Origin of the sequence: Rheinheimera nanhaiensis E407-8 (assembly GCF_000296695.1) — a bacterium.
Classification (GTDB): Bacteria; Pseudomonadota; Gammaproteobacteria; order Enterobacterales; family Alteromonadaceae; genus Alishewanella; species Alishewanella nanhaiensis.
The window spans coordinates 1-115,343 of sequence record NZ_BAFK01000011.1 but is presented as its reverse complement, the minus strand read 5'-3'; the positions used below and the strand labels follow the sequence as shown (position 1 = coordinate 115,343).

Annotated in this window: 94 protein-coding genes (1 of these 94 running past the window's edge); 59 read left to right on the top strand and 35 right to left on the bottom strand. The window is 49.8% G+C overall.

Features of this window, described 5'->3' with window-relative positions; translation table 11 throughout:
- The 17 genes from proQ to RNAN_RS10700 form a co-directional block, all read left to right on the top strand.
- Positions 1–340, top strand: the end of a protein-coding gene (proQ, locus tag RNAN_RS10780; protein WP_148275708.1) for an RNA chaperone ProQ. It extends 374 nt beyond the left edge of the window; 340 of the gene's 714 nt are visible here — the last part of the coding sequence; the start codon falls outside the window, past its left edge; the stop codon is at positions 338–340.
- 17 nt (positions 341–357) lie between these two features.
- Complete coding sequence (gene prc / locus RNAN_RS10775; protein ID WP_008221663.1) at positions 358–2,382, top strand: carboxy terminal-processing peptidase; 2,025 nt, start codon at positions 358–360, stop codon at positions 2,380–2,382.
- A gap of 88 nt (positions 2,383–2,470) precedes the next feature.
- Positions 2,471–3,802 (top strand): sodium-dependent transporter, encoded by a 1,332-nt coding sequence (locus tag RNAN_RS10770; protein WP_008221661.1) that lies wholly within the window; start codon positions 2,471–2,473, stop codon positions 3,800–3,802.
- Between the two features lie 76 nt (positions 3,803–3,878).
- Complete coding sequence (nhaC, locus tag RNAN_RS10765) at positions 3,879–5,348, top strand: Na+/H+ antiporter NhaC (protein WP_008221660.1); 1,470 nt, start codon at positions 3,879–3,881, stop codon at positions 5,346–5,348.
- Between the two features lie 134 nt (positions 5,349–5,482).
- The gene (gene pepN, locus RNAN_RS10760) at positions 5,483–8,065 is read left to right on the top strand and encodes an aminopeptidase N (RefSeq protein ID WP_008221659.1); all 2,583 of its coding nucleotides are present in this window, start codon (positions 5,483–5,485) and stop codon (positions 8,063–8,065) included.
- Positions 8,065–8,286 carry a DUF2835 family protein gene (locus tag RNAN_RS10755; RefSeq protein ID WP_008221658.1) on the top strand — a complete coding sequence of 74 codons (222 nt, stop codon included), beginning with the start codon at positions 8,065–8,067 and terminating at the stop codon, positions 8,284–8,286. The genes pepN and RNAN_RS10755 overlap by 1 nt, the downstream gene beginning before the upstream one ends.
- 318 nt (positions 8,287–8,604) lie before the next feature.
- A complete protein-coding gene (locus RNAN_RS10750) occupies positions 8,605–10,689 on the top strand; it encodes a DUF1302 domain-containing protein (RefSeq protein ID WP_008221657.1) in 2,085 nt (694 codons plus the stop codon).
- A 16-nt stretch (positions 10,690–10,705) separates the two neighbouring features.
- Positions 10,706–12,067 (top strand): DUF1329 domain-containing protein, encoded by a 1,362-nt coding sequence (locus tag RNAN_RS10745; RefSeq protein WP_008221656.1) that lies wholly within the window; start codon positions 10,706–10,708, stop codon positions 12,065–12,067.
- A 79-nt stretch (positions 12,068–12,146) separates the two neighbouring features.
- Entirely contained in the window at positions 12,147–13,181 is a 1,035-nt protein-coding gene (locus tag RNAN_RS10740; protein ID WP_008221653.1) for a WD40/YVTN/BNR-like repeat-containing protein, read from the top strand.
- Position 13,182: 1 nt separating this feature from the next.
- Positions 13,183–15,498 (top strand): efflux RND transporter permease subunit, encoded by a 2,316-nt coding sequence (locus RNAN_RS10735; RefSeq protein ID WP_008221651.1) that lies wholly within the window; start codon positions 13,183–13,185, stop codon positions 15,496–15,498.
- A 228-nt stretch (positions 15,499–15,726) separates the two neighbouring features.
- Positions 15,727–20,565: an NAD-glutamate dehydrogenase gene (locus tag RNAN_RS10730; protein ID WP_008221649.1), complete on the top strand. Its 4,839-nt coding sequence runs from the start codon at positions 15,727–15,729 to the stop codon at positions 20,563–20,565.
- A gap of 64 nt (positions 20,566–20,629) precedes the next feature.
- Positions 20,630–21,640, top strand: coding sequence for a quinone-dependent dihydroorotate dehydrogenase (pyrD, locus tag RNAN_RS10725; RefSeq protein ID WP_008221647.1), 1,011 nt, complete (start codon positions 20,630–20,632; stop codon positions 21,638–21,640).
- Positions 21,641–21,754: 114 nt separating this feature from the next.
- Positions 21,755–22,270 (top strand): cell division protein ZapC domain-containing protein, encoded by a 516-nt coding sequence (locus RNAN_RS10720; RefSeq protein WP_008221646.1) that lies wholly within the window; start codon positions 21,755–21,757, stop codon positions 22,268–22,270.
- Between the two features lie 57 nt (positions 22,271–22,327).
- On the top strand, positions 22,328–23,557 hold the full coding sequence (locus tag RNAN_RS10715) for a class I SAM-dependent methyltransferase (RefSeq protein ID WP_008221644.1): 1,230 nt from the start codon (positions 22,328–22,330) through the stop codon (positions 23,555–23,557).
- 83 nt (positions 23,558–23,640) lie between these two features.
- Positions 23,641–25,425: an SLC13 family permease gene (locus RNAN_RS10710; protein WP_008221643.1), complete on the top strand. Its 1,785-nt coding sequence runs from the start codon at positions 23,641–23,643 to the stop codon at positions 25,423–25,425.
- 26 nt (positions 25,426–25,451) lie between these two features.
- Positions 25,452–26,141, top strand: coding sequence for a glutathione S-transferase family protein (locus RNAN_RS10705; RefSeq protein WP_008221642.1), 690 nt, complete (start codon positions 25,452–25,454; stop codon positions 26,139–26,141).
- Positions 26,142–26,219: 78 nt separating this feature from the next.
- Positions 26,220–27,734, top strand: a complete 1,515-nt coding sequence (locus RNAN_RS10700; protein ID WP_008221641.1) for an alanine/glycine:cation symporter family protein — start codon at positions 26,220–26,222, stop codon at positions 27,732–27,734.
- Between the two features lie 56 nt (positions 27,735–27,790).
- On the opposite strand, the gene RNAN_RS10695 is transcribed toward RNAN_RS10700, so the two are convergent.
- Entirely contained in the window at positions 27,791–29,638 is a 1,848-nt protein-coding gene (locus RNAN_RS10695; protein ID WP_040552006.1) for an ABC transporter ATP-binding protein, read from the bottom strand.
- A 222-nt stretch (positions 29,639–29,860) separates the two neighbouring features.
- On the opposite strand from RNAN_RS10695, the gene ribA reads away from it, so the two are divergent.
- From ribA to ydiJ, 3 genes are all read left to right on the top strand, one after another.
- Positions 29,861–30,442: a GTP cyclohydrolase II gene (gene ribA, locus RNAN_RS10690; RefSeq protein ID WP_008221635.1), complete on the top strand. Its 582-nt coding sequence runs from the start codon at positions 29,861–29,863 to the stop codon at positions 30,440–30,442.
- 73 nt (positions 30,443–30,515) lie between these two features.
- Positions 30,516–30,983 carry a YehS family protein gene (locus RNAN_RS10685; RefSeq protein ID WP_008221634.1) on the top strand — a complete coding sequence of 156 codons (468 nt, stop codon included), beginning with the start codon at positions 30,516–30,518 and terminating at the stop codon, positions 30,981–30,983.
- Between the two features lie 56 nt (positions 30,984–31,039).
- Positions 31,040–34,078 carry a D-2-hydroxyglutarate dehydrogenase YdiJ gene (ydiJ, locus tag RNAN_RS10680; RefSeq protein WP_008221632.1) on the top strand — a complete coding sequence of 1,013 codons (3,039 nt, stop codon included), beginning with the start codon at positions 31,040–31,042 and terminating at the stop codon, positions 34,076–34,078.
- Positions 34,079–34,145: 67 nt separating this feature from the next.
- Here the strand turns inward: ydiJ and RNAN_RS10675 are convergent, their stop codons facing one another.
- Complete coding sequence (locus tag RNAN_RS10675; RefSeq protein WP_008221629.1) at positions 34,146–36,722, bottom strand: TonB-dependent receptor plug domain-containing protein; 2,577 nt, start codon at positions 36,720–36,722, stop codon at positions 34,146–34,148.
- A gap of 220 nt (positions 36,723–36,942) precedes the next feature.
- On the opposite strand from RNAN_RS10675, the gene RNAN_RS10670 reads away from it, so the two are divergent.
- The 7 genes from RNAN_RS10670 to RNAN_RS10640 all read left to right on the top strand — a co-directional run bounded on the left by RNAN_RS10670 (position 36,943) and on the right by RNAN_RS10640 (position 42,449).
- On the top strand, positions 36,943–37,515 hold the full coding sequence (locus RNAN_RS10670; RefSeq protein WP_008221627.1) for a GNAT family N-acetyltransferase: 573 nt from the start codon (positions 36,943–36,945) through the stop codon (positions 37,513–37,515).
- Entirely contained in the window at positions 37,515–38,861 is a 1,347-nt protein-coding gene (locus RNAN_RS10665) for an NAD(P)/FAD-dependent oxidoreductase (RefSeq protein WP_008221625.1), read from the top strand. The genes RNAN_RS10670 and RNAN_RS10665 overlap by 1 nt, the downstream gene beginning before the upstream one ends.
- 68 nt (positions 38,862–38,929) lie before the next feature.
- Entirely contained in the window at positions 38,930–39,571 is a 642-nt protein-coding gene (locus RNAN_RS10660) for a LysE family translocator (RefSeq protein WP_008221623.1), read from the top strand.
- A gap of 41 nt (positions 39,572–39,612) precedes the next feature.
- Positions 39,613–40,140 (top strand): YaeQ family protein, encoded by a 528-nt coding sequence (locus RNAN_RS10655; RefSeq protein ID WP_008221620.1) that lies wholly within the window; start codon positions 39,613–39,615, stop codon positions 40,138–40,140.
- A 94-nt stretch (positions 40,141–40,234) separates the two neighbouring features.
- Positions 40,235–41,149: an oxygen-dependent tRNA uridine(34) hydroxylase TrhO gene (trhO, locus tag RNAN_RS10650; protein ID WP_008221618.1), complete on the top strand. Its 915-nt coding sequence runs from the start codon at positions 40,235–40,237 to the stop codon at positions 41,147–41,149.
- A gap of 167 nt (positions 41,150–41,316) precedes the next feature.
- Positions 41,317–41,865, top strand: coding sequence for a cytochrome b (locus RNAN_RS10645; protein ID WP_008221616.1), 549 nt, complete (start codon positions 41,317–41,319; stop codon positions 41,863–41,865).
- A 14-nt stretch (positions 41,866–41,879) separates the two neighbouring features.
- Complete coding sequence (locus tag RNAN_RS10640; protein WP_008221613.1) at positions 41,880–42,449, top strand: YceI family protein; 570 nt, start codon at positions 41,880–41,882, stop codon at positions 42,447–42,449.
- Positions 42,450–42,481: 32 nt separating this feature from the next.
- Here RNAN_RS10640 and RNAN_RS10635 read toward each other — a convergent pair whose 3' ends face one another.
- From RNAN_RS10635 to ubiG, 5 genes are all read right to left on the bottom strand, one after another.
- A complete protein-coding gene (locus RNAN_RS10635) occupies positions 42,482–43,513 on the bottom strand; it encodes a tetratricopeptide repeat protein (RefSeq protein ID WP_008221610.1) in 1,032 nt (343 codons plus the stop codon).
- Between the two features lie 66 nt (positions 43,514–43,579).
- Positions 43,580–43,834, bottom strand: a complete 255-nt coding sequence (gene yfaE / locus RNAN_RS10630; protein WP_008221608.1) for a class I ribonucleotide reductase maintenance protein YfaE — start codon at positions 43,832–43,834, stop codon at positions 43,580–43,582.
- Between the two features lie 3 nt (positions 43,835–43,837).
- Complete coding sequence (gene nrdB / locus RNAN_RS10625) at positions 43,838–44,968, bottom strand: class Ia ribonucleoside-diphosphate reductase subunit beta (RefSeq protein ID WP_008221605.1); 1,131 nt, start codon at positions 44,966–44,968, stop codon at positions 43,838–43,840.
- 70 nt (positions 44,969–45,038) lie between these two features.
- Positions 45,039–47,324 carry a class 1a ribonucleoside-diphosphate reductase subunit alpha gene (nrdA, locus tag RNAN_RS10620; protein ID WP_008221603.1) on the bottom strand — a complete coding sequence of 762 codons (2,286 nt, stop codon included), beginning with the start codon at positions 47,322–47,324 and terminating at the stop codon, positions 45,039–45,041.
- 325 nt (positions 47,325–47,649) lie between these two features.
- Positions 47,650–48,360, bottom strand: coding sequence for a bifunctional 2-polyprenyl-6-hydroxyphenol methylase/3-demethylubiquinol 3-O-methyltransferase UbiG (gene ubiG / locus RNAN_RS10615; RefSeq protein ID WP_008221600.1), 711 nt, complete (start codon positions 48,358–48,360; stop codon positions 47,650–47,652).
- Positions 48,361–48,548: 188 nt separating this feature from the next.
- Here ubiG and gyrA point away from each other — a divergent pair, with 188 nt between their 5' ends.
- The 12 genes from gyrA to RNAN_RS10555 all read left to right on the top strand — a co-directional run bounded on the left by gyrA (position 48,549) and on the right by RNAN_RS10555 (position 61,402).
- Positions 48,549–51,167, top strand: a complete 2,619-nt coding sequence (gyrA, locus tag RNAN_RS10610; protein WP_008221598.1) for a DNA gyrase subunit A — start codon at positions 48,549–48,551, stop codon at positions 51,165–51,167.
- Between the two features lie 141 nt (positions 51,168–51,308).
- On the top strand, positions 51,309–52,391 hold the full coding sequence (gene serC / locus RNAN_RS10605; protein WP_040552023.1) for a 3-phosphoserine/phosphohydroxythreonine transaminase: 1,083 nt from the start codon (positions 51,309–51,311) through the stop codon (positions 52,389–52,391).
- Positions 52,388–53,668 carry a 3-phosphoshikimate 1-carboxyvinyltransferase gene (gene aroA / locus RNAN_RS10600; protein WP_008221595.1) on the top strand — a complete coding sequence of 427 codons (1,281 nt, stop codon included), beginning with the start codon at positions 52,388–52,390 and terminating at the stop codon, positions 53,666–53,668. The genes serC and aroA overlap by 4 nt, the downstream gene beginning before the upstream one ends.
- Positions 53,669–53,812: 144 nt before the next feature.
- Positions 53,813–54,502 (top strand): (d)CMP kinase, encoded by a 690-nt coding sequence (gene cmk, locus RNAN_RS10595; RefSeq protein ID WP_008221590.1) that lies wholly within the window; start codon positions 53,813–53,815, stop codon positions 54,500–54,502.
- A gap of 110 nt (positions 54,503–54,612) precedes the next feature.
- Complete coding sequence (gene rpsA, locus RNAN_RS10590; RefSeq protein ID WP_148275714.1) at positions 54,613–56,292, top strand: 30S ribosomal protein S1; 1,680 nt, start codon at positions 54,613–54,615, stop codon at positions 56,290–56,292.
- A 64-nt stretch (positions 56,293–56,356) separates the two neighbouring features.
- Positions 56,357–56,641 carry an integration host factor subunit beta gene (gene ihfB, locus RNAN_RS10585; protein WP_008221586.1) on the top strand — a complete coding sequence of 95 codons (285 nt, stop codon included), beginning with the start codon at positions 56,357–56,359 and terminating at the stop codon, positions 56,639–56,641.
- A gap of 40 nt (positions 56,642–56,681) precedes the next feature.
- Positions 56,682–56,924 carry a lipopolysaccharide assembly protein LapA domain-containing protein gene (locus RNAN_RS10580; protein WP_008221583.1) on the top strand — a complete coding sequence of 81 codons (243 nt, stop codon included), beginning with the start codon at positions 56,682–56,684 and terminating at the stop codon, positions 56,922–56,924.
- A gap of 3 nt (positions 56,925–56,927) precedes the next feature.
- Complete coding sequence (locus RNAN_RS10575) at positions 56,928–58,061, top strand: tetratricopeptide repeat protein (RefSeq protein WP_008221581.1); 1,134 nt, start codon at positions 56,928–56,930, stop codon at positions 58,059–58,061.
- A 14-nt stretch (positions 58,062–58,075) separates the two neighbouring features.
- A complete protein-coding gene (gene pyrF / locus RNAN_RS10570) occupies positions 58,076–58,780 on the top strand; it encodes an orotidine-5'-phosphate decarboxylase (protein WP_008221580.1) in 705 nt (234 codons plus the stop codon).
- 17 nt (positions 58,781–58,797) lie between these two features.
- On the top strand, positions 58,798–60,522 hold the full coding sequence (locus RNAN_RS10565) for a potassium/proton antiporter (RefSeq protein ID WP_008221579.1): 1,725 nt from the start codon (positions 58,798–58,800) through the stop codon (positions 60,520–60,522).
- A gap of 341 nt (positions 60,523–60,863) precedes the next feature.
- Positions 60,864–61,079, top strand: a complete 216-nt coding sequence (locus RNAN_RS10560; RefSeq protein WP_040552005.1) for an antitoxin MazE family protein — start codon at positions 60,864–60,866, stop codon at positions 61,077–61,079.
- Positions 61,076–61,402, top strand: a complete 327-nt coding sequence (locus RNAN_RS10555) for a type II toxin-antitoxin system PemK/MazF family toxin (RefSeq protein WP_040552004.1) — start codon at positions 61,076–61,078, stop codon at positions 61,400–61,402. The genes RNAN_RS10560 and RNAN_RS10555 overlap by 4 nt, the downstream gene beginning before the upstream one ends.
- Before the next feature lie 448 nt (positions 61,403–61,850).
- On the opposite strand, the gene RNAN_RS18715 is transcribed toward RNAN_RS10555, so the two are convergent.
- From RNAN_RS18715 to RNAN_RS10540, 3 genes are read right to left on the bottom strand one after another with little or no spacing between them, the layout of a single operon-like run.
- Positions 61,851–62,963 carry a zonular occludens toxin family protein gene (locus RNAN_RS18715; protein WP_008221575.1) on the bottom strand — a complete coding sequence of 371 codons (1,113 nt, stop codon included), beginning with the start codon at positions 62,961–62,963 and terminating at the stop codon, positions 61,851–61,853.
- Between the two features lie 15 nt (positions 62,964–62,978).
- A complete protein-coding gene (locus RNAN_RS18710) occupies positions 62,979–63,302 on the bottom strand; it encodes a DUF2523 family protein (protein WP_052027285.1) in 324 nt (107 codons plus the stop codon).
- A complete protein-coding gene (locus RNAN_RS10540; protein ID WP_008221573.1) occupies positions 63,295–64,854 on the bottom strand; it encodes a hypothetical protein in 1,560 nt (519 codons plus the stop codon). Before RNAN_RS10540 ends, RNAN_RS18710 begins: the two co-directional genes overlap by 8 nt.
- Positions 64,855–65,108: 254 nt before the next feature.
- On the opposite strand from RNAN_RS10540, the gene RNAN_RS19125 reads away from it, so the two are divergent.
- From RNAN_RS19125 to corA, 4 genes are all read left to right on the top strand, one after another.
- Positions 65,109–65,333, top strand: a complete 225-nt coding sequence (locus tag RNAN_RS19125) for a hypothetical protein (protein ID WP_148275707.1) — start codon at positions 65,109–65,111, stop codon at positions 65,331–65,333.
- A 158-nt stretch (positions 65,334–65,491) separates the two neighbouring features.
- Positions 65,492–66,295: an undecaprenyl-diphosphate phosphatase gene (locus RNAN_RS10535; protein WP_008221572.1), complete on the top strand. Its 804-nt coding sequence runs from the start codon at positions 65,492–65,494 to the stop codon at positions 66,293–66,295.
- A 3-nt stretch (positions 66,296–66,298) separates the two neighbouring features.
- Positions 66,299–67,324, top strand: coding sequence for an FAD:protein FMN transferase (locus RNAN_RS10530; RefSeq protein WP_008221571.1), 1,026 nt, complete (start codon positions 66,299–66,301; stop codon positions 67,322–67,324).
- On the top strand, positions 67,321–68,274 hold the full coding sequence (gene corA, locus RNAN_RS10525) for a magnesium/cobalt transporter CorA (protein WP_008221569.1): 954 nt from the start codon (positions 67,321–67,323) through the stop codon (positions 68,272–68,274). Before RNAN_RS10530 ends, corA begins: the two co-directional genes overlap by 4 nt.
- A 400-nt stretch (positions 68,275–68,674) precedes the next feature.
- Here the strand turns inward: corA and RNAN_RS10520 are convergent, their stop codons facing one another.
- The gene (locus RNAN_RS10520; RefSeq protein WP_008221568.1) at positions 68,675–69,250 is read right to left on the bottom strand and encodes a hypothetical protein; all 576 of its coding nucleotides are present in this window, start codon (positions 69,248–69,250) and stop codon (positions 68,675–68,677) included.
- 179 nt (positions 69,251–69,429) lie between these two features.
- Between RNAN_RS10520 and RNAN_RS10515 the strand changes: the two genes are divergently transcribed.
- The 6 genes from RNAN_RS10515 (at position 69,430) to RNAN_RS10490 (ending at position 74,760) form a co-directional block, all read left to right on the top strand.
- The gene (locus tag RNAN_RS10515; RefSeq protein WP_008221566.1) at positions 69,430–70,149 is read left to right on the top strand and encodes an AHH domain-containing protein; all 720 of its coding nucleotides are present in this window, start codon (positions 69,430–69,432) and stop codon (positions 70,147–70,149) included.
- The gene (locus RNAN_RS10510; RefSeq protein ID WP_008221565.1) at positions 70,149–70,742 is read left to right on the top strand and encodes a hypothetical protein; all 594 of its coding nucleotides are present in this window, start codon (positions 70,149–70,151) and stop codon (positions 70,740–70,742) included. Before RNAN_RS10515 ends, RNAN_RS10510 begins: the two co-directional genes overlap by 1 nt.
- Before the next feature lie 136 nt (positions 70,743–70,878).
- Positions 70,879–71,436 (top strand): hypothetical protein, encoded by a 558-nt coding sequence (locus RNAN_RS18705; RefSeq protein ID WP_008221562.1) that lies wholly within the window; start codon positions 70,879–70,881, stop codon positions 71,434–71,436.
- Between the two features lie 229 nt (positions 71,437–71,665).
- Positions 71,666–72,598 carry a chromate resistance protein ChrB domain-containing protein gene (locus RNAN_RS10500; protein WP_040291277.1) on the top strand — a complete coding sequence of 311 codons (933 nt, stop codon included), beginning with the start codon at positions 71,666–71,668 and terminating at the stop codon, positions 72,596–72,598.
- The gene (gene chrA, locus RNAN_RS10495) at positions 72,595–73,962 is read left to right on the top strand and encodes a chromate efflux transporter (RefSeq protein WP_008221558.1); all 1,368 of its coding nucleotides are present in this window, start codon (positions 72,595–72,597) and stop codon (positions 73,960–73,962) included. The genes RNAN_RS10500 and chrA overlap by 4 nt, the downstream gene beginning before the upstream one ends.
- A 54-nt stretch (positions 73,963–74,016) precedes the next feature.
- Positions 74,017–74,760 carry a superoxide dismutase gene (locus RNAN_RS10490; protein ID WP_040552019.1) on the top strand — a complete coding sequence of 248 codons (744 nt, stop codon included), beginning with the start codon at positions 74,017–74,019 and terminating at the stop codon, positions 74,758–74,760.
- Between the two features lie 121 nt (positions 74,761–74,881).
- Here the strand turns inward: RNAN_RS10490 and RNAN_RS10485 are convergent, their stop codons facing one another.
- Positions 74,882–75,940 (bottom strand): DNA-binding protein, encoded by a 1,059-nt coding sequence (locus RNAN_RS10485; protein ID WP_081502289.1) that lies wholly within the window; start codon positions 75,938–75,940, stop codon positions 74,882–74,884.
- Between the two features lie 248 nt (positions 75,941–76,188).
- Between RNAN_RS10485 and RNAN_RS10480 the strand changes: the two genes are divergently transcribed.
- The 3 genes from RNAN_RS10480 (at position 76,189) to RNAN_RS10470 (ending at position 81,022) form a co-directional block, all read left to right on the top strand.
- Positions 76,189–77,430 carry a site-specific integrase gene (locus RNAN_RS10480; protein WP_040552002.1) on the top strand — a complete coding sequence of 414 codons (1,242 nt, stop codon included), beginning with the start codon at positions 76,189–76,191 and terminating at the stop codon, positions 77,428–77,430.
- 17 nt (positions 77,431–77,447) lie between these two features.
- Entirely contained in the window at positions 77,448–80,450 is a 3,003-nt protein-coding gene (locus RNAN_RS10475; protein ID WP_008221552.1) for a Tn3 family transposase, read from the top strand.
- Between the two features lie 218 nt (positions 80,451–80,668).
- Positions 80,669–81,022 (top strand): DUF3693 domain-containing protein, encoded by a 354-nt coding sequence (locus tag RNAN_RS10470; RefSeq protein ID WP_008221550.1) that lies wholly within the window; start codon positions 80,669–80,671, stop codon positions 81,020–81,022.
- 74 nt (positions 81,023–81,096) lie between these two features.
- On the opposite strand, the gene RNAN_RS10465 is transcribed toward RNAN_RS10470, so the two are convergent.
- Positions 81,097–81,525 carry a hypothetical protein gene (locus RNAN_RS10465; protein ID WP_008221547.1) on the bottom strand — a complete coding sequence of 143 codons (429 nt, stop codon included), beginning with the start codon at positions 81,523–81,525 and terminating at the stop codon, positions 81,097–81,099.
- Between the two features lie 412 nt (positions 81,526–81,937).
- On the opposite strand from RNAN_RS10465, the gene RNAN_RS10460 reads away from it, so the two are divergent.
- Both RNAN_RS10460 and RNAN_RS10455 read left to right on the top strand, forming a co-directional pair.
- Positions 81,938–82,588 (top strand): SGNH/GDSL hydrolase family protein, encoded by a 651-nt coding sequence (locus tag RNAN_RS10460; RefSeq protein ID WP_237739910.1) that lies wholly within the window; start codon positions 81,938–81,940, stop codon positions 82,586–82,588.
- A gap of 11 nt (positions 82,589–82,599) precedes the next feature.
- Complete coding sequence (locus RNAN_RS10455; protein WP_008221542.1) at positions 82,600–83,199, top strand: DUF938 domain-containing protein; 600 nt, start codon at positions 82,600–82,602, stop codon at positions 83,197–83,199.
- On the opposite strand, the gene RNAN_RS10450 is transcribed toward RNAN_RS10455, so the two are convergent.
- From RNAN_RS10450 to RNAN_RS10440, 3 genes are read right to left on the bottom strand one after another with little or no spacing between them, the layout of a single operon-like run.
- Complete coding sequence (locus tag RNAN_RS10450) at positions 83,186–84,349, bottom strand: GNAT family N-acetyltransferase (RefSeq protein WP_008221540.1); 1,164 nt, start codon at positions 84,347–84,349, stop codon at positions 83,186–83,188. The two genes, RNAN_RS10455 and RNAN_RS10450, sit on opposite strands and share 14 nt — an antisense overlap.
- Positions 84,350–85,603, bottom strand: coding sequence for a kynureninase (gene kynU / locus RNAN_RS10445; RefSeq protein WP_008221538.1), 1,254 nt, complete (start codon positions 85,601–85,603; stop codon positions 84,350–84,352).
- Positions 85,600–86,490: an alpha/beta hydrolase gene (locus tag RNAN_RS10440; RefSeq protein ID WP_008221536.1), complete on the bottom strand. Its 891-nt coding sequence runs from the start codon at positions 86,488–86,490 to the stop codon at positions 85,600–85,602. The genes kynU and RNAN_RS10440 overlap by 4 nt, the downstream gene beginning before the upstream one ends.
- Before the next feature lie 198 nt (positions 86,491–86,688).
- On the opposite strand from RNAN_RS10440, the gene yghU reads away from it, so the two are divergent.
- On the top strand, positions 86,689–87,528 hold the full coding sequence (gene yghU, locus RNAN_RS10435) for a glutathione-dependent disulfide-bond oxidoreductase (protein WP_040552012.1): 840 nt from the start codon (positions 86,689–86,691) through the stop codon (positions 87,526–87,528).
- Positions 87,529–87,567: 39 nt separating this feature from the next.
- Here yghU and RNAN_RS10430 read toward each other — a convergent pair whose 3' ends face one another.
- The 14 genes from RNAN_RS10430 to zwf all read right to left on the bottom strand — a co-directional run bounded on the left by RNAN_RS10430 (position 87,568) and on the right by zwf (position 107,089).
- Positions 87,568–88,389 carry a MipA/OmpV family protein gene (locus RNAN_RS10430; protein WP_008221533.1) on the bottom strand — a complete coding sequence of 274 codons (822 nt, stop codon included), beginning with the start codon at positions 88,387–88,389 and terminating at the stop codon, positions 87,568–87,570.
- Between the two features lie 132 nt (positions 88,390–88,521).
- Positions 88,522–89,946 (bottom strand): ribonuclease J, encoded by a 1,425-nt coding sequence (locus RNAN_RS10425; protein ID WP_008221530.1) that lies wholly within the window; start codon positions 89,944–89,946, stop codon positions 88,522–88,524.
- Positions 89,943–93,032, bottom strand: a complete 3,090-nt coding sequence (locus tag RNAN_RS10420; RefSeq protein ID WP_008221528.1) for an efflux RND transporter permease subunit — start codon at positions 93,030–93,032, stop codon at positions 89,943–89,945. Before RNAN_RS10420 ends, RNAN_RS10425 begins: the two co-directional genes overlap by 4 nt.
- The gene (locus tag RNAN_RS10415; RefSeq protein WP_008221526.1) at positions 93,029–94,093 is read right to left on the bottom strand and encodes an efflux RND transporter periplasmic adaptor subunit; all 1,065 of its coding nucleotides are present in this window, start codon (positions 94,091–94,093) and stop codon (positions 93,029–93,031) included. Before RNAN_RS10415 ends, RNAN_RS10420 begins: the two co-directional genes overlap by 4 nt.
- Before the next feature lie 229 nt (positions 94,094–94,322).
- Positions 94,323–96,191, bottom strand: a complete 1,869-nt coding sequence (locus RNAN_RS10410; protein ID WP_008221524.1) for a DUF885 domain-containing protein — start codon at positions 96,189–96,191, stop codon at positions 94,323–94,325.
- 93 nt (positions 96,192–96,284) lie between these two features.
- On the bottom strand, positions 96,285–97,967 hold the full coding sequence (locus RNAN_RS10405) for an NAD-dependent malic enzyme (RefSeq protein ID WP_008221522.1): 1,683 nt from the start codon (positions 97,965–97,967) through the stop codon (positions 96,285–96,287).
- Positions 97,968–98,034: 67 nt separating this feature from the next.
- Positions 98,035–98,880 (bottom strand): HDOD domain-containing protein, encoded by an 846-nt coding sequence (locus RNAN_RS10400; protein WP_008221519.1) that lies wholly within the window; start codon positions 98,878–98,880, stop codon positions 98,035–98,037.
- 179 nt (positions 98,881–99,059) lie between these two features.
- Positions 99,060–99,527, bottom strand: coding sequence for a Dps family protein (locus RNAN_RS10395; RefSeq protein WP_008221517.1), 468 nt, complete (start codon positions 99,525–99,527; stop codon positions 99,060–99,062).
- Between the two features lie 194 nt (positions 99,528–99,721).
- Positions 99,722–101,311, bottom strand: coding sequence for an ABC-F family ATPase (locus RNAN_RS10390; RefSeq protein WP_081502288.1), 1,590 nt, complete (start codon positions 101,309–101,311; stop codon positions 99,722–99,724).
- A 155-nt stretch (positions 101,312–101,466) separates the two neighbouring features.
- On the bottom strand, positions 101,467–102,114 hold the full coding sequence (locus tag RNAN_RS10385; RefSeq protein ID WP_008221515.1) for a bifunctional 4-hydroxy-2-oxoglutarate aldolase/2-dehydro-3-deoxy-phosphogluconate aldolase: 648 nt from the start codon (positions 102,112–102,114) through the stop codon (positions 101,467–101,469).
- A 1-nt stretch (position 102,115) separates the two neighbouring features.
- Positions 102,116–103,090 (bottom strand): glucokinase, encoded by a 975-nt coding sequence (locus RNAN_RS10380; RefSeq protein WP_008221514.1) that lies wholly within the window; start codon positions 103,088–103,090, stop codon positions 102,116–102,118.
- Complete coding sequence (edd, locus tag RNAN_RS10375) at positions 103,083–104,915, bottom strand: phosphogluconate dehydratase (RefSeq protein WP_008221512.1); 1,833 nt, start codon at positions 104,913–104,915, stop codon at positions 103,083–103,085. Before edd ends, RNAN_RS10380 begins: the two co-directional genes overlap by 8 nt.
- 9 nt (positions 104,916–104,924) lie before the next feature.
- Positions 104,925–105,617 carry a 6-phosphogluconolactonase gene (gene pgl / locus RNAN_RS10370; protein ID WP_008221510.1) on the bottom strand — a complete coding sequence of 231 codons (693 nt, stop codon included), beginning with the start codon at positions 105,615–105,617 and terminating at the stop codon, positions 104,925–104,927.
- Between the two features lie 2 nt (positions 105,618–105,619).
- Complete coding sequence (gene zwf / locus RNAN_RS10365) at positions 105,620–107,089, bottom strand: glucose-6-phosphate dehydrogenase (RefSeq protein ID WP_008221509.1); 1,470 nt, start codon at positions 107,087–107,089, stop codon at positions 105,620–105,622.
- 254 nt (positions 107,090–107,343) lie between these two features.
- On the opposite strand from zwf, the gene RNAN_RS10360 reads away from it, so the two are divergent.
- Positions 107,344–108,201, top strand: a complete 858-nt coding sequence (locus RNAN_RS10360) for a MurR/RpiR family transcriptional regulator (protein WP_008221504.1) — start codon at positions 107,344–107,346, stop codon at positions 108,199–108,201.
- Positions 108,202–108,355: 154 nt separating this feature from the next.
- Positions 108,356–109,792: a pyruvate kinase gene (pyk, locus tag RNAN_RS10355; protein ID WP_008221497.1), complete on the top strand. Its 1,437-nt coding sequence runs from the start codon at positions 108,356–108,358 to the stop codon at positions 109,790–109,792.
- A gap of 52 nt (positions 109,793–109,844) precedes the next feature.
- Here the strand turns inward: pyk and RNAN_RS10350 are convergent, their stop codons facing one another.
- Entirely contained in the window at positions 109,845–110,816 is a 972-nt protein-coding gene (locus RNAN_RS10350; RefSeq protein WP_008221496.1) for a DMT family transporter, read from the bottom strand.
- A gap of 180 nt (positions 110,817–110,996) precedes the next feature.
- On the opposite strand from RNAN_RS10350, the gene RNAN_RS10345 reads away from it, so the two are divergent.
- Positions 110,997–111,986 (top strand): ATP-dependent 6-phosphofructokinase, encoded by a 990-nt coding sequence (locus RNAN_RS10345; RefSeq protein WP_008221495.1) that lies wholly within the window; start codon positions 110,997–110,999, stop codon positions 111,984–111,986.
- A gap of 24 nt (positions 111,987–112,010) precedes the next feature.
- On the opposite strand, the gene RNAN_RS10340 is transcribed toward RNAN_RS10345, so the two are convergent.
- From RNAN_RS10340 to RNAN_RS10325, 4 genes are all read right to left on the bottom strand, one after another.
- The gene (locus RNAN_RS10340) at positions 112,011–112,829 is read right to left on the bottom strand and encodes a LytR/AlgR family response regulator transcription factor (RefSeq protein ID WP_008221493.1); all 819 of its coding nucleotides are present in this window, start codon (positions 112,827–112,829) and stop codon (positions 112,011–112,013) included.
- Entirely contained in the window at positions 112,822–113,904 is a 1,083-nt protein-coding gene (locus RNAN_RS10335; RefSeq protein WP_008221492.1) for a sensor histidine kinase, read from the bottom strand. The genes RNAN_RS10340 and RNAN_RS10335 overlap by 8 nt, the downstream gene beginning before the upstream one ends.
- 111 nt (positions 113,905–114,015) lie before the next feature.
- On the bottom strand, positions 114,016–114,414 hold the full coding sequence (locus RNAN_RS10330) for an acyl-CoA thioesterase (RefSeq protein ID WP_008221491.1): 399 nt from the start codon (positions 114,412–114,414) through the stop codon (positions 114,016–114,018).
- 109 nt (positions 114,415–114,523) lie between these two features.
- Entirely contained in the window at positions 114,524–114,874 is a 351-nt protein-coding gene (locus RNAN_RS10325) for an HIT domain-containing protein (RefSeq protein WP_008221490.1), read from the bottom strand.
- Positions 114,875–114,950: 76 nt separating this feature from the next.
- Here RNAN_RS10325 and RNAN_RS10320 point away from each other — a divergent pair.
- Positions 114,951–115,343 (top strand): M61 family metallopeptidase (locus tag RNAN_RS10320; protein WP_040552000.1); only part of this gene is annotated, 393 nt, incomplete at its 3' end.

Genomic DNA, 115,343 nt, shown 5'->3' with positions numbered 1-115,343 from the left:
CAAGGCCAAAATAGCCGAAGCCAAAGCCAGTGTGACGACGAAAGCCGCGGTTGCAAAACCTGCTTACAAAAAAAATCCGAACAAAAAAGCCAATATCCCCTCTAAAGGCACTAAGGTTAACCAGAAAGCCGAAACAGCCGCTGCTGCGCCTGCCCAACCCGCCAGAGCGTTGACGCCGGTTGCCAGCGGTACTGTAGTAGTAGGTGCCAGTGTGCTGTTAAAACTTGGCCAAAATCCGATGCCTGCTACTGTACTGGAGATCAGTAAAGACGATGTGACCGTACAACTGGGTTCTGGTATGGTGATTAAAACCCGTCAGGATAGTTTGTATCAGGCCTGACTAACGCAGAGTAGCTTATGAAAAGATTATCAGTACTTGCCACCGCCGTTATTGCTGTTTTTAGCCTAAATCTGGTTGCTACCGAGCAAGCCGGGCCTTTGGTATTGCCGGTCATAAGCCAGGATGTGCAGCATGCTACTGCCAGTAAGCGGATCACAGCGTTATTTACCCGTGGCCATTACAACAGTGTGCAGCTTGACGACGCGTTATCATCCAGGATGTTTGATACCTATCTGAAAAACCTGGATTTTTATCGCAATGTATTGATGAAATCTGACGTTGCTACTTTTGAGCAGTACCGCGAGCAGTTTGATGATGCGATTAACAAAGGCAATTTAAATTTTGCTTTTGACATGTTTAACTTTACCTTGAAACGCCGCGCAGAACGTTTTGACTATGCGCTGGCGCTGTTGGAGAAAGGCTTCGACTTCACGACAGACGATAATTATGTTTACGATCGTGAAGGGGCCGACTGGCCCGCCAGCCAGGCTGAACTTGATGAGCTATGGCGCCAGCGGGTGAAGTTTGACGCGTTAAATCTGAAGCTGGCCGGTAAAAGCGCTGAAGAAACCAAAGAGATCCTGACAAAGCGCTATCGCAACACGCAAAAGCGACTGGCTCAGACTGAAAGCGAAGATGTGTTTCAGTTAGTGATGAACTCGTTTGCCCGCAGTATCGAGGCACATACGTCTTATCTTTCACCGCGTAATGCTGATCGCTTCCAGCAGGAAATGAACCTGTCGCTGGAAGGCATTGGTGCTGTGCTGCGTGCCGATGAAGACTACACGGTGATTCAAAGCCTGGTACCGGGTGGCCCGGCTGATTTAACGCAAAAGCTTAAGCCAAAAGATAAAATTATTGGCGTTGCGCAGGATAAAGCAGATTTTGTCGACGTGATTGGCTGGCGTCTGGACGATGTGGTCGATTTAATTAAGGGCCCCAAAGGCAGTACTGTCAGGTTGCAAGTGGTTGGCGCCAATGACATTGGTACCAGTCAGGCGCAGATTATCAGCATAGTGCGCGATAAGATCCGTCTGGAAGACCGTGCAGCCAAGGCCGAAGTATTTAAGCCTCAGCTGTCTGAGTTGGATCAGAAAATTGGCGTAATTAGCATTCCGGGCTTTTACAACAATCTGGCTGAAGATGTGAAGAAGCTGTTGGTCGAGCTAAAAGACAGCAAGGTTGACGGCATTATCGTCGATTTACGGGGCAACGGTGGCGGTTCTCTGCAGGAGGCCACACTGTTAACCGGTCTGTTTATCGATAGCGGCCCTGTGGTGCAAATTCGTGAAGGCGACGGCAAAGTATCGGTATCACAGGATAATGACGGCCTGAGTTACTATGACGGCCCACTGACAGTGATGGTCGACCGTTACAGTGCCTCTGCATCAGAAATTTTTGCAGCGGCAATGCAGGACTATGGCCGTGCCCTGGTGGTGGGGGAGCAAACCTTCGGTAAAGGCACCGTGCAGCAGCACCGTGGGCTGGGCCGGATTTACGATATGTTTGAAAATCCGCTTGGCAGCGTGCAATACACTATCGCCAAGTTTTACCGTATTAATGGTGGCAGCACGCAGCACAAAGGTGTGATCCCTGATATTCAGTTCCCGACGGCTATCGATCCGGCCGAGTGGGGCGAGAGTAAAGAAGAGTATGCTTTACCGTGGGACTCTATCGAAGCCGCTCGTTACAGCAGCCTGACCGACATCAGCACAGTGGTGCCGGTATTGCGCGAAAAGCATCATGCCCGTATTGCTACTGAGCCGGAATTTCAGTACCTGCTCAACGATATTGCTGAGTACAAGCAGCAGATGGATGACAAAACAGTGTCATTAAAAGAAGCCGAGCGTATTGCTGAGCGTGATAAAAACAAAGCGCAGCAGCTGGCACGGGCGAATGAACGGCTAAAACGCTTTGGTATGCCGGCAGTGACGTCGTTGGACGATGTACCGGAGAAGCTGGAAAAAATCGATCCGTTTTTGGAAGAAGCTGCCAATATTACCGCTGACTTTAAAATGGTTAGCCGGCTGGCAAAAAAATAGTAAACAGGGTTCCTCTGACACTAAAAGGCGGTATTATTACCGCCTTTTGTTAATTTGTATCAATACATAATAATTATAAAGGTTAACTATGGCGACACGTGGTGAGTTCTCTTCGAGGCTGGGGTTTATTCTGGCTGCCTCGGGTTCTGCAGTAGGCTTGGGCAATATTTGGGGCTTTCCCTCGCAAGTAGCCAGCAATGGTGGCGCTGCCTTTGTGCTGATGTATCTTATTCTGGCGTTTCTATTAGCCTACCCGGTATTAATGGCTGAATTACTCATTGGCCGGGCCACTAAGGCTAATGTCGTGGATGCGCTGGGGCAGGTATCCCGCGGTATCAGCGGCCGGCTGGTCGGCTTTTGGGGCATTATTACCGTCTCATTGATCCTGGCATTTTACGGCATTGTTGGCGGCTGGATGTTATCACACACCCTCGAAGCGGTGGTGAAGCTGGCAGGCATGGAGCAACTTGCCCAGTGGTTGGTGGCGTTTTCGACAGAGCGTAATTTGCTGTTTTGCGCGCTGTTTATGCTGTTAACTGTCGGTATTGTCAGTGGTGGTGTTGTCAATGGTATAGAGCGCTGGTCTGTGCGTCTGATGCCTACTTTGTTTGTCATTATGCTATTGCTGTTTGGCTATGTCATGACACAACAAGGTGCCATAGAAGGATTAAAGGTGTACCTGCTACCGGATTTTAGCCAGGCGTTAAATCCAGACTTACTGATAAGCGCGATGGGGCAGGCGTTTTTCTCCATGTCGCTTGGCGTGGGCACCATGTTGATTTATGGCTCTTATGTCAGCCACAGTGAAAACTTGCCCAGGCTTGGCGCTGCGGTATCTTTGGTGGATATTGGCGTAGCAGTGCTGGCAGGCCTATTAATTATTCCGGCGATGTATGTCGCCCTGCACAATGGCGTACAAATTTTTGCTGAAGATGGCAAGTTACTGGCCGAAGATACGCTGATCTTTACCGTGTTACCGTCGCTGTTTGCTGCCATGGGATTTGTCGGCACTATCGTGGCGCTGGCGTTCTTCCTGTTAATGTCGATAGCGGCATTAACGTCATCGATTTCAATGTTGGAAGTGCCGGTATCTTATGTAGTTGAAAAGCATCAGGTGCAACGTACAAAGGCCGTGTGGTTAATTGCCGCCGCTATTTTAACACTAAGCTGTATAATTATTCTGAACTTTGAGGCGCTGTTTGGTTTTGTTATTGCCCTGACCACCCGTTACAGTCAGCCATTACTGGGCTTAATGCTGTGCCTGTTTGCCGGCTGGGTATGGCGGCGTAATGAAATTTTGCAAGAGTTGAAACTGGGCGATGCCGGTGCTGAACATAGTCTGTTCTGGCGCATTTGGCCCTGGTACGTTAAATTTGTTTGTCCATTAATCATCGTATTAATGTTCTATCGTTCGTTGTAAGCCGCTCTGAGCTGACAATTATTATTACAATGACATAAAAGGCGCGATGGCGCCTTTTACTAATCGGAGCTTGTTAATGTCTGAAAAACAACCCAGCTTTTTTGATGCAGCCTTGCCACTTGTTGTGCTGATTGTGCTGTTATCAGCTTCTGTTTATTTGTTTGGTGATAACTCTTCGTATGGCCCCAACCAGATCGCGCTGTTTTTAGCCACCGCTGTGGCGGTGATTATTGGTTTGAAGAATGGTTATCGCTGGTCGGTAATGGAAAAAGCCATGGTAAAAGGCATTTCATTATCGCTCGGCGCGGTGCTAATTCTGCTGTCAGTAGGAGCGTTAATCGGCACATGGATGCTGTCTGGTACGGTGCCGACGTTAATTTATTATGGTTTGCAGGTGCTAAGCCCAAGTTGGTTTTATGCCGCCAGCTGTATACTGTGCGGTGTAGTGGCGATGAGTATCGGCAGCTCCTGGACAACAGCAGCGACTATTGGTGTTGCTTTAATTGGCGTGGCTACTGGCCTTGGCTTATCACCTGCTATTACTGCCGGTGCAATCGTATCGGGGGCTTATTTTGGCGACAAATTATCGCCACTTAGTGAAACCACCAACCTGGCACCTGCCGTTGCCGGCGCCGAGCTGTTCGACCATATCCGCCATATGCTGTGGACCACAGTGCCTAGCTTTGTGCTGGCGCTGCTATTGTTTACCGTTATTGGCTTTAATTCTGATGTAACGGCCGATTTAGCCCGTATCGAAGAAATTACCCGGGTGCTGGAGGCAAACTTCTCCATCAGTGTGATCTCCTTAGTGCCATTGTTTGTGCTTTTGGCAATGGCGGTAAAAAAAGTACCGGCTTTTCCAACAGTATTTATCGGTGCCTTGCTCGGCGGTGTGTGGGCGGTATTGTTTCAACAAGATTTGTTAAGCAATCTGATTGAAAAAGACGTAGCGGCAGCGCTGGGCATTACCAAGCTGATCTGGCATACCTTGCATGCCGGCTTTAGCATAGATACCGGTAATGCCAGCCTGAACGACCTGCTTAGCGGCGGCGGCATGGCCAGCATGTTAAATACTATCTGGTTGGTGTTTAGTGCGATGATGTTTGGCGCCACCATTGAAAAAGTTGGCCTCCTGCGTAAGTTTGTTGGTTCAATTTTATACTTTGCCCGCAGCACAGGTTCATTAATTACCAGTACTATCGCCACCTGTTTTGCCACTAACGTGCTAACAGCCGATCAATATATGTCTATTGTAATGCCGGGGCGTATGTTTAAAGAAGAATATGAGCGGCGCAACCTGGCACCGGTAAACTTATCCCGTACGCTGGAAGATGGCGGTACTATAACCAGCCCGCTTATTCCCTGGAACACTTGCGGTGCTTATATGCATAGTGTGTTACAGGTAAGCCCGCTGGACTATGCAATGTATGCCTTCTTTAACCTGATAAACCCGGTGCTGGCGATTATTTATGCCTATTGTGGCATTAAAATTTTAAAATTGAGCCCACCGGAATCAGTGCTAAAAGATATGGCCAGCAAGGCGTGATCTGAGATACAACGCTAAGACAAAAAGCCTGAATGAGTCAGGCTTTTTTATCACTATACTTACTCAACACATACTCAACTGTCGATAACTTTAGCCAACGATAACGTTAACCGACGATAACCGCAGGAACTCCGATGTCGCAGCCCAATCAGCGCCGAGTAGCTAAGTCCCGTCATGATTACCAAAGCCCGGCTTTTTGTATCGATAACATAGACCTGACGTTTGAGCTTGACCCAAAGGCGACCCGGGTAACATCGGTAATGCAGCTACGACGCCTGCGTGATAGCGAGCCACTGCATCTTGATGGCCAGCAGCTTCAGTTAGTCAGTGTGGCTATCGATGATATACCACTTAGCGACACTCAGTATCAGCTGGATGATAACAGCCTGATATTAACCGCTTTACCTGACAGCTGCCGCCTGACTATCGTCACGATAGTAGCGCCACAGCAGAATACTGCACTGGAAGGCTTGTATCTTGCGGGTACTACCTTCTGCACGCAATGTGAGGCAGAGGGCTTTCGCCGTATCAGTTATTTTCTTGACCGGCCGGATGTGCTGGCGCAGTACAGCGTTACTATTATTGCTGATGCCGAGCAGTATCCGTACTTATTATCCAATGGTAATAAAGTGGCCGAGCATTTTGATGCGCAGGGCAGGCGGGTGGTGCGCTGGCATGATCCTTTTCCTAAACCCAGCTATTTATTTGCCCTGGTCGCGGGTGACTTTGATGTGTTGGAAGATCAGTTCTGCACGCAGTCCGGCCGCAATGTCAGTTTGCAGCTGTATGTGGACAAAGGCCAAGGCGATAAAGGTCACTTCGCCTTAGCCGCTTTAAAGCGGGCGATGGCATGGGATGAACAGCGTTTTAATCTGGAATATGATCTGGATGTGTACATGGTGGTTGCGGTCGACTTTTTTAATATGGGCGCCATGGAAAACAAAGGCCTGAATGTATTTAACAGCAAGTATGTGTTGGCGGATGCAGCGACAGCGACTGATCGTGATTACTTTAATATCGAATCTATTATCGGCCATGAGTACTTTCACAACTGGACCGGCAACAGAGTCACTTGCCGTGACTGGTTTCAACTGAGCTTAAAAGAAGGCCTGACAGTATTTCGCGATCAGGAGTTTAGCGCCGACATGAGCTCGCCGACCTTGTGCCGTATAGACGCCATTAAACTGATCAAAACCGCCCAATTTGCTGAAGATGCCAGCCCGATGTCACACCCAATCCGGCCCGAGCAGGTGCTGGAGATGAATAATTTTTACACCGTGACGGTATACGACAAAGGGGCAGAGGTTATCCGTATGCTGCAAACCTTGTTGGGTAAACAAGCTTTTGCCGACGGCCTTACACTGTATTTACGCCGCCATGATGGCCAGGCCGTTACCTGTGATGACTTTTTACAGGCGATGCAAGATGCCAGTGGTGTTGATTTAACCGCCTTCGCGCGCTGGTATAGTCAGTCGGGTACACCAGAGCTTAGCGTCAGCCAGCAGTATGACGCCAGTACAAAACAATTACGCTTGGTGTTACAGCAGCATACGCCAGCCACTGCCGATCAGGCAGAGAAACAGCCATTGGTGTTGCCAGTAAAAGTTGAGCTATTAATACCCGGCGCCGCCAGCCAGCGCCATTTGTTAACGCTGACTGAGGCTGTTGCAGAGTTTAACTTTGTTAATATCAGCGCTGAGCCGGTAGTGGTATGGCTGGAGCAATTCTCGGCCCCGGTTAAATTACACGTTAACAGCAGTGATGAAAATTTGTTGTATATAGCAACAAACGCGACCGATGGTGTAGCGCGCTGGGATGCCATGCAGCAATACTGGAGCCGCCAAATTGCTCAGCTGATTAAGGGACACCCCTTGGAGGCACTATTACCGGACACTTTGTTTACCCTGTTATCGCAGTTGCTGGCACAGCCAGGTAATGACACCGCGCTAAGTGCCGAACTGTTAACTCTACCGGATTTTGATACGCTGGCCGAGCAATATGCAGAAATTCCGGTTGACGCCATTATCGATGCACGTAAACAGCTGTCTCTGCACCTGGCCAACTGCTTAGCACAAGCTCTGCTGAACTGTTATCACACCTTGGGCTGCGAGCCCTATCAGTATCAGCAAGATGCAGCAGGCCGACGGCATTTGCGCGCTGTATGTTTACATTATCTGGCGCTGCTGGGCAGGGAAGAGCTGATCCGTCGCCATTATCACCAGTCTGATAACATGACCGATACGATCTCCGCACTGCAAGCGGCACAGCAAGGCTCCGCCGTCTTGTTTGCACAGCTGCTGCAACGCTTTAGTGAAAAGTGGTATCAGGATGCGCTGGCAACTGATAAAGCATTCTCACTGGCAGCAACTGATCCGACTGAACAGGTATTTAGCGGTATAGAGCACATGCTGCAGCATCCGCTATTCAGCTGGCAAAATCCAAACCGGATCCGAGCGCTGTTCAGTGCCTTTAGTATGCGTAATGCCGCACAATTTCATCGTGCCGACGGTAGGGGCTACGCGCTGTTACAGCAAACGGTGGCAAAAGTGGATGCGATAAACCCGCAGGTGGCCGCGCGGCTGGTAACGCCATTATTAAGTTGGCGTCGCTATGATGCCAAGCGTCAGTCGTTAATGCGCCAAGCTTTGCTGCAGTTATCCCAGTTAGCTGCTATTAGTAATGATTTGTACGAAAAGGTCAGCCGAAGCCTTAATTAATGCGCCAATACTTTTTCAATGCCAGCCTAAGCTATGAGCAGTGCGAGGCTTATTACAAGGGGTTTATTAAGTATGTGGTCGTTACTGCAGATAATGGCGAGCGGATACAGCTGCAGTTTCGCCATTTTCGCCGCTATATTGATATACTCGGCTTTCGCGGTCGCTTTCGGCTGACGGTAACAGAGCAAGGTGCTTTTGTTGCGTTAGAAAAAATTAATTAGAGTAGATACTTTAAACGATATATTTAATTTCCAGCTTGCGCATGAGAAAGGTTTGGCCTTTAATTTCATTGGCTTATAGATAATGCGGCCGCTTTCATAATGGGGTGTTAAACCAGTAGATAGCTGAAATGGCCGAAACTTAAGCGTTAAATGTAAAAACTGAATACAAATCAACAGATTTACGGCGAGGCAGGCCTTGCCTGCAACCTGAAATGATGTAATTATTTTAACTAAGTAAGCTGAGCTCGGATCAGTTGGCTGGGCGACATAACTAGAAAAAACTGAAAAACCTGCAGGGACAGGGGGGGAGATAACAAGATGAATAAAAGGTCAATAACCTTTGCTAAGAAACCCTTAGCGTTGGGTGTTGCGTCAGCACTGTTTGCCTTGTCAATGGCACCGGTGCAGGCAGCATCCTGGACGGTGGGCGACGTAAATATTACGTTTGACTCAACGTTCTCATACGGTGGCAGCTGGCGCATGGAAGACCGTGACTGGGATACCATCAGTAAGGTAAACCACCCGCGCTTCGACTGGACTGGCTACAACGCCGCGACTAACCCAATCTATGCGCCTTCGCAAATCTGGCAACAGCCAGGTGCTTACTCCAGTAACGGCGATGCCGGTAACCTGAATTATGACCGCGGCGATATGTTCAGCAGCCTGTTTAAAGGCCTGCATGAATTATCCATTACCAAAGACAATATTGGCTTATTTACCCGCTTTATGTATTTCTACGACTTTGCCCTGATGGACAAAGACGGTGCTTATACTAACCCACTGTCTGGCCAGCGTGTAGACCCTTGTGCCGATGATGATGCGCGTGATTTAACCTGCCGTGACGTCCGACTGCTGGACGCGTACGTTTATGGTAATTTCAGTTTTAATGACGGTATGAACCCTGTCACCATCAAAGTGGGGCAGCAGGTATTAAGCTGGGGCGAAAGTACCTTTATTCCGCATGGCATTAACTCTACGCCAATCGACGTGGGTGTATTGCGCTCACCCGGTGCTGATTTAAAAGAGGCTTATATCCCGGTTGGTATGGCAACGCTGAACATCGGTTTAACCGATAATCTGTCAACTGAGTTGTTCTACCAATATGAGTGGGTAAATAGCTATCTGCCGGTTCCTGGTACGTACTTCTCTACCAATGACTTTGCCGGTGAAGGCGGTTATGCTCAAAACGTACAGTTAGGTTTTGCTGGTAACCCTGATATTGATTTGGCTTATTTACTCAGCAGCCTAAATGCCTTAGCGGGTGGCGTGGCATCAGGTGCGTTAGATCCGGCACTGGCGGCACAGGCTTATTTGGCTTATCCGACCAAGGTCACGTTACGGCCTTTTGGCAGCGCTGGCGAGATTGAACCAGAAGACGGTGGACAGTACGGTATTAAGTTTGAATACTTCTCACCGGATCTGAATGATACCGAGTTTGCGCTGTACTATATGAACTATCACAGCCGTACCCCGGTAATATCTGGTATCGCTTCTGATTTTTCTCAAGTTGGTGCTGATATCGGCCGCTTGGCAGCAATGGCTGCCAGTGGTGGTGTAACCAAAGAAAACATCACTCAATTAGCCGCTTTTTCTAAAGCGCTAATTGAGTACCCAGAAGATATTAAGCTGTACGGTTTTAGCTTCAACACCACCGTAGGCGATACCTCTGTTGCCGGTGAAATTTCATATCGTCAGGATGAGCCGCTGCAAATTGATGATGTTGAAATTCTGTATGCTGGTATGCCAGAGCAGCTGGCAAACGCGGGTTTGCGTCCAGATCTGGCCGGTATTTCCCAAATTGGCCGCGATCCGCGTTATGGTGAAAAGGTTCAACCGGGTGCTAAGGCGAATGGTTTTATCCTGTCTGACACTCTGCAAGCGCAGATGACCTTTACCCATTTAGTTGGTCCGGCATGGGGCTCTGACAACGTAAGTTTGTTAGCCGAGATAGGTGGTATTCGCATTCAGGATATGCCTGATCCGTCTGTACTGCGCTTAAACGGTCCTAATACCGATCGTAGTGGAGCACCGCTGTTAAACGGTGCAGGAGTTGCAATTCCGGGTTTACATACTGGTTTGTCCGACGGCCCAGAGACCAACCCGTTTCCAACAGCATCGGCCTGGGGTTATCGTTTACTGGCCAAACTTGATTACAACAACGTGTTTGCTGGCGTAAACTTGTCACAACGTGCGGTGTTTTCACACGATGTTAATGGTATTACACCAGACCCATTGTTTATGTTCGTAGAAGATCGCAAATCGTTGGCTTATGCCATCAGTTTTGACTACCTGAACAAGTGGTCAGGCGAGCTGTCATACAACGTATTCTGGGGTGGTCAAGGCACGACCAATAACGTAGCCGACCGCGATTTTATCTCTTTTAACGTCAAGTACTCTATTTAAGGGACGAGCACTAATTATGAAAAAACTCACCCTACTTTCATCAGCCATCGCACTGGTGCTTAGCTGTTCAGCCATGGCTAAAATTAGCCCTGAGCAGGCAGCGAGGCTGGGTAACGACTTAACACCCATGGGCGCAGAAAAGGCTGCCAATGCAGATGGTTCAATTCCTGCCTGGACTGGTGGTATCACCGAAGCGCCAGCGGGTTATACACCTGGTATGCACCACCCGGATCCGTTTAAAGACGACAAGGTATTAGTGACTATTGATAAATCTAATCTTGATCAGTACAAAGCACTGCTAAGTCCGGGACAAATTAAGCTGTTTGATATTTATCCTGATACTTACAAGATGAATATTTATCAAACACGCCGTACGGCGTCTTACCCGCAATATGTGTATGACGCCACTAAAGCCATTGCAACTAAAGCAGAGCTGATTGAAGGCGGTAACGGTATTGTCAACGCAGCTATCGGCATTCCGTTTCCTATTCCGCAAAACGGTTTGGAAGCAATATGGAACCATTTACTTCGCTTTCGTGGCGTAGCGGCGAGCCGGAATGGTGGCCAGGCGGCACCTACAGCGGCGGGTGCTTACACCATTATCGGTTTTGATGAGCAAATCATGTTCAAATATTCAGAGCCTAATGCAACAGCAGAAGCCCTGACTGCAGAGAACATTTTGTTCCGCTTTAAGCAAGGTGTTACCTCACCAGCGCGCTTAGCCGGTACAGCACTGTTGGTACATGAAACCATGGATCAGGTAAAAACCCCACGTCAGGCCTGGACTTATAATACTGGGCAGCGCCGGGTTCGTCGTGCACCTAACGTAGCTTACGATGCACCAGGCACCGCATCAGACGGTTTACGTACTACAGATGACTTCGATATGTTTAACGGCTCGCCAGATCGTTACAACTGGGAGTTAAAAGGCAAGCAAGAGCTGTACATTCCTTATAACAGCTACAAGCTGCACAGTAATGAAGTGAAATATGCTGACTTACTGATGGCCGGTCATATTAACCCTGAGTATGTGCGCTGGGAAAAACACCGCGTTTGGGTAGTAGAGGCAACGCTGAAAGAAAATACCCGCCATGTGTATGGTAAGCGCGTGTTTTATATCGACGAAGACAGCTGGCAAATCCATGTTGCCGATCTGTATGACAACCGCAATGAGCTGTATCGGGTCGCGGTTGCGCACGGTCTGAACTATTATGAAGTGCCGACACACTGGAGCACGTTAGAGGTTTATCATGACCTTAACTCGCGCCGTTACATCGCTATCGGTCTGGATAATGAAGACAAGATGTATAACTTCTCTGTTAACCTGACAGATGCGGATTTCACGCCTGCAGCACTACGTCGTGAAGGAACCCGTTAATTTAACAACGGCATAATGACGGTTGGCCTGGTGCCAACCGTTTTTATTTTAACGATTTTTTAGAGTAATAACTCAGACTATGTATAAAACAATCCTCAGTCTGGTGCTGCTACCCACCCTGGTTTGGTCTAACGCAGTGACCGGCGACGACAATAGTATGCAACCGGCAGCGGCTTATCCTGCAGTTTTAGCCGATAAGGCGTTGTTAACCGATATTATCAGTGTTGCTGAACAGCGTCTGGTTGCCGTGGGTGAGCGGGGGCATATTCTGCTGTCCGACGATGCCAAAAGCTGGCAGCAAGCTCAGGTACCGGTGCAGGCTAACCTTAATAGCGTGTATTTTATTAATAAGCAGCAGGGCTGGGCGGTGGGCCACGATGCCAGTATTTTAATGACATCGGACGGAGGCTTAAGCTGGACGTTACAGCATTATGCGCCGCAAAATGACAAGCCGCTGTTTGATATTTACTTTTTTAATGAACAACAGGGCATAGCCGTTGGGGCCTATGGGCTGTTTTATCGCACAACTGACGGTGGCAACAACTGGCAAATGGAGTTTCAGGCAGAGCTTTTAGCCGAAGATGATCAGGAATATCTGGCCGAGCTGGAAGAGACTGACCCTGAGCTGTACCAAATTGAACTTGGTGCCGTATTGCCACATTTTAACCGGCTGTATGCCGATGGTAACGTGTTGTATCTGGTTGGCGAAGCGGGCTTTGTGGCAAAAAGCCTTGACCAGGGGCAAAACTGGCAGCGGCTGGAAGAGTTTTACAACGGCTCATTGTTTGACATTACCCGTAGCAGTGGTATGAGCTTAGTGGCTGTTGGCTTGCGTGGTCATGCCTTTCAAAGTTTAGATCAGGGCGTAAGTTGGTCGCAGTTTGAGCTTGACGAAACCGCCACCTTTAATAGCGTATTTTCTGACGGTAATAACAGATTGTTTATTGTCGGTAATGCCGGCGCGTTATGGCTGAGTGTTGATGATGGCAAAACCTTCAGCAATTTATCGCGTGCAGATGGCAAAGCCGTGGTGAATGGCCTGGTGTGGAAAGAGCAATTAGTGCTGGTAACTGAGACTGGTTTAAAAACGATCCAATTAAGCGAACTAGAATAAAATGACGGTAAATCGAATAGTTAATAAGTTTGAGTATGCCCTGTTTCGCCACCGCGCACTGGTGATCCTGGCGTTTTTGGCGGCAACCGTATTTTTATTAGTTAAGGCAACCAGTATCAAACTCGACGCTGCCTTTACTAAAAACATTCCGTTAAAACATGAATATATGCAAACCTACCTGCGTCATGCGCAGGACTTTGGTGGTGCCAACAATATTCTTATTTCACTGTGTGATGAAAGTGGCGATATTTTTAACGCTAACTTTTTCGATACCCTGCGCCAAGCCCACGATGAGTTGCTGTATACCTCAGGTGTAGATCGGGTGCAGGTAAAGTCATTGTTTAGTCCAAGCACGCGCTTTGTTGAGGTGGTAGAAGACGGTTTTGCCGGCGGGCCGGTGATCCCGGCTGATTTTGTCGCCGATAACACAGGTTTAGCCAAAGTAAAAGAAAATACCGAGAAGGCAGGCATCGTTGGCCGTATGGTCGCCGATGACTACAGTTGTGCGATGATTTCGGCACAGTTATTAGAGGTTGACCCTGATACCGGCGATAAATTAGATACGATAGCGTTCGCAGCTACCCTTGAGCAAAACATTCGCGCCAAGTACCAGTCTGACTCAGTGAGCGTACACATTATTGGTTTTGCCAAAATGGTTGGCGATGTCGCTGACGGTGCTAAAGGCGTATTGCTGTTTTTTGCTATTGCCATTGCAGTGACCACCATTATGGTGTTCTTTTTCTGCCGCTCGGTAATGTTAACCATATTGCCGATTGCCTGTTCTTTAATTGCCGTTGTTTGGCAAATGGGTTTGTTATCCGTTATGGGTTTTGGTATCGACCCTATGTCAATTCTGGTGCCGTTTTTAGTCTTTGCCATAGGTGTAAGCCACGGTGTGCAAATGATTAACTCGACCGGTAAGCGCGTAGCGGCAGGTATGGACGCCAAAACGGCAGCGCAGGCCAGTTTCCGCAAGCTGCTGGTACCCGGCGGTGTGGCACTGCTCTCCGACACCGTTGGCTTTTTAACCCTGCTCATTATAGAAATCGGCGTGATTCGTGAACTGGCCATTACCGCCAGCTTAGGTGTGGCAGTCATCATTCTGACCAACCTGATTTTATTGCCGGTACTGATGTCATTTGTTCGTTTTAGCCAGCGGTACAAAGACAAGGTTGCTGCACCGTCGCCGACTGCAGATAAAATTTGGTTTGCATTGTCGGCGTTTGCCACGCGTAAATATGCTGCCGTTATTTTACTTATTACCGCAGCGCTGTTTGCGTTGGGATATATGCAAAGCCAGCAGCTGAAAATTGGCGATTTACATGCCGGTGCGCCAGCGCTGCATGAAGATTCACGTTACAACCAGGACACCTTTTTAATTACCGAGCGCTATGCCATATCGGTGGATTACCTGAACGTGATGGTGGAAACCATCCCCAGTGCCTGTACCGAGCACGATATTATGGCGCGGATTGATAATTTCCAGTGGTTGATGGAAAACGTAGAAGGTGTGCAGTCGGCGGTGTCACTGGCCTCGGTATCAAAATCAATTAACGCTGCCTTTAACGAGGGCAACGTCAAGTGGCGGGTATTGCCACGCAATACCCAGTCTCTGGTGCAGGCATCGTCACGGGTTGAAACCAGCACGGGCCTGCTAAATGCCGATTGTTCCGTCATGCCGGTGATCTTGTTCTTACAAGACCATAAAGCTGAAACCATTGAGCGGGTAGTCGCAGCAGCGAAAAAATATGGCGCCGAGCTGGGTGATGAACAAACCCGCTTTATGCTGGCTTCAGGCCCTGCCGGTGTTATGGCAGCGACTAATGAAGCCGTTTCAGCCGCGCAGCAACCGATGATGTGGTATGTCTATGGTGCAGTCATTATTTTGTGTCTGCTGAGCTTCCGTTCTTTACGGGCGACCATTTCAGTGATAGTGCCGCTGTATGTGGTGTCGGTTCTGGCCACGGCGCTGATGACCAAGCTGCAAATTGGTCTTACCGTATCAACCTTGCCGGTTATCGCGCTGGGCGTTGGTATCGGTGTCGATTACGGCATTTATATCTTGTCGAATATGACGCAAATGCTGCGCGATGGTGCACCACTGCGCCAGGCCTATTTTGAGGCGTTAAAAGAGCGGGGCAGTGCGGTGTTGTTTACCGGCATTACGCTGGCCATTGGCGTCAGTACCTGGGTGTTCTCTGCACTGAAGTTCCAGGTCGACATGGGCATCTTGTTAACCTTTATGTTTATCGTCAATATGCTGGGGGCTATTTTGGTATTACCGGCACTGGCAGCCTTTTTATGGCGGAAAAATTAAAAATATTTTCTGCATGAATAAACACGAAAATGGCCGAAAGGCCATTTTCTATTTAAGGCAGATGAATAAGTTGTCAGAGCCCTTAAAAATCACTGGTTTAACCAGCATAAAAGCGGCAAATAGTGCTCGAAAAGCGCTACAATAGGCACTACACTGCGCACCTGACACGCTCTGGTTTGTTCGGTAGCGCCTGCTGTTATAGGCAGTGACTGCAAAAAGGATACAAAAATGGCACTGATAGACGGTCAACCCTCTGTACTACTACAAAACGTAAATAAACTCATAAAACAAAAAGTGAAAGATCAGGTAAATCTGGTCGAAAAGTTCGCCTATACGCTGTACGGCAACATGTCTAATGAAGACTTAGTGGGCCGTAACGACAGCGATTTATACGGCGCAGCGTTAAGTTTATGGCGAACCTTTAATGACCACGCTGAGCCAGCGGCTAAAATTCGGGTATTTAACCCGGAAATTGCTAAATTTGGTTGGGAGTCTAAGCATACCATTGTTGAAATCGTGGTGCAGGATATGCCTTTTCTGGTCGACTCAGTGCGCATGGCGTTAAGCCGCCAAAGCATTACCGCGCATTTATTACTGCATTATCCGCTGCAAACCGAGCGCGACAACAAAGGCCGGATCACCGACTTTTTCAAACTGGGCAGTAAAGCGACTGCCAGCACGCAGCAAACGGTGTTTCATATCGAAATTGACCGCATGACAGACAAAGCAGCAATGACTGCCCTGACAGACGAGCTGCACTCAGTGATGGAAGATGTGTCACTGGCGGTGCAAGACTGGCAGCCGGCACGGGAAAAACTGCAGCAGGTAATTAAAGCGCTGCCGAAGACGGCCGGAAAAGCCAGTGCTGAAGAAGTACAGCAAACCACCGACTTTTTAAATTGGCTGGCCAAAGATAACTTCACCTTACTGGGTTATCGTGAATACAGCATCAGCCCGGTGAAGGGTGACTATAAAATCAGCGGTATCGATGATACTTCGCTGGGGCTTATGCGCCGCTCAGCCTCGCGTGATCTGATGCTGTCAGAGCTGCCGGAAACCGGCCGCAAGCAAGCAGTAAACAGCAGCTTATTGATTTTAACCAAAACCAATAACAAATCCCGTGTACACCGGCCGGCTTACATCGATTACATCGGCGTGAAAAAGTTCGATAAAGACGGCAAGGTGATAGGTGAAGACCGTTTCATCGGCTTGTATTCGTCATCACTGTACAACAACAGCGCTGCCGATATTCCGTTGTTGAAGAACAAGCTGGCGGCTGTGATGAATAAGTCTGAGTTTGCTGTTGGCACTCACGCTTATAAAGCCTTACTGAATATTTTGGAAACCTATCCGCGCGATGAACTCATTCAGGCTACAGCAGATGAGTTGCTGCACGTGGCAATGGGTGTGCTGCAAATGCAAGAGCGTGACATGACGCGGCTGTTTATGCGTAAAGACAGCTTTGGCCGTTTTGTCACCGCGATGGTGTATGTACCGCGCGAGCGCTATAACACCCAGCTGCGTAAAGAAACCCAGGCCATTTTACAACGGGCTTTGGGTAGCGATGAGCCGGTAGAGTTTACCACCTACTTTTCTGAATCTGTGTTGGCCCGTACCCACTATTTGGTGCGGATCAGCGATAGCCATGTCGAGTATAAAGTGAAAGATATTGAGCGTAATCTGGTAGAAGCGGCCAGAACCTGGGAAGACAAATTAGAAAGCGCGCTGGTTGGCGTGTATGGCGAAGCCCGTGGCCGTGAGTTAATTACCAAGTATGTCAATGCGTTTCCGCGCAGTTACAAAGAAGACATGCTGCCCAACGATGCACTGGTCGATATTGGCAAGCTGGAAGCGTTAAATGATGATCACAAACTGGAAATGCTGTTTTACCGGCCACAGGAAGAGCGCGGCGACAGCAAGGCGGTACGGTTAAATCTGTTCCATAAAGATCATCCGATCCATTTATCTGATGTGTTGCCAATGTTGGAAAACTTTGGCCTGCGCGTCATCGGTGAGACGCCTTATGCAGTAAAATGTGCTGACGGCTCGGTCAGCTGGGTGCTGAACTTCGCGATGGAGCTTAACTGCGCCGTGCCGGCCGATTTTGAAGCTGCACAACAATCTTTCCAGGAGTCTTTTGCCAAGGTATGGAATGGTCAGTTAGAGGACGATGGTTTTAACCGGCTGATTTTAGGCGCAGGCTTAAGCGGCCGTGAAGCTTCGTTACTGCGTGCCTATGCCAAATACAAACGGCAAATTGGTGGCACCTTCAGCCAGGCTTATGTAGAAAGCACCTTTGCCCGTTATGCCGAGCTTGCCAACTTGCTGGTGCAGTTGTTTAACAGTAAGTTCTCGCCCAAGGGTAAAGCAAACGACAAGAGCATTGAAAAGCTGGAAGAGCAAATTGCCGGTCAGCTGGAGCATGTTGCCAACCTGGATGATGACCGTATTATCCGTCGTTTCGTCGACATGATAAACGCAACCTTGCGCACTAACTATTTCCAGAAACTGAACGACGGTGCCGACAAACCGTATATCTCCTTTAAAATTAAGTCTGACTTAATTCCGGATATGCCACTGCCCACACCCATGTTCGAGATTTTTGTCTACTCGCCAAGGGTAGAAGGGGTACATTTACGCTTTGGTAAAGTGGCGCGTGGCGGTTTACGTTGGTCTGACCGTCGCGAAGACTTCCGCACCGAAGTGCTGGGCCTGGTAAAAGCGCAGCAGGTAAAAAATACCGTTATCGTGCCTACGGGCTCAAAAGGTGGTTTTGTTTGTAAAAAATTACCGGAAACCGGCGGCCGTGAAGCTTTCCTCAATGAAGGTAAAGACTGTTACCGTACCTTTATCCGTGGCTTACTGGATGTCACCGACAACATCGTTCAGGGCGCGATAGTACCACCGAAAGACGTGGTGCGGCTGGATGAAGACGACCCGTACTTAGTGGTCGCTGCAGACAAGGGCACCGCAACCTTCTCGGACATTTCGAACAGTATTTCTGAAGAATACGGCTTCTGGTTGGGCGATGCCTTTGCCTCAGGTGGCTCTAACGGTTATGACCACAAGAAAATGGGCATCACCGCCCGGGGTGGTTGGGAGTCTGTTAAGCGGCACTTCCGTGAAATTGGTATTGATTGTCAAAGCACCGATTTTACCTGTGTCGGTATCGGTGATATGGCCGGTGACGTGTTTGGCAACGGTATGTTGTTATCGAAGCATATCCGCTTGCAGGTAGCGTTTAACCATATGCACATTTTTGTCGATCCGAACCCGGATGCAGCAAAAAGCTGGGAAGAACGTAACCGTATGTTTAACCTGCCTACCTCAACCTGGGATGACTACGATAAGTCACTGATCTCTGAAGGTGGTGGTATTTTCCTGCGCAGTGCTAAAGCCATTAAGCTATCACCACAAATGAAAGAAATGCTGGGCACCAGCAAAGCCAGCATGACACCGAACGAGCTGATCCGCGAAGCGCTGATGATGCCGGTAGATCTGATTTGGAACGGCGGTATCGGTACCTATGTTAAGGCCACCAACGAGAGCCATGCAGAAGTGGGCGATCGGGGCTCTGAGCCACTACGCGTTAATGGTAAAGAGCTAAAAGCCAAGATTTTCGGTGAAGGCGGTAACCTGGGCTGTACCCAGCGCGGCCGGATCGAATTTGCCATGAACGGCGGCCTGCTCAACACCGACTTTGTCGACAACGTGGGCGGTGTAACCTGTTCAGATAACGAAGTTAACATCAAGATCCTGTTAAATACCCTGGTAGCCGGTGGTGATTTAACGCTGAAGCAGCGTAATAAATTGCTGCTGGATATGACGGATGATGTTGCTGCTATCGTGATTAAAGACTGTTACCGGCAAACTCAAAGCATCAGCATTTCATCACTGTTGGGCGCTGAGCAGTTAAAAGAGTATACCCGTTTTATCCACACTCTGGAAAAAGACGGCAAGTTAAACCGTGAGCTGGAGTTTTTACCATCTGACGATGAGCTAGCCGACCGTATGGCCAAAGGTCAGGGCTTAACCCGGCCTGAGCTGTCAATACTAACGGCCTATGGCAAAATGGTCTTAAAAGAGCGTTTGGTACTGCCGGAAATTTATGAAAACCCGTACTTTAAACGCCAGCTGTTTGGCAACTTCCCGCAAATGCTGCAGGATAAATTTGCCGCTCAGATGGAAAACCATCCGTTAAAAGCCGAGATTATTGCCACTAAGCTGGCCAATATGCTGGTGAACGAAATGGGCCCCAATTTTGCCCAGCGTATGCAGGAAGAAACCGGTGCCGGTGTCGGCGAAGTGACCTTATGTTACGCCATTGCCCGTGACCTGTTTGATATGGCCAGCGTATGGAAGAAACTGGAACTGTTAGACAACGTTATCCCGGCTGCGCTGCAAAGCAAGTTGCTGCATCAGCTGCGTCGCACCATGCGCCGTGCTACCCGTTGGTTCCTGCGCCACCGCAACAAGGCACTGGATATTCAGCAAACAGTCGATTTCTTCAAGCCAGCCTACCAGCAATTGGGTAAAGAGCTAAATAGTTATCTGGCTCAGGCAGAAGTTGAACAGCTGCAGCAAAAGCAAGCGGTATTAACAGAGCAGGGTGTACCGGAAGATATCGCACAGTATCTGGCGCAATTAAGCACAGTGTTCTCGGTAATGGATATTGCTCAGGTTGCCGATGCAGAAAAAGTGCCGCTTGCCATGGTGGCAGAGATTTACTTCAAGCTGGGTGATAAGTTGGATCTACACTGGTTCTTAGAGCAGATCACCAATCAACCGGTAGCCAACCACTGGCAGGCGCTGGCCCGCGCGTCGTACCGCGAAGAGCTGGACTGGCAACAACGTGCTCTGGCAGCTGTTGTAGTGCGCAGCTGTGGCAAAGTCTGTGCAGCAGATGAGGTAATCAGCAGCTGGATCACTGAGCATGATGCGTTGTTAGAGCGCTGGCGTTTAATGCTGGCGGAATTTAAAACCACCAAGAGCCATGAGTTTGCTAAATTCTCGGTGGCGCTGCGTGAATTAATGTTGTTAAGTCACCACTGCGACCCTGTAAAATAACCGTCACAGTGGCTAGAATACCCCGGCTGGTCCGGGGTATTTTTTTATAGCAAGAAGGCAGCTTATGTTTTATCCGATAGCACAGAAAATCATGTTCGCCTGTGACGCTGAGCGCTCACACAATTTTGCCCTGGGCAGTCTTAAATGCCTGGCGCATACCCCGTTTAACGCCCTGTGGCGGCAACAATTACCCGCTAAGCCGGTTACCGTTGCCGGCATTACCTTTGATAATCCACTGGGGCTTGCCGCCGGGCTGGATAAAAACGCCGAATGTATCGATGCTTTTGGTCAGATGGGTTTTGGTTTTATCGAGGTGGGCACGGTAACACCAAGGCCACAGTTGGGTAATGATAAACCGCGTATTTTTCGCCTGCCACAGTCGGAAGCCATTATTAACCGGATGGGGTTTAACAATAAGGGCGTCGATTACCTGGTCGAAAATGTAAAAAAAGCCAGCTATAAAGGCGTGCTGGGGATTAATATCGGTAAAAATAAAGATACGCCGAACGAGCAGGGTAAAGATGACTACGTGCACTGTATGCGTAAAGTGTATGCCCACGCCAGTTATATTACCGTGAATATCTCATCGCCTAATACACCGGGGCTGCGCGATCTGCAATTTGGTGATGCTTTGTTTGATTTGTTGCAAAGCGTGAAGAACGAGCAGCTGGACTTGCAAGCGCAGTACGATAAATATGTGCCGGTGTTTGTTAAAATTGCGCCGGATATGGACAGCGTTGCTGTACAACAGGTGGCTGAAACCTTGCTGAAAAGTAAAATGGATGGCGTCATTGCTACCAACACCACGTTGGACAGAAGCCTGGTACAAGGCCAGCGTTACGCCGACGAAGCCGGTGGCTTAAGCGGTTTGCCGGTGCGCGATAAAAGCACCGAAGTATTGCGCCAGTTACGCTTAGCGGTTGGCGCTAAACTGCCAATTATTGGGGTTGGCGGCATTAGCGATGCGCAATCGGCACAAGAAAAACTGGCGGCCGGCGCCAACTTACTGCAGGTATATACCGGCTTTATTTACCATGGCCCGGCGCTGATTAAACAGATCGTCACCAGCTTATAAGGATCAGTAGCTGATCATCGGCTGTTAGAACAAAATAGTCTTTAACATCATGATCAGCTTAGTGTATTTCTGTAACTGCATAATTAATCTACAACTTATTTTAGCAGGATGCCCATGTTAAGGCCGTCAGAGCGTTGGTACTGGACTTATTGTCCGACAAAAGACCGTTTGTTACTGGATATCAGTGACGATGCCCAGTTCTGCTCGCCTTTTGCCGCATCCCAGCTGATTAGCCAACCTGTGCAACAAGCGCTGTCAATGGCCGAAGCCGAAATGTTTTGGGCCATTGATGACAGCTTGCAGCTATTGGCGTTGCCGCCAACAGTCAGGTTGGAAATTTGTCTTACCGCATTATCCAGTGCTTTTGTCCTGCCGCAAGGCCATAAAAGCTGGTATTTTCAGGCGTACTCCGAGTACAGCCCCAAAGCGTTTGAGCTGGTGCGGTTACACGGCAGCAATAGCCAGTATGCGCTGGTTGTGGCAACAGAAGGGCAAAGCTCAAGCTGTTTGCTGCTGGGCGAGGTAGATACCCTGGCCGGTAAAACGCTGCCACGCCTGCATTTGCTGCGGCTGCTAAACAACCGCCTGTTACCACTGCAGCAAGGCGCGCAGTATCGTCAAAGCGCCTGATAACCTTACGGCACTATTTCCCTGCAACAGCGTCTGGCTTACACTAGGCGTTTTGTTGTGTCAGAGCCCGATATTATGCCTCAAACTGCGGTTTCATCCGAGCTAACTGCCTTTGTACAGCGGTTGGCCCATGCACTGGACACCAGACAACTGGAAAAACTGGTGTTAAGTAAGTACAAAGGCAGTGAGCCTCTTAAACAACTGCAGGTACGGCCGGTACTGTTAAAAGAGCAGTGGCAGCTTAGTTTTACCTTTAAATATCAAACCAATGATGTTACACAAAATTTCTCAGCTGAACAGGCGCTGGTACAGCTTAGCCAGATGCTGGGGCAGCAGTTTTTTGCCGCCAATTTGTTTATCTCAGGGCAGGAAGTACAGCTGAGTATCAGTAAAAAAGGCAAAGCTTTATACCGTGAAGTAAAACGCAGTCAGGCAACATCATCAGAGACAAAAGCGGACAGCAGCATAGCTGGGCATGATAGGCAGAAAAAACGTTATCTGGAGCTTTCCAGGCCATTTTTGCGTGAGCTTGGCGTTACCGACAGCCAGCAACAGCTGATTCCGGCAATGTCGCGCAAGTGGAAACAGATTAATAAATTTATCGAGATATTCTCCGGCGCGGTAGAGGACAGTGGCCTGGCTAACCGGCAACAGTTACATGTGGCCGATTTTGGCTCAGGTAAAGCCTACCTGACCTTTGCTGTACACGACTACTTAACCAATACACTGGGGCTGGATGCTCAGGTAACCGGCGTTGAGCTGCGGCAAAATCTGGTCGATCTGTGCAACAACACCGCGAATACATTAAACCTGAATGGCATTCACTTCGAGCAGGGCGATGTAAAGCATTTCACAGCGCGTGGTATTAACGTGATGATTGCACTACATGCCTGCGATACCGCCACCGATTATGCCATTCATATGGGTATTGCCACTGGCGCTGAGATTATTATGTGCTCGCCGTGCTGTCATAAGCAGATCCGGCCGCAAATGAGCTTACCGCCCGTGTTAGCGCCAATGCTGGTGCACGGTATTCATCTGGGGCAGGAGGCGGAAATGGTCACCGACAGCTTACGCGCGTTATTACTGGAAGCGCATGGTTATGACACCAAGGTGTTTGAGTTTATTTCGCTGGAGCACACCAGTAAAAATAAAATGATCCTGGCCACCCGGCGCAAAAAGCCGCGGGATAACAGCAGCACGCTGGCGCAAATTGCTGCCATTAAACAATTTTACGGCATTAAAGAGCACTGTCTGGAGAGTCTGTTACAAGCTCAGGCTATCTGATACGGTGTGTTGGCACAGGTGTCTGTTATGCTGTATCACCAAAGCGCAGGTAATCACCGGAAAGAACAGGAAAAGCCGCTGCTATGACAACCGATCAGATAATAGTGTTCAGTATTTTGGCCGTTACACTGGCACTCTTTATCTACAACCGCTGGCGTTACGATGTGGTGGCGGTGATGGCACTGCTGGCTTTGGCTTTGTTTGACTTAGTGCCTGCTGAACAGTTGTTTTTGGGGTTTGGTCATCCGGCGGTGATTACTGTCGCTGCTGTCCTGCTGGTAAGTCGCGGTCTTATCAATGCTGGTGTTGTTGACAGCATCGCCCGGCAGTTGCTTAAAGCCGGTGACAATCTGCTGCTACAGTTAACCTTACTGACAGTGATGGTAGCGCTGGCCTCTGCCTTTATGAATAATGTCGGTGCGTTAGCGCTGTTAATGCCCGTTGCCGTATGGATGGCCCGTCAGCATCAGCGTTCGCCTTCTATTTTGCTGATGCCGCTGGCATTTGGCTCGTTGCTGGGCGGCACCCTTACCCTTATCGGCACACCAACCAATATTATCGTTGCGTCTTATCGAAAAACAAATGATACACCGGCATTTGGCATGTTTGATTTTTTGCCGGTGGGCTTGGCCATCACCTTGGCCGGCCTCGTGTTTATTGTGTTATTAGGCTGGCGTTTAACCCCCAGCCGCCAGAAGGTGGCAAGCACTGGTAGCTTGTTCGAAGTCAGTGACTACGTGACTGAAGTCAGTGTTAGTGCCGACAGCAACTATTGCGGTAAAACGCTGCACGCGCTGCTCAGTAGCCTGCAAGACGATGCTGATATTGCTGTACTGGCGCTGATCCGTGCTGACAGGCGGCATAACTCACCATCAACCTATTTTGTATTGCGTGAAAATGACACCCTGTTACTGGAAGCGGATCCTGATAGTTTACAGCTGTTGCTGCAAACCAGTGGCTTTAATCTCAGTGCCAATAAAGACACCGAGGATAGTACACCGGTACAACAGCAAGCAGAGCTGATGGAAGTTGTCGTTACACCCGCCTCATCGCTGATTGGCCGCAGCGCAGCAACACTGGCACTACGTGAGCGGCACGGCGTTAACTTACTGGCGGTGGCAAGACAGGGCAAACAAGTACGGCAACGGCTGAGCAAGATCCAGTTTGTTGCCGGCGACATTCTGCTGGTGCAGCAAAATGACGAAGACAGTGCCACGCCACTGGCTGAGCTGGGTTGTTTGCCGTTGGCTGCGCGAGGGCTAAAGATTGGCAAAACGCCACAGGTACTGCTGGCCAGCTGTATTTTTATCGTAGGTTTGGCGCTGATTGCACTGTCGGTATTGCCGGCTGCCACTGCCTTGCTGTTAACGGCACTGGTGATGCTGTTGTCTGGTATTTTAAAAACCAACGAGCTGTACAGCAGTATCGATATGCCGGTTATTGTGCTATTGGCGGCCATGTTACCGCTTGGTATGGCGTTGGAAAGCAGCGGCGGCTCGGCATTAATTGCCAACACCTTACTGGACATGGCCAGGCAGCTGCCCGCGCTGGCGGTGGTGGCGCTATTAATGGCAGCAACCATGTTGTTATCGAACATTATTAATAACGCAGCCACAGCCGTGTTAACGGCACCTATTGCCATAAAGCTGGCTGAAGGGCTTGAATTGTCAGCAGATCCGTTTTTAATGGCGGTTGCCGTTGGCGCTTCCTGTGCCTTTTTAACCCCGATAGGCCATCAGTCGAATGCGCTGGTGATGGCGCCCGGCGGTTATAAATTTGGCGATTACTGGCGTATGGGCTTGCCGTTGTCAATACTGGTGTTGCTTGTTGCCGTGCCGGTTATCGCGCTGGTCTGGCCCTTAGCTTAAGCTCAACACTAAACAAGGAGTGTGCTATGCGAGAACTTTATATTGCCAATAAAAATTACTCGTCCTGGTCGCTACGGCCCTGGCTGTTAATGCGTCAGCTACAGATCCCTTTTATCGAGCAGTTAGTCCCTTTTAGCCAACAAGGTAATTTTGCAAAATTCCGCACTTTTTCGCCCAGTGGTAAAGTGCCCTGCCTGGTACAGCAACAGCTGGTGGTATGGGATTCACTGGCCATTACGGAATACCTGTACGAGCATCATACCGCTGTGTGGCCGAAAGACAGTAAAGCCCGTGCCTTTGCCCGCTGCGCCGCCGCCGAGATGCACTCGGGGTTTAGTGCACTGCGCAATAGCTGTGGTATGAGTTGCCGCCATCGGGTGAGGTTACACCAGATAAGTGCGTCATTGCAGCAGGACCTTGATCGGTTAAGTGAGTTATTTGAGCAGGGGCTAAGCGAATTTGGCGGGCCTTTTCTGGCAGGTAGCCAATTTAGTGCCGCTGATGCTTTTTTTGCTCCGGTGGCCTTTCGCATGCAAAGCTACGGTTTGGTGTTTAGCGAGACAGCACAACAGTACTTGCAGCGTTTATTAGCCTTGCCCGCAATGCAAGACTGGTATCAACAGGCGTTGGCCGAGCCCTGGCTTGATGAAGCACATGATGAAGAAGTGGCGCGCCATGGTCAAATTACCGCAGATCTGGCACAGCACAGCGGTTAGCGTAGCTATTGTGTTGTCGATATGGCAAATTAAGCGCCGTACAACCATAAGGTGTAACAATAACTATAAGGAAGGGAAATGGAAGGCTTTATTAGTGCGCTAAACAGCATTATCTGGAGCCCGGCACTGATTTATCTGTGCCTTGGCGCCGGTTTATTTTATTCAATATTAACCCGTTTTGCTCAGGTGCGGCATTTTAAAGAAATGTGCAAACTGCTGCTGAATAATAGTGAGTCAGACAAAGGGATCTCGTCATTTCAGGCGCTGGCGGTGTCGTTATCCGGCCGGGTTGGCGTGGGTAACATTGCCGGTGTCGCAGCGGCCATTGGTTTTGGTGGCCCCGGTGCCATCTTCTGGATGTGGGTAGTGGCGTTTTTAGGTGCCAGCACGGCTTACGCTGAGTCTACGCTGGGGCAGCTGTATAAAGTGGAAGAAAACGGCCAGTACCGTGGCGGCCCGGCTTACTATTTTGAGCGTTGCCTGGGCTGGCGCTGGCTGGGCATAGTGTTTGCCATTTCAGCCATTATTGGCTGTGGTATTTTCCTGCCGGGTGTGCAGGCGAATGCGGTCGGCAATGCGGTTACCCAAATTTTCGGCGATGGCACCATGGTGGTGACCAGCTTTGGTGAGGTGGGTACCTATAAGCTGATTGGCCTTGCCGTGATCCTGATTGTGCTGGCATTTATCATTTTTGGCGGTATTAAACGTATTGCCCATTTTACCCAGGTCGTGGTGCCTTTTATGGCACTGGGCTATATCGTGATGGCGCTTATCGTGGTGTTTTTAAACCTGGATAAAGTGCCGGGCATTTTCAGCCTGATTATCAGTGATGCCTTTACAGCTCAGGCCGGTTTTGGTGCAGCTATTGGTTGGGGGGTAAAACGCGGTATATATTCTAATGAAGCAGGACAGGGTACAGGCCCACACGCAGCGGCAGCCGCCGAGGTAGATCATCCGGCGCAGCAAGGGTTAGTGCAGGCTTTTTCAGTCTATGTCGATACCTTATTTGTCTGTACCGCAACTGCGCTGATGATTTTGATCACGCAGCAATACAACGTGGTCGGTGAACTGACCGACGGCAGTTTTATTGTACAAAATGTTGATGCAGCAACGGAAATCGGCTCTGCCGCCTTTACTCAGCTGGCGCTGTTAAGTGTGTTTGGTAACTTTGGTCAGGTGTTTGTCGGTCTGGCGCTGTTCTTCTTCGCTTTTACTACCATACTGGCGTACTACTACATCACTGAAACTAACGTCGCCTACCTAAACCGGGTGTTTAATAACAAACTGCCTAACATAGTATTTAAACTGCTACTGATGTTTATGGTGGCCTATGGCACGGTAAATAGTGCTGGTTATATCTGGAATATCGGTGATATTGGTGTAGGTTTAATGGCCTGGGTTAACGTGCTGGGTATTTTGGTTATCTTCTTTATGTACAAGCCAACCATGCGTTGCCTGCGTGATTTTGAACAGCAGAAAAAAGCCGGCGGCCCTATTACTTTTGACCCGATAAAACTCGGCATTACCAATGCAACTTTCTGGGAGAAAAAACTGGAAAAAGCCAAAGCCGGGCAGGATAAGCAGTTGCCTTAAGCTGCATAAGTTTTATTAGTAAAAAGCCCGTAACACGTTACGGGCTTTTTTATGCCTTATTCCACGCCAATAAAACCACCGGTTTGATGTGCCCATAGCTGGGCATAAATACCGCCGCTGGCGATAAGTTCACTGTGTGTGCCTTGCTCGACGATGCGCCCCTGATCCAGCACAATCAGCCGGTCCATCTGCGCGATGGTCGATAAACGATGGGCGATAGCGATGACCGTTTTGCCCGCCATCAGGGTATTCAAACTGGCCTGAATCGCCGCCTCAACTTCAGAATCGAGCGCTGAGGTGGCCTCGTCCAAAATTAAAATCGGTGCGTTTTTAAGTAGCACCCGGGCAATAGCAATACGCTGGCGCTGACCGCCGGATAATTTAACGCCGCGCTCGCCCACCTGAGCGTCAAAGCCGGTATTGCCCTTAGGATCGGTTAAGTCACTGATAAAGTCACTTGCTTCTGCCTGCTCAGCGGCCAGTAGCAGTTCGGCCTCTGTCGCGTCGGGTTTGCCATAAATAATGTTGTCGCGCACCGAGCGGTGTAGCAGTGAGGTATCCTGGGTTACCATGGCAATATGGCGACGCAGGCTTTCCTGGCTAACCTGACTGATATCCTGGCCATCGATGAGGATTTTACCTGACTCGACATCGTAAAAACGCAGTAACAGATTAACTAAAGTTGATTTACCGGCACCTGAGCGGCCCACCAGGCCAACTTTTTCACCGGGTTTAATGCTAAGTTGCAGATCTTGTAACACCGGTGCTTTGGTATTGTCGGTGGCCGCTTTGCCGTAGTTAAAGCCTACATGGTCAAAACAGATGGCGCCCTTTGTTACATTTAACGCTTTAGCGCCGGCAACATCCTGTACCTGAGCCGGCTGAGACAGCGTGGTAATGCCATCGGCAACGGTGCCGATATTTTCAAACAGGCTACTGATTTCCCACATGATCCACTGCGCCATACCGTTTAAGCGCAGCGCCAGGCTGACAGCTATGGCAATAGCGCCAACACTGATCGCGCTGTCGGCCCATAAATAAATAGACAAGGCGGCAATAGCGAACACCAACAGGTAATTCAGCGTTTGTACCGACACACTTAAACCGGTGGCCAGGCGCATTTGCCGGTACACTGGTTTTAAGAACACTTCCATGCTGTCACGGGCGTAAGCTTCTTCGCGGTTGGTGTGCGAAAACAGCTTAATGGTGGTGATGTTGGTGTAGCTGTCGACAATGCGTCCGGTCATCTCTGAGCGCGCATCGGCCTGACGGGTCGAGGCCGCTTTTAACCGTGGCACAAAGTAAAACTGCATACCAATATAAACCGCCAGCCACACCAGCATCGGAATAATTAAGCGCAGGTCAGCATCGGCAATAAAAAACAGCATAGAGCCAAAGTAAACCAGGATGTATACCATCACGTCCAGCAGCTTCATTACCGTTTCCCGCACCGCCAGCGAGGTTTGCATCACTTTGGTGGCAATACGACCGGCAAAGTCATTCTGGTAAAAGCTGATACTCTGGCGCAGTAAATACCGGTGCGCCAGCCAGCGGATCGACATCGGGTAGTTACCCAGTAAGGTCTGATGCACAATAGCGGCGTGAATAAAGCTCAGGGCCGGCAGCAGTATTACAGTCACCACGGCCATTTTAATTAAGGTGGCGCGCTCGTTGTTGAACAGCGATTGCGGATCGTTTTGCACCAGCCAGTCGACTAACTGGCCCATAAAACTGAATAACGACACCTCCAGCATTGCCAGCAAGGCTGTGCTTATCGACATCAGAACTAATGAGGTTTCCATGCCTTGGGTGTAATGGCGGCAAAAGGCAAACAAGCCTTTGGGCGGCTGAGTGGGCTCAGTGGCAGGGAAGGGCTTTATGATCCGTTCGAAAAAACTCAACATCGGCTGTTACTCGTTACGCAAAGAACGGCTATTGTAGCGGTTTTAACAGCAAAAGTGTTGGTGCCGTCACGGGTAGATTTTGTTATGTTATCACAAAAAGGCGTTAACCCGGCGGTGAACACTGCTATAATGCCTGCACTACCGGGCCGGGCTTGAATTGCCAGTCAGCGACCCCCATAACGCCTGTGCTGCAGAGCCGGCAGCCGTTTGCTGAGATGTATTATGAAACTGAAACTTGTCACCTCAACTTTGTTACCCACCCCGTTTGCTGAGTTTCGGCTGCACGGCTTTGAAGCACCTAACGGCAAAGAGCATGTGGCGTTAACGCTGGGCGATGTAACCAGCGCCGAGCCTGTGTTGGCACGGGTGCACTCGGAATGTTTAACCGGTGATGCGCTGTTTAGCCTACGCTGCGATTGTGGCCCGCAATTAGAAGCGGCTATGCGTAAAATTGCTGAGCTGGGCCGTGGCTGCATTTTGTATTTGCGCCAGGAAGGCCGCGGAATAGGGCTTATCAATAAGATCCGCGCTTATGCCGAGCAGGACAAAGGGCTGGATACCGTTGAAGCGAATGAAATTTTGGGCTTCTTGCCGGATATGCGTGAATACGATATTGCCGCACAAATGTTTGCCCAGTTGGGCATTAAGCAAGTACGGCTGTTAACCAATAACCCGCGTAAGTTAAAAGCCCTTACTGACGCCGGTGTTAACGTGCTGGAGCGGGTGCAGCACCGGGTAAAAACCACTGCGCACAGCCACCGTTACCTTGCCACTAAAGCCAGTAAACTTGGGCATTTACCTTAAGTGCCGGGCTTAGCGAGGTAGGGCGCTGTGTTATGATGACGCCGATTTTTATTAACATGAACAGGATATTGCTTTGACTCCGAATGACGTACTGCGCAGTCTGCGCTACAGCTTAAACGTGCACGACTATGGCATGATGGATATTTTTGCCCTGGCAGGCGTCAGCGTTAGCAAAGAGCAGGTAGCCAGCTGGCTGAAAAAAGATGAAGATGAAGGCTTTGCCGCCATCAGTGATGAGGTGATGGCCAGCTTTTTAAATGGCCTGATTATTCAGCGGCGCGGCGCCAAAGATGGCGTTATCCCACAGCCTGAGAAACGGCTTAACCATAATATTATGTTGCGTAAACTTAAAATCGCCTTTGATTTAAAAGACGATGACATTATCGCCTTACTGGAAAAAGCAGATTTTCGCCTAAGCAAGTCTGAGCTAAGCGCGTTTTTTCGCCGGCCAGATCATAAACATTACCGTGAATGTCAGGATCAGGTACTGCGTTATTTCTTGCGCGGTATTCAGTTGAAATTCCGTCCGGCTGCCAGCTGATCGCGACATAAAGTTAATGTTATACTGCAGTCACTTATTGCCGAGTGTCTGCAGTTATGATCCCAAAGCTTGACCCTGAACTAGCGCTGGATGCCAGCATTGTTGCCTACAGCAAAGCCTTAGTGGCAGCCGGTTTTACCGGCGACATTGAAACCAGCTACGCCAGCCGTTTGGCTGTTGCTACCGACAACAGCGTGTACCAGGCATTACCACAAGCGGTATTGCTGCCCAAAACCACTGACGATGTGGTGATCCTGACGTCTTTAGCGCAAACCTCCAGCTTTTCTCATATCAAGTTTAGCCCGCGCGGCGGTGGCACCGGTACCAATGGCCAGGCATTAACCGAGCATGTGGTGGTCGACTTATCGCGTCATATGCGCGGCATTTTAGACCTTAACCTTGAACAGCGCTGGGTGCGGGTGCAGGCCGGTGTGATTAAAGATCAGCTTAATGCGTTTTTAAAACCCTATGGTTTCTTCTTCGCGCCGGATCTATCCACCTCCAACCGCGCCACCATTGGCGGCATGGTAAACACTGATGCCTCCGGCCAGGGCTCGCTGGTTTACGGCAAAACCAGTGACCATGTGTTAGCGCTGAAAACGGTGCTGATTGACGGTAATATTTTAAATACACACAAAATGGCGACCTTTGAAGCTGAGCATCGGGCCGAGCAGCCCAACAGCATAGGCCGCATTTACCGGCAGGTGCTGCAAAGCTGCCGTGAGTTCAGGCCGCAAATACTGGCAAAATTTCCACGCTTAAACCGCTTTCTAACCGGTTACGATTTAGAACATGTGTTTAATGAAGATTTATCAGAGTTTGATTTATCCCGCATTATCACCGGCTCTGAAGGCTCTTTAGGTTTTGTGGTTGAAGCCAAACTTAACATTACGCCGATTGCCAAATACAAATGTCTGGTGAACGTAAAGTACGACAGTTTTGAAAGTGCCCTAAGAAACGCGCCCTTTCTGGTAGCGGCACAGGCTACTTCGGTGGAAACGGTAGACAGCAAAGTGCTGAACCTGGCCCGCAATGACATTATCTGGCATCAGGTGAAAGACTTAATTACCGATGTGCCCGGCAAGGACATGCAGGGCCTGAACATGGTCGAGTATAACAGCGAGCAGCAAGCTGATATTGAGCAGAAAATTGCTGCCTTAACTGCGCGGCTTGATCAAGCGATGGCTGATAAAACCGACGGCATTATTGGCTACCAGCTCACTTACGATAACGCCGCTATTAGCAATATTTACGCGATGCGTAAAAAAGCGGTGGGTTTGCTGGGCAATACCAAAGGTACGCAAAAGCCGCTGGCTTTTGCTGAGGATACCGCAGTACCGCCTGAGAATCTGGCCGATTTTATTATGGAGTTTCGAGCACTGCTGGACAGCCACGGTCTGCAGTATGGCATGTTTGGCCATGTCGATGCCGGCGTGCTGCATGTGCGGCCGGCGCTGGACTTATGCGATCCGGTACAGGAGCAGCTGTTACGTACTATCTCTGATCAGGTGGTGGCACTAACCGCAAAATACGGCGGCCTGATGTGGGGTGAGCATGGCAAAGGTTATCGCAGTGAATACGGCCCGGCATTTTTTGGTGACGTGCTGTTTAACGAGCTTCGAAAAATTAAAGCTGCGTTTGACCCACGTAACCGGGTAAACCCGGGCAAAATTTGTACGCCATTTAACAGTGCCGATACTTTGGTATCGGTGGATGGCCAAAAGCGCGCCTGGTTTGACCGGCAGATCCCAACCGCGGTAAAAGACAGCTTTGACAGCGCCCTGAACTGTAACGGCAATGGCCTGTGTTTTAACTACGAAGAAAACTCGCCCATGTGTCCGTCGAGTAAAGTGACTAAAGACCGGCGCCACAGCCCGAAAGGACGTGCTGGTCTGATGCGCGAGTGGCTAAGGTTGAATCAGCTGCAAGGCATAGATGTGCTGGCGCAGGAGCAGCAACTGCTGCAGCAGGCCAGCGGCGTGGAGGCGCTGTGGCAAAAGCTGAAAAACACCCTGGCCAGGCGTCAGGGCGAGGCCGATTTCTCGCATGAAGTGATGCAGGCGATGGAAGGCTGTCTGGCCTGTAAAGCCTGCGCCGGTCAATGCCCGATAAAAGTGGATGTGCCGTCGTTTCGCGCCCGCTTTTTGCAGCTTTATCACAGCCGCTACCTGCGTCCGGCTAAAGATTACATTGTTGCCAATATTGAGCGCACTGCGCCCTGGTTGGCCAAAGCGCCCAGGCTGGTTAACTTTGTGCTAAAACGTCGCGTCACGGCTAAGCTACTGGAACAAACCGTGGGTTATGTCGATACCCCCCTGTTGTCGGTACCAACGTTGGCACAGCATACGGCGGGGCGTTATCAGTTTAACCTTGAGCAGTTAACGGCGCTTAGCGCTGAGCAGCGCCAGCGCACTGTGCTGTTGGTGCAAGACCCTTTTACCAGTTTTTATGAAGCAGAACTGGTGTTTGATGCGCTGCGTTTAATCGAAAAGCTCGGCTTTAACCCAATAGTATTGCCGTTTTTACCTAACGGTAAGCCACAACATGTGAAGGGCTTTTTGCGCGAATTTGCTAAAACAGCGGCTAATGCTGCAGCATTTTTTAATCAGCTAAGCCAGCTTAATCTGCCATTGCTGGGCCTGGATGCGTCCCTGGTGCTTGTTTACCGCGATGAGTACAACAAAGCACTGGGTGATAAACGTGGCGATTTTAGCGTGTCGCTGCTGCATGAGTGGTTAGTACAACAGCCAGTTCCCAAAGCGACGCAAAGCGCTAATTATGCGCTTTTGGCACACTGCACCGAAAAAACCGCGCTACCAGCAACAGAAAAAGCCTGGCAGCAAATTTTTGCCCAGGCAGGCCTTAGCTTAACGCCGGTCAGCGTAGGCTGTTGTGGTATGGCCGGTACCTATGGCCATGAAGCGCAAAATCTGGACAACAGTAAAGCTTTATTTGCGATGAGCTGGCAGCAGCCACTGGCCCAGTATGGCGTTGATAATGTGGTGGTAACCGGGTTTTCCTGCCGTAGCCAGGTAAAACGCTTATTGGGTGATAAACCCAAACATCCGCTGCAGGTATTGTTACAAAGGCTTTAAGCTAAACAGAGGTTGTAGCAAGCATAAAAAATCCGCCCGCAGGCGGATTTTTTATAGCGTTGGTGATTTAGAACTTATAGGTACCTTTTAAGTACCAATAACCGCCGTTAATGCCCATGGGGGAGGTTTCAAAGTATTTACCCCCCAGGAAGCCTTTCCATTCATCTGGAATTTCTTCCGGATCATTATCTAACAGGTTCTGTGCACCGGCAGAGACAATAAAATTGTCATTGATGTAGTAACTGACTTCAGCATCTAACGTCACTTTCCACTGAGCTCTAACCGCTAAACCCGGATCGTCGGCATGTACACCCTGGTAGCTGCCGTAATAATTGGTGCGTAAGAACGCTGACCAATCATCCCAGCTTTGGGTCACAGTGAAGGTTGCCCGGTGATTGGGTAAGTCTTTTTCCAGCCGTGACACGCGGAATTCACCGGTAATGTCGGTAAAGCGGGTGACTTCAGTATCATTCCAGTTGTATGCCAGCGCCAGGCTGGTACGGCCGTTAAAGGCGTCCATTGAATAGTTGGCAACAATATCCAGGCCCTGCGTGCGGGTATCGAAGTCGTTGGTCAGATAAGTGATACTGGTTAACGAATCAATACCGCGAACACCGGCGGCTTTTAACTGTGCGATGTCATCAGCGGTTACTTCAAACGGACTGGACTGACTGATACGGTCATCGACGTCAATGCGGTAGTAGTCAGCTGTGACAAAGAAATCATAACCGGTATACACCACGCCAAAGGCATAGCTGGTCGACTCTTCCGGTTGCAGCTCGGTAGCACCTTTTAAGATGGCCACCGGGTTGGTCGCCGGTAACACACCGATATCCACCAACACGCCCTGATCAGCTTCAGTTCGTACGTTACTGACGTTGGCCTGACCAACCGTAGGCGCTCTAAAGCCGGTACTGGTCGAGGCGCGCAGGGCCCAGTCGTCGGTTAAGCGATATTGACCAGTCAGTTTATAGTTGGTGGTGGTGCCAAAGCTGTCGTAGTCTTCAAACCGCACAGCTAATGCACCCAGCAAGTTTTCGGTGAATTCTGCTTCCACATCAACATAAGCCGCATAGTTACGTCGTACAGAGGTGCCCGCCGTTTGTGGTTGGAAGCCAGGGAAACCGTTAGAGCCGTTACTTAAGCCTTGTGAAACATAGGGGCCAATTTCCCATGAGGCTTCTTCACCGGCGACAATCTCGAAACTCTCTTCAGTCCACTGTGCACCGAAAGCCACCGTTAAGTCTTCGTATAAGCCGGCAGGTAGATATTTAACAAAATCGGCACTGAAGGTTTTTTCCAACTGGATGTACTTACCGGCATCAAAGTCGGTCGGCGTTTCCGGGCCTAAAGAGGCGTTTACCGAGTTAAACAGCTGGAAGTTAGACTCGCTGCGACCTACCACGCCGCTAAAGTCGTACAGTATACCTTCCATAAAGCCGGTTTTAAATTCGCCTTTGGTACCTACCGCCAGTGACGTGTCGGTAATATTGCCACCAAAGTTGGGGGTAAAGCCGCCGGGGAACATTGAGAAGAAGGTAAAGCAGTTATCTGGCAGGGCCTGCACTGCGGCATCAATCTGCTGATAGTTTAAGCCGCTTAGTGGAATGTTCTGACAGCCACCCTGGCCGCCACTGCCAAGATCTGTCAAATCAACTACTAACAAGCTTTCGCCGCCATCATTGGAGAACACTTGTGGCCGGTTGGTTGGATTGCGGTAATAAAAACCACCGCGCACATCACGCTCTGAGTAGTTACCAAAGATATAAGCTTCGCCACCATTGCCCAGGTCTAAGCCAGCATTGGCAAATAAGGTGATATCGTCTTTCACTTTAGGAGAACCCCAAACCTGGGCTGGGTCCTGAATAAAGGGGTTACCGCCGTCAGCTAAACCTTGTGCATCGGCACGCTGTACGCTACGGCTGGTCGCATCTACATTTTTATACTGCATACTGACGTTGACAAAACCGTCTTTGGTCAGCGGCATGCCTACGTTAGCGGCGACTTCAGTTGAGGTACCATCACCGGCATAATATTCACCGTGTTTAACTTCAACCGTGCCACCGTCAGCGGCATCTTTTAACACGAAGTTGACCACGCCTGCGATTGCATCAGAGCCGTACTGGGCAGCAGCGCCATCGCGTAGCACTTCAACCTGTTTTAATGCTATGCCGGGAATTACCGATAAATCGGGGCCCTGGGCACCGTCGTTAATACCACCGCCTAAAAATGAAATAACCGAGGCGCGGTGCCGACGTTTGCCGTTTAATAACACCAGCGTACTGTCAGAGGATAAACCACGCAGGTTTATTGGTCGGATCAGGGTAGCGGCATCGCTGATAGGTTGTGAATGTACGTTCAGTGACGGTACCGTCGTACTTATCAGGTTCAGCATGTCGCTGTTACCGTTTTTGTTTAACTCCTCGCCACCAATAATATCGACCGGTACCGGTGAGTCGCCAATAGAGCGGGGGGCAGAGCGGGTACCGACTACGGCTATTTTTTCAACAGCCTGTTCTTTTTTAACGTTATCAGGGCTTTCTTCCTGTGCCAGAGCAGTAGTGCTTATACCTAAGCTTAGTGATGCCGCCAGACCAAACTTCACGGCGCGGGCGACCGGATGGTACTTATTATGGTTTTTCATAGCTCGTTTCCTGGATTATTTTTGGAATCATCTGACGCTTATGTTTTTGTTTTTGCGTCCTATTAACCATATTTGATAAAACCGCCGTTGTCTATCGTATATTTCTGCTATTTCGTCTTGAAGATAGGAAATTGCAGTCGATTGCAACAACAAATAGCGCTTGCTATGAAAAGGCAGGCTGATTTATAACAGCGCTATCGAACATTGACCGGAAGTTGTTGTGCAAATCCTTGAACTCAGGCCAAATTATTTTGCTGACGTTATCGCCTTGGCAAATCAGATCCATGGTGATAATTATCTGACGCAACAGAGCCTGTTACAGATGCAGCAACAGGGTATTAAACAGGGCATTAATGCCAGTTTTGTTGCGCTGAACGAGCAGGGGCACATTATTGGTTACCGCTTAAGTTTTGCTGCCGGCCAGTGGCAGCCGGATAAATGGTGTAGCGTGTCGCTTTGGCCGGTAGCGGTGTCGGACATGGCTTATTTTAAGTCAGTTGGGGTAAGCCCGGCAGCCCGGGGGCAGGGCGTTGCCTCAGCATTGTTGCGCCAGTCCGCGGTAGCGTTAAGCGAGCAGGGGGCTAAAGCCGGTCTGGCACATATTTGGCGCGAAAGCCCCGGTAATGCTGCCGAGCGTTATTTCAGCCATGCCGGAGCCAGGTTACTTAAGGTGCATGCTGAGCGATGGCGGCATTTATCTGAGCTTGAAGGCTATATTTGTCCACGCTGCGGCACGCTTTGCCGCTGCAGTGCTGCCGAGATGGTGCTGTTACTTAGTATGGGGAAAAGCTGATGTACGATCCGCTGGTCGATAGCGATATTGGTGTTGCCATGCCTTATCCGGCGTCTTATTGGGCGACAACAGAGGTGGTAAACCGCCATGCAACGCCATACAACAAACTCAGCACCGATATTGATACTGATGTGGTTGTCATCGGCGGCGGTTATACCGGCCTAAGCTGTGCTTATCAGTTAGCCAGCCACTTTTCACGCGAAGTTACCCTGCTGGAGGCCAACCAAATTGGCTGGGGTTGCAGTGGCCGTAATGCTGGTTTTGTGCTGCGTGGCACCGGCCGGCTGGGGTTAGCACAGTTAAGTGAGAAATTTGGTCTGGATATCGCCAAAGGTTTTCATCAGGAATACAGCGCGGCCCTGGCACTGGTTGGGCAGATGATTGACAGCGGCAATATTGATTGTCAGCGCCAGCAGACAGGCTATTTAAAAGTGGCGCATAAAGCCGCTCTGGTCGAAAGTCTCAGACAGCAAGCAACCTATTTACAGCAGCAATTTGGTTATCAGGCTGAGTTTTTACCGGCACAAGCCCTTACTGAACGCTATATGCAAAATAGCCAGGCGTACGGTGCCCTAAGGTTTGATGATTGCTACGGCGTTAACCCGTTGGCGTTAGCGCTTGGCTATGCCCGCATGGCAACAGAGACCGGCGCAAAGCTTTACAGTGCAACGCCGGTGCTCTCGTGGCAGCGCAGCCGCTCGGGCGGCTTTGTGTTACAAACACCAGAAGCAACCGTGCGCTGTAAACAGTTGGTGCTGGCCACTAACGGCTACACGCCAAACCGGTTTTATCCGGCGTTAAACAAAGCTTGTTTACCGGTGCTAAGCAGCATTATTGTCACCTCGCCGTTAACTGAGCAGCAACTGGCGCACAGCGGGCTGTGGCATAACCAGTTAGTGATGGACACCCGGGCACTGAAATATTACTACCGTAAACTGCCAGACAACCGGATTTTATTTGGCGGGCGCAGTGCGGTTTATGGTAAAGATGCTGAGCAACCGGTATACCCCAGGCGTTTGTTACAAGCGCTGACTAACTGTTTTCCTATGCTGGAGGGGGTGTGTACTGATTATCATTGGAGTGGCTGGGTGGCGGTGTCGATAGACGACCTGCCCAGAGTATGTCAGGCCGAGCCGGATCTGTTTTATGCCGCCGGTTATTGTGGCAGCGGCTTGTCTTTTAGCACTCAGGCGGGTAAGCGTTTAGCACAGCTTTGCATGGGGCAGGCGTTACCAGCTTTACCGCTTTATCAGGGGCCGTTAAAACCCTTTCCGCTACCCGCACTGCGCCGGGTGGGGCAGCAAGCTTATTATCAGTGGGGTAGATTTAGCGATCGTTTCTTGTAGTCCACTGGTACTATTTAAGCCGACTGAGTGAAGGTTAACTGTTATTTTTATTTGCGGATTAGTTTGTTATGTCTTTTTGGCCAGAGTTTTTATTGATTGCAACAGTGCATCTGGTGGCAGTTGCCAGCCCGGGGCCCGATTTTGCCATAGTGCTGCGCTATGCCGTACGGTTTGGCCGGCGTCAGGCGCTGTTAGCCAGTGCAGGTGTCGGCCTGGCCATTTTGCTGCACGTTAGCTGGTCTTTACTGGGTATTGCCGTGCTTATTCAAACCACCGAATGGTTATTCAGTGCGTTAAGCCTGGCGGGTGCGGCTTATTTATTTTATATCGGTATACAAGCGCTTAAAAGTAAGGCGCCCCTTCATCCGGAGCAGACCATAGGTGGCAGCGCGCAGGATCCTGTGCCAAGCGGTGGCAAAGCTTTTGCCGCCGGCTTTATCACTAACGGTTTAAACCCAAAGGCCACACTATTCTTCTTATCCTTGTTTGCGGTCATTATTTCGCCACAAACACCGCTGTCGTACAAAGTGGTCTACGGTGTGTACATGGCGCTGGCGACAGCCTGCTGGTTTTCAGTGTTATCTGTAGTGCTGACACAAACCAAAGTACGGGGTTTTTTACTGCTGAAAGGCTTTTGGTTTGACCGGCTGATGGGGGCGCTATTATTGGCATTAGCGTTGCATCTGGTGATAACCACGATGTACCGCTAAACTTAAGCAGTGTCAGTATCTCGCTGACCAAGAGGTGTAACATGCAGATCGTCAGCAAGCTGATTACGCTGGATCTGGATTATAGTCATCCCGATAGCCATGCTTATCAGCAACAGCGTTATTATGTCTCGCCCTGGCAAGGGGAGAGTGCGCAGCATTTTGCCAAACGACTGCTGATGTTTTTAAGCCTATACGAGCAGCATCCTGGCTTCGCTGATACACCGTCGCACGGTAAGGCCCCGGATATCTTTGTCAAAGATACAGAGCAACAGGTTGCTATCTGGTGTCAACTCGAGCCCATTGCCGCTAAGCGGCTGCAGCGGGCCAGTCACCTGGCCGGTGAAGTGTTATTAGTACTGGACGAGCAGGAAGCGGCGCAGTGTTCTGCCATGGCTGTGGCGAATCAACGCACCTTTGTGTTACACCAGTCACAATTAGACGCCTTTTGCTTAATGCTAAAAAGTCACATGCGGCTAAGTGTTTACCGCGAAGATCCGCTGCTGCAAATTACCGATGGTCAGCATGTGATGGAGCTTAATCTCACCGCCTTACTGGATAAGCCACATTAATACTGTGGCCTTGTGTTAGCGCAACTGAACGTTATAATACGCCGGTTTTTAACATTGCACCGGATTTACGGTCCGGCAACGCAAGGAGTTGTCTATGTACGTTGTTGCTGCTTTATATAAATTTGTTCACTTACCCGATTACGTTAGTCTGCGCGATACCTTGTATAACACTATGGTTGCCCATCAGGTTAAAGGCACTTTGTTGCTGGCTGAAGAGGGCATTAACGGCACCATTTGTGGGCCGCGCCAGGGAGTTGACGCAGTAAAAGCCTGGCTTGATGCCGATGGCCGCTTCGCGGGTTTGAGCTACAAAGAATCCTTATCGGATGAGCTGGCGTTTTACCGCACCAAAGTAAAACTGAAAAAAGAAATCGTTACCATGGGCGTTGAAGGGATTAATCCGGCGCATATTGTTGGTACCTATGTTAAAGGTAATGACTGGAACCAGCTAATAAGCGATCCGGACACTATAGTCATTGACACCCGCAATGACTATGAAGTGGCCATTGGTACTTTTAAAAATGCGGTCAACCCTAACACCACTACCTTTCGTGAGTTCCCCCAATGGGCGGCCGAAAACCTGGATAAAACCAAACACAAGAAAGTGGCGATGTTTTGCACCGGTGGTATCCGCTGCGAAAAATCCACCGCTTACCTAAAAGAGCAGGGCTTTGATGAGGTGTATCACCTCGATGGCGGTATTTTAAAGTACTTAGAGGAAATGCCGGCAGAAAATAGCCTGTGGCAAGGTGAGTGTTTTGTCTTTGACCAGCGCGTTGCGGTAAAACACGGTTTGGCACAAGGCAGTTATGATCAGTGTTATGCCTGTCGTATGCCGTTATCTGCAGAAGAAATGAGCTCTGCACACTATGTAAAAGGCTTAAGCTGCCCACACTGCTTTGATAAAACCACGGAAGAGCAAAAAGCGGCCTTTGCCGAGCGTCAACGTCAGGTTGAACTGGCGAAACAGCGCGGTGAAAAACATATCCGCGACGGTAAGTTTGAATAACGACTCCTCGCATCAAGCTACAAAGCACCTTATCAAGCCAGCATACTGCTGGCTTTTTTTCTGCTACTCAGGCGCAGTCCTTTCTATAATTTAGAACTTAATTGCGCTAAAAATGCAATTTTTGTTTTATTTTCCTACGCTATGATAACCGGCAATCAGGAGATCCTATGCTGAAAAACACCTTTACTCATTACGGCATTGTCAGTGTAGTCGTGCACTGGCTGGTAGCGTTCACCGTATTTGGTTTGTTTGCCCTGGGGTTTTGGATGGTCGATCTCAGTTATTACAGTAGCTGGTATCGTACCGCGCCGCACTGGCACAAAAGCATTGGCATTTTGTTGGCGTTGGTCATACTGTTTCGCCTGCTCTGGCGCCTGATAAGCCCGCCACCGCCGCCACTTGCTTCGCATAAAGATTGGGAGCGTCGCACTGCCGCTGTAGTGCAGCTGGCGTTATATCTGGGCATTGCGGTGCTTATTATCAGTGGCTATTTAATCTCCACTGAAGATGGCCGGCCGATTGCCGTGTTTGGCTGGTTTGAGGTGCCGGCATTGGGGGCGCTGTTTAACCGCCAGGCCGACATCGCAGGCGCGATACACGAATACACCGCTTATGCTTTAATCACGCTGGCGTTGCTACATGGGCTGGCGGCCGTAAAACACCATGTTATCGATAAAGACAGTACACTGCGCCGAATGTTCGGCTGTAAACCTTAAAACCGGAGGATACAATGAAGAAACTTGCACTGGCTGCAGCACTAGCCTCGATGATGGTATTACCGGCAAAAGCTGCCGATTATGTGATTGATACCCAAGGCGCACATGCTTTTATTCAGTTTAAAATTAGCCACTTAGGTTACAGTTGGTTATATGGCCGCTTTAACACCTTTAGCGGTGATTTCAGCTACGACGCCAGCAAACTGGCCCAGTCAAAAATTCAGCTGACCATCGACACCGCCAGTGTTGACTCCAACCATGCTGAGCGTGATAAACACTTGCGCAGCGCCGATTTTCTAAACGTTAGTAAACACCCTAAAGCAACCTTTGTCAGCACCAAAGTGGTGCCTAAAGACGGTGATAACTTCGATTTACATGGTAATTTAACGCTTAACGGTGTGACGAAAGAAGTGGTTATCGCAGCTGAGAAATTAGGCGAGGGCACAGATCCCTGGGGCGGTTACCGCGCTGGTTTTGCCGGTACTACCACGCTGACATTAAAAGATTTTGCCATTAACACTGATTTAGGCCCGGCATCTGCCACTGTGCAGTTGGATCTGACCGTAGAAGGGATCCGCAAGTAAGCACAACAGCCTGACCAAACACCGGTGTGTTACTACACCTGTGTTTGGTTTGCCGGCTTGTCTGTCTGTGGCTTTATTTCTGCTGCCGGCTCAGGCTGTGCTTTTGACTTTAAGGCACTGAGTAAGCTTAACAAGATCAGATTAAACTCTTCGTCTTCTATTTTGGCATTGGTCAGGCTACCTACCAACAATGTGGCTTCAAAATTATCGCCGGTGCGATACATCAGTTGTGCCAACCTGAGAGTCGCCCACGGCAGGCTCGGGTTCTCACTGTCCTTAAAAAACTCAAGATACTGCTGCAGCGCCTTGATGCCAAGATTGGCGTCCTGGTCGGCTACCACAGCTAAACGGCCGATATGATAAAGCGCAGTGTATTTTTCAGTCAGATCCGTTGCATAGTCTGCTGCTTGCTGGTAGCTGACAAAGGCCTGTTGATAGGCGCCTAACTCATTTTCAATTTGTGCCTTACGCGCCAGTAAGCGCGCTGTTGGCGGATTGGGCATCATTTTTTCCAACAGTGCCAACGCTTCGGCCGGTTTTTTCTCGTTAAGCAAAATACGGCTTTGTGCCAGTAAAGCTTGTGCCGGACTATCTTGAGCCAGCTGTTGTGCCATTTGATCCGCCAGCGCTTTATCGCCGCCGGCAGAAGCGGGCGCGATGCTGTAAAAATCAATTAACGCCTGACGGGCTGCAAAGTGATCGGGCTTTAACTGTACCGCCTGTTGTAACAGGGCCACGCCACGCGCAGCCCGCTCTTTGGCGGCAAACACATTGCCATCACTGGCCAGGCGAATTTTGCTCAGGCCGGCCAGATAATTCAGCTCACTGTTAGCAGGAAACTGTTCGACGGCGTAATTGAGTAGGGTATTGGCATCTTCGAGCCGCTGCTGGCTGATTAACGCCCGCGCATACAGTACCAGCAAAGCGTCCTGCTGTTTGTAATCAGGTCGCTTAACCAGTTGCTGCTCAAGTTCGGTAAATTGTGATTTCGCCAGTAACTGCTCAAAATGGGCCAGCTCCTGCGCAGGTAGCACTGTCGCCAACAAAAATAACAGCGTTTTCAATACAGAACTCCTTCGACGTCGCGAATTGTTATAGTCTGCGGCATCTGCTGCTAAATTACCACCGGCTTAAGGTACTTCAATACTGATGTCTGTCAGCGGAATGCTACAGCAGGGCAAAAATTCGCCACTGCGTACAAAAGCCAGCGGCTCGGTAAGATAACGCACTTCGCCAGACAGCAGCTTACAGCGGCAAGCGCCGCAGTAGCCCTCACGGCAATGAAAATTCACCTGTTGTTGATGGCGCTCCAGCGCGCAGAGTAAATTGGCATCAGTGCCATCAAACTCGATGGCACTGTGCTGATTAAGCCTGACGCTGGGCATCTGTTACAGGTCGAAATCGCCGAAATCGGCGCCATCAACTTCGTTATCAATCTGACCGACCAGATAAGAGCTGATTTCGGCTTCTTGTGGTGCTACCTGCACGTTATCTGACACCAGCCAGGTGTTGATCCAGGGGATAGGGTTTTGTGTGGTAGAGAAGATAGGCTTTAAGCCAATCGCCTGCATCCGGCTGTTAGTAATGTACTCAACGTACTGGCACAAAATATCTTTATTCAGGCCAATCATAGAGCCATCTTTAAACAAAAACTCAGCCCAGTCTTTTTCCTGCTCTGCCGCTTTGCGGAAAATAGCATAAGCTTCTTCTTCACACTCTTTGGCAATTTGCGCCATTTGTGGGTCGTCATCACCGGCTGCCATAATGTTTAGCATATGCTGGGTGCCGGTTAGGTGCAGCGCTTCATCGCGGGCGATAAGACGAATGATCTTAGCATTGCCTTCCATCAGTTCACGCTCAGCAAAAGCAAAGCTGCAGGCGAAGCTGACGTAAAAGCGAATTGCCTCAAGCACATTTACCGACATCACGCACAGGTACAGCCGGCGTTTGAGTTCGTACAGGCTGATGGTGTGGGTTTCACCGTTGATGGTGTGAGTGCCTTCGCCACAGCGCTGGTACAAATTAATGCCATCAATCAGCGCATCGTAGTAGCGGGTTACATCTTCAGCGCGCTGCAGAATTTTCTCATTCAGCATAATGTCGTCAAACACTTTATGAGGCTCGGCGCTGATATTACGTACTATATGGGTATAGCTGCGGCTGTGGATAGTTTCACTAAAGGCCCAGGTTTCAATCCAGGTTTCCAGCTCGGGCAGCGATACGATAGGTAAAAATGCCACATTAGGTGAGCGGCCCTGTACCGAGTCCAGTAAGGTCTGGTACTTCAGGTTGCTGATAAAAATGTGCTTTTCATGCTCGGGCAGGTTCTGAAAGTCGATACGGTCTTTGCTGACATCGACCTCTTCCGGCCGCCAGAAGAAACTCAGTTGTTTTTCAATCAGTTTTTCAAAGATACCGTATTTTTGCTGATCGTAACGTGACACATTGACCGGATTGCCAAAAAACATTGGCTCTTTTAATTGATCGTTGATTTGTCTGTTAAAGGTTGTGTACGCCATAGCCACTTATCGTCCTAACTGGGTATCAAAACTACATACGGGCTGTGCGGCCAGCCCGTTTACTGTCAGATTAAATTTTACAGGCACCGCCGGCGCAGCCATCACCCTGGGCTTCCGGTTTAATATCGTCCTGCACGTCAGATGCACCGTCACGGGTGTTGTGGTAATACATGGTTTTTACCCCCAACTTGTAAGCGGTTAGCAAATCTTGCAATAACAGTTTCATCGGCACTTTGCCACCGTCAAACTTATTCGGGTCATAGTTGGTATTGGCCGAAATAGTCTGGTCAACAAACTTCTGCATAATGGCCACTAATGTCAGGTAGCCATTATTGTTCGGTATGTCCCACAGCAGCTCGTATTTATCTTTTAATCGCTCATACTCTGGCACGACCTGCTTTAAAATGCCGTCTTTACTGGCTTTAACGCTGATATGGCCGCGTGGTGGTTCTATGCCATTAGTGGCATTAGAGATTTGCGATGAGGTTTCGGATGGCATCAGCGCTGACAGCGTCGAGTTACGCAGGCCATGCGTCGTAATGTCTTTACGCAGCTGCTCCCAATCCAGTTGCAGGGGCTCCTGGCACACTTTATCCAAATCTTTTTTGTAGGTATCTATCGGTAAGATGCCTTCGGCGTACGTTGTCTCGTTAAACTTCGGACAAGCGCCAAACTCCTGCGCCAGCTTGTTGGACGCTTTCAGCAGATAGTACTGCATGGCTTCAAAGGTGCGGTGTGTTAACGCATTAGCAGAGCCATCTGAGTATTTCACGCCGTTCTTTGCCAGATAATAGGCGTAGTTAATCACACCAACGCCTAAAGTGCGGCGGTTGATAGAGGCATGAAACGCCGCCGGAATAGGGTAATCCTGATAATCCAGCAGGCTATCCAGTGAGCGCACCGCCAGCTCAGCCAGCTCTTCCAGTTCCGATAAGTTGTCAATGGCGCCTAAGTTAAACGCTGACAGCGTACAAAGGGCAATTTCCCCCTCAGGATCGTTGACGTCGTTTAACGGCTTCGTTGGCAGCGCAATTTCCAGACACAGGTTGCTTTGGCGCACCGGCGCAAATTTGGGGTTAAACGGGCTGTGCGTATTACAGTGGTCAACGTTTTGCAGATAAATACGGCCGGTGCTGGCACGCTCCTGCATAAACAGGGTAAACAGCTCCAGTGCTTTTAAGCGTTTTTTGCGGATGCTGCTGTCGTTTTCGTACTTCACATACAGCTGTTCAAATTTTTCCTGATCTTCAAAAAAAGCATCATATAAACCCGGTACGTCTGACGGGCTAAACAGGGTGATGTAATCGTCTTTAATTAAACGGGTGTACATCAGGCGGTTAAACTGCACGCCATAATCTAAGTGCCGCACCCGGTTTTCTTCTACACCACGGTTGTTTTTCAGCACCAACAATGATTCTACTTCTAAGTGCCACAGCGGGTAGAACAGGGTTGCCGCACCGCCACGCACGCCACCTTGCGAGCAGCTTTTAACCGCGGTTTGAAAGTGTTTGTAAAACGGAATACAGCCAGTGTGAAAGGCTTCACCGTTACGGATTGGGCTGCCCAAAGCGCGGATGCGGCCGGCATTGATGCCGATACCGGCGCGCTGGCTCACGTATTTAACAATGGCACTTGAGGTAGCGTTAATCGAATCTAAGCTGTCACCGCATTCAATCAGTACGCACGAGCTGAACTGACGGGTAGGGGTACGCACACCAGACATAATGGGCGTTGGCAACGACAATTTAAAGGTTGAGCAGGCGTCGTAGAAGCGGCGCACATAATCCAGCCGGTTGGCTTTGGGGTAGTTAGCAAACAAACAGGCCGCTACCAGCATATATAAAAACTGCGCGCTTTCGTATATCTCGCCGCTGACGCGGTTTTGTACCAGGTATTTACCTTCCAGCTGTTTGACCGCCGCGTAGCTGAAGTTTAAATCGCGGCTGTGATCGATATAGCTATTCAGCGTTTCCAGCTCATCACGGCTGTAATCAGCCAGGATATGGGCGTCATAGCGCTTGGCTTCTACCATCCGTACTACCTGATCGTACAGATGCGGTGGCTCAAACTGGCCATAGGCTTTTTTGCGCAGATGGAATACGGCTAAGCGGGCGGCCAGGTATTGATAGTCCGGGCTGTCTTTAGAAATAAGATCAGCAGCAGCTTTAATAATGGTTTCATGAATATCTTCAGTTTTAATGCCATCGTAAAACTGGATATGCGATTTAAGCTCAACCTGAGACACCGACACATTCGACAAGCCTTCAGCGGCCCAGGTAATCACACGGTGGATTTTATCTAAATCCAGCGGCTCACGGCGACCATCACGCTTAGTGACAAAAAGAGATTGAGTCATTGCTGCTGCTTTCCATTTCAATTGTTGTTAACGGTTGCAAGCCGTAGCGCACGGCTATTTTATTATCCGCTATTGCTGTTTAATTACACAACATATAGTGGTTTGCATGAAAGTGATCACAAGATAGTGTGTATCTGGGGTTTTTGCAAGGCTTGACAACGCGGAAAAACATCGGGACGAAAGATGCGGTTAGCAACTGCTAACCGCGGTGCCAGTGTGCGAAGAAAAGTGCTGTGGGTGCAAGCTTTTTTTCTGGTTAAATTTATTTATTCTATCAATATTTTTTTTATAGCTATCGGCTATTTAGCTGCTGAAAAAAACAGCGTTACAACGGTTTTCTCGCCACCACGATGTAATTGACGTCCAGCCCCGGGCCGGTTTTAAAACTGTTTTTCAGCGGATTAAAATGCAGGCCGGTAGCATCTACCAGCTCAAGGCCAGCTTGCTCGATAAAGCGCATCAGCTCAGAAGGACGGATAAACTTACTGAACTCATGCGTACCTTTAGGCACCAGCTTAAGTACATGCTCGGCGCCAATGATGGCCAGTAAATAGGCTTTGGCGGTTTTGTTTAACGTAGAGAAAAACAAAGTGGCGCCGGGTTTGGCTAAATCGGCGCAGGCCTGAATAACCGACATCGGCGCAGGCACATGCTCCAGCATTTCCATACAGGTTACGACATCAAACTGCCCGCTATGCTGCTGGGCGTAATCTTCAGCCGTCGCTTGCTGGTAATTAACAGTGACGCCGCTTTCCAGTGCGTGTAAGCGCGCCACCTCCAGTGAGTCACTGGCCATATCTAACCCCGTTACCACAGCACCGCTACGCGCCATGCTCTCGGCCAAAATACCGCCACCACAGCCAATATCAATTACCGTTTTGCCAAATAAACCCTGCAGTTCATCGCTGATATAGCTTAAGCGTACCGGGTTTAACAGATGCAGTGGCTTAAACTCACCATCAGGGTCCCACCAGCGCGAGGCAATATCGTTAAACTTGGCAATTTCGCGGTTATCTACATTCAGGCTGCTTGTCATGGGCGTTGCTCGTTAGTTTTTTGCGCATTATAAAGCCTGTAACGGTGACAGCAATGGCAAAGGTGGTTTTGCGCTGCATTTGGGGCATGGCAAGCGGGATTTTCTGTGTTAGAATCCCGCGTTGTCTCGCGCTTTATAACATCGACAAATGCGAGTTATCTATCTGATTTAAGGGAAATTAGCGTTTTATGACAGATCTGGCCAGAGAAATAGTTCCGATAAATATCGAAGACGAATTAAAGAATTCGTACCTCGATTACGCCATGAGCGTTATTGTTGGCCGCGCCTTACCGGACGTAAGGGATGGTTTAAAGCCGGTACACCGTCGCGTGTTGTTTGCGATGAAGGAACTGGGCAATGACTGGAACAAAGCCTATAAGAAATCGGCCCGTGTGGTGGGTGATGTTATCGGTAAGTATCACCCGCACGGCGACAGTGCGGTTTACGATACTATAGTGCGCATGGCGCAGCCTTTCTCTTTACGTTACATGCTGGTTGACGGTCAGGGTAACTTTGGCTCTATCGATGGCGACTCCGCGGCAGCAATGCGTTATACCGAAGTACGGATGGCACGCATTGCGCATGAATTACTGGCCGATTTAGATAAAGAAACCGTCGACTATGTGCCTAACTACGACGGCACTGAGCAAATTCCAGCGGTTATGCCAACCAAGGTGCCAAACCTGTTAATTAACGGCTCCAGTGGTATTGCCGTAGGTATGGCCACCAATATTCCACCGCACAACTTAACTGAAGTGATTGATGGCTGTTTAGCCTTAATTGCTAATCCGGATATCGAACTGCATGAGTTGATGCAGTATATCCCGGGGCCAGATTTCCCTACAGCCGCTATTATTAATGGCCGTAAAGGTATCGAAGAAGCTTACCGCACTGGCCGCGGCAAGGTGTATATCCGCGCCAAAACCGAAATTGAAACCGACGAGAAAACCGGCCGTGAAGCCATTATCGTCAACGAAATTCCGTATCAGGTAAACAAAGCCCGCTTAATTGAAAAAATTGCCGAGCTGGTAAAAGAAAAGCGTATTGAAGGCATTTCAGCACTGCGTGACGAGTCTGATAAAGACGGTATGCGTATAGTGATTGAGCTGAAACGCGGCGAATCCAGTGACGTCATGCTGAACCAGCTGTATGCCAACACCCAAATGCAAACAGTGTTTGGTATCAATATGGTCGCCTTGGATCAGGGCCAGCCAAAGCTGTTAAGCTTAAAAGAGATGCTGCAGTGCTTTGTGTTGCACCGCCGGGAAGTGGTTACCCGTCGTACCGTTTACGATTTACGTAAAGCCCGTGATCGCGCCCATATCTTAGAAGGTTTAGCCATAGCGCTGGCCAATATTGACGACATCATTGAGCTGATTAAAACTTCGCCCAGCCCGGCGGAAGCCAAGCTGCGCTTAGTTGACCGCGGCTGGCAGTTAGGTGATGTTAGCGCCATGCTGGAGCGCGCCGGACAAGATGCCGCGCGGCCAGAGTGGTTAGAAGCGCATTTTGGTATTCGCGACGGCAAATATTTCTTAACCGAGCAACAGGCTCAGGCCATTTTGGATCTGCGTTTACATAAGCTGACCGGCCTTGAGCATGAAAAAATTCTTGATGAGTACAAGCAGCTATTAGAGCTTATCGCAGAATTACTACACATTCTGGCCAGCCCGGAGCGGTTAATGGAAGTGATCTGCGAAGAGCTTGAAGCGATCAAAACCCAATATGGCGATGCACGCCGCACGGATATTCAGGACAATATGCTGGATATCAATATGGAAGATTTGATCACCGAAGAAGACGTGGTGGTGACCCTATCGCACTTAGGCTATGCCAAATATCAGCCTTTGTCTGACTATGAAGCACAGCGCCGCGGTGGCAAGGGTAAAGCCGCCACTACGGTAAAAGATGAAGACTTCGTTGATAAGTTATTAGTTGCCAGCACCCACGATACGATTTTATGTTTCTCTAACCGTGGCCGCCTGTACTGGATGAAGGTATATCAATTACCGCTGGCCAGTCGCACAGCGCGTGGTAAGCCGATTGTGAACTTATTGCCGCTGGAAGAAGGCGAGCGCATTAATGCTATTCTGCCGGTGCGTGAGTACGAAGAAAACAAATATGTGTTTATGGCCACCGCCAATGGTACGGTGAAGAAAACATCGCTGACCGAGTACTCGCGGCCGCGCTCTAACGGTATTATTGCCGTGAATCTGAACGATGGTGACCGTTTAATCGGTGTGGGTATTACCGACGGCAACAGTGAAATTATGCTGTTCTCCGATGATGGTAAAGTGGTGCGCTTTGCCGAAGATCAGGTGCGTAGCATGGGCCGTACCGCCACCGGCGTGCGCGGCATTAAACTGCGTGAAGGGGGCTCAGTGGTCTCGTTAATCATTCCAAACGGCAGTGGCCCAATCCTTACCGTCACAGAAAACGGCTATGGCAAACGCACGGCACTGCAGGAATACCCGGCGAAGAGCCGCGCCACGCAGGGCGTAGTGTCGATTAAAGTGTCAGAGCGTAACGGCCTGGTGGTCGGTGCGGTACAGGTGAATGAGCTGGATGAAATTATGATGATTTCAAACAAGGGCACTCTGGTACGTACCCGCGTTAATGAAGTGTCTGAAGTCGGCCGTAATACCCAGGGCGTAATTTTAATTCGCACCGCTGATAACGAAAAAGTGGTAGGTGTGGAAAAAATAGACGAAATTCAGGACGCTGAGGAACTGGCAGCTGCCGAGGCAGAGAAGGCCGCCAACACTGTGCTGACTGACACTCAGTTAGCGCAGGATGAAGAAGAGTAACACCCAGACAAAACGGGCGCATCTGCGCTCGTTTTGCTTTTTAGCTGTTGGTAATTTATCCAATAAGATCGGCCAAAGCCGGCATTAATGAACAACCAGGCCAGTAAAAGAAAGACGCTAATTCAGGAGCTCGCAGTAACAATGACGACGTTTAATTTTTGTGCCGGCCCGGCCATGCTACCGGTTGAAGTAATGCAGCAGGCACAGCAGGAATTTATTAACTGGCAGCAACAAGGCTGTTCGGTGATGGAAATCAGCCATCGCAGCAAGCCCTTTATCAAATTAGCCGCTGAGGCTGAGCAGGACCTGCGTGATTTACTCAATATTCCAGCCAATTACAAGGTGCTGTTTATGCACGGCGGTGGCCGGGGGCAATTCTCTGCCGTGCCGCTTAATTTATTAAAGCCGGGCCAAACGGCTGACTATATCGTGTCGGGTGCCTGGTCACAGTCGGCAGTAGAAGAAGCACAAAAATACGGTGCGATTAACACTCAGGATATTCGCAGCAAAAGCGCCGGTGGTATTCGCAGTATTACCGCGCCAGAGCAATGGCAGTTAACACCGGGTGCGGCTTATGTGCATTGCTGCCCGAATGAAACGGTAGACGGCGTTGAGTTTACCGGTCTTCCGCAAACAGACAGCCCAATTGTCGCCGATTTATCTTCTACTATTTTATCGCGGCCAATTGATGTGAGCCGTTACGGCGTTATTTATGCCGGCGCGCAGAAAAATATCGGCCCGTCGGGTTTAACGCTGGCGATAGTGCGGGACGATTTACTACCGGCAAAAGATACGGCCATCCCCTCTGTACTGGATTATCGTCTGGCGGCTGAAAACGACAGCATGTTTAATACCCCGCCTACCTTTGCCTGGTATCTGGCCGGGTTGGTATTTAAGTGGCTAAAACGCCAGGGCGGCGTAACCGAAATGGCTACGCGTAACCAATCAAAAGCTAGCTTATTGTATGATTATATTGATAAAAGCGATTTTTACAGTAACGATGTCGACAAAGCTTACCGCTCCTGGATGAATGTGCCGTTTTTCCTGGCCGATGAGCGGCTAAACGACACCTTTTTGGCACAGGCCGAACAGCATGGCCTATTGGCACTGAAAGGCCACCGTATGGTAGGCGGTATGCGGGCCAGTATTTATAACGCTATGCCGCTGGCAGGCGTGCAAACGCTGGTAAGCTTTATGCAAGAATTTGAGCGGGTACACGGATGAAAACATTAACCCTTAATCCGATTGCTAAAGTGGCCGGTGAAGTACACCTGCCAGGCTCGAAAAGTATCTCGAACCGGGTGCTGCTGCTGGCGGCACTGGCAGAGGGCACGACATTTATCACCAATTTACTCGATAGTGATGATGTTAAGCATATGCTTAACGCCTTAACGGCGTTAGGCGTCAGCTATAAGTTATCTGCCTGTCGTACCAAGTGCGAGGTACACGGCCTTGGCGGCCTGTTTAACCACCCGCATGCGCTAACCATGTTTTTAGGCAATGCTGGCACCGCCATGCGCCCGCTTACTGCAGCGCTGGCGGCATCTAAGGTGGATATAACGCTAACCGGCGAGCCGCGTATGTACGAGCGGCCTATCGGCCATTTAGTCGATGCGCTGCGTCAGCTAAACGCCGAGATCAGCTATCTGGATAACGACGGCTTTCCGCCGCTGCGCATTCACGGCAAAGCGCTAAGCGGCGGTAAAATGCAAATAGACGGCAGTATCTCCAGTCAGTTTTTAACGGCTGTATTAATGGTGGCACCGCTGCTGGATGGCGATAGCGAAATCGACATTATCGGCGAGCTGGTCTCCAAGCCGTATATCGATATAACCCTGGCGCTGATGCAGCGCTTTGGTGTCAGCGTAACGCATCACGACTATAAAACGTTCAGCATTGCCGGCAATCAGTTGTATAAATCGCCGGGCCACTGGCTGGTAGAAGGTGATGCCTCATCAGCGTCTTACTTTCTGGCGGCAGCGGCCATTAAAGGCGGCAGCATTAAAGTGACCGGCATTGGCAAGCATGCGGTGCAGGGGGATATTCATTTTGCTGATGCGTTAGCGGCTATGGGCGCCGATGTTGCGTGGGGTGATGATTATATTATGGTTACGCGAAACCAATTAAACGGCATAGACCGTGACTATAACGCCATACCTGATGCGGCCATGACTATTGCCACCACCGCCTTGTTTGCCAAAGGGCCTACGGTTATTCGCAATGTCTACAACTGGCGGGTAAAAGAGACCGACCGCTTAGCGGCGATGGCAACTGAACTTAGAAAAGTGGGCGCTGAGGTGGAAGAAGGCCATGATTATTTGAAAATTGTGCCGCCGGCTCAGCTTAAGCACGCCAGTATCGCGACCTATAATGACCATCGCATGGCCATGTGTTTCTCACTGGTCGCGCTCAGTGATACGCCGGTTACTATTGAAGATCCGGATTGCACCGCTAAAACCTTCCCGGGCTACTTTGATACCTTTGCCCGTTTAGCCCTCTAGCGGCATTTTCATGTAGATGCACAGCCGTCTGGCTGTGCGCTTTTCCTGCGTTTTAACTGAATTAAACACAGATTTTGTCACGAAAAGCTGTATAATAGCGCCGTTTTTTAATCCGATTAACCAGCAGTTTGACAAGGGGGTAGGATGCCACATTCTGCAGCAGTAATTACCATAGATGGCCCGGGTGGTGCAGGCAAAGGCACCATTTGCCGCTTAGTAGCCCAACGTTTGGGCTGGCAATTACTCGACAGTGGCGCTATTTACCGCGTGCTCGCCCTGGCTGCGATGCATCATCAGATTGCTTGTGATGACGAAGAAGCACTGCAGCCGTTAGCCGCGCACCTGGATGTGCAGTTTGGCAGTGACGAGCAGGGCAATGTGCGCATTACGCTGGAAGGCGAAAATGTTACCCATACCATTCGCACGCAGGAAGTGGCTGATGTAGCGTCAAAAATTGCTTCGCTACCGCGGGTGCGTGAAGCCTTGTTGCGGCGTCAACGCGCTTTTGCCGAGCAGCCAGGTTTGGTCGCTGATGGCAGAGACATGGGTACTGTGGTGTTCCCGCAGGCTGAAGTTAAAATCTTTTTAACCGCCACCGCCGAAGAGCGCGCCAGACGGCGCTTTTTAGAGTTGAAAGAAAAGGGCTTTGATGTTAACATCGGCGACCTTTTGGGCGAAATTCGGGCCAGAGACGAGCGCGATATGAACCGCGCCACAGCACCACTAAAACCGGCTGCTGATGCGTATATCCTGGATTCGACCAGTAAAACCATTGAACAAGTGTTGGATGAGGTACTGAACTACGTTGGCATGAAGTTGCCGGCAGTGGTGTGAACCAGGCCAAAACCGCGCTTTGGACAGCCTGATAAACGGATTTAATCAGGTAAATGTAGCAACCCCACAACGCATGATGCAGCGTGGAGCACTTAACTGAAAAAGTGAATATGACTGAAAATTTTGCACAATTATTTGAGGAAAGCCTCAAAGCCATCGAAACCCGTCCGGGTGCCATTGTTAAAGGTACTGTTGTTGCCGTTCTGAAAGACGTCGTTATGGTTGACGCCGGTCTGAAATCAGAAGCCGCTATTCCGGTTGAGCAGTTCAAATCTCTGAACGGCGAAATCGAAGTTAGCGTAGGCGATATCATTGACGTAGCTTTAGACGCTATCGAAGACGGTTTCGGCGAAACGCTGTTATCACGCGAAAAAGCCAAACGTCACGAAGCCTGGGTACGCCTGGAAAAAGCTTGTGAAGACAAAGAAACGGTTATCGGTGTTATCACTGGTAAAGTTAAAGGTGGCTTCACGGTTGAAGTTGACGGTATTCGTGCATTCCTGCCTGGTTCATTAGTAGACGTACGTCCGGTGCGTGACACGCTGCACCTGGAAAACAAAGAACTTGAGTTCAAAGTTATCAAGCTGGATCAGAAGCGTAACAACGTGGTGGTATCACGTCGTGCGGTTATTGAATCAGAAAGCAGCCATGAGCGCGACCAGCTGTTAGAAACGCTGGAAGAGGGCATGGAAGTTAAAGGTATCGTTAAGAACCTGACTGACTACGGTGCATTCGTAGACTTAGGCGGCGTAGACGGCTTACTGCATATCACTGATATGGCGTGGAAGCGCGTTAAGCACCCAAGCGAAATCGTTAATGTTGGCGACGAAATTCCGGTAAAAGTACTGAAATTCGACCGCGAGAAGCAGCGCGTATCTTTAGGCCTGAAGCAAATGGGCGAAGATCCGTGGGCAGCTATCGCTTCACGTTACCCAGAAGGTGCGAAAATCACTGGTCGCGTAACTAACCTGACTGACTATGGCTGCTTCGTTGAAATCGAAGAAGGCGTTGAAGGCTTAGTACACGTTTCAGAAATGGACTGGACCAACAAGAACATCCACCCATCTAAAGTGGTTAACCTGGGTGACTCTGTTGAAGTTATGGTACTGGAAATCGACGAAGAACGTCGTCGTATTTCATTAGGCCTGAAACAGTGTAAAGCTAACCCATGGGAAGAGTTCGCGAAGGGCTTCAACAAGGGTGACCGTGTAAGCGGTAAGATCAAGTCAATCACTGACTTCGGTATCTTCATCGGCCTGGACGGCGGCATCGATGGTCTGGTTCACTTATCAGACATCAGCTGGAACGCCACTGGCGAAGAAGCGGTACGTGAGTTCAAGAAAGGCGACGAAGTACACGCTGTTGTACTGCAAGTTGACCCAGAGCGCGAGCGTATTTCTTTAGGTATCAAGCAGCTGGATGAAGATCCATTCAACGGCTACCTTGCTGACAACAAAAAAGGTGCTATCGTTAAAGGTGAAGTAACTGCCGTTGACGCTAAAGGCGCTACTGTTATGTTAGAAGGTGGTGTAGAAGGCTACATCCGTGTATCTGACATCGCGCGTGAGCGTATCGAAGATGCGACTACAGTACTGAAAGTAGGCGAAGAAGTTGAAGCTCGTTTAATGGGCGTTGATCGCAAAAACCGCGTAATCAGCCTGTCAATCAAAGCGAAATTCGAAGCTGAAGAAAAAGAAGCTATGGACACTATCAACAGCAAGCAACAAGAAGCTGATTTTGGTGGTAACGCTATGGCCGAAGCATTTAAAGCTGCTCAGAAGCAGGATTAATTGCTAACAAAGCAGGGGGCTTATGCCTCCTGCTTTATCCAACAGCAGGTTTGCCGGAGGGTCTATGACCAAGTCTGAATTAATTGAAAAATTAGCTACTGATTTCCCCCATATTCAGGTCAAGGATGTTGAAGCTTCAGTTAAAGAAATCCTCGAGCAGATGGCACAATCGCTTTCAAGCAACGAACGCATTGAAATTCGTGGCTTTGGCAGTTTTTCACTGCATTACCGTGCGCCTCGTGTCGGCCGCAATCCAAAAACCGGTGACAAAGTTGAACTGGACGGTAAATATGTACCGCATTTCAAGCCAGGTAAAGAATTACGTGACCGGGTAAAAGACAACACCTGATCTCAAACTATTGAGTTTGCAGGCGTAAACGGAGTTTCCCTTGCGCAGACTACTTTTTATCGCCGTACTGGTAGCCCTGGTGGTAGTAGGGGTGCTGTTTGGTTCAATTAACCAGCAATTAGCTGATTTACATCTTCTTATTATCAGTGTGCAGTTACGGGTAGTAGATATTGCACTGATTTTCTTGTTATTGGGCGTGTTACTGGGCCTGCTTATTGCCATGCTGTACTCCTTGCAACGCAAAGCTAAAGGTTGGCTGCGTAAAACAGCGGATCAGCGTTAAATCATGCTGGAGCTGCTGTTTTTATTATTGCCGGTTGCAGCAGCCTATGGCTGGTTTATGGGGCGTAACAGCCTGAAGCATAAAGAATTAAAAGGCCGCGCCAATATCACCCGCAACTTATCTTCCGGCTTAAACTTTTTACTAACCGATCAAGAAGATAAAGCGATAGAGCAGTTGTTAGAGCTGTTGGATATCGAAGCCGCCACCATTGAAACCTATCTGGCACTGGCTAATTTATTCCGCCGCAAAGGTGATTGGGATAAAGCTATCCGTATTCACGAAAAGTTACATCAATTAAAACTGCCCAAGCCGCAGGCACAGCAAATACAGTTCGAACTGGCCAAAGATTACTTTTGCGCCGGTTTATATGACCGGGCAGAAAAACTGCTGGTTAGCCTGGTTAAATCACCGAAGCTAGCCGATATGGCGTTAAAACAGTTATTTAGCATCTTTGTTGCTACCCATGAGTGGCACAAAGCTGCGACCTACCAGACGGCAGTAGATGGCACTGAATCGCGCTCGCTACGGATTGCCATGGCCAATATGCAGGTAGAAGCCAGCTTGCAGGATGAAAACCGGCAACAGTTGCTGCTGACGTTGGCCGAGCATTATCCGGCGGCTATCCGGCCTAAGTTTGAGTTGGCGAAGCAGGCATTGGCGCAGCAGGATATAACGCTGGCTAAATCGGCACTGTTATACATTATTGAACACAAGCCACAGTGGAGCGCAGATCTGCTGCCGCTGTTGGCCAACTGCCAACTGAGCGACGAAGAGTGGTATCAGCTGTTAAGCCGGTTGGTGAATAAACAACATAATACCAGTGCGGTGGTGCTGTTAGGGCAGTGGCTGGCACAACATGGCTCTACCGCCGCGGCCGAGCAGTTTTTACTGGATAAATTAGCTGCTTCGCCCAGTATCCGGGTGTTTCAGCAGCTGCTTAAAGTACGCCAGCAACACTCTGCACCCGCAGCTGAAGCGCTGTCGTCGGTAGAAGAGCTGGTAAATGCCTATCTGGCAAAAAAATCATTATATAGCTGCCGCAATTGCGGCTTTAATACCCGCAATCATTATTGGTTGTGTCCGTCCTGCCAGCAATGGGAAACCGTGGAGCCAATTGCTGGTATTGATGGCCGTTAGTCAAAGGAAACCCTATGTCGTGTCAGACCCCTGTCGTCGTTGCACTGGATTTTGAGCAGCAAAATCAGGCGCTTAACTTAGTGAGTCAACTTGACCCGGCACTGTGCCGGTTGAAAGTAGGCAAAGAAATGTTTACCCATTTTGGTCCGCAGTTTGTGCAGCAGCTGCAACAGCGCAACTTTGACGTCTTTTTAGATCTAAAATTTCATGACATTCCCAATACGGTGGCTAAAGCCGTAAAAGCCGCTGCGGATCTTGGTGTATGGATGGTGAATGTGCATGCCAGCGGTGGCAGTAAAATGATGAGCGCCGCGCGGGAATCTTTGGTATCCTATGGTACTGATAAACCTCACCTTATTGCTGTTACAGTGTTAACCAGTATGGAGCAGGCAGACTTAACGGAACTGGGTATTACGCTAACACCGGCACAACAGGTACTGAAGCTGGCGGCGCTTACGCAGCAGGCTGGTTTGGATGGTGTGGTATGTTCAGCGCAGGAAGCTACACTGTTAAAACAGCAATGTGGTAAAGACTTTATGCTGGTGACGCCCGGCATACGCCCGGCCAGCAGCAGCCAGGACGACCAAAAGCGCGTGATGACACCAGCCCAGGCCGTTGTTGCCGGGGTTGATTATATGGTAATAGGCCGGCCAATCACTAAGGCGGCCCAGCCGTTGGATGCGCTACATGCCATCGTTCGGGAGATCTCAAACGCATAATTAATCAGGAGGTTAGGGTGGATGGCATAAACCTCGCGATATTAATTGGCGGTTTTCTTTTTGTAATTAGCATCATAGCTACCCTTATCTCGGCGCGTTTAGGCGCGCCCATGCTATTGGTGTTTCTGATCATCGGTATGCTGGCTGGCGAAGAAGGCCTGGTTGGCATCCAGTTCGACAACCCTCAGGTTGCGTTTCTGATTGGCTCTATCGCGTTAGTCATTATTCTGTTTGACGGCGGTATGCGCACCCACCCGCAGCGCTTTCGTGTAGCACTGGCGCCGGCTTCAATGCTGGCTACCGTCGGTGTGGTGCTAACCTGTGGCATCGTGGGGGTTGCCGCCGCTTATTTACTTGATTTGACCTTACTGCAAGGCCTTCTGCTTGGCGCTATTTTAAGTTCTACCGATGCTGCTGCCGTGTTTTCGATCTTCCAATCACAGGGCCTGAGAATAAAAGAGCGGGTAGCATCAACGCTGGAAATAGAGTCGGGCAGTAACGACCCTATGGCGGTAATACTAACACTGACGCTGGTTGGGGTATTGGCGCAGGGTGAGCCGTTAGGCTGGGGCGTAGCACAAACCTTTTTACAACAAGCCATCGTTGGCGCCGTAATGGGCTATGCCGCAGGGCGTATTTTTGTGCTCTTGTGCCGCAAGTTACCGCTTAGCTTTGCATTTTTCCCGCTGTTGGCAGTGGCCAGTTGTATCTTTATTTATGCCGTGACTAACACCTTTGGTGGCAGTGGCTTTTTGGCTGTTTATTTAATGGGTTACCTGGTTGGCAATGCGCGCTTGCCACAAATTATCCACATCTTACGCATGCATGACGGCTTGGCCTGGATCAGCCAAATCAGTATGTTTCTGATGTTAGGTTTATTGGTGGTACCCACTAATTTACTTGATCACCTGGTGCCGGCATTACTGCTGGCAGGCGTACTTATTTTTATTGCCCGTCCCATTGCTGTGCTGGTCAGCTTAATACCTTTTCGCTTTCCGGCCCGCGACCAGTTGTTTATCAGTTGGGTCGGGCTGCGCGGGGCAGTGCCCATTATACTGGCGTTGTTTCCCTGGTTGGCCGGTATGCCAGACGAGCATTTGTATTTCGATGTGGCTTTTGTGGTGGTAATCGTATCTCTGGTGTTGCAGGGCTGGAGCATAGTACCGGTAGCGCGCTGGTTAAAGCTGGAGGTGCCAAAAGAGGTCGCGCCGGATCAGGCGATGCCGCTGGATGCCGTGCCCAGTAATGATGTGATGGAGGTGTTGGCATTTAACGTAACTGACAGCTCACCGGTGTTAGCGCTCAGTTGGTCTGACTTACAGTTTAAACAGCCGATCCAGTTTTTAGGCCTGATCCGCGATGGCGAGTGGATTTTGCCGGAGAAAAAACCGGCATTCACGGCGAAAGACACCATTATGGTGCTGGCAAAGTTAAAACACGTGCAGAAAATCAGTGAAGTGCTGGCCAAAGATGCAGAAAAATCTGTACTGAGTAACAGTAACTTCTTCGGTGACTTCGTGCTAAATGGCAATATCAGCCTGCGCGATTTAGATGCGTTCTATACCATTAATCTCGCTGATCAGGATAGCCAGCAAACACTGGCCGGTTATATCGCACAGCGCTTCCACCGCCGCGTGGTTATTGGCGACCAGGTGCAGTTAGATCAATTACTGTTAACGGTACGGCAGGTTAACGATGCTGGTGAAGCTACCCAGGTAGGTATTAAACCAGTAACCGATTAGTCTGGTGGTAGCAGAGTAAAACTTAGTGAATACAGGGCTATCTGAAATGGACCCGGCGTTTTATCAGCCAGCATAATACTGACGTGGCTGAGCAAAAGCACCAGGCACAGGTTTATGCCACAAAGGTAAAGGTATTCACACCTTGTACGATGAAATGGCATTAGCGAAACGGCTCAATAGCATAGAACAGCTGCAAGCCGATGCCAGTATAAAACAGCATGTCGAATGGGTTAAAAAACAACGGATAGCTGGCTAGAAAGCCTTACTGTTTTGACAGACCTAGCTTGTTACATGAAACATTATGAGCTAAGCTGTTTCATGTAACAAAGTAGGAGATAGCTATGCCAAGTATCGCGACAAGAGTTAAACAACACAGAGACCGACTTAGGCGCGCTGGTTTGCGTCCAATTCAAATATGGGTGCCAGACACTAGGGCTGAGGGCTTTTTAGCTGAGTGTCGCAAACAAAGCCTTTTAGTAGCATCTGCAGATAAAGATGATGCTGAGTTAATGGAAATTATGGAGAATGCATTGACAGATATTGAGGGCTGGGAATGAGGCGTGGCGATTTAATAACAGTTGCTGTGCAAGGCGACTACGGAAAGCCACGGCCAGCCCTGATAATACAATCAGATAATTTCGACATACACCCAAGCATCACAATTTTACCGATCACATCAAAAGTCGTAGAAGCACCGCTAATCAGATTTACCGTGGTGGCAAACGATAAGAACGGCTTAACCAGAGACTCTCAGGTAATGATTGATAAAGCGACAACCATTCTCAGGGAAAAAGCAGGTAGCCGGATAGGCTCAATCGATAGCTCTGCAATGCTAGAGATTGAACGTTGTTTGGCAGTATTTTTAGGAATAGCAAAATAGGAAATTTAGAACAGGCATGCCGCAATTAAGCTACAACTAAATATCCCATAATGAAATTTTTATGTTAAATAATATCCTTTAAATTCATTGTGTTATGTTAGATAAAAGGCCGGTTAAATCAACTGGCCTTTTTTGTAAGTTTTGGTCAGGAACAGAAAAAGCGCTAAAACTGGCAAAAATGGGTCAAAATGAGACAAGAGTGGACTATTACTGTCGTCCACCCTCCGCAAATCGTACCGATTCAGGTACAAGCATAGATAAGTTGTTTTTTTAAGGCTTACAGCAAAAGAAAAGCCGCCTTAAAAGGCGGCTGGTTTGGCAGAGGGAAAGCCGATGGCTTTCGGTTGACCGTTGCGCGCATCGCTCCGCGCTGTGCTCACTGCATGGCCTGCGGCCATAGAAAAGCGCTGTCGCATAATCCACCGGCTGAGCAAGCTCAGGCGGTGGATTAAAGCGAAGCGCTTAAGTTTTCTTTTGTCTGTTCAGGCACCCTGCCAAATGATTCGGTGGTGGGCATAAAACGAAACCACAGCTTAACGTCACCCTTTATGGCCTCAATGCCAGAACCTTTAATAACAAAGCTATAACCCAACTGCTTGAAGTCGTTCATATACAACTGGTCAATAATGCGCCCCTGTGGATCTTCCCAGATAACAAGAAAATCCTGAATGTATGTTGCGTAACTGGCTAAGTAAGTCAGCTTTGGGTTATAGCGTTCAGAATTAGCCTGCACAAAATCCCAGCTTTTAGGGCGTGGAGCTTCTGTGCGGGTCTGTAGTTCGTTTTTAGGTGCTTGCTGTGGGTTAGTATTGGTTTGCTGTATATTTGCTTGCTGTGGCGCTTCTGGCTGCTGTGGCGTCTGAAAAAAGTTGTATAAGTGGTAAACCGCATACAGGCCAACGAATATCGCTGCCGGTACGCCGTATTTAATGCCGCCGGTTTTGAGTATATTTAGCCTGTCGTCTTGCAGGTTATCTTTGTTTTCCGTGTCGGGCTGGTGTGACAAATAGGCGCCGAAATAGGCAGGGTCATACTTCTTAACGCCTGAGTTTATCTTAGTAAATGTTATCTCGCCTTTGCCATCAAGCGAGCCTTGAAAGGCTGTCCATTTGTAGCTATTTTCCTTGCCGACCATATCCAGCTTTAAAAACTGAATTTTGCGCTGTGTACGCCTACGCCAGAGGTTATTGCAGTCAGCAAGTGACTGCCCCATTGTGATGATGTCTAACCCCCTGTGACCGTGTTCAGTGACAAATTGCGTTATCTCAGGGCTTAACTTTGTACGGCCAGCAGGGAAGAAGTTTTGCAGTTCGTCAATAATGACTAAGGCGTCATTTTCAACATGCTGGTAAATGGTTGGCACCTGTTCTTCTGTAATGTGAACAAGCAACTGGTTGCACTGCTCAAGAGTGATTTCAGCTAATTCAGCAATTTTTTCGTAGTTAAGGCCGTTTATCCTAGCGAATACTTTACGGCCTTTTTTTAGTGCGGGAACAATGTGTTCTTTAGTGGCTTCATAGCTTTTGCCGGAGCGGGGCAAGCCTTCATGGAAAATTATCATAAATCACCTTAAAAGTTACCAAATGCCGAAAGTAAATAGCTTGCGCATTAAGCGGAATACATAAGCGCCGCCAAGTATAGATAAGCCTTCAGACAAACCAGACTGGCCGAGAAAGTAAATAACGGAGTCGGGTAGAGCATTGAACAAACCCTGAAGACCAACGGCAGCAAATTCAGGTGGTGAAAGTTGTTCAAAAAGGAATGCTGTAACATCAAGCGCCATTTCGAAGCACCATAGCATCAGGTCTTTAAAAAACGTGAGTATAAGTATTGCAATGTCTTGAACCCAATCTATAAAACCTTGCCAAAGCTCTGTAAACCATTCTTTTATGCTATTCATTTGTAAATGCCACCCTAAACGCTAAAAAACTGAAAATAAGCACAATAATCGACCTGATAGCAGGCCAGATATTGTTCATTGTGTCGCTGCAAAGTTGGTCGATGTTGATATTAAAGGAGCCGCCAAAAGGCATGTCTACTGTGGTTTGCCACGTTGGACAGCTGGCAGAAAGTGCAACATCAAAGAAGCCTTGGACGGCCTGCATAACGGGCGCTTCAAGCAAGCGATCTTTGAATGCTAGAGCAACCGTTCTAAAGTCTTTTTCAGCCCAATCATTAGGACTTACAAAATCCTCTAGTTTGTCGGTGTTATAAGTTGGCTGCGGATTTGTCGGCGGTTCATCGTCGCCTTGTTCGTCCAACTTGTCGGATATTTCTTTCAACAGGCGGTTGGTTGCGTCCTGCTTTGCAGCCAAATTGCTGTCACCCTTACTTGTGTTAGTTTTAATGTCAGACATTAATCGGGCGAGTATATCTAGGCGGCTTTCGGTACCACCAAGAACATCTTTAAAATCGCTTTTAATCATATTGTTTAACGGCGTGTCTGGGTCGGTAATATTGTCGTCAGGGTCTGGTAACGGCTCCTCAGGGGCGTCATTTTCAAAGCAAAAGAACTCACCGTTAACAGTTCCGCAGCCGGCTTCGCAAGTCATTATGCCGTTGATTTTTGCGCATTTTTGGTTAGGGTCTTCAAGGCAGAAATTCTGGCCGTTGCCAAGCTGGTAGCACTTTTCGGGTGTGTCTGGTGGCGTGTCTTTTTCGCTTTCGTCACACTGGCCGCCAGTGAAAACACCGGTAACGCCGTTCTGGTCAGGTATAGGTTGCCAGCGCTGGTAAATAGTGCCGTTAATATTAACGTCAGAACTAGCCCATTTAGTGGCTATCAGCTTGCAATTACAGCTTGGTATGTCGCCGTCTTCGTTATCATCGCGGCTGATGCAGTTAGGCGGGTTAGCCTGGCTATATGTGCCATTAGCTGCGTAAAAGTAGTTTATACCCTGTGGGTTAGAGCCGGTTAAGTCGGAGCAATCGCAGGGTGGCTTAGGTGGTTCTGGAGTGTAATAGCAATAGTTCCCCATCAACTGGCCGTCATCATACCAAACGGGGCCTATTGGGAAATCCTGAGGGCATTCAACTTCGCCTGATAATGACCAACGCAGGGTAGCTGTAACGTTGTAAACAGTAGGTGTAACAGTTTCGGTAAAGGTGCATTGTGGGCCGGTGGCTACAGTACCATCACCGACACGCCTAGTAGATGTGACTTCTTTGGTTTGTACAAGAGAAACAACTTGTGATTTTATTTCGCCTGTGACCATGCCAGCTGGACACTGAGGGTTTAAATTGTCAGTGTTTACAATTTTAGTAATTTTGTTGGTGGTGCCAAAAGCACAGGCTGGGGGGTCTGCGGTCATATCTGTAGCGGTCAAGGCATTTTTATAAGATGCAAGGCTGTTAAATTGGTTTGTGCCTGTAATGCCGCCTTGGGGGGTAATACTTTCGAGTTTGCAAGATGATTCAAGAGCTGATTGCCCACAGCCACCAACAGCAGGCAAAGGGATTCCACCGTCAGGGCAGGTTAAAGGCTCGCTGGCAAATGAGCCAAAAGGAGGGTCCGACGGGATTCTGAATTTTTTTCACAAAAAGTATATTATCCAGCTGATTAATATAGGCATTCATACTGCTAATCCAATCTTAAATCAGACTTTAAAAGATACAAGTCGCCATTATCCGAAGTTGGTTTCAAAACGATTTTGGACTGTGTATAGTCGGTTATTCTTGATATGAATACCCCTCAACTGGAGAATACATGACCGTAAAAGAACTGACGATTGGAAGTACCGGCTTGGTTTTGGATTCAGTCACGCTTGATGTTGACTTAAGTAATGCCGATAGAATATCCATCGAAGACCACCCGCAAGGCAACTGCCTGGTGTGTCACCCTGCCCGAGCTCGTATTACTGATGAGCAAGCGTCGTTACTTATCAATGCTGGTGTCGTTGATAGGCGTAGGTGTAGCGGCTTACAAACCTAATCCCGCCGGCGCATTGTTGCACCGATAGCGGCACCAACAGACAATGCCAGTACATGCGAAAACATTTTAGCCCCCTTGAACCTAAAAACGGCGTTTATGTTAAACTGCTGTGATTTTTGCCGATACAGCTTGCTGATAATACGGAACTTTAACGCGACATGAGTACACTTTACGCTATTTTTCTTGGCATTTTACAGGGTATTACCGAGTTTTTGCCGATTTCCAGCTCTGCCCATCTTATTCTGGCACCTCTGGTTACAGGTCAGATCGATCAGGGACTGGCATTTGATTTAGCCGTGCATCTTGGCACTCTGTTGGCAGTGTTGTTGTACTTTCGCCGTGATGTGTTCAGCTTAACAACAGATAGCCTGACTGCACTGTCAAAGCGACAACATGTCGGACAAAGCCCCCTGGCGCTTGCTGTTGTGCTCGGCACTATTCCGGCCTGTATCGCTGGTTTACTACTATTGGATTTAATTGATACCCACCTGCGCTCGGTAGCCGTTATTTTTGTTACTACTTTAGTATTTGGTATATTGCTCGGTTTTGCCGATGTTACGGCTAAGGCTGAACGCGATTTGTCAACATTGACACTGAAGGACGCGCTGCTGGTGGGGTTAGCCCAGGCCGTTTCTCTGATCCCCGGCACGTCACGCTCTGGTGCAACCATCACAGCAGGCTTGCTGCTGGGTTTAACCCGGCAAGCCGCTTCGCGCTTCTCATTTTTACTGGCGATACCGATCACCTTTTTAGCCGCCAGCGTTAAATTGCTGGAAGTGATTAGCACTGATGCCGCCAGTATCGACTGGTGGGTATTTGCCATCGGCAGTGCCTCTGCCTTTGTTACTGCGCTGGCGGCCATTCATTTTTTTCTGGCCTGGTTAAACCGCTTTGGTATGTGGCCTTATGTGATTTACCGGCTCCTGCTGGCTGCAGCAATTTATTGGTTTTTATTGAGGTAAGCTATGCACCTTTTTCGTTTAGCCATCCTGTTTTTGCTGTTTCCTTTGCTGGCCAGTTGTCATCAAGCCCCTCAGCTGGTGAAACTCAGTGGCGAGGCGCAGGGTACCACCTGGCATATTAGTTACTGGAGCAACAACGACGCCGATACCGGCAAGGTAAAACAGCAAATTGATGCAGAATTTGCCAGGATTGACAAACTGATGTCAAATTACCGCGACGATTCGGTGATTAGCCAGTTTAACCAACAGCAAATCAACACCTATCAGACGGTTGGCAGTGAGTTAGTGCAGTTAATAGAGCAGGCCAGGTTGATTAGCCATGCCTCACAAGGCTGCTATGACCTGACGGTTAAACCATTATTCGACTTATGGGGCTTTAGGGCTAACCAGTTCAATCAACCCTCAGCGGAGCAAATCAATACTGCGCTGCTTAGTACCGGCATGCGTCATCTTGGCACAACAGCACCGGATAAAGCCGCAAAGGGGGTAACGGACTTAACAGTCGATGTCTCGTCAATCGCGCAAGGTTATACCGTTGAGCGCTTAAGTGTGATATTGCAAAACAACGGTATTCAACATTTTATGGCAGAAATTGGTGGTGAGCTATTAACACAGGGCCATAAGCCTGATGGCTCAGCGTGGCGTATCGCGATAGAGCGGCCTCTGCCGGGCAGTCAGCAACTCCATAAAATCTTACAAATGAGTACAACAAAACGTGCTGCCGTGATGACATCCGGCACCTACCGCCACTATTTTACTGCCGATGGTCAACGTTTTAGCCATATTCTGGATGCCCGCACCGGCAAGCCGGTTTTACATGACACAGTATCTGTCACCTTAGTGCATGATAATGCTACGCAGGCTGATGCCTGGTCTACTGCACTACTCTGTTGCGGCTATGAGCAAGGCATGGCAATTGCCACTGCGCAGAATTTAGCGGTACTGTTTATTGTGGAGAAAAACGGCATCTTAGTTGAACACGCCAGCCCGGCATGGCAACAAAGCCGTTTATTATCGGAGGTACTATGATCCGGTTATTTAGCATTGAACAAAGCATTATCCGCGAGACCGCCAGTTCTGATCCCCCTACGCTGGAACAGGTGCGTAAAGCTCACTGGATAGACGCCCACGAACCCACCGAGCAGGAGCGCGAGTTACTCAGCACCTTGCTCAGCGTTGAGCTGCCCGAGTCAGATGACGTCGAGGAAATTGAAGCCTCTGCGCGTTGTTTTGTTGACCAGGCCGGTATCCACGTACATTCATTGTTTTTATCGCCTCAAGAAGGCCGCCACAGCACTGTCACGGTGGCTTGTATCTTACAGCCCGTGCGTTTAATAACCATCCGTGAGGGCGATATCGCCGACTTTCGCCTGCTACGACTGCGCGCCCGTCGCGGTCAGGTCAGTTGCGCTGATCCGGCAGAATTGCTGGTGACCATGCTGGAGCAAAAAGTCGAGAACCATGCCGATACGCTGGAGGATATTCATCATCAGCTTGAACAGGTCAGCCATCTGGTACTGGAAGAAAAAGACTCTGAACTCTATCAGGCGATCAGCAAACTGGCACGACTGGAAGACAGTAACGGTAAAATTCGCCTCTGTCTAATGGACACTCAACGCGATATTTCTTTTTTGCTGCGCAACCTGAAAGGCCGGCCGGCACACGATGAAACGTTGCGCGAAATTATGCGCGACGTTGAAACACTGATGTCGCACACCACCTTTTTGTTCGACAAAATTAATTTCTTAATGGATTCAACCCAGGGCTTTATTAACATTCAGCAAAACCAAATCATTAAAACCTTTTCTATTGCTGCCGTCGTATTTCTGCCACCAACACTGGTGGCCAGTGCCTACGGCATGAACTTTGACTATATGCCTGAGCTGAAGTGGTTGCTGGGGTATCCTTGGGCGCTGGGGTTGATGCTAATTTCCGGTTTCGCGCCTTATTGGTTCTTTAAACGTAAAGGTTGGCTGTAACGCCACAGAGGATTTAATAAAGTATTTCAGCAGCGTACTATTACTGTTAGCTTGTATTAACAGCAACACAGTTTGGGGCTGGGCCCAGACAGGTCATAGGATCACCGGGCAAATTGCAGAGCAACGGCTTAGCCCATACGATAGGGCTGCAAAGTACTTAGCCACTTTCATAAAGCAGTGACAATAAAAAACCGCCTTGGTATGGCGGTCTTTCCGCAGCGCTGATTACTAACAACGCTGTATGTGAACGTACTTAATCTACACGGCGAATGGTACGCCAACTTCTATTTTAAATCAAATATACGGGTGTTTCTTTTAAGGCCATAATCGAATTTCGGCATGCCGAAATAAATTCACTGACATATTAGCGACCATGTATAAGTCACCTGATGACTCAGGGTTATTCCAGCTCCTGGAACTTCAGACCTGTAAGCTTAAACTGCTCAATGATATCTTTGAATGAACTTGGTTTATCGGTCGAGAAAATTCCCAGGCCAAGGCCTTCAACGCGGAATAACACGCCATCTTTTGCCCGGTGGCCATCCAATACTAATTTTTCAAACATTCTGCTCGGCGTGCCATCGCGCCGGATAAATCTCTTCGACGCGTGTTCATTATATACGTCCTCCCGGGCCAGGACATGAATGATGTACCAGCGCCAACCATCCACATGAATAGGCAGGAGCTCTACGTACTCGTTTATATACGGCCGCAGCTTTTCGCAAGTATCAGCTGACGCAGCGAAAGCTGTTGAACCGAAGGCGGCAATGTCGGGTAGCGGCCTGATCCGTTCAGTCGGGTTATAAAACCACGTCACCTCAGGCGGAGCCCAGTTGTCTGCCAAGGGCTTGCCATACAGACCGACCGGTTCATCAATTTGCATAATCAGCTCTAACGCTGATTCCTGCAGCATGGCAAACTTTCTGACGTTGGTGGCCACTACATAACACTGTGTATCGGTTATTACATCGTCCATCACCAATCGTCCGTTTATTCAAAACCTGCCAGCCGGCAGCACTGGAAAGTGCCTATTATCCATGACTTGCCGAAATAAGTGAAATATACGTAAAGAATAAATTTACAAATGATTGATATGGCAGCCGTCTAAAATTAGAATACCGGCAATTGCTGGTATATGAGGGAGAGAACGTCAGGATGAAAACGAACACGCCTATCCAATACTTCAGCTTTCCAAAACCGGAAAGACCACTGAATCCATCCCCGCTTGATATGATTATTTATCAATACGAGCTTAAAGCCAGTGAATTTCATAACGGCAGAAACAGCCAGGCTCCAGTTAACGAGACAGCAAAGCAAAAAGCTGAGCGCATAGCTAAGCGTGATAAAGACTGGCAACACTTGCGTTTGGAGCGCCGAAAAATTGCTGCGCACATTATGTACCAGGAAAATCTCACGGCTTATCGCAAATCTAGCGAGTCGAAGACTATCCGTGAACTGGCAACCGAAAACCATCATCCAACAAAGATGTTGGCCAGAAACTTACTTGCCGTAGGTGAGCCGAAACCAACACCAATCCATGAGGCTCACCATATCATCCCGGGCTCAGGTAAACATCGCAAAGAGTTGATTATCAGAAGTCGCCTGAATCTGCATGCATTTGGGATCGGTATTAATGACCCGTTAAATGGTATCTGGCTGCGTAATTTTGCGAAGAATACTGCTGATGACTGGGCCACGCCTGAATCACCGGCACACAGGCCAATTCATACCTACAATTATGAAACTTGGATTGCGTCAAAGTTTTCAAACGATAATCTGCCTGAGCGTGTATTCTTGTCACGGTTACAAACCGTAAAACGTGAACTTCGCTCAGGTACTCACCCGGCTGATATTCTTCAGAGGAAAGCCGGCTGATGGAAAATGAATTAATGGTAAAGACAACAACAGTATATCGGCTAAAGCCCATCGAAAACGCTTATGAAGTCCCGGATTTGGATTTGTTTCAGTTCGCTGACATCCTTGGTGATGACGATTTATCGTTAGTAAGGCGCCAACCCAGAACCAACGAAAGTTTACTGGAAAAATGGACACCGAGCAGGTGTGAGCTGGCTTCGGAATACAAGCAAGGACTGCCAGTACCGGATGTGTCCTTCTGGGGTTCATACTTGCTGTTATCGGAAGAGGCTTATAACGCGTTTAAAGCCATACTGGGTGATGCCGGAGAGTTTTTAGCCCTGCAGGTTGGCTATATGCAGATGTATATTTTTGTGCCGATGCAGTTTGTAAAAGAAGATATCTCGAAAACTGTACGTCACTATGAAGACGGGTTTGAGTGTGGGGTTGAGACATTGGCATTTGAGCCGTCATCATTGGCAGGCAAGACTGTTTTTAAATCAGAGATGTATGGTACTCATGGCCTTTTCGTAACGGATTGCTTTAAAGCCGCCTATGAAAAGCACAACTTTACTGGTGTAGCGTTTGTTGAGGATCTGGCCGGCATTTTCTAGCGATAACCGTCAACAAAGCCCGGCGACATAAAAGACAACACGTCTATGGTCACAGATAAGCTGGATTATCTGGCCTGCGGGTTCAATTAAGGCATGGTGTTTTTTCAGTGGATAGTGCGACGCCCGGAGGTAGTTCATGATATTCCGAATTGAAGCGCCTAAAAACACGCACGAGATTATCGATTTTGATGTGCTGAGCATGGCCGACATGCTTGGCGATAAAGACTTCAAGTTGGTGAGACGGCTGTCAAACTCCAATGTGAGCATTGCGGACAGATGGGTGAAGCCCAGCTGTGGTTTCAATAAAAAATACAAGAGTAAAACTGAACCCAGTGATGTTTCGCTTTGGGGGAGTTTCTTGCTGTTGAGTCCATTGGCTTATAAGTCGTTATCCTCAGAGTTATCTGCTCATGGTGAGTTTTTACCTATTGATTTAAAAGATAAAGATTGGTTGCTATTTAATTGTTTGGCGTTAGGCGCAGAGTCTTTGGCTGAGTGTGTTACTCATGAGGCTGAGTTAGAGAAACTGGTTTTTGATGAGCGCAAGCTGGCTGATAAGTTCATTTTTAAATCTGCATTGGAAGGATGTAAAACGCTTTTTTGTGATGACCGCCTGAAGATAGCGGTGACTCAGCTACCAGCGTGTGGGGTAAATTTTAACACCAATTTGGTTGAGCAGTTTTTAGTGTTGTGATGTATTGATGGAATAACTGCCGCGTGTTCATTACTTAACAATATTCAAGCTGCAGGTTTCCCCGGTGAGAATACTGCAACACTTTCCCCACCTCCTTGCCCGGAACTCAGCAGCATTCTCAAGATCAAGCCAGCCGTTAAACTTACCATACAGTTTTGGCCTTTTCCTGTACATCTTCAGGTAATTGTCATAGACTTCAATCATATTTCTGTAAACAGCTCTACATAATATGAAGTGGATACTACTTATTTTATCACTACCTACCTTAAACGCGACAGCGCGGATGCGGGTGTGGCGAACCCTTAAATCTGCGGGTGCGGCAGTATTACGCGATGGTGTTTATCTACTTCCCCAACGGCAAAAGCACCAGCAATTATTTGATGGTTTGGCACAAGAAATCGAAATAAGTAAAGGCTCTGCTTATGTACTCTTGTTTGACACGGAAGATGCAGGACAGTTTAGTGGCATGTTTAACCGTAGCGAAGCCTATGCCCTCCTTTTGCTGGAACTACAGCCGATAAAAGAATTGTCAGTCAGCTCGTTACAAGAAGCGACACGGCAGCTGCGCAAACTGCGTAAAAACTTCACGGCTATCGCAGCAATTGATTTCTTTCCCGGCGAAGCGCAAGCGCAAGCGCAGCAAGCGATACAAGATCTCGAGCTCCAACTCAACCGCCAGTTATCACCCAACGAACCTCATGAACGTACAGGGCAGATCACACAGTTGGAGATCAATCTGTATCGCAGCCGCTTATGGGCAACCCGTCAGAGACCATGGGTAGATCGCCTGGCCAGCGCGTGGTTGATCCAACGTTTTATCGATAGCGATGCCCGCTTTATTTGGCTGGTTGCACCGGAAGATTGCCCCGCAGATGCCTTGGGATTTGATTTCGATGGGGCCAGTTTTACTCATATCAACGGAAAAGTCACTTTTGAAGTCCTGCTTGAAAGTTTTGGTTTAAATAATCCTGGCTTGGATCGTTTGGGAGCCTTGGTACATTTTCTGGACGTAGGTGGTGCCCAGCCAAGTGAAGCAAGTGGACTGGAGCAGATCTTGTGGGGATTGCGAAACAGCATTAGTGACGATGATCAACTCATCTCAAGTGCCAATAGTGTTTTCGACGCGCTATTTGCTGCTTTTAGTGAAAAGGAGACACCATGAGCAACATTACAGAATTAACGTCCCATCAACAAGTTCAAACGCCTGCCCCTGTCAGTTTTTGGCAGGCTTTTCTGTTCTGGCTAAAACTCGGCTTTATAAGTTTTGGCGGCCCGGCAGGCCAAATTGCTATCATGCATCAGGAGTTGGTAGAGCGCAGACGTTGGATCAGTGAAAAACGATTTCTGCATGCGCTCAATTACTGCATGGTATTGCCGGGCCCTGAAGCGCAACAACTCGCCACGTACATTGGTTGGCTAATGCACCGCACCTGGGGGGGGATTGTGGCGGGTGTACTGTTTGTATTACCGTCTCTCTTCATTCTGATCGCGCTTTCGTGGGTGTATCTTGCCTATGGTGATGTGAGTTGGGTAGCCGGTTTGTTTTATGGTATCAAACCGGCTGTAACGGCCATAGTTGTGCATGCCACACACCGGATCGGCTCCCGAGCATTGAAAAATAACATGATGTGGGTGATTGCCGCTGCAGCATTTGTAGCGATATTCGCACTTAGCGTGCCTTTTCCTTATATCGTTATTGCGGCAGCGCTCACCGGTTATCTGGGCGGCCGGTATTTACCTGACTATTTTAACAGTAACGGCGGGCATGGCGACTCAGGGAAATCGTTCGGAACGGCGTTACTCGACGATAATACCCCCACACCCAAACACGCCATTTTCCGCTGGTCGCGTTTCAGTATGATTTTGATTGCCGGTATCGTCCTGTGGGTAATGCCTATGCTTGCGCTTTGGGCAGTTTGGGGCTGGGAACACACCTTTACGCAAATGGCATGGTTCTTTACCAAAGCCGCCTTGGTCACTTTTGGCGGAGCCTATGCGGTATTGCCCTACGTCTATCAGGGAGCAGTCGGTCAGTATGGCTGGCTCACCCCGACACAAATGATTGATGGACTCGCTCTGGGTGAAACCACGCCGGGGCCGCTTATTATGGTCGTGGCGTTCGTTGGTTTTGTCGGAGGATATGCCAATGCCGTATTTGGCCCCGACATGATTTTTGTCGCCGGCGCCGTTGCCGCGACTATTGTCACGTGGTTTACGTTCTTACCGGCCTTCATTTTTATCTTCGCCGGCGCGCCCTTTATTGAAACGACACACAATGATCTGAATTTCACCGCGCCATTGACGGCGATCACTGCAGCGGTGGTAGGCGTTATTTTAAATCTGGCTCTATTTTTTGGTTACCACATTTTGTGGCCAGAAGGGTTTGATGGGCAGTTTGAATGGATATCTGCCGTCATTGCTGTCGCAGCGGGCATCGCATTATTTCGTTACAACATGAATGTAATGAAAGTTATCAGCGCCTGTGCACTCGTCGGGCTTGCGCTTACATTGTCGGGGCTTGCTTAAACCGGGTGTCAATCTACTTAATGTTGACTAACCATTTAAATGGAGAAAAAACCAGTGAATGACCTTGATCAAAACAGACGTGATTTCCTGATTGCCAGTGCTGCCGCGGCCGGGAGCTTACTATTGAGCTCACCTGTAAATGCCGACGCAATCGTTAAAACAGCTAACACGAGTGTAGGAGAAAATTGGATGAACCCAGAAATTAAGCCCAAACCGCTGCCTTTTGATGCGGGCAAATTAAAAGGCCTGTCTGCCAATTTGATAGAATCACATTGGGCGAATAATTACAGCGGATCGGTGAAAACCCTAAATGCAGTGAATGATAAATTGAGCCAGGCACTTGCAAACACCGACACGCCGGCGTTTCTCTACAATGATCTCAAGCGGGAGCACTTGATCCGTACAGGCTCAGTCATTTTGCACGAGTTATACTTTGATAATTTGGGTGGAAATGGCCAAGCGGATGGCGAACTACGCTCTGCAATTGCCAAACAATTCGGCACCTTTGATCGCTGGGAAACCGAATTTAGAAAGATTGCCCAGGGTTTAGCTGGGGGGGCCGGCTGGGTTGTTTTAGCGTACAACACCCATTTCAACAAGCTGGAAAATTATTGGATGGGTGATCACGCGCATTATCCGGTGGGAACCATACCATTGCTGGTCATGGATATGTATGAACACTCCTACCATATGGATTTTGGCGCTGCTGCAAGTAAATATATTGATGCATTTTTTCTCAATATAAACTGGGACAAAGTCGCCCAGCGTTTGCAACGACCTATGGCAAATTCAGTTTAAACAACACACTGCCAGTGTTAACCAGGTTGCTACATTGAACTGAATATGAGATGGGAGCAGGTTCAGTTCAATGTAGCAACCGGGGGCAACGCCTCTGGTTGATCCGGATTGATTGGGGGGATTAGTCAAGATCAGCATCGACCACAATCACGTCTTCGCCTTTGATATATTGGGTCGGCGTCGACATGGCGTTGATGGTAGAGAATGTCTGCCAGAGTTGCTGCTGGGTACTGAGCGAAGCGGATAACGCGGCTCTTTCCTGCAGCCAGGCTTGTTCTTTTTGCTGCAAACCCGCCACCTGAGCCAACGCCGCAGCGCATTGTTCTTGGAGTTGGCCTAACTCCTTTTGCAGCGTCGCAAGCTCTACGTCTTTGCGGTAAAGTTGCTGCTCGACCTGTTGACGGTTGTCCTGCAACATAGCTAACTGTTGCTCAACTATTTTGACAGACTGCCGGGCTTGGTGAAGCTCTGCGGATAACTGTAGCGTCTGCTCTTTCTGGGAAGTGCATTCTTGCTGTTTCACACTGATAGTTTGTTGACTTATTCTCAGTTCAGCCTGTAATTGTTGGATCTGATGTTCATGCCGCTGGAGTTCTTGTTCGCGTTGCGTCTGTACTGAATCACGATAGTGCTCTAACGCTTTCCTGGCATGTTGATGCTTTTCTTCCAACGAAGCAATGTGCTGCTCTTTCGTGCTGAGTAAGCTTTTAAGATGCGCATTATCGCCGGTTAAGGCCGTGATTTTCAGCGTGTCTTGCTGGTGAGAAGTGAGTAGTTGCGTATTTTTTTGTTCAGTCTCTGAAAGTTGATGCTGCAATCGTTTGGTCTGCTCAGTCAGATCCTGAACTTGTGTCCGCAGCCGATCAGAGATTTCCTGCCAATTGGCCTGTGCGGCCTGATGAGCAGCTTTGGTTTGCTCGAGCTGAGCCATCGCTTCTTCTTGCAACCTTCGGGCTAATTGGACGACGGTTGCCCGAAGGGTATCCGTCAATAGCTGTTCGTCATGCAACAGCGTCGAGTCATCCTCTTCCAGCTCCCGTAGCCAGCGTTGAATGGTTGAACGCGAGCCAGTATTGCCCAATTCAACGCGAAGCGAATCGAGCGTCACGGAGTGACCTGCGTCTATGAGCCGTTGTCTGGCGTCTTTTACGTCGTCTTTGGTGATACCGGTTCTGGCCATATCAATCTCATTTCGTACTAATACGTAATATGTATATACATACTATATAAAAAATAACATTAGTCAAATTTTCGACATTAATAGCAAGTAATAATTATAGTTTATTACTTGTTAAGCGCTGAGCCAGGTTAAATCTGGTTTTTCAGGGTACGTAATTCAGCCCTTTGGATCAGGTATACTTGCGAAACTCATTAGCAACGCTGTACAGTACACCGTATAAAAAACAATCAAATATAAACGTAGGTGCAGTGAATACCCTGGATCAGTATTTACAGGCTGCGACACGGGACAATACCCGACGTAGCTATCAGGCTGCTGTGGAGCATTTTGAAACCCAGTTTGGTGGAGTACTGCCGACCACCAGTACGGAGATCTGCCGCTACCTGGCGAAGTATGCCGTTACTTTGTCGTTTAATACCCTCAAACAGCGCCTTTCCGGGTTATCTGCCTGGCACCGGCAACAGGGGTTTGCCGATCCGACGAAATCCCCGATGGTCAGAAAAGTACTAAAAGGGATCCGCGAATTACATCCGGCCAGGGAAAAACAGGCTAAACCTTTGCAACTGGATACGCTCGCTCAAATCAGTCATTCGTTAGACGCAAGTGAGGCCTTGGCCATCCGGGTTAATGATCAGCCATTGCTGCTGCGGACGTGTCGGGACCGGGCATTAGTTCTGGTTGGTTTTTGGCGCGGATTTCGGGGAGACGAGCTGTGTCGGATGGAGGTAGAGCACATTTCGCTGGCTACAAACGAAGGCATGCAGATCTATCTTCGCCGAAGCAAGGCCGACCGATCGAACAGAGGGGAAATATACCGTCTGCCTGCGTTGGCACGTTTATGTCCGGTGCGCGCACTGGAGCGGTATCTGGAGATCTCCGGGTTAAGCCAGGGGCCGGTGTTTCGTGGCATTAGCCGCTGGGGCCATGTAAGTCAAACTGCGTTGGCGGCCAAAAGCATTATTCCGCTGCTACGTCAGATCTTCTCCCAGGCCGGGCTCATTGATGCGGACCATTACAGTGCACATTCTTTACGTCGCGGTTTTGCGACCTGGGCTGGCCAGAGTGGTTGGTCCCTAAAAGCATTAATGGAGTACGTGGGATGGAAAGATCTGAATTCCGCGATGCGCTATATCGATAGTCCGGATCCCTTCTTACAGAGTGTTGAAGTAGTCGAGCTGCAATCTATAAGCGCACTCATGGCGACCCATGAGCTGGAACTTCACTATAGCCTGCAGCGGTATCATAAAAATAGCCGTGATCCGGTCAAAGTCCGCCAGAAAATAGACCGTTTCTGTCTCAAACCCTTACAGGCAGAGTGTATTGACGAAACGAACCATCGTTACCGATTGACACTGGCCACACAGGATGAAGCGCAACTGGATGAACGCATTGATGATTTACTGGCCACGCTGTATCACATGGCTCAGGATCATCAATGCATGATTGAGATAACCCTGACGGAGCCGGCGACTGGACGTTATTGGGATTAATAGGGAGTGTGCAACGGATGCAGAGTGGCTATCAGGATACCGCGTACCCGGTACTCGATTCACAATACAGCGCCAGGCTGCTTGAAAAGCATTACCGGCCGACAGAATTGGAGCTTAGTTGGGCTAGTGCCTACCGCAAGCCCTTGCACCGGCTCGGCTTTCTCATTCATCTGAAGTTATTCCAGCGCATGGGATATTTTGTTGTTCCCAAAGACTTTCCGCTACCGCTGATCCGTTATCTGATGAAGTTCTCTGGGGTAAACAGCTTACCGTCACAGTCAGAATGGGCTACCTACAACAAGTCGGCGGCACGGTTTAAACAGTTGGAAGATATCCGCAATGCCAGAGGCGTACGGCGTTACACAGACGAACACCAACCGTGGCTGATGGATATTGCCAGAAAGGCAGCACAGACCAAGGACAATGTCGCCGACATCATCAATGTCATGCTTGAGGAGCTCGTTCGCTTCTGTTTTGAACTGCCCGGCTTTTCTGAGCTGCAGCGGATCGCCAGGCTTATCCGCAATCAGGTGAATACGGCTTATTTTGAATCCATCGTTGAAGGCCTCAGTGCTGAGGCAAGGCAGCACATTGATACCCTGTTGCAGAAGGATGCTGAGCAAAATTACAGCGCCTGGCAACAGCTTAAACGTGAACCCAAAAAGCCGGGGGCTAAAGAGATCAACTTTTATCTGCAGCATGTCGGGTGGCTGCTGAGCTTGTCAGACATCATGCCGGAGGTGCAAATCCCCGCGGTCAAACTCAAGCAATTCCTGACCGAAGCACAGGCCTTAGATATACAGGAAATGCGTGAGCTAAAGCCCACCAAGCGCTATGCTCTGGCTGTACTGCTGATCCGCGGCCAGAAAGGTAAAGCGCTGGATGATGTAACCAACATGCTGATCCGGATGTTGCGTCAGATGGAAAACCTGGCTCAGAAAAATCTGGAAGAATACATTCTGCAGCAGCAGAAAAAGGTCAATCAGCTTATTCAAACGTTACGTGCCGTGGTGGTCGCGTATGACCAGAACGGCTCCGAATTGGATAGGCTGAGCGCCGTGGGTGATGCCCTTAATCCGAGTAGCGATGTATTACTGGCCCGGTGCGACGAATATCTTGCTTACTCCGGCAATAACTTTTATCCCTTTTTACTGACCCCCTACAGAATCAAACGGGGGCTGATGTACCGCTGTCTGGATGTATTGCAACTTCAGAGCGCAACCAGTGATGACAGTACTATCCAGTTGCTCCGTTTGTTGCTTTCCTTGCGGAACAGCCACAAAGAGTTTGTGCCGGCGCATCAGGTGTTGTCGTTCTGCGACGCTGATCCAACGCCGTTGTTTCCGGCACAGTGGAGCAAGCTGATAAAGCTTCCACAAGGTAGAGATGATTCGGAGGTTAAATACCACCGCAAATATCTGGAACTGGCTATCTGGACCTTACTTAAGCAGGAGTTGGATTCGGGGGATGTACATGTATTGCATGGACAAGAGTACTACGATCATCGGGAAGAATTCGTCACGGTGGAGGAGTACGAGCAGGAGATTGACCGTTATGCCCAGGAAATCGAACTGCCCGTTAACCAGCCGGATGAATTTATTGAGTTACTCAAAACCCGGCTTACTGAAACCGCACTGCGGGTCGACGAGCGCTTTCCCGGTAATGACAGTGCCACGATAAAGTCGGGCCGGCTAAGCCTGAAAAAAACCAAGCGGGAACGTCCGGATAATAAGGTTGAAGCGTTAAAGGAGCTGATCAGTAACAAAATGGACACCACCAGCATCGTTGACATCCTGACAGATACCGAGCACTGGTTAGATCTTCATAAAATTGTCTATCCGCACTCTGGCAATAAAAGCCGGCTGGACAATCCGCAATACCGTTTTATCGCCACCTTATTTTGTTACGGTTGTAATCTGGGTCCGACACAAACCGCGCGTTCTATTAAGGGGTTAAGCCCGCGGCAAATCGCCTGGCTAAACATTAAGCAGGTTAGCGAAGTCAAACTGGATAAAGCATTAACAAAAGTGATTAATGCATACAATCAATTTGATTTGCCAAAATTCTGGGGCGACGGTAGCCATGCTTCAGCCGATGGCACGAAGTGGGAATTGTATGAGCAGAACATGATGTCCCAGTACCATATTCGCTATGGTGGCTATGGCGGTATAGGCTATTATCACGTGTCAGACACTTACATTGCGCTATTTAGCCACTTCATTCCCTGTGGCACATACGAGGGTGTCTATATCCTGGACGCGCTGCAAAAAAATGAGTCAGATATCCAGCCTGACACCCTTCATGGGGATACCCATGCCCAAAGCTATACTGTATTTGGATTATCACACTTACTCGGTATTAAGTTAATGCCCCGGATCCGTAATATCCATGATTTGAAATTTTTCCGGCCTGATAAACAAGTCAAATACCAACATATAGACGACTTATTTACCGGCAACATCGACTTTGAATTGATCCGAAAATACCTGCCAGATATGCTCAGAGTGATGGTGTCCATTAAACTTGGGCGGATCACTCCTTCAACGCTATTGAAGCGATTAGGCACTTACAGTCGTAAGAATAAGCTGTATTTTGCGTTTAAGGAGCTGGGGAAAGTCATACGGACCATATTTCTGCTGAACTACATTGATAATCCTGTCATGCGTCAGACCATTCACGCGGAAACCAATAAAACAGAAGAGTTCCACCAGTATAAAAGATGGTTGTTCTTTGGTGGTGAGCGCATCATTGCCGAAAATATTCGCTATGAGCAGCAAAAAGTCGTCAAGTATAACCAGCTGGTGGCCAACATGGTAATTCTGTATACCACGGCAAAAATGACGCAAGTATTGAAGCAGTTAACAGCCGAAGGGCATGAAATTACTCCCGAATTACTGGGATGTCTCGCTCCGTATTGGACGTCGTATATTAACCGGTTTGGAGATTACAATATTGACATCAACAGACCGATAGAACCATTGGATTTTCATCTCAATATTTCAAAAAATACAGATAGTTGAATCACTTTTTGTGAAAAAAATTCAGAATCCCGTCGGGCCCTCTTAATGTCTCGGACTATGCGAACGCTAAACGGTTGTTTATGCGCCTTAAGTTTTCCTAAATCGTTAATATCCATGCTGCCAGCCCTAAGTTATACTTGATTAGATAACAAGCGTTCGCAAATCTGCGAACAGGAAAATATTAGTTCGCAAAGTTGCGAATTGTCAAGGGGTGTTTAATGTTCAGTGCTGATATGCTTGCAGAGTTAAAGAAAGCTAAGGGCTACAGCAAGGATGCTGAGATTTTAGAAGTGCTACCGAAAAGCACGAGAAGCATAGTGTCTGAGATAAAATCAGGAAAAAGGCACCTAACAGAAGAACAAGCGTTATTCATTGCACATGAGTGCGGTTTAAATGTGCAGTGGGTTTTGGTGCAGTTGGCAGAGGAAACCGCAAAGACAGAAGAAGCTAAAACCGTATGGCACGATTTAGCAAAAAAGATTAGACGGTCAGCAACAGCCGCATTACTGGCCGTAATTGTTATTTTTGGCGGTTTGAATCAGAACAGCGAGCCTAGCGCCTTAGGCGTGTAATTATCATATCCTATAATGTATATTATGTTAAATTAAGTATTTGCCCGAAAGGATTAATCCCTTGGCGTTACACGCTATCCCTCTTTTTCACCTCCATCCGTCATATACTCGTCTAGATAATTTGGTGTGTAGACGCCCTTAACTTTGATGCTGACATCTGGATTTGCGATTTTGTTTTCAGCCTTTAGCTTGTGCCAAATAAAGTGCAGCGTTTTATAATTCTGAAAGTCGGCACCGACAAAACGGATAACTAAAATTGCTGCTACGAATGTCGTAATAGCAAAGACAAAGTTTACCAAACTCGGTTTTGCTAGTAGCGGTAATAGCCCACTCATGCCAACTATTAGTAAGAGCATGGATGCCCAAAATGAATACAGCACTTCACTTTTAGCAAATCCGCCAAACTCGATGGCAATCTTGTCATTTACTGGCCTGAGATACTGCGCTACGCGTTTTAACTGACGAATGGTGGCATAGTCCTTTAAGTAAATTTCTCTGAGCATCTTTGCTTCTTCGGGGGTTACTCTGATACCAGATGCCAGCGCAAAAGCTTCTTCTTCTATTCGTTTATCGACAAAATTTACGAGCGGAGACTGGGCCGAAATATGCGTTTTAATCTCTATTAGTCTTTTTAACTCGCGTTTTAGGTAGTATTCGTCATGTGTATCCTCTCAACCTGATTTTCATTAAAAAAGGGGCTTTTGCCCCTTTCTATCATTTCAATTATGTTAAATTAATAATTATCACGTGGTTACTTGAGCTTTGAAACTGTTGCTAATTAGCTGACGAGTTTTATTATAATGCCACATAAGTTATTCAGATCATTGGGTTAATATCTCCGTGTATCTATTGTCCTTACAATGGTGGTTGCTCACCCTGCTCTGTTGGCCGCTGCTGTTGTGGCAAGGCAAGCGGGTGCGTAAACTTGCTCTACGTTTGCCGGAGGCTGCTGGGCTGCGGGCTGGCGTGTCGGGCGATGCACAGCTTGCGCCGCTGCGGGTATTGATCTGTGGCGATTCGGCCGCTGCCGGTGTGGGGGTAACACAGCAAGACGATGCGCTTAGCGGCCAGTTGGTGCGTTTATTGGCCACGCAATACCAGGTGCAGTGGCGGCTGGAAGCACAAACCGGGCTGGACAGCGCCGCTTTGGCTGCTCGATTGGCAAAACTTAACGGCCAGAGTTTTGATCTGGTGGTGTTGTCTGTTGGCGTTAACGATGTCACATCGCTTTGCTCTGCCCGCCGTTTTCGCCGCCAGCTTGCCAGGTGCCTACAGCTGTTACAGCAGCAAAACGGGCAGCCGCGGGTATTATTTAGTGCGATACCGCCGATGCAGCACTTTAGTGCACTGCCCGCTCCGCTTAATTACTGGCTAGGGCTTAACGCCAAAATATTAAACCACAGCGCGATAAGCTTGCTGCAACGCTGGCCGAAGGCTTGCTATGTTGCTACCGCGAATAATGTATCAGCCGCTATGCTCTCAGCGGATGGCTTTCACCCGTCGGCTGATGGCTATCGGCATTGGGCACAGCAGCTGTTTGCCTATAGTAAACAGCGCGGTTTTTAAGGTAATTGCGAATGTATAACGATCTACCCTTTTCACAAGCCTGTGAAAACAACAAAGCCCCGATTTTAGCAGTGCTGCAACAAGCGTTTGCCGATTGCACTCAAGTGTTGGAAATTGGTAGCGGCACCGGGCAGCATGCGGTGCATTTTGCGGCAGCCTTGCCCAAGCTAATTTGGCAAACGAGTGACCAGCCTCAATATTTATCTACCCTGGCGGAACGTGTGCGCCGTTCAGCGCTAACTAACCTGCCGCCGCCTTTGCCGTTAGATATACGCGACACTATGTCGTTATCTAAACAATACGACGGTATTTTTAGCGCTAATACGCTGCATATTATGCCGTGGCCGGTGGTGCAGCAGCTATTTGCACGATTAAACGACTTTTGTACGGCAGAGGCAACCTTGTGTATCTACGGCCCTTTTAATTACAACGGCAGGTTTACCAGTAGTAGTAATCAGGCTTTTGATACCAGTTTAAAAAGCCGCGATGCTGCAATGGGTATTCGTGATAGTGAGCAGGTTGTGCTGTTAGCGCAGCAGCAAAGGTTTGTTTTACAGCAGGACATCAGTATGCCGGCAAATAATCGCTTGCTCTGGTTTAGGCGCCAGTAAGTTTAAACGGTAACGCTTGCTGTGCCTGCTGGCGATAAAGTGCTAGCTGCCTGGCTTCCTGCTGAAAATAATCCGCAATGGCGCGGCTTAGCGGCGTGTCGGCGAACAGATAATTGCCGTAACGCGTTACAGGTTCAAAGCCGCGTTTTAACTTATGTTCGCCCTGAGCGCCGGCATCAAAGTATTTAAGATCCTGCTTAATACAGTATTCAATACCCTGGTAATAACACAGCTCAAAGTGCAGTTTATCGGCATCGACAAGGGCGCCCCAGTAGCGGCCGTATAACGTGTCTTCGCTTTTAAAACACAAAGCCATCGCCTGTATGTTGTCGTCACTACTTAACGCAGCAAATACTACCAGCTGCTGCGACATGGTTTGCCCCAACTGATAGAAACTCTCGCCACTGATATAGCCGTGATGGCCTGAGCGCTTTACATAGGTAGCCTGATAACAGCGGATAATCGCCTGCCAGTGCTGCGCGCTAAGCTCACTGCCTAAAAACGTAACCAGTTTTATGCCGCTTACTGCGCTGCGCTCCTGCCTTATCTGCTTACGCTTACGGGCATTAAGGCCTGCCAAGTAATCGTCAAAACACTGATAGGCTTTGTTATGCCATAAAAACTGCACATCGTGGCGGGCTACAAAGCCCTGTTGTAGCAGCTTTTTATGTAACGCGTGACCAACATAAAGCCACTGCACACTGTAAAACTGTCGTTTGGCCAGCGCTTGTTTTAACGTATCGCAGATCAGCGTCAAAATGGTGTCAAAAGCGACAGTATCGGCTGCAAGTGCTGGCAGCATACCCAGCCTTGGCCCGGTGGCAGGCGTAAAAGGTATGGCCGCAATCCACTTTGGATAATATGGCAGCGCAAACTGGCGATACGCATCGGCAATTTGCCAGTCGAACAGATACTCGCCATAAGAGTGCTGTTTTATATAGCCCGGCACGGCGGCAACCAGCGCATCGTCCTGCCAGAGTGTCAGGTGTTGGCTGTGCCAACCGGTTTGGCCATCAACACTGCCGCCCTGCTCCAGTGCCAGTAAAAAGCGGTGCTGGCAAAACGGATAACCACTCTCTGTGGTAAATAGCGCATCCCACTGCGCTGCAGTGACCTCTGATAAGCTGGGTAGCCAACGTACGTTCAGCAATCAGGTCACCTTGTGCTTTACCTGATACTCGGTTTTTAAATACTCGCCGCTTCGCATCACATCGGCCAGAATCTCAACCGCGGTCCAGATGTCGACATAGCGTAAATACAGCGGGGTAAAACCGAGCCGCAGTATGTCCGGTGCCCGAAAATCAGCAATAACGCCCTGCTTAATCAGTGCCTGACACAGCGCATACGCATCCGGATGGCGATACGCCAGCTGGCTACCTCGCTCGTCTGCGTTATAGGGTGTAATGCGCTCAAGCCCCCGTAAACACTCATGCTGGCTTAGCAGCTGCTGAAAACAGTCACTCAGTGCCAGTGACTTTTGCCGCAGCTGCTGCATGTCAACATCAGCAAACACCTCAAGCGCCGCGTCCAGCACGCTCATTGACAGCACCGCTGGTGTGCCGGTAAGAAACTGTGCAATGCCGGGGGCTTTTTCATAGCGAGTATCAAAACTAAACGGGGTTTTGTGTCCCATCCAGCCGGTTAATGGCTGGCTAATTGTGCTGTGATGGCGCCTGGCGGCATAAATAAAGGCCGGTGCGCCCGGGCCACCGTTAAAGTATTTGTAACCACAGCCTATGGCAAAGTCGACATTGCACTCATCAACCGCTACGGGCAAGGCGCCGGCGCTGTGAGCCAGATCCCAGATCACCAGAGCGCCCTTGTCTTGTGCCAGCCGGGTCAGCTTAGCCATATCAAACAGCCGGCCGCTACGAAAATCGACCTGAGTTAGCAGTAACACCGCCACCTCTTGATTAATCGCAGCTTCCAGTTTCGCATCATCGACCAATTTAAGTTGGCAGCGCTGTGTACCGGTGACTTGCGACAAGCCTTCGACCATATATAAATCGGTAGGAAAATTGCCGTTAACAGACAGTACCGTGTGGCGCTTGGGTTGCAGCGACAGCGCCGCACACAGCACCTTAAACAGGTTTACTGATGTCGAGTCGCAGCACACCACTTGCCCCGGTGCAGCGCCTATTAAACGGCCGATTTTATCGCCCACGCTAAAGGGCAAATCTATCCAGTTGTGGCGGTTCCAACTGGTAATTAAGTGCTCGCCCCATTGCTGGCTAACCACCTCTGCGGCGCGTTCAGCAGCAATTTTCGGCATGGCGCCCAGCGAATTGCCATCCAGATACAGTGTGTTATCCGGCAAATGAAAGGCCGCCCGCTTGGCTAAAAGCGGATCGTCCAGATCGCACTGCTTCAGCGCGGCATAGGTTAATTTAACATCATGAGTCACTTGGCGAACTGCTCCTGTAACTGTTGTAGCACCGTGGCAAAAGCCGCCGTGTGTGGATGCAGCCAGTCAAAATGGCCAGCACCTTCGACAACTTTGTAGGCAATGCCGCTCTGTGTAGCCTGACTTAGCGGCACTATAGTATCGCTGCTGCCATGTAGCAACAGTGTGTTAGCCACTAACGGTTGGCCTTGTGGGCTGGCCAGCTTGTAGCGGCCAGGAAACTGCGTGGCGTCGCCGCCAATAAAACCTGCGGTAGCACGCTGACAGCCGTTGCTGCCGGCGCTGTATAAGGTTAAATCGGTTATCGCCGCTAAACCCAATACGGCTTTTGCCGGCACTTGCTTAGTATTGGCAGCGGCTAACAGCGCAAGCTGTCCACCGGCCGAATGGCCGGCTATGGCAACACGGTTTTTGTCCAGCGGATAACCATTGAGGTTATTAAATGCAAAGCTTACGGCCTGTTTTACATCTTGCAGGCTACCTGGCCAGCCGCCACCTTCATCCCCCACCCGGCGGTATTCTACCGACCAGACGGCAATGCCCTGTGCTGCCATGGCTTGGGCAAAAGCGGTGGCATGGGTTAGATCGTAAGTGTTTAACCAGCAACCGCCGTGCACAAAGATCAGTAACGGCAGCATGGTTTTCGCATCAATTTGGTCAGTAATGTGGTCTGCGTGCCGAGCCGGCAAATACAAACGGCCAAACTGCAAAGGCCCGGGGCCATAAGCGATTTGCATGCTGCTGTCAGAGTGAGCCTGCGCTGCCAGGCTGCTGTAACTGACATTTACCGGTTGGCTGATGTTTTGTGGTGTGTTAGCGGTCGGCAAAGCTGTGCTGCAAGCGGTAAGCAACAGGGCGGCTTTGAGTAATATTAAACGTTTAATCATAAACTTAGCTGTTAATTTGTGTGGTATGGGCCCAGTGTATGTCAGCGGCGTAGTATGCGTTATGCTTATTTGTTATGGCTTAGTGGTAAAAACGCTACCCGGATCAGCCGCTTGGCTTGTATTTTTGCGCTGTTTTACCCATATCAGCGTAGTAGTAAGGCTTTTGCAACGGCTATCAGCAATGTAATAGGAGCAAACATGAGTTCACCGTATATACTGCCTAAAGTCTGGACCTGGGATGCTGCCAATGGCGGGCAGTTTGCCAGTATTAACCGGCCAATATCGGGCGCGACCCATGAAAAAGCACTGCCAAAAGGCAAACAACCGCTACAACTTTATTCACTGGCAACGCCTAACGGCGTAAAAGTGACCATTATGCTGGAAGAGTTACTTGAGCTTGGCAAAACCAATGCCGAGTACGATGCCTGGCTTATCAGTATTAAAGATGGCGACCAGTTTGGCAGTGGCTTTGTGGAGATTAATCCCAATTCCAAAATTCCGGCGCTGTTAGATACCACTACCGGCAGCCGCGTGTTTGAGTCGGGTTCGATCTTGTTGTACCTGGCAGAGAAGTTCGGTGCTTTTTTACCCACAGATCCTGCTAAGCGCACTGAAGCGTTAAACTGGCTGTTCTGGCAAATGGGTAGCGCGCCCTTTGTCGGCGGCGGCTTTGGTCATTTTTATGCCTATGCACCAGAAAAGTACGAGTACCCGATTAACCGCTATGCGATGGAAACCAAACGCCAGTTGGATGTGTTAGATAAACAGCTGGCTAAACACGCCTTTGTTGCCGGCGACGAATACAGCATTGCGGATATGGCGATCTGGCCCTGGTATGGTGGCCTGGTGCTGGGCCGCTTGTACGACGCGGCAGAATTTCTCGATGTTGCCAGCTATAAGCATGTGCTGCGCTGGGCCAAACAGCTTGACCAGCGCCCGGCGGTGCAACGTGGGTATATGGTAAACCGAAATTGGGGTGATGGCCCCAAGCTGCCAGAGCGACACAGCAGTGCCGACTTTAATAATGTCCGCGGATAAAATAGTCATTGTGAACAGCTGGTGCCGTAAAATACGGCGCTAGTCTGTTACAGTCTGGTTAGATTGCGCCCAGATATAGGTTGCGCCAAGGCCAAAAGACCAGCCGCCGTTTGCTACCATCAGCGGGCTGTCGGCGTTTTTGGCCGGCTGGGTCCATTCATAGCGGGCAAAGCCAAAGCCACGCCATTTATCAGAAAACTTTTTGCCCACTGTAAAGCCGGTGCGCAGCGCAATTAAGCCGGCTTTGGCATCAAACAGCGGCCGTTGTGCGGTAACATCGGCTGGCGTCACCTGATAAAAATAATCATTAAGTTTTTCGCTGCCAAACACTGAACTGATATTAAACGAATAAAAGGTGCCACTGTCCGTTGTTATGTCGCTGACCAGGCCAGGCTCAAAGCTAAAACCGCTGTAGTTAAACCGTTCTTCAATATCAAACACGGCCCGTAGCGGAAAATCTGCCCTTAGCCTGGCACCGAACAGGTTTTCGCTTAAGGTCCAGCGTAATCTGGGCCCAACCTCTATCAAGGTGCCTAAATCAGCCATGCCATTACGTACAGCGATATCGCCATCTGATGAGCCAAGCGCACCGGCAAAGCCGATATCTAATTCCAACCTGTCGGTTTTAAGCGCGCGCAAACCCACATTACTGCGATCAGCCCGCAGTATCTCGCCGCGGTATATCAGATATGGCAGCACAAAGTTACGCCGTACCATCTGATCAGAGCCCGGGTAAGCCAACTGGTTGATATTAATGCCTGCCAAGCCAGCTTCCCACAGCGGTAAAGCCGGTTGTGCTGCACGGCTAAGCGGACTGATTAACAGCAAACTACAAATTGTTACTACACGACACGCTGTCATCTGTGCTCCGTGGTTAAAAACAGTTGCAATAGCATACGCACCTTAATGCTGCAGCTTGTATAGGCGCAAGCCATTAGTGTTAATACGCAAACGTTACGGCTACGGCTCAGTTGCGCAACTCTGTTGCGATAATCAGTCACGTGCTATGGCAATGCGCCCTGCTTTGGCAAAGTTCGGCCACAGCCGTGGCTTAGGCGCTAACACAAACAGATCGCCATTGTTACCGGTTAGCTGCTGGCCAACACCGGCGGTTTTGGCCACTTCGCTGTTGGCTGCCATATGCTGCGCTTCACCGTGTACCGGTACGGCCAGCTGGGGTTTGACCCAGCGATAGAGTAAATCCAGCTCGCCCCGACACGGGTGGCCAGAGACATGGATTGGCAGCTCAGTATCGTGTTTTTGCAGGGTGTTGATGTTACGGGCGCGAAATTTATCCACCAGCCGGCTAATCAGCATTTCATTGCCGGGGATAATAATGGCGCTGAAAATGACTAAATCGCCGGGTTCCAGTGATAACTGCGGATGCCTGTCATCGGCCAGCTTATTTAGCGCGGCACGGGGTTCTCCCTGACAGCCGGTGGCCAGCACCAATACTTCGTCTTTGGCTAGATAGCCTATGTGTTCGGCGTCGGCCAGCGTGAGCTCAGCCGGCCAATAACCGGTTGCCCGTGCCGCGCCAACCATATTGTGTAAAGCGCGGCCCATCAGCGCCAGATAACGGCCGGTTTTAGCGGCAATGCGCGCCAGCGATATTAACCGGCCAACATTAGAGCTAAAGCTGGTGACCACAACCCGCCCTGTGGCTTGCGCTATTACCTGCTCCAGCGCTTTAGCACAGTCAGACTCTGAAATGGAAAAGCCATCACGCAGCGCATTGGTGGAGTCGCACACCATGGCAGTAATATTTTGCTGCCCCAAGCGTTTAAAGGGCGCGGCTTTAAAAGCGCGGCCGGTAATGGGGCTGGCGTCCATTTTCCAATCAGCGGTATGAAATACCTTGCCCGCTGCGGTTTTAATAATAAGCGCCTGCGGCTCGGGTATAGAGTGGGTTATCGCCTGAAAATGTACGGTAAAAGGGCCGATATTGACGGTGCCGCCGGAGGCAACTTCAATAATCGGCATGCTCTGAGCCAAGCCGGTGCCGGAGAGTTTACGGCGCAGCACTTCAGCGGTAAACGGCGTGGTATATACCGGGCATTGCAAGCGTGGCCATAATGCCGGCAAGGCACCGATATGATCTTCATGGGCGTGGGTAATAATAATGCCGCAAAGTATATCGCGCCGGGCGCTGATAAAGGCGGGATCGGCGGCCAGCACCTCGGCCGACGCTAAGGGGCTGTTGGGCTGATAGTCTGGCGACAGCGGATTGTTAAAGGTTACGCCGCAGTCCACCATTAACCAGCGGCCGGCATGACCGTATAAATTCAGGTTCATGCCAATTTCGCCGCAGCCGCCCAGCGGTAAAAACCACAGATCATTTACGCCGGGATCTTTTAGGGCAATAGCATCAGCCGCTTGGGGGTTATTAATAGTTGCCTCCGGGTTGCTGTAGATCACTCAAGTTGTTCAGCCTGCGCCAGTTCGGTTTCCAGTCGTTTGCTTTCATCGGCTCTGGGTTTGGCAAAACGGGCCAGCGCCAGATAAAGCACCGGCGTTAAATACAAGGTAAACACCACCGCCAAGCCCAAACCGCCAAACACCACCCAGCCAATGGCATTACGGGCTTCAGCACCGGCACCGCTGGATAAAATCAGCGGCAGCGCGCCTAATAAAGTAGATAACAACGTCATCGCAATAGGCCGTAAGCGGATAGCTGCCGCCTGCTCTACAGCCTTTCGTACCTCATAGCCTTGATCGCGCAGCTGATCGGCAAATTCGACCAGCAAAATGGCATTTTTGGCCAGTAGCCCGATCAGCATTACCAAGCCGATTTGCGAGTAAATATTAATAGAGGTGCCGGTTAAAAACAGCGCAAAAATAGCCGCCGCGATACCAAAGGGCACCGTAATCATCACCACCACCGCACTGTTAACGCTTTCAAACTGCGCCGCCAACACTAACAGTACAATGACAAATGCCAGCACATAGGTCAGCGTAACTTCGCGGGCAGTTTCTTCAAAGGTTAAGGCTTCACCTAAGAAAATCAGGCCAATATCACTGGGTAAATGCTGCCCGGCCAGGCTGCGCAGCTGCTCTACCGCTTGTTGCAGTGACAGGCCGGGTGGCAGTTCCATATCAAGTTCTATCGCCCGGCGCTGTGCCTGGCGCTCGAGCTCTGCTGCCACGCCCTCTTCTGAAATAGTCGCCAGGCTAGATAACGGCACTAAGGCGCCAGAGCTGGAGCCAACATACAAATTCGCTAAATCGGTTGGGTCCTGAATTTGCGTACTTTGTGCCTGCAAAATAATGGGTATTGCCTGATCGCCGACGTTTAAATCGGCTAAATCATCGCCGTTAATGGCCACGCGCAAGGTGGTAGCGATATCAGACAAGGGTACGCCAAGCTCCTGTGCGCGGCGCCGGTCGATATTTACCCGCAGTTGCGGCTGGGTTGGCTGATAAGAAATACGCGGTGTGCCAAGTTCTGGCAGCTGTTGCTGTACCACTTTGGCAAAGGCCTGCGCTGCAGCAAAAATGTCAGCATAACTGGAACCGGTTAATGCCAGCTCCAGGCCACCGCCCTGCCCACGCAGGTTTAAACTGTTAGAGCCAAACGCCCGCGCCGGTGCCCCGGGAATAGCGGCCAGCGGGCCACGAATTTCATCAATAATTTCCTGCTGCGAGCGCGAGCGCTCGTCCCAGTGTTTCAGCGGCACCGTAATAAACGCCAGGTTTGGGTCCCACTGGCCTACGACAGTGTAAATTGAGTCAATATCACCACCGTTGACATAAGGCAGTAAAATGTCTTCCATTTGGTCGGCCTGACGGTCCATAAAATTTAAGCCAACGCCGTCCGGGCCACGGGCAAAAATACGCACACTGCCGCGATCTTCGCTTGGCATCAGCTCGCTGGCCAGCTGACTGTGTAAGCTTAACGCGGCAACCGCTGCCACCAGGCTGGCGGCAAAGATCCACCAGGCTTTATCAAGTGAAAAATGCAGGCTGCGCTGATACAGATTAACCAGACGTTGGCCCAGCCCAGACAACATATTGGCGCTGCTGGTTTTTAACGGTAAGCGTGCGGTTAACGCCGGCACCAATGATAAGGCAACAAAAGACGAGATAATCACCGACACCGCCAGTACGCCACCAAACTCGCGGAATAAACGGCCGGCAGTAGAGGGTAAAAAGGCAATCGGCACAAATACGGCTACCAATACCGCCGTGGTGGCGATAACCGCAAAAAACACCTCGCGGGTGCCGATAACCGCAGCAGCGCGTGCGCCCAGCCCCATAGCGCGGCGACGCTGAATATTCTCGGTAACGACAATAGCATCATCAACAATAAGCCCGGTGGCCAGCACCAGGGCCAGCAGGGTTAAAATATTGATGGAAAAGCCCATCAACCAGATAGCGGCCAGCGCGCCGATAAGCGATACCGGAATAGACAGGGCCGGCACTATGGTGGCGCGGCCCGAGCCGATAAACAGCCACAAGGTGGCAACTACCAACACTATTGTGAGTAATAACGAGGTAAACACCTCTTCGACTGAACTTCGGATAAATTCGGCGTCATCTGCTGTTACCTGGATCTCCAGCTCCGGAAAGCGAGTTTGCAACTGTTTAACCAGTGCCAGCACTTCATCAGATATTTCAATGGTGTTAGAGCGGGCCTGGCGGATTACGCCTAAGCCGATTACCGGCTTACCATCCAAACGCACTAAACTCTGCGCATCGGCCGGGCCAAAATACACGGTGGCGACATCACCAATACGGGTGTTGCCGCTGATAATAATGTCTTCTACCTGAGCAGCCGTAACTGAGGTGGCGTCTGCCCGCACAATCAGCTGCTGATCGGTCGATTTCATACTACCGGCCGGCACATCAAACGGCGCCTGGCGCAGTGCGGCCGCGACATCAGTTACCGCCAGATTAAAGCTGGTGAGCCGCAGTGGATCTAATAATACCCGCAGCACCCGCTCACGATCGCCATTTAAACGCACATCGGCCACACCCGGTACGCTTAAAAATAACGGTGCTAAATCAGTTTCTACCCGCTCGGTCAGGCTTTCTAAATCCAGGCTGGCGCTGGACACCGCCAGGCTCACCACCGACTCGGCATCGTTATCCGCTTTGATAATGGATAACCGCTCCACCGCGTCTGGCAAGTCACGCTGAATACGGCTGACCGCTTCGCGGGTTTCGTTAGCTGCATCATCGAGGTTAGTGCCGGGGCGAAATTCTACCCGCACGCGAGAGCTGCCTTCTTCGCTTGACGCATTAATTGATTTAACGCCGCTAACCCGTGCTACGGCGCCCTCCAGTTTACTGGTTACTTCAGTATCAACCGTCTCTGGCGAGCCACCGGGATAAGCGGCAGTAACAGACACTATGGGCCGGTCAACATCAGGCAGCTCGCGCACTTCAATGGCGTTAAGCGCAGCAACGCCGGCGATGATAATCAGCAAATTGAGTACAACAATCAGCACCGGCCGGCGGATAGATAATGAGGGTAAATCGTTTAATGGGTTTTGTAGCTTCATTGTGCAGCAACCTCTGTCTGGGTTGCGCTTTGCTGATTGGCGGCCCGCACTAACTGGCCATCACGCAGGGTTTGCACGCCCTCCACAATCAGCTGATCGCCTGTGGTTAACGCCCCTGCCACCAATAAACGCCCGCTTAGACGCTGTTTAATTTGCACATCTACCCGTTTGGCTTTGCCCTGTTCTGCCAGCCAGACATAGGCACTGGTAGCGCCCCACAACAGTGCAGCTTCGGGCACTACCGCGTAAGACTCGCCAGCCAGTTGCAAGCGCACGCGAAAACTCATGCCGGGGCGAAAGCTGTCACTGCTGTTATCAAGCAGCGCGCGCACCCGGATGCTGCGGTTACTGCTGTCGATGCGCGAGTCTAGCTCAGCAATTTTGGCGCTAATGCTATGGCCCTGTGCTTGCCAGGGTGATAACTCGACGCTGGCATTGCCCTGCAAAATCGGTAGTGCATCTTCCGGCGCGTTAAAGTTAATCAGCAGCTGTGAACGATCATCAATGGTGGTAATAGCGGTTTGTTGACTAATACGATCGCCCGGCTCAACATCGGTCAAGCCGACTACACCACTAAAAGGCGCACGCACCACTCTGTCTTCCAGTTCGGTTTTTGCCTCTGCCAACTGCACTTGCAGTAAATCCCGGGCGGTAATGGCATCGTCCAGTACGCTTTGCGCAATAGCGCCCCGTTCGCGGCTTTCCTGCAGCCTTGCCACGGTGCGCTGTGCATCGCGCAGCTGAATAGTAGCGCGCTCAACAGCCACTTGCTGGCGGCGTGAGTCCAGCTCAACTAATACCTGGCCCTTGTCGATACGCTGTCCTGGCACGAAATTAACCGCGGTAACTCTGTCTGCTACTGCTGGATATAACACAACCGAGCGGATCGCCTCGGCACTGCCAACCGCTTCCACCCGGCTGCTTTGCTGCTCAAAGGTTACTGCCTGGGTGATCACCTGAGCGGCGCGGCCACCGCCGGCCGTTTGTGCTTGTATTGCCGGTACCATAGCCACGGCCCAAAGACATAACAGCTGGCATAATGGCTGGCGTAACAACGTCATGTTCTATCCTTTAATTTAATATGATGCAAAAGCAGCGCTTACTATACGAAGCAAAGCTTAACTACAGCAATGCTCTTTACCCTGTCTTTACCAAGCGCTGGTTGAATGGCTGCTTACTATACGGAAATCGTGATGACGTGATCAAAAAAGGCTGTTCATACGCGATGAACAGCCTTTAATTACCGCTAAAACGCGGCTGCGCTTTACGGTTTAGCCAGAGCGGGCTGGTTTAGCTGGCTTTTACACTGGCTATCCAGTTATCTACCCGCTTTTCCAGTACATTCAGCGGCAGTGCACCGCCACCTAAGATAGTGTCGTGAAAGGCGCGGATATCAAACTTGTCACCTAACTGCTGCTGAGCTTTGGCACGAAGCTCAAGTATTTTAATCATGCCAATTTTGTAGGCCGTTGCCTGGCCGGGCCAGACGATATAGCGGCGCACTTCGGAAATCACCGCGCCCTGTGCAATTGGCGTTTTCTCCAGGAAGTAATCAATGGCCTGTTGCTCGGTCCAGCCTTTGCTGTGCAGGCCGGTGTCGACCACTAAGCGCACGGCCCGCCACATTTCAGTGATCAGCCGGCCAAAATCGGAATAAGGGTTTTGATAAGCGCCCATTTCCTTGGCCAACAGCTCTGAATACAGTGCCCAGCCCTCTACATAGGCGGTAAAGCCGGCCTGGGTGCGGAAGGTGGGAACTGATGTCAGCTCCTGCGCGATAGAGATTTGCATATGATGCCCTGGGTTACCCTCATGGTAGGCAATGGCTTCCATTTCATTTTTCGGCATAGAGCGCATATCCGATAAATGCGCGTAGTAAATGCCTGGCCTTGCGCCATCGGGTGTGCCGGGGAAGTAATGCTGGGCTGCACCTGGTTGTTCACGAAACGGCTCTACCCGTTTTACGATCAAATCGGCTTTGGGTAAAATGCCAAAATATTGTGGCAGTTTTTCGTTAATAAAAGCCAGATACTGGCGGGAGTCTTCCAGGTAGCCTTCGCGCCCCTCGTCAGTGTCCGGATAATAAAACTGATCATCGTCTTTGATAAATTTGAAAAACGCTTTTAAATCACCTTTAAAACCCACCTTGTCTTTAATGGCGATCATTTCTGCTGTCAGACGTTCAACTTCGTCCAAACCAATCTGGTGAATTTGCTCCGCGGTCAGATCAGTGGTGGTCGACACTTTTAGGCGGTAGTCGTAATAAGCTTTACCGTCTTTTTGCTTACCCACACCGGTGGCTATCTGCTCGCTTTTCGCCACATCCTGCTCTAACCACTGTTTTAATGCCGTATAGGCCGGTAAAAAATGGCTTTGCAGCGCTACCCGGGTTTGCTCCGTTAGCTGCTGCGCCTGCTCGTCACTTAGTTTGTCGGCTTTTACCAGGGCATCAATTTTCCCCTTGGCATCACTCCACAGCGGGATGTCTTGCTCGCTGTCAGTAAAAGGCGCGCCGTTAATCAGATTAGTAATTTGCTCCAATACACCGTCATAGGCAAATTTGGGCGGGCGTACATCGTGGCTGGCGTTATCCTGTGCGCGCTGCAGCAATTGGGTAATAGCGCGGCTGATGCCTTCTATCCGTTTAACATAAGCCTGCATATCTTCGGCGGTATCAACCTTATGAAAGTTGATCATAATTTGCGGCAGCATGGCATGAATACCCTGCATCTGCGTGAAAATATACGCATTTTTGCGAAACGGCACGCCCTCTTTGGCTTGTTCATACTGGTATACCCAGATGTCGTAAGAGGTTTGCGCTTCTAAATCGAGTTTACTGTAATCAAAATTTGCTTTTAGCTCTGCTACGCTGTCGGCCAGCCAGGCCAACTGTGCGTCTTCTGCCTCAATGGAGGTGTCGTCAACCTGATCATACTTATCTTTACGGCCCAAAAAGGTCATTTGCAACGGGCTTTGCTGCAACTGCTGCTCGTACTTTTCTTCAAACCACTGGTTAAGCCGTTCGGTTTCTGATTGCTGCGCAGCTGCAACTTCTGTGGTGGGGGCAGCCGCTTGTTGTTGTGAAGCAGGCGGCTGAGGCGCTGGGCCGCAACCGCTGATAATACCGGCTATTGCCAGCGCTAACAGAGACTTACGCATAAAAGGGTCCTTGTTGTTTTGGTTATTAACTCAACAAGCCTACCCTCTGCGCGGGCGTTAGTCTAAAACAATTTGTAACCAGCTTTGTCAGCGTCAGGCACTGACGCGTTTATACTGGCGGTACTGCGGCGTCCAGAAATTGTCATCAATTTTCTGCCGTAGCAGTGCATCGTCAAGCTCTAACGCCAGGCCTTGCTGCATCGCCACTTTTGCCACATTAAACGCAATTTGTTTGCTTAAATCAGCCAGGGCGGTAAAAGGTGGCAATAAGCCACCCTCGCCGGTATTGGCGCGTGGTGAGGCTTCAGCCAGCGTTTTACTGGCGGCGCGCAGCATTTCATCACTGATAATACGGGCTTTACAGGCAATCACACCCAGACCAATGCCGGGAAAAATATAGCTGTTATTACACTGCGCGATTGGGTAGCGTTTACCTTGGTATTCTACCGGCGCAAAGGGACTGCCGGTGGCGATAATCACATCGCCCTCTGTCCAGCTAATGACCTGCTCTGGTGTGGCTTCAACCTGCCGTGACGGGTTTGACAGTGGGAATATGATCGGCGTTTCGCAGCCTTTTTTCATTGCCCGCACCACCGCTTCGGTAAATAAGCCGGCCTGACCGGATACACCAATTAACACGCCGGGTTGAGCGCAGTTCATTACATCGCGCAGGCTGGGATACTCGCTGCTGTAGCTCCAGTTGGCGATAGCCTCGGACGATTGTACCAGCGCTTGCTGAAAATCGCGCAGGCCAGGTGTGGTGTCGGTCAGCAGGCCAAGCCGGTCAATCATATAGATTTGGCTACGGGCCTGTTGCTCGCTAATGCCTTCGGCCACCATTTGGCTGATGACTTGCTCAGCAATACCACAACCCGCCGAGCCAGCACCAACAAACACCACTTTTTGCGCCGATAATTTAACGCCTTTGGTCCGACAGGCTGCCAGTAAGGTACCTACCGTTACCGCTGCCGTGCCCTGAATATCATCGTTAAAGCAGCATACCTGCTCGCGGTAGCGCTGCAGCAGCGGCATAGCGTTCGGCTGGGCAAAGTCTTCAAACTGAATAATCGCCTCTGGCCAGCGGCGCTTTACCGCCTGAATAAACAAGTCGACAAACTCATCGTATTCAGTCTGACTAACACGCTTTTGCCGTAATCCCATATACATAGGATCGTTTAACAGCTTTTCATTATTGGTGCCTACATCCAGCATCACCGGTAAAGTATAGGCTGGGCTAATGCCGCCACAGGCGGTGTAAAGTGACAGCTTGCCGATAGAAATACCCATACCGCCAATGCCCTGATCGCCCAGGCCCAGCACGCGCTCGCCGTCTGTCACGACAATTACCTTTACTTTGCGCTTGGTGGCATTACGCAGTACATCATCCAGCTGATAGAGATCGTTGTAGCTGATAAACAGGCCACGGGCGCTGCGGTAAATGTCAGAGAACTGCTCGCAGGCATCACCCACTGTCGGCGTGTAGACTATCGGCAGCATCTCTTCCAGATGCTGCTGCAATAAGCGGTAAAACAGCGTTTCGTTATTGTCCTGAATGGCGCGCAGATAAATATGCTTATTAATGGCGGTATCAAAACTTTTGTATTGCAGGTAAGCGCGGCTAACTTGCTCTTCAATGGTTTCAAAGCGTGGTGGCAGCAAACCGGCCAGGTTAAACGCCAGACGCTCTTCAGCGGTAAAGGCACTGCCTTTGTTTAATAAGGGGGTTTCCAGTAAAGCGGAACCGGCATAGGCGGTATACAGCGGAGACTTTTTCATTGCACTGCTCATGAGTATCTAAACGAAACCGGCCAGGCGCTGCCGTAATACAGCGCCGGCGAGAAAATTAATAAATGGTGCTGATGCGGGGGTTTAAGACAGACAAGATAAACAGCCCCTCGGTATTACAAAAATCAATGGCGCGGATAATATCCTGCTGAGTCAGGTCTAGCAATTCCAGTACAAATGGATCGACCAGTTGCCGGGTGGAATAAAGCTCCGGGTGCTGGTTGGCCAGTGCTAAGCGCACCGACAGATAAATGACTAATTGCGATTTGTTTTTCGGGTCAAACTTGTGGCTGTGCTGCAGTGCTACCGGCTCGACAATGCTGTCGGGCAATTGCCATAAATGTAGCAGCTCTGCACCACACTCGGCATAGGTACAGCCCAGGATGGCTTGCTGGCGTTGCCAGGGTTTTTCATCCGCCGAGTACTCCTGACATTGATGTGCCAGTTCTGCGCTGTTATGCAACAGCACCATTTCGCCAATATTGTGCAGCAAACCGGCGACATAATAACGATCCGTTGGCTTTAACTGACAGCTTTGTGCTAAAAACTTGGCGATAAGCGCCGCATTAATGCTTTGCTCCCAAAAGCGCTCTAAATCGATGGCTGAGGTGTCTATTTTGCTGCAAGCTGAGGCAATACCTATGCTGATCACCAGGTTATACACCTGAGTTTTCCCAAGCACTAACAAGGCTTTACTAACACTTTCGACCTGATAGGGTAAGTTGTAAATGGCGCTATTGGCCAGTTTTAACAGCTTAGATGTTAGCACCGGATCCAGCATGATAACTTCAGCTATCTCATCCAGGCTGGCTGTGTCAGAGTCCATCAATTGCTTAACGCGTAAATAGCCTTCTGGTAAAGCAAAGAGTTCCGCAACATTCTGCGCATATTGCAAGGCTTTCATCTGCCGAGATCTCCGGTGGCTGTCAGGTACGGCTTAACAGCTTTAAGTGTTACTGCTGGTGCGGATTTTACAAGCTTTAGGCAGAAATACTTAGCTTTTTTTGCGACAAGGGCCGGCAAAGCTGTAATAAATTGTATAAGAGCGAGGCTGGTATGCACCAGCCCCGGGGGAATGGGCGTTTAAGCCACCAGTGAGCGTAGCATCCAGGCATTCTTTTCATGCACTGTCATGCGCTGCGTCAGTAAGTCTAAGGTAACTTCGTCAGAGGCATCATCGGCTGTCGGCACGATAGAGCGGGCTGTTTTAGCGATGGCTTCCTGGCCTTTCACCAGATCTTTAATCATCTCTTCCGCTGTTGGGATGCCGTCCGCCTCTTTGATGCTGGTTAGCTTGGCATATTCTTTATACGAGCCGGGTGCAAACTCCCCTAACGCCCGGATACGTTCGGCTATTTCATCTACCGCCAGCGCCAGTTCGTTGTACTGGGTTTCAAACAGAGTGTGCAGGGTTTGAAACATTGGGCCTGTCACGTTCCAATGATAATTGTGCGTTTTCAGATACAGGGTGTAGGTGTCAGCCAGCAGCACCGACAAACCGTGAGCGATAGCTTTACGTTGATCTTCATTAATACCAATATTAATTTTCATCTTAAGTCCTCTTGGTTATGCGGCAACAGGGCAAAACATAGCACAATGGCTGCTGTTTTTAATAATCGGCCAGAAAAAACAGTCTGTTACCGGGTTTAGCTGCGCTAAAAAAGACATGGGGACAGCAAGTGGTAAATTCAAGGCAATAAAAAACCGGCCTTAAAGGCCGGCTGTTTAACGGTCGCCTAACGCGACTACACCGCCTGAGCGGCCAGGTATTCTTCATAGCTGCCGACAAAGTTACGTACGTCTTTATCGGTAATTTCAATAATACGGCTGGCTAAGCTAGAGACAAATTCGCGGTCATGACTGACAAACAACAAGGTGCCTTTGTAATGCTCCAGAGCCAGGTTCAGCGACTCTATCGATTCCATATCCAAATGGTTGGTCGGCTCGTCCATCACCAGAATATTGGGCCGCTGCAGCATCAGCTTACCAAACAACATGCGGCCCTTTTCACCACCGGATAGCACCTTAACCGATTTTTTAATTTCATCTTGGGAAAACAGCAAACGGCCTAAAATGCCGCGTATCGCCTGCTCATCATCTGACGGTTGTTTCCATTGGCTCATCCAGTCGAACAGGCTGATGTTTTCGTTAAATTCGTGGGCGTGATCCTGCGCGTAGTAACCGATGTTGGCGTTTTCAGACCATTTCACATTACCTGCTTCCGGTGTTAAATCCCCAACCAGACATTTAAGCAAGGTCGATTTACCAATACCGTTGGCGCCCAAAATGGCTACTTTCTCGCCCACTTCGATGGTCATGCCGAGGTTCTTTAGCAGGTTAAGCTCGCCAAAGCTTTTACTCAGGCCCTCTACTTCCAGCGCTAAGCGGTATAACTGCTTTTGCTGCTCGAAGCGGATAAAGGGGTTAACCCGGCTGGAGGCTTTAACTTCTTCTAACTGAATTTTATCGATTTGCTTGGCGCGCGACGTGGCCTGTTTAGCTTTAGAGGCGTTGGCAGAGAAGCGGCTGACGAAGGTTTGCAGCTCGGCAATCTGGGCTTTTTTCTTGGCGTTATCGGCCAGCAAGCGCTCACGGGCTTGAGTAGCGGCAAACATGTATTCGTCATAGTTACCCGGATATAAGCGCAGCTCGCCGTAGTCTAAATCGGCCATGTGGGTACAGACACTGTTTAAAAAGTGACGGTCGTGCGAAATGATCACCATAGTGCTGTTACGCTCGGCCAGCACATTTTCTAACCAGCGGATGGTATTAATGTCCAGGTTGTTGGTGGGCTCGTCCAGCAGCATAATTTCCGGATCGGCAAATAATACCTGTGCCAGCAACACCCGCAGTTTAAAGCCGGGCGCAATGGCTGACATGGGGCCAAAATGCTGCTCTACCGGAATGCCGACACCAATTAACAGCTCGCCGGCGCGTGACTCAGCGGTATAACCGTCCATTTCACCAAAGGCTACTTCCAGATCGGCCACTTTCATGCCGTCTTCTTCGCTCATTTCACTGCTGGCGTAAATACGGTCACGCTCGGCTTTCACCGCCCAAAGCTCCGCATGGCCCATGATCACCGTATCAATGACCGAATACTGCTCAAAAGCGAACTGATCCTGATGCAGTTTGGCAACACGGTGATTTGGCTCAACAAACACATTACCGGAGGTGGGCTCCAGCTCACGGCTTAAAATCTTCATAAAGGTCGACTTACCACAGCCGTTAGCGCCAATTAAACCATAGCGATTACCCTCGCCAAATTTAATTGAGATATTTTCAAACAACGGCTTAACGCCAAATTGCATGGTAATGTTTGCAGTTGATATCACGTTGTGTTCCAAAACAGGTTAAAACAGTGTGCTGCCGACCTGAAGCAGGCGGACAGCGGAAAAAGTGCGCTACTATACGCTGATTTCGCGGTTAACTCAAAGCAAACGCCCGGTTAAACCGGGCGTTTTAGCGGATTTTTATTCAGCTGTTTGTTTCAGGCGCGGGCTTGCGCCACGGCCGCCTGACACAGCTCAGTAATACGGCCCCAGTCTTTTGCCGCTACGGCGTCGTCCGGTACTATCCAGGAGCCGCCGACACAGCTGACATTAGGCAGCGCCAGATAGTCGCGGAAGTTTTTCTCGTTAATGCCGCCGGTTGGGCAAAAGCGGATATCGGCAAAAGGGCCGTGGATGGATTTTAGCGTTTTAACGCCGCCAGCCGCTTCTGCCGGAAAGAATTTAAAGTGGCTGTATCCAAGGCCTGTACCTTCCATCAGCTCTGAAATACTGGCAATACCCGGAATAAGCGGAATAGCCGCCTCTTTACCGGCCTGCAGCAGTTCGCGGGTCAGACCCGGGCTAATGGCAAATTTGGCACCGGCCTCTGCCACCTGTTGCAGCTGAGCCGCTGTGGTAACGGTGCCAGCGCCGACTACTGCATCCGGCACCTGCTCGGCTAACAGCCTGATGGCATCCAGCGCTACCGGTGTGCGAAGTGTCACTTCCAGCACTTTAATGCCACCGGCCAGCAGAGCTTTGGCCATAGGTACCGCATCGGCTAAGTCTTTAATTACAATTACAGGAACCACAGGCCCCATCTCAAACAGGGTGCCAGGTTGAAGTTGCCAGTTATCAAATGCCATATCAGTTACTCGCCAAAGATTGTTTCAGGTATACCGCGGCACCGACTAAACCGGGTTGCTCTGCGGTCACGACATAGGTGGCGATCTGGCGATTAAATGCGCTAAACCGGCCTTTTGCTTCAAAACGGGCTCTGAACTCACTTTGCGCAAGCAGAGGTAATAATTTGGGCACTATGCCACCGGCAATGTAGACGCCGCCAAAGGTGCTGAGCGTTAACGCCAAATCACCGGCGATGCTGCCCAGGCTGGCAAAAAATTGCTGCACAGTAGCGCTGGCCAGCTCTGACTCATTGGCCAGAGCAAGACGGGCTATTTCTGCTGCGCTAAGCGGTGGCACCACTTGCTGATGATACAGCGCTAAGGCTTTATAGATGGCCTCTAAGCCGGGGCCGGATAACAGCCGCTCAGGCGAGACATGACCATATTCTTTTGCCAGCATTTGCTGAATAAACCATTCCTGCTCATTCTGCGCGGCCCAATCCGTGTGACCACCTTCACCCGGTAGCGGAATAAACTGCTCATTGACCGGTAATAAATGGGCAACGCCCAGCCCGGTGCCGGCACCCAGCACGGCCATCGGCTTACCCGGCAATACGTTACCAGAGCCGACCTGCACTTTTTGTTCAGTGGTAAGGGCCGGCAGGCACATTGCTACGGCCGTAAAGTCATTTATCACTTCCAGCGCGGCCAGGCCTAGCTGGCTGCGCATCGCGCTGATAGAAAACTGCCAGTAAAAATTAGTCATACTGACCTGATCGCCAGTCACCGGACAGGCAATGGCAATAGCCACATGCTTAAGCTCAGTCAGGCTGTGTTGCTGCTGATAATGCGTCAGTGCATCGGCCAGGGTAGCAAATTCAGCACAGGCGTATACGGCGACTTTATCCAGTTGTAAGGTATCCAGTGCAACCCGGCTAAAACGGGCATTAGTACCGCCAATATCGGCCACTATTGCATAGGCAGGCTGCTTAGCCATGTAAATGCTCCTCAGTGGTAAACAGGCTGCAGGCGCCCTGCTCGGCACCGGTTAACTGGCTGCGCAGCGCACCAAACATCTCACGGCCCATGCCAAAATAACTGGCCGACATGTCCATAATGGCAGGCTGACGTTTGGCAAACTCCTCATCCGGTACCAGTACCTGTAACTTGCCGGTTAAGCCATCAACCAAAATCATGTCGCCATTTTGAATGCGGGCGATATTGCCGCCATCTACCGCTTCGGGGGTGACATGGATAGCAGCCGGTACTTTGCCAGACGCGCCCGACATACGGCCATCTGTCACCAGGGCCACTTTGTAGCCGCGGTCCTGTAGCACGCCAAGTGGCGGCGTTAATTTATGCAGCTCAGGCATACCACAGGCTTTAGGGCCCTGAAAGCGCACTACCACTACACAATCTTTATTCAGCTCGCCGGCCTTAAAGGCGGCGTCCAGCTCATGCTGGCTGGAAAATACCACCGCTTGGGCTTTTACCACTTCAGTGCCTTCACGCAGCGCTGAGGTTTTAATCACGCCGCGGCCAACGTTACCCGATAATACTTCCAGCCCGCCGTGTGCTTTAAACGGCTTTTTCACAGTAGCCAGTACGTCTGGATCTAAAGAGGTTTTCGGCGCATCCACCCACTGCAACTTGCCATCTTGCAGCACGGGCTGCTGGGTGTAGCGGCGCAGGCCAGGGCCGGCAACGGTCTGTACGTCTTCGTGCAATAAGCCGGCGTCAAGTAGTTCACGGATCAACAGCGCCATACCGCCAGCATGCTGGAAGTGATTAATATCGGCCTGACCATTGGGGTAAATACGCGTTAGTAGCGGTGTTGCTGCAGAAAGCTCAGCAAAATCATCCCAATTGACAATAAAACCTGCTGAGCGGGCCATAGCCACTAAGTGCATGGTGTGGTTGGTTGAACCACCTGTGGCCAGTAAGCCCACTATGCCATTGACAATGGCTTTGGCGTCAATCATTTTGCCGGCTGGCAGATAATCCGTGCCTAAGTCGGTCAGGCGGGTCACCTGGCGCGCTGCAGCCTTGGTTAACTCGTCGCGCAGTGGCGTGCCAGGGTTAACAAATGAGGCGCCCGGTAAATGCAGGCCCATCATCTCGACCACCAGCTGGTTTGAATTGGCAGTACCGTAGAACGTACAGGTACCGGCAGCGTGATATGAGGCTGACTCTGCTGCCAGTAGTTCTTCTTTACCTACTTTGCCCTCAGCATACAGCTGGCGCACGCGGGCTTTTTCTTTGTTCGGTATACCCGATGGCATCGGGCCGGCCGGCACAAACACAAACGGCAAATGGCCAAAGCTCATGGCCGCCATAAATAAGCCCGGTACGATTTTATCGCAGATCCCCAGCATCAGACCGCCGTCAAACATATTGTGTGACAGCCCCACCGCCGCCGCCATGGCAATAATATCGCGGCTTAATAAACTTAACTCCATGCCAGGCTGGCCTTGTGTGACACCGTCACACATCGCCGGCACGCCGCCGGCAAACTGCGCCACGCTGCCCACTTCGTTTACCGCTTGTTTAATCAGTGCCGGGTAATGCTCATAAGGCTGATGCGCCGACAACATATCGTTGTACGAGGAAACAATACCGATATTGGCTTTGGTCAGGCTGCGCAGATCAGCTTTATCCTGCTTGTTGCAGGCAGCAAAACCATGCGCCAGATTGCCGCAGCTTAATACGCCACGATGTGGGCCTTTTAAACGGGCCTGCTCAAGACGCTGCAGATAAATGTCACGGCTTTTTTGGCTACGGGCAATAATTCTGTCCGTTACTTTTTGAATTACAGGATCCATCACTATCCCCTAGTTAGCGGTGTACATCACGGTGACCGTTGCTACCGGATGCTGTAAAAAGGCGCGGATTGGCATGGCATAGACATCATCCCCTGCCATGGCTTTATCCAAAACGGCAAGCTTATTGGCGCCCACCAGATGCAAAAACAGCTGGCGGCTGTTCAGTAGCCGCGCTGCGCTTAACGAGATGCGCTGATAAGGTGCTGTGGTAGGTGCTACCGCCAACACGGCCGGCGCATCCGCTGCCAGGCCTTGTTTAATCTGCTCAGAGCAGGGAAATAACGACGCTGTGTGACCGTCCTCCCCCATGCCCAGGATCACGGCGTCAAAGGTCGGTAAGTTTTTAACGCGCTCAAGCACCTGCGGTGCACCGTCAAAAGCTGTGCTGGTGTTGGCATATAAACTGATAAAACGGGCGGCACTGGCGTTGTGTTGTAACAAGGTGGCTTTTACCAGCCGCTCATTAGAATCGGGCTGGCTGTCGTCCAGCCAGCGGTCATCGGCCAAGAGCACCGTGACTTTATCCCAGGCCAACTGTGTCTGACTTAGCGCAGTAAAAAGCGCCTGCGGCGTTTTACCGCCGGACACCACCAGATAGGCTGCGCCACGCTCTTGAATGGCCTGTTGTAAAATGTCAGTCAGGCGGTTAGCAAAAACCGCATTTAATGCCTGGGTATCAGCAAACTGGTTTAATTGCATCATGCTTATTCCTCCCAGTTGCGATCGTCACGTGCCAGCATAGAAATAGCGGCAACCGGGCCCCAGCTGCCGGCCTGATAGGTTTTCGGCGGCTCGTTACTGGTTTTCCAGGCATCGATAATGCCATCTACCCATTTCCAGGCCTGCTCGACTTCATCACGGCGCACAAACAGATACTGATTGCCCAACATCGCCTCTAGCAGCAAACGTTCGTACGCATCGGCGATGCGCTGTGCTTTAAAGGTTTCATCAAAACTTAAATCCAGCTTGGTTTCCTGCAGACGCATGTGTTCGCCTAGGCCTGGAATTTTATTCAGCACCTGAATTTCTACGCCTTCATCCGGCTGCAGGCGAATAATCAGTTTATTCGACGGCAACTGGCTATAAGTCGCGCGGAAAATATTATGCGGCTGCGGCTTAAAGCAAATAACCACTTCGCTCAGTTTAGTTGCCATCCGCTTGCCGGTGCGTAAATAAAACGGCACGCCCGCCCAGCGCCAGTTGTCGATATCAACTTTAATGGCCACAAAGGTTTCGGTTTTGCTGTTGGCGCGGGCGCCCTCTTCCTCCAGATAGCCCGGTACCGCTTTACCGCCGGCAAAACCACTGGCGTACTGGCCGCGTACGGTTTTTTCCTGGATATTACTGATGTCAATGCGGCGCAGCGCTTTGAGCACTTTAAGCTTTTCATCGCGAATACTGTCTGCGTCCAGCCGGGCCGGTGGTTCCATCGCGATCAGTGATAACACCTGTAGTAAATGGTTTTGCACCATGTCGCGCATCTGACCGGCATCATCGTAGTAGCTCCAGCGCCCTTCTACACCCACCTCTTCCGCTACGGTAATTTGCACGTGGTCAATCGAATTGTGATCCCAGTTACCGGCAAAAATGGCATTGGCGAACCGCAGCGCTAACAGGTTAAGTACGGTCTCTTTACCTAAATAGTGGTCGATACGGTAAATCTGACTCTCTTTAAAGAATTCTGCCACCTGATCGTTAATCACTTTAGAGGAGGCTAAATCATGGCCAATAGGTTTTTCCAGCACCACCCGTGCCGGCGCATTTGCCAAACCAACTGCTGCCAGCCCCTTACAAATGGCGCCAAACAGTGATGGCGGCGTAGCAAAATAGCTGACCGGTACCCGCTTAGTGCTGTCGGTAACCGCGCTTAACTTGTGATAATCCGCCTCGCTGGTTAAGTCCAGCTGCACATACAGCAGCTTTTGCTGCAACTTCTGCCAAACATCGTTATCCAGCGGCTCTTTTAAAAACTTATTCAGGTTGGTTAACACCAGCTCAGCGTAGGCATCAGTAGACATCTCATCGCGGGCGACACCGATAATGCGCGAGTCAGCGCAAAGTAAGCCGGCTTTTTCCAGCTGATACATCGCAGGTAGCAGCTTGCGCCGGGCCAGATCACCTTTGGTGCCGAATAAAATTAAATCACATGCTGAATTCTGTGCTGTGGTTGTCATAACTGACCCTTGAGATAGATGTAATTTTACAACACTTAGGCCATACTAGCGCAGCATGACCGGGTTGTAAACCGGATATCTTGTAATTAAATTACAGATTGCGTAATGTTTTGACTATTCTTATATAATAAGGCAGCCTTAGCAACGGATCTGTGGTTTTGTGGTAAATTTAATACCGTTTTGATAACAGATCTGAAGGGCTACACCCAATGTTACAGCCCAAAGCAGGCTAATTATAAGTCAGGAATAAGCGGATGAACGTGCTGGAAAAGATCGTTAATAGCGTCAACAGTTTTAGTAAGTCAGAGCGCAAGGTTGCCGATGTGATTCTGGCGAACCCGCAAACGACTATTCACAGCAGTATCGCTGCCCTGGCGAAAATGGCCGATGTTAGCGAACCCACTGTTAACCGCTTTTGCCGCCGGCTTGATACCAAAGGCTTTCCTGACTTTAAACTGCATTTAGCCCAAAGCCTGGCTAATGGTACACCCTACGTTAACCGCCATGTTGAGGAAGAAGACGGCCCGGAAGCTTACACTGCCAAGATTTTTGAATCTACCATGGCGGCCTTAGATACCGCGCGCCAACGCGTGGATATTAACGCCATTAACCGAGCGGTTGATGTACTGACACAGGCTAAAAAGATTTCGTTCTTTGGCCTTGGTGCCTCGGCATCGGTAGCGCACGATGCGCAAAATAAATTCTTCCGCTTTAATGTGCCGGTAGTGTGTTTTGACGACATAGTGATGCAGCGCATGAGCGCCATTAACAGTGCTGAGGGTGACGTTGTGGTGTGTATTAGCCACACCGGACGCACAAAGAACCTGTGTGATATCGCGGCGATAGCGCGGGAAAACGACGCCACTGTTATTGGTATTACCGCCTATGACAGCCCACTGGCAAAAGAATGTACGCTGGTATTGTCACTGGATGTGCCGGAAGATACTGATATGTATATGCCGATGGCATCGCGGGTAGCGCAGTTGGTACTGATTGATATTCTGGCAACCGGCTTTACCCTGCGCCGCGGCAGCAAGTTTCGCGAGAACCTGAAAAAGGTAAAAGACAGCCTGCGCGGCTCGCGCTTTGATAAAAAAGACTTTAATAACTAAAGCCACACCACACTATTCTCCCTGTTGGTGTGGTTGTTGTTGCAACTGCACCAACCTGTCACTTTTCTTCCTGCCTTTGCTGTATTCTGTAATTAAATTACATTACACTAAGGCTAACCTTACCGCCTCTTTTTGCAACAAGCAGGAACTTCGCATGCATAGAAGAACAAAAATCGTCGCCACTCTGGGTCCGGCCACTAATACGCAACAGGCAATTGAAAAACTGATTAAAGCCGGTGCTTCGGTGTTTCGCTTAAACTTCTCGCATGGCAGTGCTGATGATCACCGTGAGCGCGCGGCCATGGTGCGCGCCGCTGCTGATAGCCTGGGCGCGCATGTGGCCATTTTGGGGGACTTACAAGGGCCGAAGATCCGCGTCTCAACCTTTAAAAATGGCAGTGTAATGCTAGAGGAAGGCCAGCCTTATGTGCTGGATGCCCAGCTTGGCAAAGGTGAAGGCGATGAGCAGCAGGTTGGTATTGATTACAAAGAGTTGCCGCAAGATGTTAAACCGGGCGATTTGTTATTGCTGGATGATGGCCGTATTCAACTTAGCGTAGAGCGCGTTGAAGGCGCCCGGGTGTACACCACCGTTACTGTAGGCGGCAAACTGAGCAATAATAAAGGTATTAACCGCCAGGGCGGCGGTTTAACCGCCCCTGCCCTGACCGAAAAAGACAAGCGCGACATTATTACTGCTGCCGAAATTGATGTTGATTATCTGGCAGTGTCATTTCCCCGCTGTGGTGACGATTTACGGCTGGCGCGTGACTTAGCGCTGGCAGCAGGCTCTGAAGCGCGCATTATGGCAAAGGTTGAGCGCGCCGAAGCCGTCGCCGATAATGAAACACTGGACGATATTATCCGCGCTTCTGACGCCGTTATGGTGGCCCGTGGTGATTTAGGTGTTGAAATCGGTGATGCCGAGCTGGTGGGCCAGCAAAAGCGTATTATCGCCCGCTCCCGTCAACTGAACCGGGTGGTAATTACTGCCACCCAGATGATGGAGTCGATGATTGAAAACCCGATGCCAACCCGGGCTGAAGTGATGGACGTGGCTAACGCTGTGCTTGATGGCACCGATGCGGTGATGCTGTCGGCCGAAACTGCCGCCGGTAAGTACCCGACAGAGACAGTGCGGGCCATGGCACGGGTATGTGATGGCGCTGAGAAGCACCCTAGTGTGCAAATTTCCAAGCACCGGATGGACGTCACCTTTACCGAGATCAGTGAAACCATCGCCTTATCGGCCATGTATGCGGCGAATCACCTGGAAGGTATCAAAGCCATTATTACACTGACGGAGTCGGGCTATACCGCCAAACTGATGTCGCGCATTACCTCACCGCAGCCGATTTATGCGTTGTCACGCCATACCAAAACGCTGAATAAGATGGCGCTATACCGTGGCGTTTACCCGGCCTTTTTTGACAGCACAGCGCTTAACGGTCAGTTATTGTCTGACGCGGCCATAGATGCGGTGCGCAGCAAAGCCGGTTTAAAAAGCGGGGACTTGGTGATCCTGACCCACGGCGATGTGATGGAAACCATCGGCGCCTCTAATACCTGTAAAATTGTGCAGGTTAAATAAGCACTAAGCGATACTAAAAAAAAGGGCTCGTTGAGCCCTTTTTGCATTCAGGCTAAAACACATCACGCTGCAATTTGCGCACGCGCCGCGCTTCACGATACTGCGCAAACTGCGGTGCCAGGGCGGTTAATGCCGATCCCGCGACCACCAAGCAGGCCCCCAGCCAGGACAACAGATTAAGCGGCTGCGCGGTTAAATAGGCCGGGAACCAGCTGCTGACCAGATAAGCAAACAAAATGGTAAATAGCGGCGTAACGGCCAGCACCGCACTCACTTTAGACGCTTCCCAATGATGCAGCGCTTCAGCAAAAGCACCGTAAGCCACTACGGTATTCAGGCAGCAGAAAATCAGCAGCGCCCAGTGCAGCGCACTCATACCGGCGAAGGGGCTGTAATCTGCCACCGGTAAAAACGCCAGGCTGCCGGCAACATATAGCAGATACATGATCTGCTGTGAGCTGTAATGCACCAGCAACTGCTTTTGCGCTAAAGCATAGGCGGCCCAGGTAACGGCCGCGGCAATAATCAATAATACGCCTAAGGTTTCGTTACCGGCCTGCAGCACCAACACCAGCAGGCGTTCATTGAAAAACAGCAGTAAACCGGTAACCAGCAGCAGCGCACCGACTTTTTGCCACAGCAGCAGGCGTTCTTTAAAAATAATAACGCCACCGAGCATCATCAGAAAGGGGGCTAGCTGGATCACCACCTGGCCGGTTTCAGCAGTTAAAAAATTCAGCCCGGTCAGATACATAATATAGTTAGACAGCAACCCCAAAATAGCAATCAGCATCAGCCACAGCACCTTAGTGCTTTTGAGCAGTGCCAGCTTCGGCAGTTTCCCCGTTGCCAGCAGCCACAACCCCACCAGCAGCGCAGCGGCAAAAAAGCGGCTCGCGGTAATGGTATTGGCGGTCATAATGTCGAGTAAAATTTTCAGCGCTATTGGCAAAATGCCCCACAAAATCGCGGTGGTCAGTGCCAGTAGCATGCCTAATAAGCTGTTGCCGGTGGTTTTATGCATCTGGGATCTCAGATAGGCTAAGCGCGGTTGTAAGGCGGGTATTGTCACCGATTAACATGCCCTTTGTCTGTAGCAAGTTGACGCTTAGTCGACTAATGTACTAGAGATTGCGCTGTATCAAGTAAGTTGACACAGAGGTGCTTGTATACTGCACTTCATATCTGCGTCAGGGAGTTGCCCATGATCAAACGTTTAGGTGTGCTCACCTCGGGCGGTGATGCGCCCGGCATGAATGCCGCGATCCGGGCCGTAGTGCTGATGGCCAATGCCCACAACATAGATGTCGTAGGCTTTCGCCATGGCTTTAACGGCTTGTTTGAGGATGATTGCCAAACCCTGCTGCCGCAGCATGTACAGCATATTATTCAGCATGGCGGCACCCTGCTTAAAAGTGCCCGCTGTAAAGCGCTGCAGCTGCCGGGTGGCCCGGCGCAAGCGGCTGATGCATTGCACCGCCATCAGCTGGATGCACTGGTCATTATTGGCGGCGATGGCAGTTTTCGTGGCGCGCTGGCCATTGCTGAACATTACCGGGGGCAGATTATCGGTGTACCCGGCACCATAGACAATGATGTCGATGGCACCGACTATACCATTGGCTTTGCTACCGCTATTGATACGGCGCTGGATGCCATCGATAAAATACGTGACACCGCGGATGCCTTTGAGCGCATTTTTCTGGTGGAGCTAATGGGCCGCCACTCCGGTTACATCGCGCTTTCTGCCGGCATAGCCGCCGGTGCAGAGCAAATTATCTGCCCCGAGTTTGTTCAACTTACTGCTGATAATCTGAAAACAGTATTAAGCCCTATCCGGCACGCGCAGCTACTCAGAGGCAAAAGCAGTTATATTATGGTGGTAGCGGAGAACAGTTACCCCGGTGGGACTACGGCTCTGGCACAGGCGCTGAGTGACGAGTTGGGCGTGGAATGCCGGGCCTGTATTTTAGGCCATATTCAGCGTGGAGGCTCGCCGGTGGGCGCAGATCGGATATTGGCGACTAAGCTGGGTGCCTTTGCCGTCGAGCAACTGGTGGCTGGCGCCCACTTGATGATGGCCGGTGAGCTAAACCAACAGGCAGTGCTGTATCCGCTGGACAAAACCGGAGACAGAGCCAAGCAGATAGATCCTTATCTGGTGCGCTGGCAACAACTGATTGCCAGCGACTAGCGGTTTTGTTTAACCCGTTAGCAGCTACTGGTTAAACACCTGCTTAACCCGGTCTTTGTAGCTGCGGCTGACTTTAACCGCCTGGCCGTTGGTCAGCATCAGTTGATGTTCGCCGTTGGCCAGCATTTGCAGTTTAGCTATGGTATGCACATTGACTATGGCTGAGCGATGCACCCGCACAAAGAATTTAGGATCCAGTTCTTGCTCCAGCTCTTTCATGGTGCGGCGTAAAATATGGGTTTGGCCGTCGCGGGTGTGAATACACATATAATCGCCGGCTGCATCAACCCACTCAATGGCGGCCACCGGTACCCGGGTAATCTCGCCGCTGTCTTTAATGCTGATAGCATCAGGGTAACGGTCACTGACCACCGGCTCGGCGTTATCCAACCGCTGTAAAATGTCTCCGGCATCATCGCCGGTTAATTTGGCAACCACCTCGGCTAACTGGCCTTTATGACGCTGGGTATCCTGCGCCTGATAGACACGTAGCACTTTCTTTACCGCTTGTTTTAGCCGCTCAGGTTCTACCGGCTTGAGTACGTAGTCCAGCGCATTTACTTCAAAAGCACTGTAGGCATAGTGGTCATAAGCGGTAACAAAGATGACATAAGGCAGGCTAATTTGCTGTGCCTGCAACTGCTTTAACACACTAAAGCCGTCCATACCCGGCATTTCCACGTCCAGAAACACTAAATCAGGCTTTAGCTGGCTAATTTGCTCTATCGCCTGCTGGCCATTGCTGCACTGGGCAATCACCTCAAGCTCAGCAAATTCTGCCAAGCGCACCATCATTCCCTTACGGGCTAAGGGTTCATCATCAACAACTATTACCTTAAGCATGTTCCTGTTCCGTTTTTTCTAATTGTAATGGAATTCTGATATTGACCTTCAAGCCGCGCGGCTGATTATGCGTTAACACCAGAGCAAAATTATTGTCATACAACGCCGACAGGCGCTCTTTGGTGTTCACCAAACCAACGCCGCTGTCACTGCTTTTGGGCAAACCATCGCTGATTGACATGCCAGGGCCATTGTCGGCGACCTCCAGCAGTAAATCATGGCCAAAGCGTTTGGCTGTAATGGCTATTTCGCCGCCATCAACCTGGCTGGCGACTGCGTATTTAATGGCGTTTTCAATCAGCGGCTGCAGGATTAAACTCGGCACCAGGGCTTTCTCGGTACCGGGCTCTAAATCAAAAGCGACCGATAAGCGCTCAGAGAAGCGCACCTTTTCAATTTCAAGATACAGCCGGGCGGCATAAACTTCCTGCTCCAGCGGCACTTTGTTAATCGGATCTTTGTACAACGAATAGCGTAAAAAGTCACTAAGGCGGGTCACCATTTTGTTGGCGGTGTCCGCTTCATTAATCAGCACCAGGGTGGAAATAGCATTTAGCGTATTAAACAAAAAGTGCGGGTTAAGCTGGTAGCGCAGCATTTTTAGCTGGGCTTCATGTGCCTTGTTGGTGGCAGTAAGCGACTTTTGCTTTTCCAGTTGCAGCGTCTGATAATACTTAATACCAAAGTACAAGCCGCTCCAGCTTAACATTACGTAAAAGGCAAACGGCGTATCACGGATATACTTTAACCAGTCATCCGGCCTTGCGCCATGACGGTAAATTTCCCAGTAATTAAAATTGCGTACTGCAGTCCAGATTGCCGCCAGTACAAAAGCCATCAGCAGCACGGTTAACGCCAGCTTCCACGGGCTCCAATGCCAGATCCGCTGATAGGTATAACGCAGGGGTATGGTTATTAACCAGCCAAGGTAAGAGTCCAGCGCCACCACGATAAGGTAAGCATCGCGGGTTTCAAGTACCAGTGAGTTCAGATAATTGACAATAGCAAAGCCGAACCAGCCCAGACTGTGTAAAATCCAAAACTGGCGGCTGCGATCTTCAAGTGACTTATACAAAATGGCAACCTTGCGGCTTGACCTGGAATGGGCCGATTATAACCAAAGCCAGGTCAATTACCGCTACCACTTGCCGTGTCTGCTTTAGCATTAATCGCATTGGCTAACTGGCTACCCCAGCACCGGCGTTGGTTTGCGATCCGGCCCCAGTGCAACAAAGGTAAAACTGCCGGAAATGGCTTTGTGCTGATCGTCGTTGTACATATTTTCCACAAAAATATCGACATGCACGCGGATACTGGTGCGGCCAACGTGCTCTACCTTCGCCACTAATTCAATAATGGTACCGGCGGGTATCGACTCTTTAAAATCGACTCTGTCAGAGCTGACGGTAACCAGCGGCTTACGGCAGAAGCGGGTAGCAGCGATAAAGGCTGCTTCGTCCATCCAGGCCAACGCCTCGCCACCGAACAAGGTATTGTGATGGTTGGTACGTCCGGGAAACACGGTTTTGGTTACGCGGGTAACTGCATGTTCCATCCGTTTGGCGATTAAGGCGTCATTATTCATCTGGTTACTCATTAAACACTGAACAGGGCGATACCGCTTAGGCATCATAAAACCGCGAATTTTATAAGAGCGTGTTGCAATTGCAACAGTATGACACAGAAATACGTATTCAGCGGCTGAGCATAGGGCCCAGTGCCCGCCCCCCCACCAAATGTAAGTGGATGTGATACACCTCCTGCCCGCCATGTGCATTGCAGTTCATAATAAGCCGGTAACCTTTATCGGCAATACCATGCTCAGCGGCCAGCCTGGCCGCCACGGTAAATAAACGCCCCAGTGCGGCCTCATGCTGCGGCTTAACATCGTTCACTGTTGGGATCAACTGATTGGGCACGATCAAAATATGCACCGGCGCCCGCGGACGGATATCGCGAAACGCTGTGACCAGCTCGTCCTGATATAAAATGTCGGCATTGGCTTCATGGCGGATAATTTTACTGAAGATGGTTTCGATAGCCATAGCATTTTCCTGTTGCGGCTTTCCCGGCATAATAGCCAGCTTAATACGAGCCGGCCGTCAGGCAAAGAGTAAAACCATGAAATCTGTAAAGTATCAGTTTGAACTTGTTGATATTGCTGCCCATCTGCTGCGTGTGACGCTGCAATTTAGTCCCCGACAGCCAAGTACAGTGTTAAGCCTGCCGGCCTGGATCCCCGGCAGTTATATGATTAGGGATTTTGCCCGCAATATTACTGCAATCCGCGCTTTTGATACTAGTGGTGCACTTACACTGACACAGCTGGACAAACAACGCTGGCAGCTTGAATGCGACAGTGATGCCGTTACCGTGGAATATCAGCTGTATGCCTACGATTTATCGGTGCGGGCCGCCTATATTGATGATGAAGTGGCAATACTAAACCCGGCCTGCTTGTGTCTGGCGGTAGAAGGTCAGCAAGCCTTACCCCATCAGCTTAGGCTGATAAAA

Bases quoted from the DNA above. Each gene is read 5' to 3' on its own strand.
- RNAN_RS10660 (WP_008221623.1), top strand. From the start codon at position 38,930: ATGTCTTTTTGGCCAGAGTTTTTATTGATTGCAACAGTGCATCTGGTG.
- RNAN_RS10655 (WP_008221620.1), top strand. From the start codon at position 39,613: ATGCAGATCGTCAGCAAGCTGATTACGCTGGATCTGGATTATAGTCAT.
- cmk (WP_008221590.1), top strand. From the start codon at position 53,813: ATGCCACATTCTGCAGCAGTAATTACCATAGATGGCCCGGGTGGTGCA.
- RNAN_RS10380 (WP_008221514.1), bottom strand. From the start codon at position 103,090: ATGGCTAAGCAGCCTGCCTATGCAATAGTGGCCGATATTGGCGGTACT.
- aroA (WP_008221595.1), top strand. From the start codon at position 52,388: ATGAAAACATTAACCCTTAATCCGATTGCTAAAGTGGCCGGTGAAGTA.
- RNAN_RS10515 (WP_008221566.1), top strand. From the start codon at position 69,430: ATGAAAACGAACACGCCTATCCAATACTTCAGCTTTCCAAAACCGGAA.
- pyk (WP_008221497.1), top strand. From the start codon at position 108,356: ATGCATAGAAGAACAAAAATCGTCGCCACTCTGGGTCCGGCCACTAAT.
- RNAN_RS10385 (WP_008221515.1), bottom strand. From the start codon at position 102,114: ATGGCATTTGATAACTGGCAACTTCAACCTGGCACCCTGTTTGAGATG.
- RNAN_RS10500 (WP_040291277.1), top strand. From the start codon at position 71,666: ATGAAGTGGATACTACTTATTTTATCACTACCTACCTTAAACGCGACA.
- RNAN_RS10415 (WP_008221526.1), bottom strand. From the start codon at position 94,093: ATGACGTTGTTACGCCAGCCATTATGCCAGCTGTTATGTCTTTGGGCC.
- RNAN_RS18715 (WP_008221575.1), bottom strand. From the start codon at position 62,963: ATGATAATTTTCCATGAAGGCTTGCCCCGCTCCGGCAAAAGCTATGAA.
- RNAN_RS10470 (WP_008221550.1), top strand. From the start codon at position 80,669: ATGTTCAGTGCTGATATGCTTGCAGAGTTAAAGAAAGCTAAGGGCTAC.
- yfaE (WP_008221608.1), bottom strand. From the start codon at position 43,834: ATGCCCAGCGTCAGGCTTAATCAGCACAGTGCCATCGAGTTTGATGGC.
- RNAN_RS10555 (WP_040552004.1), top strand. From the start codon at position 61,076: ATGAGGCGTGGCGATTTAATAACAGTTGCTGTGCAAGGCGACTACGGA.
- RNAN_RS10710 (WP_008221643.1), top strand. From the start codon at position 23,641: ATGACAACCGATCAGATAATAGTGTTCAGTATTTTGGCCGTTACACTG.
- RNAN_RS18710 (WP_052027285.1), bottom strand. From the start codon at position 63,302: ATGAATAGCATAAAAGAATGGTTTACAGAGCTTTGGCAAGGTTTTATA.
- RNAN_RS10560 (WP_040552005.1), top strand. From the start codon at position 60,864: ATGCCAAGTATCGCGACAAGAGTTAAACAACACAGAGACCGACTTAGG.
- RNAN_RS10675 (WP_008221629.1), bottom strand. From the start codon at position 36,722: ATGAAAAACCATAATAAGTACCATCCGGTCGCCCGCGCCGTGAAGTTT.
- RNAN_RS10430 (WP_008221533.1), bottom strand. From the start codon at position 88,389: ATGACAGCGTGTCGTGTAGTAACAATTTGTAGTTTGCTGTTAATCAGT.
- trhO (WP_008221618.1), top strand. From the start codon at position 40,235: ATGTACGTTGTTGCTGCTTTATATAAATTTGTTCACTTACCCGATTAC.
- nrdA (WP_008221603.1), bottom strand. From the start codon at position 47,324: ATGACTCAATCTCTTTTTGTCACTAAGCGTGATGGTCGCCGTGAGCCG.
- RNAN_RS10465 (WP_008221547.1), bottom strand. From the start codon at position 81,525: ATGCTCAGAGAAATTTACTTAAAGGACTATGCCACCATTCGTCAGTTA.
- ydiJ (WP_008221632.1), top strand. From the start codon at position 31,040: ATGATCCCAAAGCTTGACCCTGAACTAGCGCTGGATGCCAGCATTGTT.
- pyrD (WP_008221647.1), top strand. From the start codon at position 20,630: ATGTTTTATCCGATAGCACAGAAAATCATGTTCGCCTGTGACGCTGAG.
- RNAN_RS19125 (WP_148275707.1), top strand. From the start codon at position 65,109: ATGACCGTAAAAGAACTGACGATTGGAAGTACCGGCTTGGTTTTGGAT.
- rpsA (WP_148275714.1), top strand. From the start codon at position 54,613: ATGACTGAAAATTTTGCACAATTATTTGAGGAAAGCCTCAAAGCCATC.
- RNAN_RS10535 (WP_008221572.1), top strand. From the start codon at position 65,492: ATGAGTACACTTTACGCTATTTTTCTTGGCATTTTACAGGGTATTACC.
- RNAN_RS10645 (WP_008221616.1), top strand. From the start codon at position 41,317: ATGCTGAAAAACACCTTTACTCATTACGGCATTGTCAGTGTAGTCGTG.
- RNAN_RS10360 (WP_008221504.1), top strand. From the start codon at position 107,344: ATGAACGTGCTGGAAAAGATCGTTAATAGCGTCAACAGTTTTAGTAAG.
- gyrA (WP_008221598.1), top strand. From the start codon at position 48,549: ATGACAGATCTGGCCAGAGAAATAGTTCCGATAAATATCGAAGACGAA.
- RNAN_RS10340 (WP_008221493.1), bottom strand. From the start codon at position 112,829: ATGCTTAAGGTAATAGTTGTTGATGATGAACCCTTAGCCCGTAAGGGA.
- serC (WP_040552023.1), top strand. From the start codon at position 51,309: ATGACGACGTTTAATTTTTGTGCCGGCCCGGCCATGCTACCGGTTGAA.
- RNAN_RS10410 (WP_008221524.1), bottom strand. From the start codon at position 96,191: ATGCGTAAGTCTCTGTTAGCGCTGGCAATAGCCGGTATTATCAGCGGT.
- RNAN_RS10520 (WP_008221568.1), bottom strand. From the start codon at position 69,250: ATGGACGATGTAATAACCGATACACAGTGTTATGTAGTGGCCACCAAC.
- RNAN_RS10745 (WP_008221656.1), top strand. From the start codon at position 10,706: ATGAAAAAACTCACCCTACTTTCATCAGCCATCGCACTGGTGCTTAGC.
- RNAN_RS10665 (WP_008221625.1), top strand. From the start codon at position 37,515: ATGTACGATCCGCTGGTCGATAGCGATATTGGTGTTGCCATGCCTTAT.
- RNAN_RS10455 (WP_008221542.1), top strand. From the start codon at position 82,600: ATGTATAACGATCTACCCTTTTCACAAGCCTGTGAAAACAACAAAGCC.
- RNAN_RS10330 (WP_008221491.1), bottom strand. From the start codon at position 114,414: ATGAATAATGACGCCTTAATCGCCAAACGGATGGAACATGCAGTTACC.
- RNAN_RS10740 (WP_008221653.1), top strand. From the start codon at position 12,147: ATGTATAAAACAATCCTCAGTCTGGTGCTGCTACCCACCCTGGTTTGG.
- RNAN_RS10440 (WP_008221536.1), bottom strand. From the start codon at position 86,490: ATGATTAAACGTTTAATATTACTCAAAGCCGCCCTGTTGCTTACCGCT.
- RNAN_RS10475 (WP_008221552.1), top strand. From the start codon at position 77,448: ATGCAGAGTGGCTATCAGGATACCGCGTACCCGGTACTCGATTCACAA.
- RNAN_RS18705 (WP_008221562.1), top strand. From the start codon at position 70,879: ATGATATTCCGAATTGAAGCGCCTAAAAACACGCACGAGATTATCGAT.
- nrdB (WP_008221605.1), bottom strand. From the start codon at position 44,968: ATGGCGTACACAACCTTTAACAGACAAATCAACGATCAATTAAAAGAG.
- nhaC (WP_008221660.1), top strand. From the start codon at position 3,879: ATGTCTGAAAAACAACCCAGCTTTTTTGATGCAGCCTTGCCACTTGTT.
- RNAN_RS10695 (WP_040552006.1), bottom strand. From the start codon at position 29,638: ATGTTGAGTTTTTTCGAACGGATCATAAAGCCCTTCCCTGCCACTGAG.
- ribA (WP_008221635.1), top strand. From the start codon at position 29,861: ATGAAACTGAAACTTGTCACCTCAACTTTGTTACCCACCCCGTTTGCT.
- RNAN_RS10345 (WP_008221495.1), top strand. From the start codon at position 110,997: ATGATCAAACGTTTAGGTGTGCTCACCTCGGGCGGTGATGCGCCCGGC.
- RNAN_RS10755 (WP_008221658.1), top strand. From the start codon at position 8,065: ATGCGCCAATACTTTTTCAATGCCAGCCTAAGCTATGAGCAGTGCGAG.
- RNAN_RS10705 (WP_008221642.1), top strand. From the start codon at position 25,452: ATGCGAGAACTTTATATTGCCAATAAAAATTACTCGTCCTGGTCGCTA.
- pgl (WP_008221510.1), bottom strand. From the start codon at position 105,617: ATGATGCAATTAAACCAGTTTGCTGATACCCAGGCATTAAATGCGGTT.
- yghU (WP_040552012.1), top strand. From the start codon at position 86,689: ATGAGTTCACCGTATATACTGCCTAAAGTCTGGACCTGGGATGCTGCC.
- RNAN_RS10350 (WP_008221496.1), bottom strand. From the start codon at position 110,816: ATGCATAAAACCACCGGCAACAGCTTATTAGGCATGCTACTGGCACTG.
- ihfB (WP_008221586.1), top strand. From the start codon at position 56,357: ATGACCAAGTCTGAATTAATTGAAAAATTAGCTACTGATTTCCCCCAT.
- ubiG (WP_008221600.1), bottom strand. From the start codon at position 48,360: ATGACAAGCAGCCTGAATGTAGATAACCGCGAAATTGCCAAGTTTAAC.
- RNAN_RS10405 (WP_008221522.1), bottom strand. From the start codon at position 97,967: ATGAAAAAGTCTCCGCTGTATACCGCCTATGCCGGTTCCGCTTTACTG.
- RNAN_RS10420 (WP_008221528.1), bottom strand. From the start codon at position 93,032: ATGAAGCTACAAAACCCATTAAACGATTTACCCTCATTATCTATCCGC.
- RNAN_RS10770 (WP_008221661.1), top strand. From the start codon at position 2,471: ATGGCGACACGTGGTGAGTTCTCTTCGAGGCTGGGGTTTATTCTGGCT.
- RNAN_RS10400 (WP_008221519.1), bottom strand. From the start codon at position 98,880: ATGAAAGCCTTGCAATATGCGCAGAATGTTGCGGAACTCTTTGCTTTA.
- RNAN_RS10735 (WP_008221651.1), top strand. From the start codon at position 13,183: ATGACGGTAAATCGAATAGTTAATAAGTTTGAGTATGCCCTGTTTCGC.
- chrA (WP_008221558.1), top strand. From the start codon at position 72,595: ATGAGCAACATTACAGAATTAACGTCCCATCAACAAGTTCAAACGCCT.
- edd (WP_008221512.1), bottom strand. From the start codon at position 104,915: ATGGATCCTGTAATTCAAAAAGTAACGGACAGAATTATTGCCCGTAGC.
- RNAN_RS10325 (WP_008221490.1), bottom strand. From the start codon at position 114,874: ATGGCTATCGAAACCATCTTCAGTAAAATTATCCGCCATGAAGCCAAT.
- RNAN_RS10750 (WP_008221657.1), top strand. From the start codon at position 8,605: ATGAATAAAAGGTCAATAACCTTTGCTAAGAAACCCTTAGCGTTGGGT.
- RNAN_RS10640 (WP_008221613.1), top strand. From the start codon at position 41,880: ATGAAGAAACTTGCACTGGCTGCAGCACTAGCCTCGATGATGGTATTA.
- RNAN_RS10530 (WP_008221571.1), top strand. From the start codon at position 66,299: ATGCACCTTTTTCGTTTAGCCATCCTGTTTTTGCTGTTTCCTTTGCTG.
- RNAN_RS10395 (WP_008221517.1), bottom strand. From the start codon at position 99,527: ATGAAAATTAATATTGGTATTAATGAAGATCAACGTAAAGCTATCGCT.
- pyrF (WP_008221580.1), top strand. From the start codon at position 58,076: ATGTCGTGTCAGACCCCTGTCGTCGTTGCACTGGATTTTGAGCAGCAA.
- RNAN_RS10510 (WP_008221565.1), top strand. From the start codon at position 70,149: ATGGAAAATGAATTAATGGTAAAGACAACAACAGTATATCGGCTAAAG.
- pepN (WP_008221659.1), top strand. From the start codon at position 5,483: ATGTCGCAGCCCAATCAGCGCCGAGTAGCTAAGTCCCGTCATGATTAC.
- zwf (WP_008221509.1), bottom strand. From the start codon at position 107,089: ATGACAACCACAGCACAGAATTCAGCATGTGATTTAATTTTATTCGGC.
- prc (WP_008221663.1), top strand. From the start codon at position 358: ATGAAAAGATTATCAGTACTTGCCACCGCCGTTATTGCTGTTTTTAGC.
- RNAN_RS10485 (WP_081502289.1), bottom strand. From the start codon at position 75,940: ATGGCCAGAACCGGTATCACCAAAGACGACGTAAAAGACGCCAGACAA.
- corA (WP_008221569.1), top strand. From the start codon at position 67,321: ATGATCCGGTTATTTAGCATTGAACAAAGCATTATCCGCGAGACCGCC.
- RNAN_RS10575 (WP_008221581.1), top strand. From the start codon at position 56,928: ATGCTGGAGCTGCTGTTTTTATTATTGCCGGTTGCAGCAGCCTATGGC.
- RNAN_RS10720 (WP_008221646.1), top strand. From the start codon at position 21,755: ATGTTAAGGCCGTCAGAGCGTTGGTACTGGACTTATTGTCCGACAAAA.
- RNAN_RS10700 (WP_008221641.1), top strand. From the start codon at position 26,220: ATGGAAGGCTTTATTAGTGCGCTAAACAGCATTATCTGGAGCCCGGCA.
- RNAN_RS10730 (WP_008221649.1), top strand. From the start codon at position 15,727: ATGGCACTGATAGACGGTCAACCCTCTGTACTACTACAAAACGTAAAT.